We start from the raw sequence: 115,343 nt of genomic DNA, 5'->3' as shown, positions 1-115,343 counted from the left end.
ACCTGATTGCATAAGATAACGTCCTGTTCCTTCCGTGACAGCTTGAGCATTATTGGGCTCCCAGGCGACGAAGGCGTCTATCTCTCCTGTGCTTAATTGCTGCAGCATGTTAGCCGGCGAAGTCTGTACATAATAGATGGTTCCCTGTTCTGACTTCGTTCCATTGACTTGATCTCTTTGATCTTTAGTGGCACAGCCACTGAGCAGCAATGTGACCATGAGAACAGCTGAGATCACCTTTTTCATTCTCTTCCCCTCTTTCTCCATTTGTAAACTATTAAAGAATAACCGCTTCTCCTCTGACTAAAGGATCATGGCTGGTCAAGATCACCGTCTCCCTTTCTTCGCTTATATCTCTTAAACGTTCCAGGGACTGTAAGGCCTCTTGGCGATCCTCCAGAATCAAGGGCGGATTTAAATCAATAAGATTATTTGGCCGAAAACAGGCATCCCCAGTCAGAAGTACCTGCTTGTTATTTCCCCGGACCAGCATGGAACGGTGATCAGTGGAATGGCCTGGGGTTGGCAGCAAAAGAATCGAACCATCTCGAAAAAGATCATAATCTCCCCTATGTCCTTGCCAGATACAGTGTGCCTCAGGGATTAGGGTATTCCCCCCGGCGTGATCGGGGTGATTATGGGAATTCGCAATGATGGAGATATCCTTATGTGAATAACCCTGCTTCTCAATTTCTCGAACCAGGCCCTCACTGTTCCCTTGCTTTGCCCTAAGCCCGGGGATAAGCTCCATGATTGTGGAACCAGACCAAAGCCGGGGCGGAAGCCCAGTATCAAAAAGGATCATGCCTTGAGGATGAAGAATCAGAAAGGCAAAAACCGGCAGTTCCAAGATAGAGTCTTTAGGGCTTCCCGTAAATACACTGCGGTTAAACTGCAATTGTCCACAATTCAAAGGAATTACCATTAAAGCTGAGCTACTCACCATGTGATCACCTCTCCCATTTACATCCCTTGAATAAATTGTTACCATAATAAAAACGTTACACTATTCAAGAAGGTGTCATCTATGAATTCTGATCTCCTGTCGGCATTGAGCATAGGGCCATTCGTGCTGGATTATTTGCGTGGGTCCAGGGATAAGGGTAGGGTACACTCTGTCTTTCATCGGGTGATTAATATTTTCTGGACAGATGGTTTATGGAGCATCTCTCGTAGTGACGTCAGTAATGGTCCAGCAAATGTCGTCACCAATCTGCCGATTTCATTGGACTTTACCCTTTATGGAATCGAACCTGGAACTTGGGTTTGTTTTGAGAAGAACAAAGAATTACTCCTTCTGGGTCGCCTCTCTATCTCCCTGGAAAAGGCAGCTTTTTGGCACCCCCCCTTATCTCAGAATAATTCCCTACTTCCCAGTGCCTTGATCAAGAACAATCTATCGGAAGTGGAAAGCTGGCTCCGCCTTTCCCCCAGATCCCCAGGTCTGGCTAAACTCTTCCCTCACTTAACTACCTTAGTACAGGGGAGCTTTTCCCTTCCCCACCCTGCAGATCCTGTTGTTCTTCTTGCGGGCCAATCCATTAGTCGCCTCGTGAAGGGGATTTATTCTTCCGACAAAGCCATGATTGAAGAGGGGGCTTGTTCACTGATAGGACTGGGCCCTGGACTTACGCCCTCAGGGGATGATTTCTTAGCCGGCCTTCTGTTAAGCTTGACAGCGGCCAAAAGAGCATTTTCTGTAACCTCTGCCGCCGCCTTACTCTTTGCTCATAAGGTTCTGAGTGATATTATTGTGGAGCATTCTCCAAGTCTAACCAATGAGATCAGCTCTCAAATGCTCTTCTTAGCATCTCAAGGCACCGGCAGTGAGCTTATGGAGAATATGGTGTGTGCTTTGTACTATGGGCTCTCCAAAACCACTCCTGCCCGGACAGCCCAAGAATTATGTTCTGTAGGAGCCAGTTCGGGCTTTGATCAACTTTTAGGGATTCTTTTGGGGGCTCATTTATTGGTTTGGGCGCCTTCCAGGATCTCATAGTAAAATTGTTCATGTTTGCGGGCTGTATCCTCCCAGCTAAAGTTGGATGCGGTCATAAGCCCGCCGCTAATCAGTCGGCGTCGCAAGTTGGTATCCATGATCGTCTCGATCATTGCTGCTGCAAACTGTTCTGCATTGTCCGGGTTGACGAATAAGGCATCTTCACCGGGGGTCAGGAATTCATGGAAAACGGGTATATCCGACACGACAGTTGGAGTCCCCGATAGAAGAGCTTCCAGAGCGACCAGCCCCCAGCCTTCTTGAACAGAAGGGAAAGCAAAGCAATCCGCAGCCTGATAAATCAGTGGGACTTCCTCTTCTTTTAGTACGCCAAGATTAATGACATCTTCCCCCATCTTCAGGTTATAGCCCTCTACCATTTGAAAGAATTCCTGACGATAGGCCTGATAATCGAACAATGTTTGTCCACCGCCGATGACCAAGACTGCCTGTTTTCCTGATTCTGCAAAATATTTCCGCACATGGGCGAAGGCCGCAAGCAGCTTCTTGGTGTTTTTACGGGGTTCAATTCCCCCAATGGTTAAAAAGACCAATTTATTTTCCAAGCCGAACTTTACCTTATGCTTCTCTCCCTTTTTTACTGGGCTAAAGCGTTTTGTATCTAAACCATTGTGGATGATTCCAGCCTTTACCCCATACTCCGCAGCCAGCCGTTTCTGCCAAAATTCACTGACGGCGATATGAGCATCAGGACGAAGAACGGACTTATTCTGACAATCCATTAAGACCGGAGATGTGAAATCGTCCAGATGATGAACGGTACGGACCAAGGGAAAATCCGCTCCACTTAGCCGGTAATTGACCAGCGCATTAGCGGAGATGCAATCCTGGGCATGATAGATGTCAAATTCCTCTGCCTTTCCGCCCACAAAGTAATCTGTATAGGTCTGAATATACGCTTCAATCTTGTCATCGAAGTGCTCGGGCAAGGCGCCAAATCGAATAATTTCATGAGGAACTTGAGGGGTGCGGAAAAATCCGCCCCCTTCTTTTTTATCCAGAGCGATGATTCGCACTTCATGCCCTCGTTTTGCAAGATTCTCAGCTAGACAAAGAGAGTGAACGACACCACCTCGTGGTTTGGTTGAGTACGTGAGAATTGCAATTTTTAACATTGGGCTAGCCTCCTAATGTGCTGAATCCCTTGCCACCTTAGCTGCAGTGTAAGAAGCCAGCAAAGCTGCGTGGGCATTGGTCGGGAGAATTTCCACCCCGCATTCCTGAAGTTTTTTAATCTGTTCTTCCTTTCCTTGCGGGTCTTTATCCGTGCCGCACACATAACCGATGAATTGAATGTTACGCTCATTGGACTGGGCAAGTGCCTGAGCTTCTTTAATGACAGGCACTAATTCGGCAGCCGGATCAGGATTGGATCCATAACCCAGGACCACATCCAGTAAAATGACCGCCGTTTCCGGATCAGCGGCTTCGATTAGAATACGCTCATTGCGTAATTGGAAATCAATCATGGGGTGTGGGCGCCCTACCGTGAACTCATCTTCACCCAGGTCAATACAGGTATTTTCCGAGCTAAACAGGGAATCTCTCAGTTTTTGTTCCGGTTTTAAGGGGACATTGGAATTGACAGGGCCAATGATCTTTTCCATGAGAAGCATGGCCTCATAACACAAGGTACCTCCGGAAAACAAGCCCCTAACATATTTTTGTGACGGATTAAGGTTATGAGCCAGATCCTCGGCCCTCATGACGATATCCATCTCGATTTTGGGAATGTCTTCTTGCCAGGCATAAGGATTGGTGCTATTGGCAAGTGCAACGGCCATTGCTGCCGCTTCTTCCAGTGATCCGGCAAAATATTCATTGGCGGCGGGATTATCCGAGGCTTCTCCGCCAAGAAGATTAACCACCACAGGCTTTTTCATCTGAGCAATGGTCTCACGGACCTTAGCCATAACGGCCTGTGCGGGGGGTTTGGAGATAAGGACAATGACCTCTGTAGCCGGGTCTTCATCCAGGCGGCGCATGACTTCCAGGAACATGAGTCCGCCGACTTTTTCCTTCAGATCACGGCCTCCAACCCCAATGACTTGGGAGCAACCGCCGCCCCAACGTTCGATTTGAACAGTGACCTCTTGAACCCCTGTACCGGAAGCCCCGACAATCCCGATGTTGCCGCGGTTGATGACATTGGCGAATCCCAGGCAAGCACCATTAATAATGGACGTACCGCAATCCGGCCCCATCATGAGCAGACCCTTCTCCAGAGCCATTGTCTTCAGTTCGACTTCTTCCTCAATGGTTACATTGTCGCTGAAGAGGAAGACATTCACCCCTTTGGCTAAAGCCTTGGCTACTTCGATTTTGGCAAAAGCACCTGGTACAGAGATGGTAACCATATTGGCCCCTGGCATTTCTTCCAGGGCCAACTCTAAATTTTTGGCTTTTTGAGCTTCTGCCTTTCCTGAACCGGTGGATTCGGTAAGGGCATTTTCTGCTGCCTGAAGTGCTTCCTCAGCCACTTCCGGCGTTTCTCCATCTACTGCGATGACCAAGTCATTCGCTCCGGCGGCAGCCGCCTCAGGCCCCAGCAGTCCAGCCATTTCCATAACTCGTTTATTGGCGTCGGTGGCCATCATGACGGACGCATTGACAACCCCGGCAATCTTTTTTAATTGGCCGGAAATCCGCATTAAGCGTACTGAATCTTGGTAGCTGTTTTTCTTGACACTATTTTTGACACTCATCGTTGCCCCTCCTTATTGTTTGGTTGACATGGTTTTTGCCATAGCCAGCACGGCTTCCTCGAAGATACTGATGGGGGCGCGTGCTACTCCTGCCCCGATCTGCCCAATACCTGCTTCCTTATGAATAACACCCGTATCGATAATGGGTACGATTCGGGATTCAACCACTTTGCGGATATCAATTCCAGTAGGTGAACCGGCAAAATCCATATTAGGAATAGCAAAAGTCTTGTTGCGGCCATGGGCGATCGAAGCCATTTGTTTATTCAACTCAATAGCATCTTTCACTCCCCCGCCGACAAACGATGCAATGGTGGGAGCACAGGCAAAGGTCATACCCCCAAAACCTACGGTTTCGATAATGGCACTGTCTCCGATATCCGCTACTGCATCCTCCACACTAAAACCTGCATAGTATAGGCAGTCATCCAGTGCAGGCGCATCGGTGATAAACCATTCATTACCCATCCCGCCCACTCGAATTCCAAAATCCGTACCATTCCGGGTCATAGCGGTAACGATGGTGCTGTTGGGCACTCCATGAGCGGCATCCAAAACAGATTTCGAAGCAGCCATAGCCAAGTTTAAGCTGAAGGTATTATTGCGGGCCATAAAACGCACCATATCGGCAATATCCTTGCCGTCCACACCAGCTTCAGCCAAGAGAGGAACAAGCTCCTTGATCACTAAAGCGGTGGTTGCCTGGCAGCGAACATGGACTTCGTCTCCCATGGATAATCCTTGGGCAACCAGATTGAAGACATTGATGGTACCGCTTTGCTTATCCAGAGCTTTTTTCACATTAGGACCAAAGACATCTCTGAACCAAGTCAAACGCTCAACGGTACTCTCATCAAAATCCCCGTACCAGAGTGTCACTCCTTTTCCTTCATTTAAGGTAGAGTAAGCCCGATTGCCAAAGGCCCTGTTCTCAACAACCCATACAGGCATGGAGGGTGAAATAATTCCGGTCATAGGACCTACCGCATTATGAAAATGATTGGGGGAGAATTCGATTTCATTGTTTTTGATCAGTTCCAGGGCACTCTCCCGATCCTTTGCCCAGCCTTCAAAAACAATGGCTCCAAGCACCCCGCGCTGTACCCCTGGGCACATCCGTTCCCAGGTTAAGGGCGGGCCTGCATGAAAAATACTCCGCGGACCCATCCCAGGGATAACATCCTGAGCACGCTCCATACCGATTAAAACAGGTTCACCCTTAAGAATCTTTTCGATGGTCAGATGATTGGCTTTCTCCACTTCAGCGTTCTCGATCACTTTAAGAGCATTGATTAATTCCGTATTTCCCCCCGCCGGAATCTGCCAGTCTACCAGAACGGTCTCTACCTCCTGGGTGATTAAGTCCTCACCAAAGGAAGGTAAGCCGATGTTAATGGTTTTTAATTTTTGGGAAAACAACTCATACGTAGCCATATTTTTTCCTCCTCACTATTGAGCATCCGGGATAATATAAGTACCGCTTTGCCCTTTCAGAGCATCCTCTAACTTTTCAGCTGAAGTAATTAAGACTTCTTTCCCACTGCTCTTGATGAACTTTAACGCTGCGGCAATCTTCGGTCCCATGCTGCCTGGCGGGAAATGTCCTTCAGCCATATATTTTTCCGCTTCTGAAACGGTGATTCTATCTAACAACTTCATATTGGGCTTACCAAAATTGATGGCGACTTGAGATACCCCGGTAAGGACAATATAAAGATCTGCACCAATTTCTTCTGCCAATAAACTGGAAGCCAAGTCCTTATCGATGACAGCCTCCAGGCCTACGAATTCATCATTCACTCTAGCCACTGGAATCCCACCCCCTCCGCAGGCGATGACAATATTCCCGGCTTGGGCCAATTCCCTGATGGCTTTGCTCTCCATGATTCTCCGTGGTTTCGGTGAGGGAACCACCCTGCGGTACCCCCGCCCGGCGTCCTCGATGATTTTCCATCCTTTGGTTTTTTCCATCTCTTGGGCCCTCTCGGCAGACATGAAGGACCCAATGGGTTTGGTAGGATTCTCAAAGGCGGGATCTGCAGGACTCACGGCAACATTGGTGAGCACGGTAACTGTATCGACATCGACATCAAGCCGTTTAGCCGTCCGTCGCAATGCGGTTGTTAAGATATAGCCAATGGTTCCCTGAGTTGCTGCCACGCAGGCATCCAACGGCTGCATGGGCACCTTTTCTGAGGACTCCTCGTTTTGCACTAAGACCTGACCTACTTGAGGGCCATTGCCATGAACTAAAATGACATCATAACCATTCCGGGATATTCCGATGATGGATTCTGCAGCCGCATCGGCATTCGCCTGTTGCTCCTCAAAGGTTCCTTCTTGTGTCTCTGGCAATAAAGCATTTCCCCCGAAGGCCACTACAGCTGTTTTCTTCTCACTATTTACCAAGATCTTGCTCTCCTTCATCTATACAAAATTTAAATATCAAGACCCATAGATTCCACGACCAAAGCCGTAATGTCTTTTTGCACCAGGTCTTTATGAGAAGCCTCAATGGCTTGAGATAGATTGGTCTTGCAGAATGGACAGCAGCTGGCCAGAATGCCGGCACCCGTTTCTTCAGCTTCATCCACACGGGATATTCCGATTCCCATAGCCACATCAGGCATACCTGCTTTCATGCCGCCCCCGGCGCCGCAGCAGCGGGACTCCTCACGGACAAAGTCCATCTCGATCAGCTCCACCCCGGGAATTGCCCTGAGGATATCCCGAGGAGCATCATATTCTCCAGCATGCAGCCCTAGATGGCATGGATCATGATAGGTTACTTTTTCATGGATGGCCCTTTTAAACTTAAGCTTACCCTCTTGAATTCGTTGGGCCAGGAACTGAGTGATGTGCATCATCTTAAAAGGCAGCTCTTCCCCGGTAATCACCGGATAATCTCCACTAATGGTTTTGAAGCAGCCTGTACAGGAAGCCACAACAATCTCCGCTCCTGTATTCTTAAGAGCTTCTACATTATGGGCTGCGATTTCTTTAATTTGGCTTCGTTGTCCAGTCCGCAGTAATACAGAACCACAGCACCATTCATCTTCTCCCAAAACTGCCACATCTTCGCCTAAGGCTTGGAGTATCTTCATGGTATCCTGAGCCAACTGCTGCATCCGGTAAGAAGAGGTACACCCTACATAAAATGCTATTTTACCCTTCCTCTTCAGCTCCACATTAATGTCTTTCGCCCAATCATTTCTGGCAGAAGCCGGTTCACGATAGGTATTGTGGCTTTCCTCTACAGATGCTCCGATTTTCTTATGAGGTTCCAGAGGACCAAGTTTGTCCTCAACCAGCCATGAGCGTACATCTTCCCAGATCTCTACCAAGGGCAAATCTGTCTGACAAACTTTTTCGCAGCGACTGCAGGTGGTACAAGCGTAATAACGCTCTTTAACCGTATCGCTGGGTTGTACATCCTTTTCAATCAAAAGTTTAAGAAGATGCATTCTTCCCCGAGGACCATAACTCTCCCATCCGATTTGTTCGGATATGGGGCAAATAGCTGTACAAAATGCACAGGACGCGCAGGTATAGATATGATGTTCAATAGATCGCAGTTTTTCTTGTAGCATTATTGTCTCCCCCTATTTGCCATACTTTACAAAAAGGCCCAACCCAAACATACCCAGACCGTAAGCGAACTTAGGAAGAGCTATCTTAAATCGGGTCATACAGTGAATCGCCTTGCCAGGGTTCATGACTTTACGGGGATCAAGCTCTTTTTTGAGCTGAACCAATTCGTCGAATCTCTCCCCATGGATCTCCTTGGCATAAAAGGCATTGAATAAACCGGCACCATAGGGTACTCCACCTAGATCAATACTCATATCATTTAAGTCTTTAACCAAGGACATCATCGTCAAATAACGGAATTTCTTTCGTTCATCACTGAGCACCTGAGGCATAAACAACATCTCGTTAACACCGAGAGTCCCGTGAATACCAATGGTGATGTTCTTATTTTCCGCCAATTCATTAACCCGTCTGACCACTTCCGTTAACTGATCGATTGGGGCGCTGAATTCCCCGCCGAGAAGATTGGGTCCGGCACTTTTATGGCGCATAGCATAATAACGACCCGCCCATTCTTCCTCTGCAATCTCTCGGGATAATTCCTGGCCCCCATGAGTGATCATGATCTTACGCAGTTCTTGGATATCGGAGTCTAAGGAAGCCCCTTCTCCCTCCAAGACCACAGTGACTAAGTTTTTAGCTGGTGGAACATGAAGCCCGGCTTTTTTCTTAAAGCCAAGCATACCTTCATCTTCGATCAGCAGGAAGAAGGGTTTAAGTGATGCACTTTCTTTAACTGCCCAACAAAGCCTCACTATTTCGTTAAAATTAAAGCTGAAGGGTTCTTGCCGTGCAGGAAGAGGGCGGACTTTTAAAGTCACCGTATCATAGATAGCCAGGACTCCGTCACTGCCGATGAAATCTTGCACTTTATATTGGGAAGCTGCCACGGATTCAATGTATTCCCCTGAGGGTAGAACTACCCCCAGATCCACTACCGTATCTGCCGCATAACCATACGCGGGGGAACCAATTCCCAATCCGCCTTTTCCCAGCCCGACTCCGCCATTGCCCAACCAACCGCCCACGGTGGCCGAGGGAGCGCTGGTGGGGTAGCAATATAAAGTGAGTCCCCGTTTTTCTAAGTATCTTAAGACATTATCCCAGATTATCCCTGAACCGACCTTCACTGTCCTGTTTGCCTCATCCAGGGAGATAATCCCCTTGCGTGCCGTCATATCCACAGAGATTCCGCCCCAAACGGGGTAGGACCCTCCCATCATGGTTGTGGAACGTCCTCGGGGGATAAGGGGGATCCCATTGGCAGCTGTAAATTTCACCAACTGCTGAACCTGCTGAGAAGAATTCGGACGCACAATGGCATCGGGCATGGTCTTGAAGAACAACCCGAAGATCTTCGGCACAGGGGCCATATCATGGGCATATTGCCTGCGTTCAATATCAAGAGTTGATACCGAATCCGGGCCGAGGAGCCCGGTCAATTGGTTTTCTAATGCTTTATTCATAATTCACCTCGCACTTAGGATTGGGCAAAACCCATTAATGGAGTTTTCAAATCCCAGATAACTTTACTTGCTCCGCGTCCCCAGACAGTTATAGTAGAGTCCTCTATAACCCTCCCATAAGGAACGCAGCATATTTCCTTTTTCTCAAATACATTCATGACATCCCGCACTTGTTCCGGTCGAACAGATAAGATAAATCCATAACTATGGAAAACTTTTAACCATTGTTCCAGCCCGACTCCCAGCGGGCAGGGAATCTCATCCAAATCAATCTCGGCACCATATCCAGAGGTCTCTAACATCATAATCGTGGTTCCCAGGATTCCCGCCATACTTACATCCTTAGCGGTATCACAAAGTTCCGCCTCTGCCAGGAAGGGAAGACATTCTAATTCCTCTCTGAGTTCCTCAGGTGAACACCTGCTGGAGCAATCCCAGAAATTAAAACCATCTCGTATATTCCCTTCTAATTTGCAGACGAGCATCAGTTGATCCCCCGGGCGGGCGGTGTAACTGGTTAGTAATTTTTTGGCCTGACCTAGTATGGCAACAGCTAAAGCTGAAGTATCTCTGTTCTTGGTAAAATGCCCTCCAACGATAGGTACCCCGAATCGCTCGGCATTCTCCTGCATTCCTTTTAAGACCTTTGAGGCAACCTCATCATCGGTAGCAAAAAGAACATCCACAACTGCCGTAGGTCGTCCTCCCATTGCGTAGATATCGCTGACATTGGTTAAGACGCAACACCTGCCGGCCAATTGAGGATCGGCTCGTAACAAAGGTGGCCATACCCCCTCGGCCGCCAAGAGCAGATAGCCCTCATTACTTGGAATAGCCGCGGCATCATCCCCCAGAAGAACCGGTTGACCATTCACAACGGGGCTAATCGGCAAACTGCTCGCGACTGTCTGGATATCCTGCTTCTCTTGTAGACCGCTTGTCGCCATCCAATCAGCGACAAAATCATTGAGCCAAGACATACTCTCATCCTTCCATGCTGGTTACTTTCGATGTTAAAAAACCACTTTCATATCATAATGAACTACATTGCTGAACACTGAACTTTTCCCTGTTAGAGACCATCCTAATCTCTCAAAAAACTTAACATTTTGCTCCTGAATATGAGCATAGAATATACGGCACCCACGACCTTGAACTTCCTCCATAGCTTTACGAACCAGAAGGGCTCCCAATCTCCCGCGAAATTCGGGCAATACGGCAAGCCTTCCCCCCACCCAGTCTCCATTTTCTATGGGATAGCAACGTACTACTCCAGCTACTCTCCCACTTTCAGCTTCTACAGCAATAATCGGTACGGCTATGGTATCGTAGTCATCAGAGTCGTCTTCGTTAAAAATGCCTTGTTCGTTCACAAAGACTGCCCTTCTTACCTCTTCATACTGCTTGATTTCTTCTCTACTCTCAGCGACTTTCAACTCATATTTAGCCATGCTTTTTCCTTTCAAAAGCGGGCAGCACCGAACAAGCTCCACAACGCACACAGCCGGCTTTACTATCCGATGCGCTTAACCCATGATCAGCTAAAGCCCTTGCAACTTCCCCATAGATTTCCGCCATAGCCTTCGGCACCGGCGGTGCCATATTAGCGAAGGGGGTCTCTTTCACCGGCCGAAGGGGTACCACAAAAGGATATACTCCCATTTCTATGCAACGCATACAGCCTGCTAACGTATCGGCCAGACTCTCCCCTAATCCGATGATGATATAAGTGCTCACTTGATTTCGGCCAAAGACTTCTACCGCTCCGGCGAAGCCTTTGAAATAGTCTTCTATGGATATCTTGGCCTTTCCAGGTGTAATACGCTCTCTGACTTTTTGGTCAAAGCTCTCCAGGTGCATTCCAACTGTATCCACGCCGCATTCTTTTAGGTGGCGATAAATATCCGGATCATCTACAGGTTCAAATTGGACATGGACAGGAAGTCCTGTCCCCTCTTTGATAGCCCAGGCGCAATCACCCAAATGCTTGATACCGTATAAGGGATTAACTGTCGTACCGGCTGTAAGGGTTACATGAGTTACCCTATCTAGGCGCTGAGCTGCCCCGGCTACCTCTGCTAATTGTTTAGGGGTTTTTACCGGTACCGTGTTTTCATCATCCAGACTTGTCCCGATGCCACAAAACTGGCACCGCTCTCCCCCATGCCAACGGGAACATGTTTGAATGACTGTGCTGGCCAAACAATCCCGTCCGTGGAGAAGAGCAATTTTGTTATAAGGCACACCATCCTCTGTATGCAATTCATAGAAACGGGGGGGGGCGATTAACTCCACCTCGCTGACTACTTCCCCATCTTTGTAAATAAGGGCGTGCTCTCCATCCTCATGCAGGGAGTACTCAGAACTCATAGCACATTCCCCGCTGGTGGGAACCGTAATCTGATAGTTCCCAAAGACCATCCCCTTGCCATTGGCGGGACCCGCCCCGCCTTGACGCCCCTTGCCCGAACCTTGTTCCAGGCGAATACCTTTACTCTGCAATTCCACCATGAGTTTCGCTTTTTTCAACGAGCTGCCCATTTTCCTTACTCCTTTACTGCTCCCATCGGGATAGCCCCCTCCCCCGGCGAGCCGGGGAAGGGGTGAATGTTTATTTACCGATAGAGAGATTTACATCCAAGTTCCCATGATGAAAGCGCCTGATTTATAGTGATCAAGGGAGATGTCAAGAACATCAAGGGGATCTACGGGAATTACACCTTCAAGCAAATCTTCTTCCCGGAATCCGGTAGCACCTAATCCGAATTGGCAGACATAGACTTTGCCGCCTTCTTTCATGAATTGGGTCAATCGTTGGCTATGGGCCAGATGGCCTGGATAAAACTCGTCTCCAACTTTGGGGTAACCCTTGGTTCCGCTTCCCAGAAGAACGCCGGAGGGTCCATAAAGGAGAATAGAAGTTTCAAATCCCTTACGTTGAAGACGGGTAGCGGTTAAGAGCGCAATTAAAGTAACGGATGCTTCAGTAAACATCCCGTGAATTTGGACCAGTGCTCTTTGTCCAGGTTCAGCTTTATGATCTGGAAAGATCTTATTTTTAGAGTAAAGACTATCTCCAACTTGTACCTTGGCCATTTGTATTTCCCCCTATCGTTTAATCCTTAAATTTCTTACTTTTTCTTGAAACCGTAAATGCGTTCAGCGTTTTCCCAGAAAATCTTATTCTTGAATTCCTCGGAGATATCCGCGCCTTCCCATTTCCAGTATTCGGAGGGGAGGTCGCTCCATGGTTCATCAGAACCCCAGAGGATGCGATCTTCGCCTACTCCAGCTTTAGCGATTTCATCTAATAGGAAGCGCACACCGAAACCAATTGCCCAGCAACCGTCGGTGTAAACTTGATACCCTTCTTTCACCCAATTGATGAATTTAGGAACCATTTTAATATGACCACTTACACCGCCACCGAGATGGATAATATGAATACGGATGCGTTTTCCATACTTCTCAATGAATTTATAGTAATTACTGATGTCTGAGCTGCCGCCTGAGCTTGAGTGAGTTTGCAAAGTGAGGTCATATTTTTCACAGGTGCTTACGATCAATTCTGTAAGCTCTTCTTGCTCTGCATCATATTTTTCCGGGTCGGGATTGCCTCCAAGCAAATAAGTCATCTTCAGGCAGGCAATACCCGGTTCACCTGCGTATTTAAGCGCTTCTAACGTGAGTTCCTTATTACGAGGAAGATTGGATACCCAGATACCACCGAGAAGACGGTCGGACTTTCTTACTGCTTCAATGACCAAAGGGTTAAGGCTAAAGGGTTGCTCATGCTTGGGAATTCCATAGTTAGGACAAACAAGTGCCTTTTTGATCCCATACTTGTCCATATGAGCTAAGTAAGAATCCACATCAGGATATTCGATTACCGTGGGGTTTACTTCTTCCTGGAGATCATAATACTTCCAGGGGGCCATTGGCCCAATGTGCGAATGTGCATCGAAGACATTGCGCAAAACCTTCAAGACAATTCCTCCTTTTAATTCTCCTACCCCGCCTAGGATGGGGTATTCCCTATAGGGTTGTATTCATTGTACAATTCCAAAATTTCAGGCAAGTGGTAATTAGCTAACAACTCATCGGATTTTTCATACCATAACATTGTACTTTTGCTTTCCGTAACCTTATCTTGTCTATCTTTTTAGCTATATTTTACTTGCAGGACTATCACACATTTCTTGCAGGAATATTACATCGTCAAATCTCATGTTCCCGGACAGACTGAAAGCCGCCCTACAGGCGGCTTTCAGTCTTCTCGATATTTTCTCAGATTAGCCTAGCACGACGGTTTGCAAGAAGAGCCATATGGTTGACTACTTAATCAGGCTTCGATACAATGTACGAAAAGAAGGGGAATTTGTTTTAAAATCTAATGAAATAATGAAAATAAAAACTATATGTTTGCTTTTTTAAAATTAAATTAAAAATATAACAATGTATCTTTATAAGTCTGAAAATTTTCATAATTGCAAGGATGGACATTTTGAAACTTTTTAAAAAATCCCCTCAGAAATATCTTAATACGCAAATACTAGGGCTAGTTACCATAATTATTACGATGTTTATGAGTGTATACATCGCAATCAGCGGATATCAGCAATATCAATTAGCTCTTAAAAACCTGCACAATAGTACCTCCATGCTTGCCCAAGAACTGATTGCGACTCGTGTCTTCATCGCTGAACAACAGGATGTGATCAACGTCGATCGGGATGGCACCCTGAACTTTAAACATTTTAACCCTTCGGTAGCTATTCGGGGAATCTCTGAAATTTTTAACGGAACTTTAGGCTATACTTTTAAGCAAACTCAGCTTAATGTACGGAATTCAGTCAATGCCCCTGACTCATACGAACAAGAGGTTTTGGAAAAGTTCTACCAGGATCGCAGTTTGACCGAATATTATTCAATTGATTATACAAATAAAACCTACCGGTATTTAGTACCCCTTGACTATGAAGAAGGTTGTTTGAGCTGCCATGGTGGTCCTGCCGGAAGTATAGATATTACGGGATACTCCCGTGAAGGGGCACAATTGGGGGATTTTGCCGGAGTCATCAGTATTACGGCCCCATTAGAGCCCACCTACGCTGCGCTTTCCTCCGCCGTGATTCAAGATCTTATCTCAACCTTAATCCTGATTATCAGCTTATCCGCCGCCATCTACCTCGTCATCCGTTCTCGAGTGGTAAAACCTCTTGAAAGTATGGCTGATTTAGCGACTCATTTCAGCGAAGGGCATCTCTCCATTCCCACTATGGCTCCAGCAGAGAATTATGAAATCCACGTCCTCCAAAGCAATCTCTTTACCATGGCAAATAATCTAAAAAACCTCTATGACACTCTGGAGTCTAAGGTTGACGAGAGAACCATTGAATTGCTCAGGGCAAACCAAGCTCTGCGTCTCCATCAAGAAAGTCTGCATCGTATCAATGAAGAACTGACAAAGGCCAACGAGGTCAAGTCAGAATTTATTGCTCTTATGAGCCACGAACTGCAGACCCCTCTTACTTCTATCATCGCCTATAGCGAAATCCTCATTCAACAAGGTATAGACGTTCCTGAGTCTTCTGAATATCTGTTTGATATTTACCAGAGCGCTCACCATTTACTGGATCTCATCACAGATCTTCTGGATTTCTCCAAAATCGAGCAGAATAAATTGCATCTTCATCCTTCCTTCTTTGAATTCTCCGAGGTGACTACTGTCCTCGAAAATATCTTTAACCCAATGATTCAGAATAATAAACTTCAGTTTTCTATGGATATTCCCCCTGATTTGCCTGCCATCGAAGCCGATAAAAATAAAATCAAACAGATCCTTATGAACCTCTTATCCAATGCGATTAAATTTACTCCTTGTGGCGGAAGAATTCATCTCCAGGCCCGCTATAATGAACAGAAGGAAGAGATTCAGGTCTCTCTGACGGATACTGGCCGAGGAATTGCCCCAGAGCAACTTCAACAAATATTTGAGAAATTTTATCAGGTCGACTCCGGTACCTGCCGCGAATTTGGCGGATTAGGACTCGGCCTGGCGGTTACTAAGCAAATGATAGAGCTCCACGGGGGGAAAATACAGGTTGATAGTATTCCAGGACAAGGAAGTACATTCCATTTCACCGTTCCGACTACCGCTTCATACCGAGCAGACACTATTTAGAAAGAAGGGGTACACCATGCCAAAGGTTTTGGTTGTCGACGATGAACCTAAAATTCTCAAGATTATCGAGCATAGCTTACGGCGAGAAGGCTATGATGTGATTACAGCCCTTGATGGGAGCCAGGCTATCGAACAATTCCACCGTCAGGAACCTGAACTGATTATCCTTGATTTAATGCTCCCTCATGTAGACGGTTTCCAGGTCTGCAGAACGGTTCGAGAAACGTCTTCAATCCCTATCATCATTTTGTCAGTACGAAACGAGGAGCTGGATAAAATATTGGGGTTTAACCTAGGTGTCGATGACTATCTCGCCAAACCGTTCAGCCCTGTAGAGCTCTGTCTGCGCGTTAAAGCTGTTTTACGACGTACCCGCAAAGAGGAAAGCACACCGACCCCGGATTCCAGCGTTTTTAACAGTAATGGCCTTTATATTAACCCATCAACACGTGAAGTCGCGATCAACGATCAGCCTGTGGAGTTAACCGCTAAAGAATTTGACATGCTTTGGTTCCTTGCCAAGCATCCCAACAAAGTTTTTACCCGAAAGCAGTTGCTCTATCAAATTTGGCAAGCGGACTATTATGGTAATGATGATGCGGTAACTGTTCTTATCAGCCGCCTACGGGAGAAAATTGAACTCGACAAATCGCAACTTTTCCATATAAGGACTTTAAGAGGAGTCGGATATAAGCTTACTATCGAATAATCCACCTCTAGTTCAAGATATTTGATCTGGAAGTAGATCTGGGGAGATCGTTATGCAACTCATTTTGCTTTCCGGTGGAGCGGGAAAAAGACTTTGGCCCATTTCCAATCCGGCACGTCCCAAACAATTCGTCAAGATTCTTCAAAATCAAGAAGGTCAGACCGAATCCATGGCCCAACGGGTATGGCGGCAGCTTCACGCCAAGGGATTGACCTCATCAACACTTATTGCCTGCTGTGAATCTCAGACTGATAATCTGACCTCTCAGCTTTGCCCCGACATCAAATTCGTTTGTGAACCTGAACAACGGGACACTTTTCCCGCTATTGCTCTTGCCTGCTCTTACCTGCATACTCAGGAAGACCTTAATGAAGACGAGGTCGTCATCGTTGCTCCCATCGATACCTATGTCGAAGAAAACTTTTTCGATAACTATAGAGAACTTGCCCGATTATTGACTGAAGAACACGGGGAAGTCGGATTGATTGGGATCGCACCCACATCATCTTCCTCTTCTTTTGGGTATATGGTTCCCTCCTCAGAAGCGGCGGACCCTGACTTTTTAAGAATAGAGCGTTTTGTGGAAAAACCTCAACCTGAAGTAGCAGAAAAAATAATCAAAGAAGGGGCTCTATGGAATAGTGGAGTTTTTGCTTTTAAGTTAGATTTTATACTGAACTGGTTAAATAGCCATAACTTCCCGACTCAATACGAAGACCTGCGATATTGTTATTCTTCCCTGCCAAAGACGAGCTTTGATTATGAAGTATTGGAAAATTCCTCTCAAATCATTGCCGTAAAATATGAAGGAAACTGGTTAGACCTTGGTACATGGAAGACCTTAACCGCTATCTTGCCTCAGACCATAGGTAAAGGGAGAACAAGTCCGGATTCGGTAAATACCCACATAATCAATGAACTCGATATCCCCATTCTCACCTTGGGGACCTCTGATATAGTGGTAGCTGCCGGCCCCGATGGCATCCTTGTGGCTGATAAGGACTCAAGCCCCCGCCTGAAAGACTTTACCGGTGCTTATCAAAACCGCCCTAGGTATGAAGAGAGGCGCTGGGGTTGGTATTATGTCCTCGATCACTCAAAATCGCTGGATGGTTATGAAGTTCTAACCAAGAAACTTCATCTTCACCATGATAAGTGTTTAAGTTACCAAGTTCATGGCATGCGTACTGAGGTATGGACCGTTACCAGTGGGAACGGACTGTTTGCCTGCGATGACAAGATCTATCCGGTGAAATCAGGGGATGTCCTTCATATTCCGGGCGGAACAAAACATGGTCTGAAGGCCATCACTGATTTAGAGCTCATCGAAGTTCAATCCGGGATTAACTTAATCGAAGAAGATATCACCCGCATTTACCTCTCCTGGGAAGAAGTCGTAAAGCACTGCACCCAGTAAAATAAATAAGCTTAATTGCTCCCTTCATAATTAATCTTGAATATGCAATCTCCAAATGACTAAAGCCCGGGAAGAAATCCTTAAAAAAGAATTTTCCCGAGCTTTCTTTATTATACTTCCCTATCCTTTTTCCTCACATAAATTCATAGAGTATGAGCATCTTACTCATGAGTGCTTCATATCTATTCTGCTAGTTTAATCGTAACTGCTTCATCCTCATTAAGCTTCATCGGTCGAGCATAATATCCAACCTTTTTTGCCTTAGCGATAATCTCTTCGCCGCTGACATCCTTAAAGGTAAGGGTAATGGTGATTTTCCCGGTTTCCCGGTCATAGCTGTCATCATGAAACGCTGCAAAATCCAAACTCTCACCGTTTTCATCCAGCAGTATCAAATCAGGATAACTAATCCCCACTGCTCCCTCCTGATGGAAAGTAGCTACCGCTTTTTCCGGGGTAAGCTCCAGCCCTTCCATCACAAAGCCACCCAGTTCACTCTCCGGCATAGCAATCGGATAACTGCCGATTTCTGCAGTCCGCAGCTTCGGTGCAGGTAAGCCATCCTCCTCACTTCCGCTAACTATGGGAATAAGAGTCAGCTCCTTCATATCCGTTCTGCCTCCGATAAACTCAAAGTTGTTGGTGACCTTTATGAAGAAATTGCCTCCATAGGTAGCCGTAGGAATGACCGTCAGATACCGGCCCTGCTCATCTCGAAGAGCAAACTGTGAGAAGGTATTTTCTGCTCTTTCACTAAGCACAATTTGATTGCCAAAGGGAGAGATGGATACCTTTTCGATGGTAATATCATGCTTATATTCCCCATTCCAGCCAGTGGTCACCTTAGCCTTCATCTTGGGGGCAACCGTTAAGCTTTCCACGGCAACACTGCTTTTGTCCACACTTAAAGGAATATGCCAGCGCCCTTCTTTACCAAAAATCTCTTCAGTGTAGATCTCAAGATTCATAGTATCCTCTAAAAGCCCCACCACAGCAAATCGTTGCATACCTTTCAGAGTATAAGGATCTTCCAGATAAGCATCGATTTCATTTTGGGCAGGAGGTTCAATATAACGCCCATTCTCTTTAAACCAGAAATGAGGGGCTGTCCAATTGATGCGCCACTGCTCTATAGTCTCTTCGTCGCCTAATAGTTGGATAGGCTCTTCACTCTCGGCTGTATAGAAAACACTAATATAATTATCATCAACCGCCAGATTATCCACCGTCACCTTAATTCCCTGGTCACTGGCAGAGACTCCGACTTGACTGTTATACTGCTCATAGACCGCTTGCTGGGAGAGATATTTGAAATCCCGCGGGGCATTAAAATAGCTGATCACGCCGCTGCTCATCTCACCTACGAGAGGGGAAGCAACCACCGACATCGAAGCAAATACTATAAAACCCGCTACAACAAGAAACATCTTCTTGGGTAATCTTCTTACTCCCTGTGTCTTCTCGGGTAAATTAGCCATTAAAGAATCCATCCTTTCCGAAAATCCTCTGGGGACGTTAATCGGTTCACCTTTTGCTTTGTTTTTTATGAATTGGTCAAAGTCATGATGTTCCATTTATTCCATGCCCCCTTCATTCACTAACAACACTTTTAATTTTTGTCTTGCCCTGGCCAAACGCGATTTCACCGTGCCTGTGGGCAAGCTTAACGTTTTACTAATATCCTTGATACTCATATCCTCATAATAAAAAAGCACGGTTATGGTGCGGAACTCCTCATCCAGTTTTTTCACGGCAGTCCATAGCTCTCCTGATTCATTAATCATGCTTTCCGAACTCTCTTCGGGAACCTCAAGTTCTTCTAAGTATATGACTTTCTTGCGCTTATTGGCTAAAGAATAGGCTTCATTGATGACAATCTTCATAATCCAGGGCTTAAAACTGGCAAAGGATCGCAGATCGCTCAAATTCCTATAAGCCTTCAAGATCGCTTCACTGGTCACATCTTCTGCATCTGCGTCATTATGGACAATGCTCTTGGCCAGCCGAAACATATTTAATTTGTGATTATCTATGTAGGTACAAAATCTCTCTTTTTCTTCACTTGCCGTTCTACTTAAGCTACGATTAAAGACGGTTTTCGTAAGCACATGGGGTACCCCCTCGTTTCCCACCCTTTCCAAATCTCTTATCACCTCAGTCTTGCTTATTTGTCCAGACACCTGATAGATGATTATGAGAAGGAAAAGGTTCCCGTATTAAAAACTTTTTTAAAAAATATCTTTTCAGCAAAACTTTATTGGATTTATTGTGTATTAATTAAGTGAGGCAAAAACTATAAACATAGAAGGATGATCCGAGCTTTGGACTCTTCAGATGCAACCCTCCTGAAACTTTATAAGAAGGATAAAAATCAAGGGTTGGAGCTTCTCTACGATCGGTATAAGAAGTATATCTATACAATTGCTTACCATTATGCCGGAAACAAGGAAGATGCTCTCGATTTAACCCAAGATGTTTTTCTGTCCATCTTTAAATCCTTGGATCGCTTCGATGACAGCTTTTCTATGCTCCCTTGGATTAAACGGATTACGGTCAATAAATGTTTAAACTACCTAAGGGATAAAAAGGACGCCTTATCCTTAAACCAACATAATGAAAATGGTCATGAAATTCAAGAGCTACTTCCTTCCAGCAATCGGACCGAGGAAGCGACTCTATACCTGGATACAAAGGAGACCCTGGTCAAGGCCATTCATGCCCTTCCTTCTGAAGAACGCATGGCTATTATCCTAAGGCATATGAAGGGTATGAAGTATGAGGAAATTGCCAAAATTATGGGAGTTCCTTTAGGAACTGTAAAGACCTATTTATATCGAGGGCGAAAAAATCTTAAGACGTGTTTAAGCAAAGACGGATTATGGGAGAGATAAAATGATGACATGTAAACTGGATAAGCTACTGCTTCAGGATCTGCTGGACGATACTCTTGATCCCATAGAAAAGCTCTTTGTGGATGAACACCTTAAGATCTGTCCGGAATGCCGAAAGGAGCTCAATGAGCTGAAGCTTCTTTTCTGGGATCTCAGCGATAAATCTACTTATGAAATTGAACTTCCTCCTGAGCTGGATCAGCTTAAAGGCATCCTCCTTGAGCAAGTCTCTGAACCTTCTTCTCAGAGTTCTTTCACTGCCCTTGTGGAAATCCAGCGTAAAAATATAAGATCGGCCAGCAGGTTCCTCGATTATGTACCCGGTGTTAAAGCAAGCAATAACCTCGCTAAAGAAAGTTTAAAAGCCACCCCATCAGCTCTTAAATTGGTATCAAAAGGTCTGCTCAAGAGCACTAAGTTTCTCAAAGCTAAGTAATAGACCTTGGAGGTGATTTATTGTTCTTATCCATACTTGGTTTTCTTTTACAAGCCCTTGGTTACCTCCTCTTAGCGATCCTCATCATAGTTTTGGCCCTATTAATCATTCCCTACCGCTATCGTATAGCCGGAGAAAAATATGAGCAAAGCCTATTGGAAGGCTCCATCACCTGGCTCTTTGGAGGAATAAAGATTGATTTTAGCCGCACTTTTCCTGGAAGGTTCAGAATCAATCTCGCTGTTTTTCGATGGATTGAACATACCTTTGAACCAAAGACTCCTCCCAGTAAGTCAGAGAAAGAAGGACTCCCTCCTATCGGGAAGTCCGAGAAAGACAAGTATAGCAAAGGAGTTGATCACGCTGCAAAGAGCAAATCCAGTCATAAGGGCAAGGGAAAGAAATCTTCATTTAAAGAGTTTTTAAGGCCGGACATCCTAAAGGAGGCTCTCTCAACTCTGGTCAAACTACTTAAGCACTTTCAGCCCCATACCCTCTTTGTTTCTGCCAAAGTGGGATTCAGCGATCCCATGATGACCGGCTTGCTTTATGGTCTGCTCAGTCAGTTTCATTTCTTGATTCATAAACATGATCTTCATGTGCAACCGGTGTTCGATGAAGAAGTCCTTGAAGGAAAATTTTTAATTGGTGGCCGAGTTTGGGTCCCCTCTCTCCTCTTTATGATTTTAGGGTTCCTGCTCTCTAAACCAGTTAGAAGTATATACATTTCCAAGCTCTTTAAAAAACCAAAGAAATCTAAAGGAGGTCCTCAATATGTCAATTAACACAAAAGAAAACATCGATACGATTTTTGAAAAACTGGAAAGCTTTCTAAAGTCCAAGACCGTGGTTGGAGATCCTATTAAAGTGGGCGAAACTACTATTATTCCCTTTATTGACATTACTTTCGGTCTTGGCACAGGCGGCGGCGGTGGTAAAGATGAGAAAGGTAACGACGGAACCGGCAGCGGTGCCGGCGCAGGGGCTAAAATCCATGCCACCGCAATCCTGGTCATCAAAGGTGATCAAGTTGAGCTCCTTCCCATTAAAAAAGCCGGTGGTTTAGAAAAGCTCCTGGATATGGTTCCGGAAATCGTGGATAAAGTAAAAGAACAAAAGGATGATGAAGATTAATCCTTATTCAAACAGCAAACATTATAGATAACCACTTCCTACACAAAAACGCGGCTCAAAATGAGCTGCGTTTTTGTGTAGGAAGTGGTATCTTCCTTAGAGAGTTTACATCTGACAAATTATGTTTTATACTTAGAACATAAAAATTAACTTGGTTAACTTTTATGTTCAGTTCATATTTTTACTAAGTAAGCTTATTGTCTCTGTCGGAGCCAGTACAAAACCCTAAGGAGGTCATGATGAGTAAGAACAGTACCTTAAATCGGCGAGAACGAAAAAAAGAAGAGACAAAGCAAAGTATCCTTACTACAGCTATTCAGTTTTTCCAAACCCAAGGCTACGATGCCACGACCATGGAGCAAATAGCGGAGGCTGTGGACATTTCGAAAGTGACACTCTACAATTACTTCCCCTCTAAAGAGCTTATTGTGGCCGAGTTCTTTCAAGACATGAGTCATCAATTTGTGGATCAGGTTTTGGACTTTTTGGCAAAACTACCGACTACCCGCTCAAAAATTTATGAATATTTTCGTGGGCAGTTTGAATGGAACCTCCAATACCGTGAACTCCTTCAAATCTACTTTGTTCACCAGTTTCAATCTATGTTACAACCAGAAGCTTATCAGAACAGCGGTATGGATCAGGTTCTTGCCCAAATCATTCGCTACGGTCAGGAAGCGGGTGAATTACGCCAAGATCTGCCGACAGAATACTTGGCCAAGCATCTTGAGATTATGTATGTCATGGAATTTATGGTCTGGATCCTTGAGGGAGATTCTTGGAACCCTGAAAAACATCTCGCGGCAATGGTTGATCTCTTTATGAATGGTGCTGAAAACAAAAGCGAAATGAGGTAATAGCAATTGAAAGTACTATTGATCCAGCCTCCCAGCAGCACAGTCTTTATGGACAAAGTATATATGTATGAGCCTCTCGGATTGGAATACCTTGGTGCGGGTTTGAAGGAAGATGGTCATGAGGTACTTCTCCTTGATGCCCGCCTGGAACCGGATTTTGAAAGGGCCTTTCACTCCTTTCAACCAGATATTGTGGGTATAACAGGATATACTAACCATCTAAACATTGTTAAAGCAATTGCTGCTCACTTCAAGGAGATTAATCCAGATGTGTTTATCATCGTTGGCGGTCATCACGCCACTGTAAAACCTGCCGACTACAACGACCAGGCTATCGACTTAATCGTTATCGGGGAAGGGGTCTTTACCCTGCGCCAGGTTCTGAAGCATAAAGAATCTCAGCTCCCCTTGGGAGATATACCGGGCTTGGCCATACCAGGCTCCATCATGTCCTTTACTGCTGAGCGTCCCTATACAAATCTGGATGATCTGCCCTTTCCCGACCGTTCCTTGACCGCCCGTTACCGCAACCATTATTTTAGTGACTGGATGAAACCCATCGCCTCGATCCGGACTTCTTTGGGATGTTTCGGACGGTGCAATTTTTGCGCCCTATGGTCAATAACCAACGGAAAATATCTGCAGCGAAATCCGGAACGGATCGTTGCGGAATTGCATGGGATCCAAGAAGAAATTGTTTTTTTCTGTGATGATGAATCCATGTGTGACACAAGAAGAATGGATCAACTGGCCGATCTGATTCAGGTAGCAGGCATACGCAAAAAATATTTCCTCTATGGCCGGGTTGATACCATTGTGAAACATCCTGAACTATTTGCCAAATGGAAAAACATCGGCTTAATCCAAGTCTTCGTCGGCTTTGAGAGCTTTTCCGATGAGCACTTGCAAGGCCTTAATAAAAACATTACAGTGGCACAACAAGAAGAGGCAGTAAAGATTCTTAATGACCTTAACATCGATATCTATGCTTCTTTTATCATTGATCCTTCCTTTACCCGCCAAGAATTCGATCAACTGATTGCTTATACCCGTAAACTCAATATTTCTTATGCCGCCCTCTCCATCCTTACCCCTTTACCGGGAACAGCACTTTACGAACAGAACAAGGACCGGCTTCTGACTCATGATCCCAAATTCTTTGATTTCATGCATACGGTATTGCCCACTGCCCTGCCACTTAAACAGTTTTACAGTGAATATGCCCGAACCCTTATGAAGGCTACTCCGGTTCCCCGTTATTTCAGGTTCATTTCCAAGTTTGATCGCAAAAGAAGAATGTCCACCATGAAGGAACTCTATGGAGTAGTGACCGATGTCCGGGAAGGGTATAAATGGCATCTGGCAAAAGAATCTTAAGTGACTATAAAGAGCATCTCACTTCTTGTCGAACAATACTATAGAATAACCCATAGAGCGATTAAGATGAGGTGGCAGACATGAATATCTCCCGGGAAAGGCTTCACGATTTAATTGACCAAATACCTGATGATCGTTTATCTTATCTTGACGATGTGTTTAACCGGATCTTGAGAAGCGAATTACATGAGCGTCCTCCCTTGCTGCAATAGCGAGTGAGGACGCTTTTCGTCAATGATTAAACAAACAAATGGATAAACATCACAACAAGAAAAAAATATCCTGTAAAGCTTGCTTCCAGATACTCAAAGCAGCATCAAAATAAAGCAGTAAAGCAATACTAAGAGTAAAATGACAGGTAGCGATTAATGTATCATTTCATATACCTGTGCACCTTCTTATTTTTCCTTCAGATATCATATATAATATTAGTGTTCTTCTGAGATGCTATATAACAAGAATTTACTTGACTAATTCCCACTGACAACTCATAATGTATATAAAGTTGTCTGCAAGTAATCTCTTGCTTTCAGCAGACTATACAGCTTAAAAGTAAGCCTGTCACACCAAAAGAATATACGATTAAAAACATAAAGAGGAGTTGTTGCTATGGAAAATGTTGACCTCAAAAATTTTGAAGAAAGTATGCTGGATGAACTCAGTGGACTTACTGTAAAGAAAGGTCCCATTGACCCGGAACTTTACCAGAAGTATGAAGTTAAGCGCGGACTTCGCGATTTAGACGGTAGAGGTGTGTTGGTGGGCTTAACCGAGATCGGTGAAGTTCATTCTTATATTATCGATGAAGGGGAAATGGTTCCCGTACCCGGCCGGCTTATTTATCGGGGCTATGATATTACGGATCTTGCTCGGGGCTTTATGGAGGATAACCGTTTTGGATTTGAGGAGACAGCCTATCTTCTTCTCTTTGGCAAATTACCGAACAAGCAGGAGCTCTTTGATTTTCATAGTCTTCTCGACATCTATCAAAAACTCCCTGATAATTTTGCCAAAGATATGATCCTCAATGTACCTAGTAAAGACATCATGAATGGAATGGCCCGCAGTGTCTTGGGCTTCTATTGCTATGACTCCAATCCCGATGATACTTCCATAAAAAACGTACTCAAACAATGCATCCGCCTGATTGCTGCCTTCCCTGCCCTTGCTGTTTATTGTTATCAAGCCTATACCCATTATCACGGGAACAAAAGCTTGGTTATTCATAGCCCTCAACCTGAATTAAGTCTGGCTGAAAATATTCTTTATATGCTGCGCCCAAACCACAAATATACGGAGCTGGAAGCTAAGCTTCTGGATCTGGCCTTAGTCCTTCATGCGGAACATGGCGGGGGAAATAACTCCTCCTTTGTCACTCATGTGGTTACCTCCACCGGAACGGATACTTATTCAGCCGTAGCATCAGCATTGGGCTCCTTACGAGGACCAAAGCATGGCGGTGCCAACCATAAAGTTATTCAAATGTTCCAGGATATCAAAGAAAAGGTCTCCGATTGGCAGGATGAGGATGAACTCAGCGCCTATCTTGATAAAATTCTTCTTAAGGATGCCTTTGACCGCTCCGGATTGATCTATGGAATCGGTCATGCGGTCTACTCCATCTCCGACCCCAGAGCCGTAGTTCTGAAGCACTATGCTTCGAAACTCGCCGCTGAAAAGGGTCTGGATAACGAATTCAATCTTTATGCTAAAGTAGAAGAACTGGCTCCCCAGATCATTGCTAAGCACACGAAGATTTATAAAGGAGTCAGTGCCAATGTAGACTTCTATTCAGGTTTCGTGTATCAAATGCTCAATCTCCCTCTGGAAATGTTCACTCCTATTTTTGCGCTCTCCCGCATCGCCGGTTGGAGTGCTCATCGGATCGAAGAAATCGTCAATGGCGGAAAGATCATTCGCCCTGCTTATAAGAGCGTGGTACCCCGTCAAAAATATATTCCCCTTAACAAAAGATAACGGCGTCAAGTCGTATATTGGGAGCTTTAGGTTAGAACTATATGGACCTTGCTCAATCAAAAGGAGCTGTTGTACCGCGAACTATTTTGTTCGTAGTGCAACAGCTCCCTTTTTGCCATATCTTCACCTTAGCTTCCACCCGCTAAGTATTTCATTTAACACTTTTTCTTCTGCCGGTGTCGTTTCAACCAGGGGCGGCCGTACACTCCCTACTTCAATCCCCATCTGATTGAGTAAATATTTGATCGGAACAGGATTGGCCGTAATAAAAACTCCTTTAAAAATTGGCATCAGCTTTAAGTGCCACCTGCGCGCTGTTTCAATATCTCCGGAAATCCAAGCATCGATCATCAGCTTCATCTCATTCCCAATAATGTGGGATCCTACACCAACGACCCCATTACACCCCAGTGCCAGCATGGGGAGAGTCAGGGAATCATCCCCGCTAAAGATTTCAAATTCATCAGGTAATATTCGCTTCAATTCGCTCACTTGATCCATTGATCCTGAAGCCTCTTTAAGTGCTGTAATGTTGGGGACACAGCTTAAACGCAGAACGGTTTCAGGCAAAAGATTCGCAGAAGTCCTCCCCGGCACATTATACATCATGAGCGGAAGAGAAGATACTTCCGCGATCCCGCGAAAATGGCGGTATAACCCTTCCTGTGAAGGTTTATTGTAATAAGGCACGACGGCAATTAGACCATCGACCTCCGTCTCTAAGGTGCGAAGAGCCATTCCGACACTTTCCTGTGTTGAATTGCTCCCTACACTTGCGATGACTTTGGCCTTTGATCCGACCGCTTTTTTTACAACCCTAAATAATTCAAGCTTCTCTTCATCTGCTAAGGTAGGGGATTCTCCAGTTGTGCTTGCCACAACGATTCCATCTGAGCCATGTCTTACCAAGTACTGCGCCAAATCGGCCGCCGCTTGATAATCCACTTCCAGCTCTTTATTCATTGGCGTAACCATCGCAGTTAATAACCTGCCAAAGCTCACTACTCTCAACTCCGATTTCAATTCAAAATTCCGACTCTAATTCCTGCTTCTTGTACATTCTGAATAGTTAACAAAGAAACAGCCATGGCTGGGGCTGTTTCTTTGCTTAACTATTTAGGAGGAATCTAAATCTTATTTGCCTTCTTGGGCAAGTAAGCTGATTAAGTTCAGAGCAACCTGCTCTGGATCGACCTTCTTTTTGGCCACACCGCTCTCCATGGCTGCTTTGGCTACAGCCGCAGCTACAGCGGGAGCCACTCGATGGTCGAAAGCTTTCGGAATGATATACTCTGCATTGAGCTCCTCAGGGCTGATAATGGAAGCGATTGCTTCCGCAGCGGCAATTTTCATTGGCCCATTGATTTCTCTCGCTTCGGTGTCAAAGGTCCCGCGGAAAATTCCGGGGAAAGAGAGAATATTGTTGATTTGGTTGGGATAGTCGGAACGGCCGGTTCCTACTACAGCAGCGCCCGCTTCCTTAGCCTTTTCAGGCATGATTTCCGGAACAGGATTAGCCTGAGCAAAGACAATTGCATCTTTGGCCATGGACCGGATCATTTCTTGTGTTACTGTATTTCCTACGGAAATTCCGATAAATACGTCAGCGCCCTTCAACGCTTCCGCAAGGCTGCCCTTAACCTTAGAACGATTCGTCTTTAAAGCGATTTCCGCCTTATATTTATTCATGCCTTCGGTGCGTCCCTCATAAATCGTTCCTTTGGTATCGCACATAATAATATTTTGGAGACCGCAATCCATCAACAGCTTAACGATGGCCATCCCTGCCGCACCGGCTCCACTTGTTACGATCTTAACATCCTTCAGGTCCTTCTTAACAATCTTCAGAGCATTGATCATAGCCGCCAAGGTCACGACAGCTGTTCCATGCTGGTCATCATGGAAAACAGGACCATCATACACTGCTTTCAACTTCTCTTCGATTTCAAAGCATTCAGGTGCTTTAATATCTTCTAAATTGATGCCTCCAAAAGTAGGCTCCAGTAATTTGACCACTTCGACAATCTTATCCATATCCTTTGTGTCCAAACAAATGGGAAAGGAATCTACCCCAGCAAAATTCTTGAATAGAAGAGATTTCCCTTCCATTACAGGCATAGCCGCACGGGCACCAATATCTCCAAGACCAAGAACAGCGGTACCATTGGAAACCACGGCCACACAATTAGCCCGATTGGTGTAAGTGTTAACCAATTCAGGATTTTTAGCAATTTCCAGACAGGGTTCAGCCACTCCCGGGGAGTAAGCTAAGCTCAAATCATTGTAATCACGGCAGGGAACTTTAAGAGCGATCTTGATTTTGCCACGATGATCAGCATGGAGTTTCAGCGCATTCTCTCTTAAAGACATTTAAAACACTTCCTTTATCTGTTTACTTTTTCCCAAGCTTAGCATCAATCTCAGCTTGATTCGCAAGAATGTCGAGAGCATTGCTATAAACAGGAGTATCCACCAGCTTATCCTTATAGACGATTGCTGCTTTTCCTTTAGCAATAGCCTCTTCTTCGAAAACCTTCTTAATCTCTCTGGCCCATTGTACATCTTCCGGGTCAGGAGAATAGAGACGATTAGCGGCTTCCACAAGGCTGGGATGAACAATCATCCGTCCTTTATACCCCAATTGGCGCCCTTCCGCTATGTTGCGCGCATATCCTTCTTTGTCAGTGTAATTGAGGAAGGGCGCATCAAGAGCTATAATACCGGCAGCACGAGCCGCAACAGCAACATAACCCCGAGCGAACTGCTGCTCTTTTGCTTCAGGGGTCAGCTTAACCTGCATATCACGGGTAAAATCTACCGCTCCGAAAATTGCCGCAGTAACACGAGGGCTGGCAGCACAAGACTCATAGGCGTTGATGACACCGATGGCGGTCTCTATAAGCAGGCAGATCTTTATGCTTCCTACTTCCAGACCATTCTTCCGTTCCAGCTCCTCAAGTCTCCAGGCCAGACGCTGTACGTCGCCGGCACCGGCAACCTTGGTGAGATTGATTCCTGTAAGACCTTCACATACTGCAGCTTCCAGATCATCATCAGTCATATTCGTTTCCCAGGCATTCACTCGAACCCACGCCTCAGCACCTTGAGAGCCCGCGTGCTTGATATTCGCACGCACCATTCTGCGTGCTCTTGATTTTTCCTGAGGTGGTACCAAATCCTCCAGATCTAAAATAAGTGCATCCGCCTCATAGGTTAAGGCCTCATCCAGAGCCTCCTTATCATTTCCTGCAACAAAGAGCACCGATCTCATAATAGCCATTTTACTTCCTCCTTACTGAATCGCGTTTTGATACGCTTTTTGTGCTTTCATTGTAGATACCCCGTGCCTATAAGTAAAATACCTATTCTGAATACAGTCTATTTACGAACTGAATAAGCTCTGACTTTTCCTAATTTCCACACTATTCATTCGCTCTACTTATTCGCACTCTTTATTCTCCCATTGAATACGCAATATTCTAAATGGTTATTTTACTCCCTTAGAAAAACTCTTTATTCTAAAGATGAGCCACAAGTCTTTTGAGGAGATGGATCAAAAGCTTAACTGAAAATGCTCAATTGAAGGGAGGTATAAGTCATGAAGTTCACCAAAATCACAGAAATATTAAGTAAGAACGTAAAAAAGACTGTACTCTATGAAAGCGAGTGCACCAATACAGCCGTAATCAATTTACAGCCTGGAGATTCCGTCCCTGCTCACCAACACCCTAATACAGATGATATTTGGGTCGTCGTCCAGGGAGAAGGAGAACTCCTAGGGGGTAAAGGAGTCTCTTTACCTATGAAAGCGGGTACGATCATCCCCAACCTTAAAGGAGAAGCCCATGGCATAAAGAACACCGGAGATGAACCTCTTGTGGTGATTGCGTTTTCTGCTCCAGTACCTATCGAAACCTTCCCCGTGGACTAAAGCTTAAGGAGGATGCCCAATGAATGAATCCTTTCGTAAATATATGAAGGTAGGTCTCGTTCATTTTATGGCTTATCCCAGCACCGGCAAAGGAGAAGGGCCCATCCTGGAAACTTTGAGAAGAATTGCTCTCGATGACTACTTTGAAGTAGTCGAAATGACCTGGATTAAGGACCCCATCGTTAGGAAAAAAGCCAAGCAGATTATTGAGACCTCCCATATGGAGTTTTCTTATGCGGGGATGCCCCGGCTCTTGATCACCAAGCAGAATATCAACTCCCTCAATGAGGAAGAAAGATTACGAGCCCTGGCCAATGTAAAGGAAGGTATTGATGAAGCCTATGAAATGGGCGCCAAGGATTTCGCCTTCCTCAGCGGAAAATATGAAGAATCTAAAAAGGAAGAGGCCTATCAGGCATTGATCCGCTCTACCAAGGAAATATGTGCCTACGCCAAATCCAAGGGAACTATGAAGGTCGCTATTGAAGTATTTGACTATGATGTTGACAAATGCTCTCTGATTGGACCTGTGGCACTCACCCAACGATATGTTAAGGAAATTCGCCAGGAATATGACAATTTCGGCTTAATGGTAGACTTAAGCCACCTGCCTCAACTCCGGGAAACACCGGCTGAATCTCTGATCCCTGTAAAAGACTATATTATCCATGCTCACATGGGCAATGCTCTTGTCAAAGACAAACTCTCTCCAGTCCATGGAGATGAACATCCGAGATTTGGCTTCCCTGGCAGTGAAAATGATGTGGATGAACTTGTGGAATACCTCCGCGTCCTTCTGGACATTGGATTCCTTAACAAGGATAATCGGCCGATTGTCAGCCTGGAAGTCAAACCATATGGGGACGAAGACCCTGAATTGGTGATCGCTAATGCTAAGAGAGTCCTAAATTTAGCTTGGGATCGGGTATAATTTCTCAATACAATTGATTCTTAGCTTAAAACTTAAAAAAGTAGAGTTTATGTTCAATTGGAGAACTTAAACTCTACTTCTCTTTTGTTTTATCTCAAAATAATTTGTGGACTGAATCAATGCCTCTATCCTATTTTTCCAAAAACAGAGCCAAAATACAGTAAGCAGGAGTGTCAGTAAGGATAAAACCCCTGACGTAAGCGGAGAAAGGAATTCTTCCGCTATCTTGTGACTGGCAATCGTATACATCTGGAATGAAAAAATATATATCCCCCACTCCACTCGGATTGGCATTTTCTTCGTCCAGCTCTGATAGCACCATAGGATAAGGATAAAGACAACAGTCCAAATACCAAAGCCCCAAAAAAAGCAAGCCAATAGCTTAAGGGGCTGTATACTATCCAATAAACCCATGAGGAGCAGATTTTTAGCAAGATCAAAAATTGTACAGACGGTCACTCCCACAGTCCCAAGAACAAAAACAAAAAAAGTATTGATCTCAGCAAAGGTGAGGGACTGCTGAGCGATCCGGACAACGACGAGTACACTGAGGCAGTGGAACCACAGGAATCCAACTATGAATAACAGCGTGTTCATTCCTAACAGCAGCCATATCCAGCCCAAATTGAGAATAATCGCTCTTTCCAAGAGAGCATTACCAATAAGTTGAACACTCATATAGAGCATAGGTACCATGAACCAAGTTATGTTTATCTCTTTACAACTGCATATCCTTTTATAGGTCAAAAAAGAAATCCCAACTACAGCTGCAACCCAAAAAGAATTTAGCATAATATACGCTTGAATGGGACTGAAAAAGGACATCACCTTTGACATCCATGGATAGAGAATATTGCTCCAGCTCCCCACCCCGATAATGATTGCCAAATAAACAAAGGCTCGATACTTAGAAAAAACTTTTATTGGCATATCTTTAACCCTTTCAAGAGTGCTAAGATTCTTTTACCAAGTCTGGAAGATATGAGAAATTTGCATTATACTTAAAGAGCATCAATTTAAAATACTTCTATCTACCATTTTAATTATCTTCTATCGAGATGTGAAATACCCGTTATGAATACGGTGTATTCTGATAACGAATAAATGCAAAGGTGGATGGATAAGTGGAAATACGGCATTTAGAATATTTCATCGAAGTTGCACGTCACAAAAGCTTCAGCATCGCAGCCGAGGCAACCCATACCTCCCAACCCTCGATCAGTAAAGCGATTAAGGATCTGGAGGCGGAGCTGGGAAAAGCATTGTTCTATCGCAGTACAAAGTTTGTAAAACTGACAGATGCCGGGGAGCTTGTTCTTGAGCAAGCGCAACAAATTGTGGCTGCATTTAGAAATATCAACACTCAATTGGAAGGCCTGGCCAAACTACAAACAGGAAAGATCCACATCGGGCTCCCTCCTATTACCGCTGTCACAACCTTTTCCCATATGCTCGGTGCTTTTAAAAATGAGTATCCTAAAATCCAAATTCAGCTCTTTGAATATGGCCCCAAAAAGATTGAAGCTTCTCTCGAAGACGGCTTACTGGATTTCGGCATTTTTACACCGGAAGATAAGGATCTCTTTGAATGGATTTGGTTCGAACAAGACCCCCTTAGTGTCATTATGCACCCTAATCACCCATTAGCTCTGAAGGAATGTATTGATTACAAAGACTTTGCCGGAGAGCAACTTATTTTATACAATAGCGACTATAAGCTCCATGATATTATTATTGCAGGATGCAAAAAGGCGGGTATTAACCCGGAGATCGCCTTTGAAACCTCTCAGCGCGAATTAATGACCCAAATGGTGGCTGCTAAGCTTGGCCTAGCCCTTTTACCTACGAAGATTTGCGAAGTTCTTAACCCGGAAACCATTATTTACCGACCCTTTTCAGACTCGAACCTATGCCTTCAACTCGCTCTGATCTGGAAGAAAGGTCGCTATCTTCCTCATGCCGCTCAAGAATTATTGACTTTTCTAAAGGAGAATTACCCTCTTTTCAATTAAAAAGTACGGGATCAAGGTTTCAGCGAACCTTAGTCCCGTACTTTTATTTATGTTTGACTGATAAAAGATAAAGATGCCTAACATTTATTTTAAAGGAAACGCTGATTGACCATAATCAGCCTTACAGGCCGAAGGATATTTTTCTCTTTGAGAATCTTTTAGAATGGGAGTTCCAACGAATAGTTTTCCGCTAACTGCACCACGAGCTGTGTTCGCAAATGTATATACCCAAAGAACAGCTAAAAGAACCGTCAAAAGAGCTGTATAACCTGTGGTTAGCGGAGTGATAAATACAGCAGCGATCTTTTGACTGCATAGGGTGTAAGCTGCCAGGGGAAAGATATAGGCCCACCAACCCATGCTAAAGGGAATTCCACCTTTGCGAAGCTGATGTACACTGATAATCGTGATGATGCCTACAATCCAAGCACCAAATCCCCATATGACCACTGCAATAAGATTGGCCAAGTCCGTTGAAGCTAACAGTCCAAGCTCTTGAGCATTCTTTGAAGCATCAATAATCGCACTGACCGCCAGCCCTACCGCACTGAGAAAAATCCCGAAAGAGGGTATGGTGTCCGCAGGCGGAAGAGGGTGATTAGCCAAGCGAACAAAAACAATCGCGCTAATAAAGATAAAGAGAAAAAATCCGATCCCAAATAAGGCGGTATTCATAAGGAGAACGGATACGCTCCAGGAAGAATGAAGTTTCATGGTAAGCTCCAATACAGGATTGCCAATCAGGGAAACGGCCATATTGGCTATAGGAGCCATAATCCAAGAAAAATTGATCATTTCCGGTCTGGGTGTCTCTTCCACCCGCATCATTCTAAAGGTAGTGTAAAAGGTGAAGAAGGTCACCCCGATAATAGCAATAACCCAAAAGGTGAAGATCAAGGAATAGATTAGAGTCTCACTTAAGTATTTACTCCATATTAGATAGATATTGGTTCCGAAAATTACCGTAGCCACGGGCATGGTCACAAAAAAATTACCTGCCAGAGGATGATTCAAATCACGGTAGGCATAAGGAAAATACTTAAGCCAACGGATCACCCAAGGAATGAGCACACAAAAATAGAGAATATCTGCTAAGGCAGCCAATGCTATACCTAAAAAATGCCCTAAAGGAAATGAATTTTGCCATAGAAAAAATATATTTGCTAGACCTCCTGTACCCATAATTACAGCAAACCAGGCAGGAGCCAAATATTTAATCGGATGACGTTCAAGCACTTAAGGAGTCCCCCTTATTTTGAAACGATGTTTCATTTAAAATAGCCACGCATCTATTAGACCATAAAAGTGCTGTAAGTACAAGACTCAAAGTGAATCTATCATAAGTCTGATAAGGCAAAAAGAAATGTTCAGGCAGATTGAACTCCGCCTGAACTCCTAATACTGATTGCCGCTTTTAGAATTATCCTTCTATTACATTATCCATGTTGACTTTGAAGAACTCCCCTTTTTTCATCTCAATATGCCCTGATGCATAGGGCTCCCCTTCCAGGGTAAGGTAGACTTCCGAAGCCCCATAATAATTGCCTAGAGTATTGACAATGCTCTGCAGAATCATCCCTTCATACCCCGATCCTGCGTTCATTTCTCTGACAAAATTCTTGGTAAAGTCTATATAGACTCGGCCATCCTGATTAAGATAAAGGCTCTTTATCTTTACATTATCGCCAATAAGTCTACCATGATTTGCCTGCTTTTTGAATTCTTCTTCAAAGATCTGCTTTGTAATATCGTTGGTTTTAAAGGACAGTTGAGTTTGGGTCGTATAGATTTTGTCATCGTTAATATTGGGATCATAGACCTTCACGTTTTGAACCAATGGCGTGTCTTTTTCCAATTTGCTTAAGGTCGATATTACTTCATAGCCATCTGTACCTTTATACACAGTCTTGACTAGCCCTACATTGGGAGCATAGTAGTCCGTAATTGTGTTATCCTTACCTTCTGTCGTCACTTCTATAACTTTATAATTTCCGGAAGGAGTTGAAAGGTCCATATTCACATTGGTAATGGTGCGTTTACGATTATCTGCCAGGGTCCAGGATGTACCTTTGGTCAAGGGCTCCTTTAGAAGAACATCCCCACTGGTATTGAGCGAGGAGCTCTGGGTGAGATCTTCCCGGTAATAGGTTTCTCCTTGGGCCAGAAGCTGTATCATCCGACCAGCGTCAAGTCCCAGAACGCGAACAGTCTCTGTCCCCCCATTGTTCGTCCTCAGCTGCACCTTGCCTCCTTTGATGTAATCCACATAGGTGGTAAAGGAGGCATACTCATTGCCCTGTCCCTCATACACATATTTGGTGTTTTCCTGGTAAGCAAGATAGTTCGCAAGCAAATCCTCTTGTGCCGGCTGCTCATTGTTGTTTTGTGGTTCACCAGTGTTCGAGCCATTAGGGGAATTGTCCTGCTTTATACCACATCCGCCTAAGAAAAGCAGCGCTAAAAGAACTGTAAAAACTCCCATCATTAAAGTGCGTTTTTTCATGATGCTAACCTCCTTGTTTATGTCCAATACTATTTTAGTCTCTTATGCTCAAGAATTTCCACTGGAAATAAAATCATAGGACTCATCCCATTTTGATACTACTTTTAGTATAACCACCATATTGAGCTTTGACCATCTTTATTCAATATCCATCCATAGAGGATTCTTATATATATAAATAATAGACTCAAATAGGGGGGCAAATCTGATACGTACAAATCTATACTCCCGTTGCATAAGAATACTAAAACAAAGAAAGGGTACTGGAAAGCTAAAAGTCTTTCCAAATACCCTCCAATCTAATCCACGTAGTGCCTATTTATAATAATGCTCACCGTTGATGCGCCCAAAGTTAATCCTATTAGCTTAACAACTTAATGATCTGCCTTTTGTACCCCATAAAGGCATCGGATATTCGGAATTCTTCTCCCCGGGGTCGCGGGATATCGATGACAATCTCATGGGCGATTATCCCTGGAGGTCCGGTCATAATATATATTCTATCGGAAAGTAGGATGGCCTCATCGATATCATGAGTAATAAATAAAGAGGACATATTGATTCGGCCCATGAGGTCCAAGTACCAGCGATGCATGGCACTCTTGGTAATGGCATCCAAAGCAGAAAAAGGCTCATCAAAAAGAGCTACATCTTGAGAGAACATATAGGTTCTGAGCAGGGCGGCTCTTTGCCGCATCCCTCCGGAAAGCTGGGTAGGGTACTTCTTCTCGGTTCCTTCTAATCCGAACTCTTTGAAATGACTGGAAGCTTCTTCCCGAGCCAAGCTCTTTTTTATTCCTCGGATAAAGAGAGGCAGTGCCACATTGTCCAACACGGTTAAGTGAGGCTGCATCAAATCCTTTTGCTGCATATAGCTTACTTTACCGGCCTGCCCTGTAATATCCTGAGCGTTGAGAAGCACCTGCCCGGAATCAGGGGTAAGGACACCGGCAATCACATTAAAAAGCGTGCTTTTACCAATGCCGCTCACTCCCAGGAGGCTTACCAGTTCCTTTTCACCAAGTCTGATATTGATATTTTCGATTGTTAATTCTCCCGCAAAACCCTTTGAGATGTTTCGCGTCTCAAGCCTTATCTTATTCATCTTTACTTGGGCAGATAGGCATTGGTAAAGCCTTGTCCTGCCTCAATCCTTTTGGAGATCAATTGATTATCCGCCATCCAAGTATAGAAATTATCCCAACGGGCTTGATCGATGAAGCCCCACTGCTCAACTTCAGCTTTATATTCCTTGGCCAAATACTTTTGGCTGGCAGTTATAAGGTCCAGATCCAATTCCGGGGCATGCTTGACAAGAATTTCAGCCGCTTCTTCAGGGTGAGCTATGGTGTATTCATATCCTTTAGCTACAGCAGCCAAAAAGTTTTTAGCTGTATCTTCATTTTCTTCTAAGTATTTAGGACTGGCCGCAATAACCGGGGTGTAATAATCTAAGACAGGGTCAATATCCTTAAACGCAAAATAATTGGTGTCCAGGCCTTTGACTTCTGTAGCTATACCATCCCATCCATAATATACCCAGACAGCATCCACATCCGTTTTCAGGGCAGAAATCACATCCGTTACTGTATTAGGGATCATCTTGATGGCGTCATAGTTACCACCGTCTTTTTCGATAACTTGCTTGATAATAGCCTTTTCCACAGGAGAATCCCAAGTAGCGTAGACCTTGTTCTCCATTCCCTTCGGGCTGGTGATGTTATCTTCTTTAAGAGAGATAATTCCCGAAGTATTGTGCTGCAAAATAGTCCCTACAGCTACCATATCCAGCGGACTGTCCGAGGTAAGAGCAGCCGCAAGCTCTTCTTGGAAGGTTACGCAAAATTCAGCTTTACCGGCAGCTACCAGGGGTAATGCGCCTCCTTCAGGCGGTTGTACAATATCCACCTCAAAACCCGCTTCTTGGAAATAGCCCAATTCTTTAGCCACATAGACACCGGTGTGATTAGTGTTCGGCGTCCAGTCCAGGACAAAGGTGATTTTCTTATTCTCCTGTACACCTTGCTGTCCATTTCCACCGTTACCAGTATTTTGAGCACTGCAGCCGGCTATACCTAAAACCATGAAAACACTCATAACTATTGCAAAGAATCGTTTCTTCATCTCAACATTCTCCTTAAATACTTTTTGACTCTTACCCTTCTCTCTGCTGTTCACCGATCTGTGCCCAGGGCATTGCTTTTCGTTCCAAGAGCTCCACACATTTCATAAGCACTAAGCTTAATATGATGATCAAAAAAATTACTGCAAACATTTTATCAAAGGAATAGGATTTTCTGACCCGGGTCATATATACTCCAAGGCCACTGTTTCCTCCCAGCCATTCGGCGATAACTGCACCGACGATAGAATAGGACACCGAGATGCGTAGTCCCGAAAAAAAACCGGGCAGGGCATTGGGCAGCTTAATATACCGGTAGATTTGCCACTTTTTAGCTCCCATAGCTCGCATAAGATTCATAGCGTCTTGGTCCGATGATTTAAATCCTCCTAAAAGAGCAATGGTCATAGGAAAAAAACAGGTCAAAACAATAAGAGTAATCTTTGGTGCCATATCGTAGCCCAGCCACAACACCAACAAAGGGGCTATGGCCACCGTGGGGATGGTCTGAGTGATTACCAAGATGGGATGGAACGCCTTATAGAGTGCATCGAAACGATCCATTAAAAGCGCAATCCAAAAAGCTAAAAGAATACTGAGGGCTAATCCCACGAAAGCTTCTGTCAAAGTGACCTGAGTGTGCTTCATTAGCTCAGGAAAAGAACCCACTAAGGCATGGATTACATCCCCAGGAGATGGAAGCATGAATTTGGGCACTACCTCAAAAAAGGTCACCAGGTACCAAAGGATGAGCAAAAGCAGAAGTACTGCCATTGGGTAAAGCTTATTGGTGATGTTTTGTAACCTTTTCATCAATGGTCCAAATCCCGCCTTCCGGCTTATAGCTAATTTTTACATAGGACATAACACTGGGTGCCCCCTCCTCAATGCAGATCATCTGGCAGCGTTTGACTATCTCCATAAGTTGGTCATACTCCCCTTCGATGGTAGTCTCAAAAGGGCCCACATAGACATTGAGACCGGAGGATTTTATGTATTCAATGACCTTATCCACCACACGAATCACTTCTTGTCCTTCCACAGCCGGTAATACTTGAATAGCTACACTTGCATTAATCATTTCTTTTTCTCCTTCTTCCATTAATGTATTAAACAAAAAAACCTTCTGCAGCCAGAAGGTTTTTCAAACAATTCAGGGCATGGAGCCAGAAGCTCATGCATCTTAAGTCCCTCCGCTAGCATTACCTAGATCAGGTCGATGGGTCGGAAACACTCGTTTCCCTCTCAGCCGTTTTCCAGCTCCCCAGCACTATTCCCTTTTCTGTATCATAGCACCCTAATCATTAAAGTGTCAAGAATACTAAGCCTTACACTAAAGTTTACCAACGTCGTGTACTACCTCCGCCTCCACCGGAACCTCCACCACCGCCGAAACCTCCTCCACCGAAGCCTCCGCCTCCGCCGCCACCACGGCCACCTCTCATGAGCATACCAATAATCATGCCGAAGATAAAGCCATTAAAATAACGGTGATCAATATAAAATAGGAAGGCGATGCCGAAAAAGGCTAGGATTTTAACCCCAAGGGGTAAGGAAGCCATAGTATCTGTTTCGTTATTATAATCGGACGAGGCGTACAAGGCTTGGGGAGAATCAATATCTATCGCCACTTGATACTCCTCCGCGACTTCCTGAACAAAAGCCCGATACCCATTCAAGATGCCTTGATTATAATCGTTCTCCTGGAAATATGGGATCATGTATTCATCTTGGATTCGACCGGTCTTTGCATCAGGAAGAGCGCCTTCCAATCCATACCCAACCTCAATTCGTGAAACTCGTTCATTAGGGGACACTAGAATCAGCAAGCCATTGTTTAGCTTTTTATCACCGATCCCCCATTCTCTTAAGATGGTTAGGGCGTATTCCTCCGGCTCATACCCTTTCAAATCGTTGACCGTAACCACCACGATCTGGGCTTTGGTCTTTTGTTCTAAGGCTGCCGAGTTTTGAACAATAATCCGCTCGGTGCTTGTATTGAGAACATTAGCTTCATCCAGCACAAAAAAATCACGGGTGGGCTGCGGGATCGAAGGGGTAGCCGCCTGCAAAGGAGAAACTATCGTAAAGAAGAACAGTACCAATCCGGCAAGCAGGAGTTTCCTCTTCATGGGCTTCATTCCCTTCACTTAACCTATACCTGTTATATAATCAAATGTAGCTTGAGCTTTGACTGTGTATCTGGATAGGTTGTTACTTGGAAAAATCCACAGTCGGGGCTTCATGGGCATCCGCGTCAGCCTTAAAATACTCTCGCTCGTCAAAACCAAGAATTCCCGCATAAAGATTGGTAGGCAAATGTTTTATCTTTGTATTATAAGATTGAACCACATTGTTATAGTCCATCCGAGCTGTAGTGATGCGGTTTTCCGTCCCTGCCAGTTCGTCCTGTAATGCCCGGAAATTAGCATCAGCCTTTAACTGGGGATAGCTTTCAGAGATAGCCAATAATCGGCTCAAAGCACTGCTAAGCGCTGCATCCGCCTCAGCGGCCTCTCCCACACTGCCTGCTCCAATCAATCGGGATCTGGCATCGGCTATATCCGTAAACACTTCACTTTCATGCTCGGCATATCCCTTAACGGTATTAACCAAGTTGGGAATGAGATCCGCTCTGCGCTGAAGCTGGTTCTCTACCTGGCTCCAACTATTGTCCACAGTCTCAGAAAGAGTAACTAAATTATTATAACCTGACCCAAGGATCATAACCAGGATAAGGATTATCCCTACGGGAATCAGCCATTTTTTCATTATGTTTCCCCCATTCACAATTTCATTCTTACTAATACAAAAACTAGCCTATAACAGTCCTAGCCGAGAAATACAAGAGCACAATCACACCTAATATGATGCGGTACCAGCCAAAGACCTTAAAATCATTCTTTTTAATATATCCCATTAAAAATTTAATGGAAATTACAGATACTATGAAGGCGACTACCATTCCTATTAATAAGATCATCAACTCCGGACCTGTAAAGCTAAAGCCAAACTTCAAGAGCTTAAGTGCACTGGCCCCAAACATGACGGGAATAGCGAGAAAAAAAGTGAATTCAGCCGCTACAGTTCGGGAAACTCCCAGCAAAAGGCCTCCCACAATCGTCGCTCCAGAACGGGAAGTTCCAGGGAATATGGCGGCAATCAATTGAAAGATTCCGATCATGAAAGCTGTCGTGTAAGTAATTTGTGATAACTGATTAACACGAGGCCTCTTTCCCTTATTGTAATTTTCAATGACAATAAAGAGAACTCCAAATAAAATCAGCATAACAGCGACGGTTTGATAGTTATAAAAAAGAGCGTTAAATACATCATCCCACAATATACCGATGACTCCTGCCGGAATACAAGCCACGATGATTTTAAACCACATTTCTATGGTCTCTTGCTTAATGGAAACCCCTCTATCGAAAGTAAAGGGATTAAGCTTCTTCCAATACAACAGTACAACAGCCATAATCGCTCCCAACTGAATGACCACAAAAAACATTTCCATAAATGCCTTAGACATATTCAGCTTAATAAATTCATCCACCAATATCATATGCCCTGTGCTACTGATGGGCAGCCATTCTGTAATTCCCTCTACAATACCCAGTAAAATCGCTTTAAAAATCTCTACAATTGCCATAATTCCTCCTATTACATTCCATTGATTTAAATACACCACGCCTATTATATCAATTCAGTTTCTGAATGGGTAGCCGCATTCCCCTCTTCAATATATGACGCAATCCATAAACGTATTATACCTGATCATGTCTAGCCTAGTCCTCAAGGATTGAGTACGCATTTATTAACTTTTTCTTAATTCGTACATGAAAAATCTTACAATAAGTTCAAGCCTATCAGATAAAAAGTGGAAGTTGCTTTCTGGATAGTAAAACAATTACCTCCTATGGTAGAGTTAAACTTCTATTCATAGGAGGTAATTAGCCGATTAAAAAGAAAGAAAAAACTTTTTTAAGAATTATTCAAGACCAATCATGACTGAACTTGCTTTGATAATTGCAATTGCATCATCGCCTACATTTAATCCCAAGGACTCTGCTGAATTCGAAGTTATACTTGCCGTGATTGACTGTCCGTTAATATCTAAAACTACTTCAGTTGACACGGGACCGTTTTTGATTCCAGTAATTTTACCTTTTAACTGATTTCTAGCTGATAATTGCATTAAATAGTGTACCTCCCTATTCAATAATCTGGACTAGTATGCGCACACTCGAAACATTGTAAACAAAATTTTATTTCTTGCCATTAGAACTGTCTTGACCTAATGCTAGTGAACATCTTCTTCCACCTTCTCCAGCCTTTCGTCAAGGAGATAAGGATTGGTTAGGTATTTCTTGACTAATTTAAAGGAATTGGAGTAGTAGAGTCCGTCACAGATGCGTTCGTCTAAGGCATAGCCGATCTCACAGCATTTTTTAACCACTACCTGCTCCCCCTCAACTACGGGTAGTTTTTTGACCTTCCCTAAGGCAACAAAAATCCCTGTAGTACCAAAATCGTAGAGGTGATGATAAATAAAATCCAGATTAATCGATTTGAGATAGGTAAAAAAAAGTGAGGTGTGAAAAGGACTGGCTTCAATAATTTTTCTGGGCAATAGATTAAGCCGATCCATCTCCTTCAGCGTCCCTACTAGAAGCTTCACCAGGCCATTAGGCAAGGACATAATGCCACGTGCGATGGTATCCACATCATTGACGGTTCCTGCTGCACAACTTTCCTTTATGGTTCGATCCACTATCTCGACAATTTCTTCGATGCTTTCCAGGCCTGTAAAGAAGAATTTTACCGTTGTTTCTTCGCCTTCATCTTTTAAATAACGCTTAATAGCCATGGAAATAAGGATATCATGTCGAGCATAGATTCTATTGTTCATGACAAAGCGATTCAACTGTGGGCGTTGGGCAAGAACACGCACATAGACCCCAATGAATAGATGCAAGTAATTGAGCTCAATTCCTTGAGCTTTCTTTTCTTTAATATATTGGTCTATTTTATCCACAACAACGACTTGCTTATAAAAATTTTGTGCATCGCTTCGTCTGGTCATAATATGGGGAATAATCCTTACAAAAGGGCTTAGAGACTTAAGAAGCCTCCCATCACTTCGGCCCATCTAAATCCCCCTTTTATTTCCTAATTTGGTCTTCCTTTCATTAATTTCTCTAAGAACAAGACAATCCCTTCTTCCCTAATACATGTCATAATACAAAACTTGGCTAACCCTCTGATAGTTGTAATGAATAAAAAATGGCCGGACAAACTTAGGTTAAGCCCGTGCCATTCTCTATGATTAGTTTAGTGCTTTAAACATCCCGGAATCAAAGATATCATATGGGGTGGATCCTTTTCTCCTAGATTATTAGCAAAAAAATTATAACTTATACAGTCAGATAGTATAAAAAAGGTTTATAGTTTAACTTTTCTATGGGATGATATAAAATGAGGTAAAATGGACAAGCTTAATCAAGGAAGTGATTACATATGACAAAAATCCTGGTACCTGTAGACGGTTCTCCGAATTCTGACAAAGCCATTCGCTATGCTCTTACTCTGGCACGTTGCGAGGACGATCTTCTTATCTTTTTAAATGTTCAGCCCAATTATAACACACCCAATATAAAACGCTTTGCCACCCAAGAACAGATTAAGACTATGCAAGAAGAAGCCAGCAAAGAAGTTCTCGATCACTCTCTGGAAATCGCTAAAGATTCCATCGCATCCATCCATACGCTTCTGCGCACAGGTGACCCTGGAAGAGAAATCTGTAAAGAGGCTCAAAAAAGTGCCGTAGACAACATTGTTATGGGATACCGAGGACTCGGTGCCGTTAAACGAGCAATCCTGGGTAGTGTAGCAACTCATGTTCTTCATGAAACAAGCTGCCCTGTTACCATAGTTCCTTAGAGGATAAGGTAATGAATAATAACCCATGGTTTGCTGTCGTCAACCCAGCATCGGCTAACGGACAAACTCGAAGAATCTGGCCCAAAATTTATAAGAGCCTTCTTGATCAGGGGATTAATCTTGGATTTGCATACACCACGGGACCAGGGGATGCCACCACTCTTACTCGGCAGGCCTTACAAAATTACGCGCAAATTCTCTCTGTCGGTGGCGATGGTACTCTTAACGAGGTTGTAAATGGATTTTTTGCCGATCAAAAGCTTATTAATCCTGAAGCAAGCCTTGCTGTTCTCTCCCATGGAACTGGGGGAGATTTTCAGCGCACCCTCAATCAAAAACGAGGGCTCCCATCCCTACTGGAAGTTCTTCAGCGGGAAAAAATCATTCCTATTGATTGTGGACTCGTTCAATATGAAGATGCCTCCGGTCAATTATACACTCGTTATTTTCTCAATGCAGCGGATGTGGGTTTGGGAGGAGTGGCGGTCAGCCAAATCAATCAGCGCAGCAAATTCCTCGGCGGCAAACTCTCCTTCCTCCTCGGTGGTATCCTGACCATCTTGACCTACGAAAATAAAAATATGAAATGTGTCATCGATGGAAAAGTCGTGGTCAATGGTCCAACCAATAGTATCTGGATTGGCAATGGGCGCTTTGTCGGAGGAGGGATGATGATTGCCCCTCATGCTGAGCTTGATGATGGCCTTTTCAATATTATTGTTCTCGGCGACCTCCCTATATTCAAAGTCTTGCGCCATTTGCCCAAAATTTATCAAGGTCACCATCTTGAGGTGCCGGGTGTTACAGTCTATCGCGGTAAAGAAATCTCCATTATTTCTAACCCTTCAGCTTACTTGGAGCTGGATGGGGAACACCTGGGATTTACACCCGCCCATTTTTCGTTGATCCCACAGGGGATTCGATTATGGACCTAAATACATGCTCTCATAAATAAACTACAGAGGTGTTATAGATGTCTTTATCCATTAGTGAAAAAGAAAAGATGATAAAAACCTGTGAAGAAATTCTCGACCGTTGTGATAAACCCTTTGTATGGGAAGATGATGGGATCTATGAATCAGAGAGAGCTAAAAGTCCTTTTAATCTTTTTTTACCCCAAGAGCAGATAGCTCAGGAATTAAGCACGCTGTTTGAAACCTTTTGCGGTACTCCCTATATCTACGATCAAGTCAAGGCCGTCTGCCATTTGGAAGCCGAATGGTATGAATATGGAACTTACGGCCTGGATCGAGACTTCACTCGGGTCTTAAGCCGTTACTCTCTGAAACCTGAATATGTGGAACAGGTTAAAGCACATTTTACACAGAGGCTCAAAGAGCTGCAAACTGATTCCTTTTCTTATGGTTCAAAACAATAATATTTGCTTTAGATAAGGTGATTAGAGAGGAGAAGTTTACATGTCCACAATTCCAGAACAGGCTGCCCTTTTAAAGGGTAAGGGGTTCCTTCTCAATAAAGATGGGGAGCATTTTTCCTGTAGGGTGGTCATTCCTGGAGGGAAAATGAATGCCCAACAATCCAAAAGAGTAAGCGAAATCTGTGAACACTATGGAAAAGGGTATTTCTACCTCACCCAAAGGCAAAATATCGAGATCCCTGGTATTCTATTAGATAACCTGGATGGGGTATCTCTAGCTCTCGCTGAAGTCGGTTTAAGCATCGGCTCTACAGGACCCAGACCAAGGCCCATAACCACCTGTAAAGGGGCTATATGCAAATTTAGCCTTTTTGACACTGAAGCTTACACCAGCCAACTCGATGAAAAGATTTATAAAGGGTATTATGACGTGACCCTGCCTGGTAAACTCAGAATCATCACCAGCGGCTGTTTTAATAACTGTTCCATGCCTCATGTGGGCTGCATCGGCATCATCGGTAAGAAAAAAGACCAAGTCGCCATCAGTCTTGGAGGGATGGCCGCTCGTAAACAATCCTTAGGTCGAGAAATCCAAGGTCTTTATACTTTAGATGAAGCTACCGGGATCATTGAAAAAGCGATTCAATATTATAAGGAACATGGCAATAAAGGTGAACGCTTTGCTCAAATGATTGAACGTATTGGCTTTGAAACTGTAGAGAAGGCTTTAATTGGCTAAGACAACCCCTTTACTGATAATTTTTGCTACCTAAAGGGAATGACACAGGGTCATTCCCTTCATCTATTTTTTAATTACTTTGCCCTTATCATGGTATACTATGTTTAAGGCAAAGGAGGACAAAGGTATGCAGATTGGACAAAATCTTAAAGATAAGATTATGACAAAATTTAGACATTACCAAGAAGACGCCAAAAAGACCCTCCAAAATATCGACCTCACCCAAGATAAACTGAACGCTGTCTTTACTAAAGCAGAAAAACTAAACATTAACACGGCACCTATCCATAAGGTCTACCAGGATATCCTGTTATTGATTCAAATCGTCAAAGCCTATATCAGCAAAGAATATCAAGACATCCCTGCCGGATCCATTGTCGCTATCTTTGCCGCCTTGATTTATTTTTTATCCCCTATTGATATTCTTTTTGACTATATTCCAGGAGTTGGTTATGTGGACGATATGTTTGTCCTCGGTTTAGTCTTAAAGCAAGTAGACTCTGACCTGCAAAGGTTTCGCCTGTGGAAGCAAAGCGGAGATCCCATAGAATCCGCTCCGGAAAATTGAAGATAACCCGGCGCTTCATTGTGACCGGGTTATCTTCTGTCCTTTTTGTCTTGAATTGAATTGTGTATTTCAACAGTACTTCTTTTCTTTTTATTAGGTGTCCGTGCTAACAGAGAGGCCACATCGGCTTCAAAGGATGAAATCCATACCTTTTGCGTTTTATCAAAGAAAACTTTGAGGGTCTTCTTTAAATGAGATTTGGTCAAGGGATCTAAGGTTTTATAGCTCTTAATCATATCGTTAGCCAAGGATAGCTTTTTCTGGGACAGATCGCTGACCGTCATAGCCCCGGTGGCCTGAAGAATATCAAATAAAGCGTCTACGAATTCCGCTCTCTGCTCCATGGACAATTGATTAAGCCAAAGCCTTACAGTCCTGTTAAAATTCTTGCTCCCTTTGGTTAAACCTTTTTCATAGACGAAATGGGCGCCTCTTACCTCCCAAAAGAAAGCATTATGCTGCATAACGCTCAAACCATTGCTGTTGACCGTAATGTACTCTTCCCCATGCTCAAGGAGCATCCCTACCACGGAGGATTTAGGAACAAAGGTGTGAATCCGGTCGAGGAGCCTCTGATATCCTTCCTGTTCAAGGACATGAGTCAAAAAACCTGGGCCATCATTGTTATACACTCCAATGATTCGATCCTGAACCTCACGTTCCATGGCCGCTGCAGCATAGACCGCCAGATTTCCGCCTTTGGAATGGCCACCTAAATAGAGCTTGCCCGAATATTTCCCTACGATTTTTCCCACATAGGAAATTGCATCCCTTTGGGCCTTGACTTCATCCCTAAAACTCATCTGAAAATCCTCTTTCCATCCGGCTAGGGTATCGTCTGTACCGCGAAAGGCAATAAAGTGCTCCTCTTGATTGATGGAAAAGACCGTCGCGGAAAATTGGTTGCAAATCTCATGATCCACCAGATTCACATAGCTGGATAACTGAACTTCTTTGAAGCGAGTCGTCAGTGAGGCTTTAATCAATAGTTTGGGTATCTCCCGAAAGAAAGGGTTGATACTATTCCGGAGCTTCTGATGGGCAAGTCCTTTGAAGTACTGTTCCCCTGCCTCAGTCAAGGATATTGAATCCCTTGAATCCTCTGATGGGAGAATACCATCGAATTCAAGGTAAGCTAAGACTGAAAAGATTAAATTATCCACTTCATTAAATCCATCCTGAGCAAAGCTTAAATCCCCTCGCCAATCGAGATAATCAAATATGTTTTGCATAGGGCACCTTTTCTTCTTCACTTTTCTTGAATAGAGTAAACTCTTTGCTTAGTATGTCTTATTTTTGAATCTATTGCTTAGTCCTATTCTTCTATCTTATTCCTCTATCTTATTCTTCCTTCTTGATTAATATCCTTTTATCATGACTTTCCACCTGACTTTATCATTGGATTCTTGCCAATCAATACTCTTGCTACCCTCTGCCTACACTTCTAATGCTTTCCACTAATGCTGCCATTAAGCGGTGAAACCCCTGAGGATTCTGAGCCGGGACACGATAATGCTTATTAATCTCAATCTGGACAGCTGGAATCCCTAGTTCTCTAGCTGCAAAATTGGCTATTGTATTAGGGCCGGATGCTGCGAAATAGTCGAAGGAGATTTTTGAGAACCCGCAGTTCTGAAAGCTCCGTGCCAGGGTTTCATCTGTACATACTTTTCCGAGAAGGTTCTTCTTATTATTAGTCCCAAAATCTACGTCAAATTCCCTGTCTCGAGCTGCCCCATGGATATCCAGAAGGAGCTTGATTTTGCTTTGCTTGCACAAATAGGCAAGTTTCTCTTTATAGATACAAGGATTATCTACGTTCGGGTCTCCACCATAAAGTTTAGTGACTGCAATGGCATGACAACCCGTTAACTTATTCAACAAGTAGGCGATGGAGCCGGTATATTCGTCGGACATTTTAATCTTCTTCTGGCGAAAATGACGAACCGCATGGGGAGCTGAAATTAGGATGGGGATATCCCCTGTTGTGTACCAGAAGGGCTCCTCCTGCTTGGGATCCACTCGTTTATCAGTTTTATAGAAATAGACTCGCTCAATACTGACTGCTTCTTCATTGAGACGGGTCCGGGTGTATTCAGTAATGAGTTGTTGGTGCTTATGGTTCATAGTTCAATCCCCTTTATCATCTGCTTCTACAGATATTCGATAGTTCTTCCCCACATCCCTTCGAAGCAGGATCCCGATTCTTAAATCAGTTCTCAATGCCCCTTGTTTTCCTTTATATTGAGCACTGCAAACCCTATCAAATAAAGAAAAAGCGGCATAAACAAACCAATGGATTGATAACTTGAGTAGATATACAGATTATATAAGGCATGAATCGTCACCGCTAAAGTATAGAGACCAAACAGCAACGGCCAGATTATTCCGTTTAATTGCCTCGCTATACTAAGCCCAAAGCCAACAATGCCTGTAGTCGTTCCATGGATAAGACAGGTTGTGACACTGCGAGTGACAATAAAGGGAACCGGCGATCCATCTACATGCATGTGCTCTAAAAGATATACATAATTTTCTTGGATGGAAAACCCGATCCCTGCCGCTATCCCAAAATAAACAATGGGTATTTTCTTTTCCGATTTGAATAGAAAATACCCAAGTGGCAATGCTTTTACAAATTCTTCAATAATCGGAGCCCAAGTGATGGAAAGTTGGTGAGTATTAATCTGAAAATGGCAAACCAAAGCATTATTTAACGTCAGTGAAACCGCAAAAGCGATGAGGCCCCAGATGAAAAAGAGTATCAGCAATCTATTTTCCCCTTTTAAAATAATTGCCAGAAAAAAAAGAGGAATAATGGTTCCTACAAAAATAGCCTCACCCATCGGACATCTCCTCAACTTTCATAAAGCCATAAGCCGTTAAGGAAAGGGCCGCCGGAAATAAAGCATCTGTTGAAAGTGTATACGTATCAGGTATCAAACAGATACATATCATAAATATCATATCGCTTAAGCATAGCAAACAAAGACCTGCTATAAACAACCGGTACCGTGTGATAGGAAAAATAGGCTGAGCTTTCCACAAAGTGTACCCTATAGCTAGTGTTAAAGCCAGGTTATCAATATTGATCAGTAGAGTATTAGACCCAACTAGAGACAAGAAAACAGGAATTAGCAATAGTCCTAAGGGCCATAGGTTTCGATACTTTATCTTAATGGTATATTGAGGTATCCTTTTTGTGATTGTGTGAATTACCCCAATCAGAAAAAAATAGGTGCCCATAAAGCCTAGATCCGCAATCGATGGATAGGGAAGTGACGATCCGTCAAGAAATATAAAAGAGAACCAGTAAAGCTGCCCCAAAGTCCAACTCAATACAGCCAAAGCTACTCCCAATACTAAATAACGCTCGAAGCTGAATCGAGCATAGCAGATCACAAGCATGCCGATAGCTAATCCAGCGAAAAGCTGGATCCCATTAGCCACTGTATTTAACTTCGAATAAGGAATATTAGTAAAAAGCAAAATGTAAAACAGGGCCGCCCAAACAAAAGAAAGGATACAGACGGCTTTAACTGTTAAAATCAAGAGTTCTTTTCGCTTTAACATTCTTTGGATGACTTGATCCCACGTAATCATGAAATCCCCTACCTTGAGTGCTTTGTTTGCCTACATTGTCAACTTCATCACCATTCAGAAGTTGATATATACTCTGTATACATTATGACATATTTCACGAGCGAATGTTATATATTTCACAGATTTTTAAAATAATTTTTTGAGATTATATAATATAAAATTCTTATGGCAAATTAAATCCATATAAAAAAACCACCCTCCTCAACCAGGAAGGTGGTCATAGATTTTTTTGAACCAATACATTGTGTTTAATGAAAATTGATTAAATGTTTACAGCGAAACTTTGACAAGTCAGCGCTGCGCTCCGTGCAGAGATATGATTCATGACCTTGAGAACAGTCGCCGGAGAATTAGTTAATTCTACTACGCGATACTCCCTCGATGTTTTACCAAAAGATGCTTTGAGGATGGTCAGGATCTGGTCTTTTAGAACAGAGAATTTTTTCGTCCCATTGATATTATGCTGATCAAGCTTGCCAAGTTTCTTAATCTCTCCATGGAGAATTTGAAAATCACTTTGAAAACTCATCGGAAACCTCTTTCTTTCTTAAATACAAAATTTACACACAAGGAGTATTGTAACAAGAATGGATAATGCTGTCAATAGCTTTGGGTAAAATTTGTAAAAATTTTTAATGCAAATTCTTTCATTTTTCTTCTTGACAAATATTATATAACAGGATAATATCTTTATAAATTATATATAAATATCTTAAAACCGTCGATTGAGAGTAGTAGGATAAGAACTCAGGTTCAGAGAGCTGCAGAAGGTGGGATTGCAGTACAAGTAGACTTATCACGAATGGGCTCATGAGGGCAATGCAGAAATTACATGGATAGGCTATGAATAATGAATATCATGGTAAAAGTATGCTAGCCGGGAACTTCACCCGTTATCCATGAAGCGTATATGATGGTATACGAAATGAGTGGCGTATTTTGCGCAATGCAGGTGGTATCGCAGAGATTAGAAGTCTTTGTCCTATAAGGGGACAAAGACTTTTTTAATTTCCTATTTTCTGGATAGAAAAGCTTCAATAAAAATGGAGCTTTTAAAATACTTAACTAAATAAACGAAAGGAATGAAGCCACATGACGAAAGTACCTTACAAAATCTATCTTTCTGAGGAGGAAATGCCGAAAAACTGGTACAACCTGAAGGCTGTGATGAAAGAGCTTCCCCCTCCTATGCTTCACCCAGGGACCCTGAAGCCCTGCACTGCCGAAGACCTGCGACCTGTATTTTGTGACGAGTTAATTGAGCAGGAATTAAACACTAAAGACCTCACTATTGAGATCCCTGAAGGTATTCGGGACTTCTACAAGATGTACCGACCCTCTCCTCTGGTCCGAGCCTATTGCCTGGAGAAGTTGCTGGATACTCCCGCAGAGATCTACTATAAATTTGAGGGAACCAATACCTCCGGCTCCCACAAGCTCAACTCCGCTGCCGCTCAAGTCTACTATGCTAAAAAACAGGGCTTAACCTCCCTCACCACAGAGACCGGCGCCGGGCAATGGGGTACGGCTCTATCCATGGCCTGTGCCTATTACCAAATTGATCTCACCGTCTATATGGTGAAGATCTCCTCTGAGCAGAAGCCTTATCGAAAGGCTGTGATTGAGACCTATGGCGGCAAGGTCATCCCCTCTCCTTCTGACACCACAGAAATCGGCAAAAAGATCCTCGCCGAAAATCCCGGTACCGGCGGCTCCCTAGGATGTGCTATCTCCGAAGCCATTGAAATGGCTGTAAGGTCTGAGAATTGCCGCTATGTCTTGGGTAGTGTCCTTGACCATGTGGTTCTCCACCAGACAGTGATTGGTGAAGAGACAAAGATTGCCTGCGAGAAGTACGGTATCCAGCCTGATATCATCATCGGTTGTGTAGGGGGCGGTTCAAACTACGCGGGTCTGATTGCCCCCTTCCTCGGGGATAAACTCCAAGGAAAAAACAATATTAACTTTATCGGCGTAGAACCTGCCTCTTGTCCATCTTTGACCCGTGGCAAATATGCCTATGATTTTGGCGACACAGGAAAAACTACCCCACTGCTGAAAATGTACACCCTAGGTTCAGGATTTATCCCTTCTCCCAACCATGCCGGTGGTCTTCGCTACCACGGCATGAGCAGCATCGTATCTAAGCTCTATCATGATGGTCTTATGGAAGCTCGGGCTGTTGAGCAGTCTAAGATCTTCGATGCCGCTACTCTCTTTGCCCGCAGTGAAGGAATTCTCCCCGCTCCTGAATCTTCCCACGCACTGCGAGCCGCTATGGATGAAGCCCTCAAATGTAAGGAAACCGGCGAGAAGAAAACCATCCTCTTTGGACTCTCAGGTACCGGATACTTCGATCTGGCTGCATATATGAGCTATAACGCAGGCACTATGACCGACTTTATTCCTACGGATGAAGATCTGGAAAAGAGTTTCGCTACCTTGCCTAAAGTTGAGTAGTTAAAAGCCTCATCCAGCAAGGAATGTATCTTTGACTAAAGTCAATTTCCCTAATGTAAAACAAAGTGGTAGAGCGTGGATACTCCCATTCCGAGATATCCTCTCTACCACATTTTATCAAAACCCTATTAAGGCTTACTTTACTATTTCAAGGAATCACAGGTAAGCTATACCTTTTATTATAATTGTCCAGCTAAGACTTCTTTATCCATGCTGCATTCCAATTCTTTAACTTTTTCTCCTTTGTACAGTACCACAACGGCGGGGACATTGGTTACACCATATTTTTCAGCGAGACTCTTTTTGGTCGCCATATCAACTTTCACCAATTTATAGTCTTCATCATACTCTTTATAAAGCTCCTCCATTAATGAAGAAAATTCCAAGCTTTGCGTGTCAGCTGCATTAAAGAATGCAAGTAAGACCTTCTTCTCACTGCTCAGGATGTTCTTTTGGAAGGCCTCAAGTTCTTCAATATAGCGTTCTGCAGCCACAGCGGCAGTGGCACCATCTCCCGCAGCGGAGACAACCTGCCTAAGATATTTCACTCGGTTATCACCAACGGCATAGACTCCGGATAGATTAGTCTCCATTAAGTCGTTGACGGGAACATAGCCTCGGTGATCCATTTCAATCCCACTATTTTTTAGGAATTCAGTGGCCGGAATCATACCCACGAAGAAAAATACGCCTTGGCAGGGAAGGATGGATGAAGTACCTGTCTTTAGGTTCTTGACTTTCACCCCTTCCACATTTTCATCACCTAAGACCGCCTCTAAAGTGGAGTTCCAAACAAACTCCATTTTCTCATTTTGAAAGGCTTTTTCAGCACTGACCTTATTGCAGTCCAAGACCCCTTCATCATGAAGGACAATGACTGTGACCTTACGAGCAAACTTGGTGATAAACATTCCTTCTTCAATGGCTTGATCCCCGCTGCCTACCACGACTACATCTTCGCCTTCGAAGAACTCAGCATCGCATGTAGCACAATAGGCTACCCCATTACCCCGTAATTCCTTTTCGCCGGGAATATTAAGAAGTCTGGGTTGAGTTCCTACAGCAACTATGACTGCCTTACCATAGAGTTCTTTCTTCTTCTTGGTGGTGACTTTTTTAAGATCTTGAGAAAAATCTGCGCTCACCACTTCATCCTTAAGAAACTCTACGCCAAAGCTCTCGGCATGTTTCTTGAAATCGCCCATGAGCTCTGGACCGCTGGTATTAATATATCCTGGGTAGTTTACGATTTCACGTGTATTATCTACCATACCACCGATGGTCCCTTTATTGATAATCAACGTCCTAAGCTTTGCTCTTCCTCCGTAGATTCCTGCTGTAAGTCCAGCAGGACCTCCGCCAATTATAATCAAATCATAGCAGTTATCCATGTCTAAACCCTCTCTCTTTTGTCCCAAGCATTATCCCAGGATTTCAGAAATCTTTTCTTGAATTTGCTCTTCTTCCACTTCCCCGGCAAACTTTCCAAAGTACTCCCCATCATTAAAAAAAAGAATTTGAGGAACACCTTTAAGGGAAAAAGATTGATACAAATCCTTATTATCCTCTACATCAACATAATAAAATCCGAATTCACCCTCATAGTTTGGAGCTAATTCTTCGAGAACAGGGACAACTTCTTTACAAACATGGCAAGTCTTTCTGGAGAAAATTACCAGGCATTTTTCCCCATTATCATAAATTTTTTCTTCAAAACTTTTAGAATCCAACCTTGTTAATGACATTTTTTACAGTCCCCCAGTCTTAAAAATTTGACTTTACTTTTTACATAGATTCCCAATCTGTGATAATCCCCTCAATCACAATTTTAATAAGTTACGGCTAACATGACAAGCACCAATAACTTGCAACCTTCACAACTTTTTGTTGTACCCAAGATAAAGTTATCTATAACACAAACTGCTATCATCTATAGAAAAATATAAAGATGTAAGTCTTACTTTAGCTGAGAGCATCATGCTATAATATACACAAGCAAAACTATGTCGCCATTACCCTATAGGAGGTGCTCCTATGAGAATTGATCATCTAAAGTATATTACCATCGTCGCTGAAACCGGTTCCATTAGTCATGCTGCCGAACGCTTGTACATTACTCAACAGGGCTTAAGTCAAGCTATCCGACAATTGGAAAAGGAACTGGGGGTTCCTTTACTTAATCGAACTGGCAATAAAATTTATCTTACTCAAACCGGAAAAAGGATTGTCGAGAAGGCAAAAGAACTTCTTGTTACCTATGACGAACTCATTGATATTGCCAAAACAGCTGGGGATAATCCTTTTCTAAAAAGCTCAAAACGAATCACTTTACTTACAACGCCTTTTTTATCCGGCACCTTGTTACCAGATATTATATGTCGATTCACCCAAAAACACCCTAATGCTAATCTTGTCATTAATGAAAAGCTTCCTCAGGAAATTATTGAAGAGATTCGTGAGGACCGAAATGCCATTGGGTTGTTCAGCGGTTTAAGCGACCGACTAAATCACAAGGATTTTTCCAATGCTAATTTGACATTTCAGCCTTTCTTTGAATGCGAGCAATTAATCTGTGTTACAAAGTCTTCACCATTAGCCAATCGAAAATCTGTAAACCCTTCAGAACTAGCTAAATATCCCCTTGCTTTATATGATGTGGGACAAAATGCATCCCAGCTTTGTGAATTACTCAAACCTTTCGGAGAGGTTAAGGTCATGTTAAGGACCGGCAACTCGAAACTTTATCGAGAAACTATTGCCAGCGGCTTAGCCATTGGTTTCTCCAACAGTTTTGCGGAATACTTCGAAAAAAGAAATTCTGTGGTCACCATACCCATCGAGAATACCCCAAAGTTTATTCTCGGCTGGGTTTACTGCGAGGACACCCCACGGAACGAAATGCAAAGGGAATTTATCGACCAGCTTATCCAATACGTAAATCGTATCAGGATCAGTGCGTGATGAGCCGCTGTAAGCTCAACTGATATAAACCGAGGAAAGACCGATTAAGAGTAAATTCTAATCGGTCTTTAAAATTGAGAAAGTAACTTCCTCTTACCCTCTGACGCTCAAGGTAGGAGCTTTATATTTACGATTTTTCTTTTGATTCCGGGGACGACTGATGGATTCTTTAAAGGAAACTGCATTCTTGTCTATCCCTTTTTCATTAGTAGAAGTTTCATCAGTCAGAGCCATATTTTCCATCGATAAACTCTTTAACCCAAAGCTCCTATAGCAGGCGGGCACTTTCATGCTCATACCTCTCATCCTTTCCTTTTTCGACTCCTAATAATAGTCTATGCTCTTACCACAATCCCAAGTCCATTTTAAATAAGATCATGAAGTATATCCAACATTGTTCTTTTTCAGTAACTACAAAAAACTCTTGTATTCGTCTTTATCCAAATTAGTTTTCGCGAGTATAGTTATACCATAATTTCCCACATATAGTTGGAACTATTTTGGACACATTATTACAGGAGGTGTAAATATTATGCAAAACCAAAACCAAAACCAAAACCAAAACCCAAGTCAAAACCAAAGTCAAAGCTACAGTTCAGATGTCCAAAGAGTAAAGAAAGAAATCCAAAATGATTTACAGTCTGCTGCTCAAGGTCAAGCTGGTTCTGCCGGTGCTGGCAGCCAGGGTATGCAATCCAATGCCATGAGCTCTTCCTTAAGCACTCAATCCGAAGCACAAAAGGTTAAACAGGAAATTCAACAAGATTTGCAATCTTAGCAGCCGGAAAGAAATTCAATCTTGAAAGTCGAAACCCTGGATGACTAAAATCGTCTCCGGGGTTTGCTTATGTCAAGCCCCAAGTTGTCGAAAGAGCGCAAAATTTTTCTGAATTTTTAGTAACTATTCTATTGACAGAACCATTCGTGAAATAGTATACTAAATCCAAGAACCCCCCTACCCCCGGTAGGTATAAAATCTGGTTGTTTACACCGTTACGTTAAGTCTAAATTTGCTTTTTAAATAAGTGGAGTATCGAATTCCAATACGACGTTTATATTTTATCGGATATTTAATATAAGGAGTGGTTATATGGCTATAAGTGAAAAAGAGGACATCCTTATACGTTTAAGAACCATAAAGGGGCATATCAGCGGCATCGAAAAAATGATAGAGGAGGAAAAGGAGTGTGCCGATATCCTTGTACAGATTTCAGCAGTTACCAGCTCTATGAACAAAGTCAAGAACATGTTGAATAGACATTTCGTTGATCGTTGCTTAGATAAGGTAATCTCCGAAGAAAAAGATCTCAAAACCGAAGTATCAAAAATTCTGGACAATATCCTAAAGTTTAACGAATGATTGGAATGGGGGCAGTTCAATGAAAAGAGTACTCATTCTAGGGGCTGGTACAGCCGGTACAATGATGGCCAATCACCTTCAACGAAAGTTGGATAAAAAGGATTGGGCTATCACTATAGTGGACCAATATGAAAAACACTATTATCAGCCAGGCTTTCTTTTTATCCCCTTTGATCTTTATTCAGAAAAGGATGTGATAAAAAGAACGAGGGACTTTATTCCCAAGGGCGTGGAATATATCAAATCTCCAATCGAATTAATCGAGGCAGAAAAAAATCAGGTATTGCTATCTAATGGCTGGGTCCTTCCCTATGACTTACTGGTTATCGCCACAGGTTGTGAAATAGTCCCCGAAGAAGTGGACGGTGTCATGGATGGCTGGCGAAAAGACATCTTTGATTTCTATACCTTTGAAGGTGCACTGGCACTTAGGGATAAGTTAAAAGATTGGCCTGGGGGAAGATTGGTTGTTCACATTAGTGAAATGCCGATTAAATGCCCTGTTGCACCTTTGGAGTTTGCTTTTCTCTCGGACTGGTTCTTTGCGGAAAAGCGTAAAATTCGTGACAAAGTAGAACTCCTCTATGTTACTCCTCTAGATAGTGCCTTTACAAAGCCAAAATGTGCAGACGTCCTTGGACATTTATTTCCCCAGAAAAAGATTCAATTGATTAATAACTTCAGCATTCCTCATGTGGATGCCAAAAACAAGAAACTCATTTCAGTGGATGGTAAGGAAGTGAATTATGATCTTCTCGTTACCGTACCTGTAAATATGGGTAGTTCTTTGATTGACCGCTCCGGCCTAGGTGATGAATTGAATTTTGTTCCCACCCATATGCATACCCTGCAAACTAAGAAGTACGAAAATATCTTTGTCATTGGGGATGCTTCCGATCTTCCTGCTTCTAAGGCCGGCTCTGTCGCTCATTTCCAAGCGGAGATCTTAACTGAGAATATCTTGAGCTATATTGCTAACAAACCCTTAACCGCCCATTTTGATGGTCATGCTAACTGCTTCATCGAGTCAGGCTACGACAAAGCCTTCTTAATCGATTTCAATTATGAACTTGAACCCGTTGAAGGTACCTTCCCTCTACCTGGAATTGGGCCCTTCTCCCTTCTCAAAGAGACGAAAATCAATCACCTGGGAAAACTGGCTTTTAAAGCAATTTATTGGAACATGCTTTTAAGAGGTATCCCCATCCCCACAGTTCCCGCCGAAATGAAAACCAGCGGGAAAAGGCTGGATGATCTCTATCAACCCTAAAGCAAAAGGAGGAATTTGGATGCAAAAAGTTATTGCAGGTTATACCGTCGATGTAACCCAAGAAGGCTACTTGGTAAACCAATCCCAATGGAACAGGGACATTGCCTCGGAAATCGCCAAAGAACTGGGGATTGAAAGTCTCACCTCTGGACATTGGAAGGTCATTGAATTCCTACAGAAGGACTTTGCTGAGACAGGAAAAATTCCAACCATCCGTAGAGTGAACAAAGTGGGCAATATTGGAACTCAAGAACTCTATGCACTTTTCCCCGAAGGTCCTCTTCTTAAAGCGACAAAAATTGGTGGCTTAAGCAAACCTGTGAGTTGTGTTTAGAGAGGAGAATGAGTATGGCCGACGAAGAAAAAATCAAAAAGGTCTCCATTATTATTTCCAAGGGTTCCTTGGAAGGAATCTACCCAGGATTAATCATGGCCAATGGAGCACGAATGATGGGAATTGAGGCTAATCTCTTCTTTACTTTTTTCGGTTTGAACACCATCACAAAGAGCAAAATGGATTCTATTAAAGTTGCTACCGTGGGCAATCCCGCCATGGGCATCCCCTCCCTGATCGGAATCCTACCCGGAATGTCCTCCCTTGCCACCTTGATGATGAAGAAACAAATGGAGGAATTGGATATTCCACCGATTCCGGAGTTTATAGAAATGATTTCTGATGCCGGCGGAAAAATCTATGCCTGTTTAGCCACTGTGGAAATGTTTAAGTTAAAGAAAGAAGACTTTTGCGATCAACTGAGCAGTATTCTTACAGTGGGTGATTTTTATAATCTTTCTGCCGGTGGACAGATAATATTTACTTGAATAATATTAAGAGGCATGGGCATTCCCTCTGGAAAACCCATGCCTCTTTTTAACTTCTCTACCTTTCATTCAGGAACCATTCCCTTAATAATCCTACGACTTCGATCTTATTCTTTACCTAATTGTTCCGCTAACACTTCTTTATCTATGCTGCACTCCAGTTCCTTGACCTTTTCGCCTTTGTCCAGTACCACAACGGCAGGAGCATTCGCTACGCCGTATTTTTCAGCAAGATTTTTCTTTGTTGCCATATCCACTTTGACCAATTTGTACGAATCACCATATTCCTGAATCAGCTCTTCCATCAGGGCAGTGAACTCCAAGCTCGCTGTATTAGCAGCATTGAAAAAAGCCAACAAGACTTTTTTCTCGCTATGGAGGATGTTCTTTTGGAATGCCTCCAGTTCTTCGATATATCGCTCAGCAGCCACAGCAGCTGTAGCACCATCACCTGCCGCTGAGACCACCTGCCTGAGGTATTTAACTCGATTGTCTCCCACTGCATAGACGCCGGGGAGGTTCGTCTCCATTAAGTCGTTAACGGGAATATAACATCGGCGATCCATCTTAATTCCACTCTCTTTGAGGAATTCAGTAGCAGGGATCATACCTACAAAGAAGAACACCCCTTGACATGGAAGTACTGAAGAGCCCCCCGTCTTTAGATTTTTAACCTTGACCCCTTCCACATTGTCCTCACCTAAGACGGCTTCCAAAGTGGAATTCCAGACAAATTCCATCTTTTCATTTTGGAACGCTTTTTCAGCACTGACTTTATTGCAATCCAAAACTCCTTCATCATGAAGGACAATGACCGTAACCTTACGAGCAAATTTGGTAATGAACATGCCTTCTTCAATGGCCTGGTCACCGCTGCCTACTACAACCACGTCTTCGTCCTGGAAGAATTCCGCATCACAGGTAGCACAATAAGCGACACCGCTGCCCCTCAATTCTTTTTCACCGGGAATATTGAGAAGCCTTGGTTGAGTTCCTGTAGCGATGACTACTGCCTTTCCATAAAATTCTTTCTTCTTTTTCGTAGTTACTTTTTTAAGATCCTGGGAAAAATCAGTGCTCACCACTTCATCTTTTAAAAACTCCACCCCAAAACTTTCGGCATGTTTTTTGAAATCACTCATAAGATCTGGACCACTGGTATGGATATAACCAGGATAATTCACAATTTCACGAGTGGTATCCACCATTCCGCCAACGGTTCCCTTATTAATGATCAAGGTCCTAAGTTTCGCTCTTCCTCCATAAATTCCTGCTGCAAGCCCAGCCGGACCTCCTCCAATGATAATTAAGTCGTATGAGTTACTCATCTCTTATAAATTCTCCTCTCCAATAATTGCATCAAATAGTATTGATTATTTAGATCAGACCCACATGAGATTATCTTGAATCTTTTCTACGACTTGGCCTTGATTAAATTCGCCACAGAGCTTACCTTGGTATTCTCCATCTTTGAAAAAAAGCACCTCAGGAATTTGGTCTAATTTAAAGCAGTTAACGACTTCTTTGTTCTCATCGATGTTCACATAATAGAAACCAAATTGGCCCTTGTACTTAGGCTGCAATTCTTCCAACATAGGAATCATTTCCTTACAAGCAGAGCAGTCGTTCTTGTAAAAAAAGATTAAGCACCCTTCCCCAATGTCATAAATTAACTCCTCTAAACCACAACCATCCAACTGAATTAACGACATTTTCAATCTCCCTTCGATCATACAAATTATGAAAAGTTTTTTAAACTCAAAGTAAGCTGACTAAATTATTAATCAACTCATCATCATTTATATCATTGAAAACCAATATATGTCATATCAATTTCACAATTTTTTCACATTTATTATACGCTAAAACTTTCACATTATCAAATAATAAATCTTAAGTTGATTTTAGGTATTCCATTCTGCAAAAAATATCAGAGCTATATAACTTCGCCCCACTAATTAGAAAAGCAGCGACAAGCCTTCATGCACTATCCTTTTAATAGTTTAACAATCTGCTCATGGTAGAACAGCAAGATTGCCGGTATTAATAAGAATAGTATCCTCCCCATAATCGTGTTGGCAAAAAGAATCAACGCTCCCAGCCAGCGATTCCCTCCGCTATAGACGCCATGGATATTCTCCCGTGGCACGGTCTTTTTCATAGCTCCGACCTGAGACATGGGTGGGTAATTATCGATATCCACCACAAGGTTATTTCCCTGGATTGCTACAACCCTTTCTATATAAAATACATTATTTTCTTTAAACAAGATGATCTGTCCTATCTTCAAAGGGTATTGAGGATCGAGCTTTTGAAAATAAGTTAAATCATTTACCATAATCTCCGGCTCCATAGTGTTGGACTGGAAAATAAAGGAGATAACTCCTCGGATACTTACTTCCTGACCTGTAGTAGAGGCATTGATAACAATAATGAACACGTTAATAGCTAGGGCAACGCCAATAAAAGCAGTCACCAATACCGTGACCACTTTATGGATGAGCTTGCGCTCCATGACCTGCTTCCCACCGACGGCAATAAGCTCTTTCTTCCCTGTCTTAGAGTCCATGAGGATCACCGAAGCATCCGGTGGCAGAAGACTCAAGTCCTCAGACAAATTATAATATCGAGCAAGACTATCTGCTCGAAAAAGGCAAACCAGCCCACAGATGATGACGACAATGACCCAAAAAGGAAGATAGAGAGAAAGACTCATGTCAAAGAGATTGAAGATATTCTGCATAGCTACCCTATTGCTTATGACATCATAGTGTCCCAGGACTATTTTCAGCAGGAGAATCAGAAAAGCCGATATCCCAATCCCGTACCGAGCATTGATGATGGTTCTGACATAGAGGGAAAAAACCATGGATAGTATAGTGAGCAGCACTAAGTCTATTAACCCTACCAGGAAAAGTGATGGGAGATAGGCAATAATGAGGGGAAACTTCAAGAGACTTGTAAACAATAGTATGGCTACAAATCCCAAAGTGTAGACAAACAAGGAGGTATACCCCAAAGCCAAAAGCTTAGAAAAAAACATCCCTGCCGGGGTATAGCCCATATGGATCATCAAATACCATGAATTCTTTCTGATTTCTGAAAAGAAAAGGGTATCATAGTAGATGATGTAATACCCAGCAGACAAAAAATAGGCAAGATGAATATAGATATATATGGTAGAAAAGTAGCTGGGCTGCATGATCTCAGGGACTGCATCTGAGAGGACGCTTTCCTGTAAGGTCTGAAAGACAAAATAAAGGGCGAAGGAAATCAGCCCCAGAAAAAGCGCAAAAGAAATTTTCCGGTTGGCGCTGATCTTATTTTCTGTATAAGCTTGACGAAGCTCCTTCTTTAAAAAGCTATTCCGGTAAATCATACTGCCTCATAAGCTCCTCCAAGGCATATTCTACTGTTTTGCTGTTCTTCTCTATGGACTGAGGAAAATATCCCGAGTCAATAATCCTTTTATAAATCACCTCCAGGTCACTGCGCAAAGAAGTTTCTCCCTTAATTAATAAACGGTCATGTTCTACAACCAGCTGATGATTGGGAAGAATTGCCCGAAGGGCTTCCTTTACACCTGCAAGGTCCTCATCCCTAAGAATCATTTCCACCTTGTCATACTGATCACGAAAATCCTGAACAAGACCTTGATGGATTAAACGCCCCTCTGCCAATACAGCTATATGTGTACAAGCCTTTTCAATCAATGGACAGATAGGGGTAGCTACAACAAGTGTTTTCCCAAGTTCTTTAATGAAGTCAGCCATATTGGCGATAACCTCTATAAGGATTGAGTCAAACTCATATTCAGGAAGATTAAAGACAATCATCTGGGCATCTGAGTAAGCTGCCGCAACTAAAGTGACTACCGCCTTCTCCTCTTTTGTAAGCAGGCCTATGGTCGTAAGAGAAAGATGACCCAAGCCAATTTTGATGATCAACTCAAAAATCTGCTCCTGTCTCTCCACAGCATTTATCTTCCATTTAGCAGTGGCGAGCATGAGAAATTCTAGTACATTCATAGTGTTATAGAGCATGTCTGAGTTACCAATATAAAACACATGCTTTAATATCACTCGTTTTAGCCTCATCATGCCCCGTTCTACCAAGACACAGCGTCCACTTTCGTAGGGTCGAATATTGGCCATGATCTCCAACAAAAGCTTGATTTCGAAACAGGATGTCCCTATGATCCCCCATATCTCAGCCCTATTGATTTGAAGATTAATATCCTTCAATACTTGCTGAAGGCTTTCTCCCTCTCGTAATAAATACTCAGCCGATGAGAGGTTTTCCATCAGTACGACCTTTTGAGACACAGTCAAACTCTCCATAGGCTTTTATCCTCCAGTTTTATAGCCCTTATATAAACTCTGTATCTCCAGCATTCAATGTTATTAATCTTTAAGATAAAGGTAGTCGTGCTATAAATACTCCAATCACCCGCTCAGGGGTAAGTACCTCCTGGTCGATCACGTTGACGGGATTATCTCCTTTGGTCAGATAACCTATACTTCCCGCTCCTTCATCGAGCACTTCAATAATGCGATGGGTTATGATGGCACCGGATAGAGTCTGAAATGTTACGATATCATTTTTTTCTAATCTTTCCGGATTTCTAGGTTCATGAGAAAGAATGACTGTGCCTACCTTTAAGGTAGGCTCCATACTTCCTGATTCAATCACAAATAAGTAATAGCCAAAAATACTGGGAACTTCTCCCCTACCCTTAGCCATATTAATAGACACTAAAGAAAAAAGTAAAGTCACAACTATAACGCCAAAAAGCATTCTACTTAAAACTTTTAGAAGATCATTTCTACCTCCCAGTCTGTCCACTTTAAGATTCTTGTTGCTATGTAGATCAGACTTCTTTAGTTTTTTAGCCTGAATCTCTTTGCGCATGTCTTCTATTTGCTGCCGAGTTGTGTGTTTTGTGGAGGACATTGTCCGGTCCTTTCATTCCCTTATTTTGTTTACTAGTATATCCTAGCCGTTTTTTTCGATGCTTGGATATGATAATAATTTTTAATCTCCCGTTTATTATTTTCAATAACTACACATTATAGAAAAGACCGAAACAATTTTAGGCAGGTTATGTAAAGTGTTTCAATATATTAAAAAACAGCTCCAAGTTATGAAGTTGACGCATTTAAATACTTATAAAGAGCAAGAGAAGATCAGTGAGTATTCCACCTCCAATCTCTCACAAGATCTCCATAAGAATCTTGAGGACATCAAAACTATTTTCGGGTCAAGTTATGACTTAACAATACGCGAATTTGATTTCGGTCCTCAGGGAAATTTTAAAGGCGCACTTGTCTTCCTAACGAGTATGATCGACAAAACATTCTTGAACGAAAGCATAATGAAACCTCTGATGTTTGATACCCGATTCATCGAAAAAGAGGAAAGAAAAACCTTTAATATCAACAGTATTAAGACGACGATGCTTTCGGTTGATGAAGTCTATACAGCTGCCACAATTAATGAAATCATCGAGAGATGCCTGACAGGCTATATCGGTTTGCTCATCTCCGGCTTAAATGAAGCTTTACTCATTGGGACAGATGGTGGTGAGACCCGAAGCCTTGAGGAGCCTAAAACTGAAACCGTTGTTCGAGGCCCTCGTTTAGGGTTTACGGAAAATTTACTTACGAATATATCCCTTTTAAGACGCTATATTAGAAATTCAGATCTTACCTTTGATACCACAATAATAGGCCGAGAAACCAAAACAGCCGTCTGCACAGCCTACATCAAAGGAATAGCAAATCCCCAACTCATCGATGAAATCAAACGTAGACTCGATCGAATTGATACTGATGCCATTCTTGAGTCAGGTTATATCGAACAATTTATTGAAGATGCTCCTTTTTCGATCTTTTCTACAGTAGGAAACAACGAGAGACCCGATGCTGTCGCAGCAAAAATCCTAGAAGGGCGTGCAGCTCTTTTAATTAATGGGACTCCTTTCGTGTTAACTGTTCCCCTGCTCTTCATTGAGACTTTCGCGAGTACTGAAGATTATTATTCCCGCCCCTACTTTGCGGGTATCGTGCGAATGACCCGTTTTCTATCTTATTTTATTTCTATCTTAGGACCGGCAATTTTTGTCGCCTTGAGCACCTTTCATCAAGAATTAATTCCGACTCCATTACTGTTTACCATGGCTGCCTCTGAGGAGGATGTGCCCTTTCCTGCCGTTATTGAAGCCTTATCCATGGGAGCGGTCTTCGAGATCCTTAGAGAAGCCGGGATACGGCTGCCCCGCCCTGTTGGTCAAGCAGTCAGTATCGTGGGTGCTTTGGTTCTCGGCGAATCCGCTGTCCAAGCCGGATTTGTCAGCCAGCCTATGGTTATCGTCATATCTTTAACAGCCGTTGCCAGCTTTGTAGTCCCTGCTCAAACAGACTCAGGAGCTATATTGCGGTTAATCATGGTTCTTCTCGCAGGAACCATGGGTATTTTTGGAATCATGATAGGATTTATTGGAATCGTAGTCCATCTTGCATCACTGAGATCTTTTGGTACTCCCTTTTTTTCACCCATTGCCCCACTCACTCCTTTAGATTTGAAGGACACTATTATTCGATTTCCTTTATGGACTATGGTTACCCGTCCGCGTTTGATTGGATGGAATGATCCCCAGAGACAAGCTTTTAGATTGAAGCCGACACCTCCTTCAAAGGACGAAAAGCGGCAAGACGATCCAGATCAATAGGTTAAAGGCAATAATCGATGGAGTAAAATATCTATGAAAAGCCGAAAGTACTCTCTATTCGTTCTCTTATTATGCATAATATTGGTTTTGAGTATGACAGGGTGTTGGAATCAACGAGAATTAAACACTTTAGCTATTGTCATGGGGTTAGGTATTGATAAGACACAAGAATCGAATCAACTCCTTGTCACTGCACAAGTCGCAAATCCTAAAGAGCTCCAATCATCCCCAGCTAGATCGAATGCCCAAGCATTTTGGAACATCCAAAATACTGGAAATACTCTTTTTTCGATTCTACGTGACTTCACCCATATATCTAACCGCAAACTCTATTTTCCTCATATTCAAGTGCTAATTCTCGGGCGAGACTATGCCAAGGAAGGTATTCAGGAGGAACTAGACTTTTTTATTCGAGACCATGAAACTCGATTAAACATTTGGCTCGTTGTCTCTGAAGGTAACGCTAGGGATGTTTTAGATATTGAACCTGTAATAGATAGAATTCCTGCAATCAATATTTCTAAACTACTTGATGAACAAGACCCAAACTCTCAGACCAGTACAAATCAACTCAATGACTTTTTAACCGCTCTGATTGATCGAACCACTGCACCGACTGCACCCCTAGTTGAAATTGTCGGTAAAGGGGATAAGAAATCACTTCAGGTCAAAGGAACGGCAGTTTTCAAAGACGATAAGCTCGTTGGAGAGCTAAATAAATATGAAACCCGTGGACTTTTATGGGTAAAGGATGAAGTAAAGAGTGGCATTATCGATGTGGAGTGTCCAGAGGGTGATGGTAAAGTCAGCATAGAACTTATTGATTCTAAGACTAAAGTCAGCGCAGAGATACGGGATAACCGGGTGGTTATGAGGGTTTATATTCGTGAAAAAGGTGCACTTGCTGCTCAATATTGTGCAGAAAGTTTAAGAACAAAAGAAAAAGTCGAAGCTCTTGAGCGAAATACGGCCGCAGCCATTCAAGATGAAGTTCTGACGGCATTCAGAAAGGCTCAAGAACTCAATGCGGATATTTTCGGTTTTGGTGAGGTTGTGCGCAAAGAGCACCTCAAAGAGTGGAAGGATATGAAGGAGCGTTGGGATGAAGTTTTTTCAGAGATTATAGTAGAAGTCACTGTGGATGCCAGTATCGAACGTTCGGGCAGGGCACACTATCCTCCCGTGCCAGATAAGGAGTAGAGAGTATTGATAAAGTTTGAGAAGGAAATTATTTCAAGTTCACAGCTCAACTTTTTAGTCATCGGTTTTGTCACGGGGGGCCTCGTTACAGTACCCTATTCTACACAAATCATTAACCAAGATAATTGGCTTGCTGTCATTATTGCATTCATTCTCAGCTTGCCTATGGTTTTAGTCTATATCCACCTTGCTCAGAGATTCCCAAAAAACAACTTGATAGAGATCCACGATATAGTATACGGTCCTTTTGTTGGCAAATTGATCTCGGCGACCTACATCATCTTTGTCTTCAATCTTCTCATCTATAATCTCGTTTATGTGGGAGATTTTTCGCTAACGTACCTTCTTCCCGAAACCCCTATGTGGATTGTTCTGCTCATGTTCACCTTTGTGTGTACTTGGGCCGTAAGGTCAGGCCTAGAAGTTATTGTTCGGGTTAATCCACTCTTTGTTGCAATCACTCTGTTTATCACTTTTTCGACCATGATTTTACTCATTCCAGAGATGGATTTTTCAAATCTTATCCCCCTTTTTGACACACCCATGCCTGATTTTATTCAAGGCGTACACGTCATGCTTACCATCCCATACTTGGAAATCGTTATCTTCTTATTTTTCCTGCCCAGTGTCAATAACACAAAGCAAATTCCACGATCCATCTTATTTGGCTTCAGTTTTGGATCACTTTTCTTACTTTTACCTATCATTCGAAATACCACGGTGCTGGGTCCTTTAGTCGGCATGCTAACCTCTCCCTCTTATGAGAGCATTCGCTTAATTGATATCGGTAATTTTCTTACGCGATTAGAAGTGCTGTATGCCATTGCATTGATTATTATGCTGTTTATTAAGAGCAGTCTCTTTTATTATGTGACGGTTTTAAGTATAGCTCAGCTCCTACGCCTGCACTCTTATCTCCCCTTAGTAGTCCCCTTAGGAATTATCGGCATCTGCTTAAGCTTAATTGTTCATGAACCTTCTCTATTAAATATTGATACCACTGTGGACGTATGGCCATTCTTTGCTCTTCCCTTTGAAGTTTTCCTTCCCATCCTCACATTATTACTGGCTAAATTTCGAAAATTACCTAAGCAAAAACAGGAGGGATAAAGGGTGAACATTCTTCTCTTGGTCATAGTCTTTTTAGGTGTGGTACTATTTGAAATACCTAACTTAATTCAAAAAAAACATTGGCGGGAACTCATTACAGTCACCTTTTTCCTGTCGATTGGCTTTATTCTCTCTCTGCTGTTAACTATGGGCATTGAAGTCCCCAACCCCAGCAAAGCTTTGGTCTATATCTTTAAAGAAGTATTGCACTTAAGTTATCATTAAAAAGAATCTAAAAGCGGAAGTATTAGGTCATACTAACACTTCCGCTTCTTGAACTCTATCTATACGCTAACGAAACTCGCTTTCGTTTTCTTCCTTAAATTAAACCTTTATGGGAATCAAACTACTTTTGGATACCGGTCACAGAGACTTGAATGGCTGTCCCGTAGCCTGCCCCTGCATAGTTAATATCTACATTAGTATTACTTGGCCAGTTGACTGATACGGTATAGACCTTTTCCTGTCCTTGGGCACTAAGAACAAATTGGTCATTAATCTCTACTTTACCTTCGGAGTTTACTGTACCTATTATATCCCCCGCAGAATTTTCTACTGTGAATACCAAGGGCGCAATGGCTTTTTTGCCGTTAGGAGCTAGTACATCCACATCAATATCTAAGTCCATAGCCGTTTCACTGACTACAGTACCTTCAAAATTCTTAACGCTAAACTGCCAACTCATGGTTTCAGAAGGGGCAATCTTAACATTTTCAACAAAGGTATCTGTCCCTCCTTTAGTAAGGATAAACTCCTTAGCCACCACACTTCCTTGAGCTAATGCATCAATATGTGTGGTGTATATAGCCAAAGTTCCGGAAATGATGGATGTGGATACCACTAAAGCGAGCGCGACTATGCTTAGTACTTTTTTCATTAGTTACTTCCTCCATGATGTTATGCTTTATTTTTAATGGGGTGTGATACTTATTCCAAAACTAGACACACTGTTATAATTAGAAAGGGTACCCACCGTTAAGGAACTAAGAACCATAACCGTTAGTACAAAAATCAGAATAACCTTTGTCCTCATAACCCCTCCTCCTTTAATTCATTAAGGTTGGTGTATCACATTAACGTTAGAGATAAGACCTGTGTTACTACCACCAACACCAATATTTTGGAGTGTATCCACACCCATCCCACTGGCCAATCCTCCAAAAGATACGCTTTGTCCGGGTAAGATGTTGTCCATACTCACGTTGTTATAGGCTGGGTTTTCAAATCGATAAATTCCTTCGGGTGAACGCGATATTAACTTGGCATTCCAGGCATTATTCAACCGATCGCTTTGGAGGAGGAAGGTCATAAACCAATCTTCGATGGGTACAGAGGAATTGTTGGTGATGGTAATCTTATATTGATATTGATACTCTCCGCTTTGCCCGTTCTGCCAAGGGGGAGTGGTTTCATAAAGCACGCTTACCTGACCCTGCTCGGGTTCAGGAGTTTCCGGGTTTGGACTGCTGTCCAAGGGCACCTGGGAAGCCTGGGCATCCACTATGATACTTGTACCAAATTTTTCCCCAGCATAATCCTTATCCGACTCACTTTCGTTGGGCCAAGCAATCTCCACCAATATATCTCGTTCTTGACCTGTTTCAGCAAGAAGGAAGGATCCTAAAAGATCAAATGTCCCAACCCCCGTTACCTGGTTCAGAATAGTCCCCATTCCATCTCTCACAGTTACTGTGAGGGGCTCAATAGCCTTTTTACCTGGGGAAGCGGATATATTAAATGTAAGTTTATAGTAAATATCTGTCTCAGATATCACATACTTTTCATAGTTCTTCACTTTAAACTGCCATTGAAGAGTCTCCGAAGGTGCTATTTTTAACCCTTCTTGAAAGGTGTCCGTTCCTTCACCGACAAAAATAAACTCCTTAGCCACCACACTGCCTCCAGCAAGGTTGTCGATGGCGACAGTATAAGATGCAAGTGTCCCTGCTGCAATTGAGCTTACCATTGCCAATACCAATGCTAAAAAAAGGATTATCCTCTTCACATGACCTCACCTCCATTACATGGTGCTCTTTCTCTTATGAAACGAGACCTCAAATCCTCGGGTTATGTTCAAAACCACTCTATGTGAGAACTGTAAGATGAATTAGCTATCTAAAATTTAGAATTACTTAAACAGATTACCATGATTAGTAAAATACGGTCTACATGTACATTATGGAAAAACAAATGACTTTAATCCATTTATTGTTAAATAGTATGAATGATATTGTAGGATGACCATTCCCCTCCAGAGAGTGTTTTAATGGCCTGTTTTTTGGGGTATATTATTTTATCAATCTCTCCATCGGTAAGACCTTTGGCCCTCAATTCCCTCACCTTACCCTGCAATTCCGTAAGAAAATCAAGCTTCTGTCTCATTTTTTCCTTGCCCTTAAGAACGACCCCGGCATGGGAACAAAACATCGTATCAAAATCAAGCTGCAGTACTTTTTCTAGGGTAGCTATCATCTGAAGCATATTTTCTTCATAAAGAGCTAAGAGCACTTTCCGACCTATATACAAATCTCCTGTAATGAGCCAGCCTTGATCCTGCTCATAGAATACATGGTGGAACTCCGTATGGCCAGGTGCCTCAATGGCCTCGAAAGTGTATCGCTCCGTCCGGATCACCTTCGGCATGGCTTGAGGGTAAAAAGGTTCTCGACCTCCCCAGATAAGACGACGATATAGCCGATATTTTCCCCTTTTCTCCGCGGTTTTAATAGCCTCAGAGTGAAGATAGATGGGTACCAGTTTATTCTTCTGCAGCCAATGGGCCATACCGGAATGATCTTCATGGACATGGGTAAGAGCGACTTGTTCAATGGTCTGCTGACTGAAGAATTTCGCTGTACCTTTTTGCAAGGTAGATGGTCCAGTGTCAAAAAGCAGTCCATCCACTAAGTAGATATAGACGTTCATCTTAATACTAAGTCCACTACAGAGACCATGAGTAATAATAATGTCTTTATATTTACTGAAATTTATCATTCTTTTACCTCCTTATGTTTTAGAAGTTGCACGTAGCATATTCTGAATTTATAGATTATTTAGTATATTGTCAATGCACAATTGATTATTAGCGCTCGAATAAAAGGGAATTCAATTAAAGCCTGAGTTAGAATCCAATATTCAATAAAGGTTTACTTGCGAATCTGAATTTCTCTCTTTATTATAATAAGGATAGTTGTTATTTTTATAGATAACCTCTACTAGAGAATCACTTACTGTGATAGAATCAGAAAATCATGAGCGCTATAGGCATCAATACTTTTTTTGGGAGGTTTTTTCGTGATACTAGATAAAGAATCAAATCTTATCTTTGATGGAGCAATGGGCACCATGCTGCAAAAATATGACCTTAACCCCGGTCAGCCCCCAGAGGTATTGAATATAACGAGACCGGAGATTATCGAGGAAATCCATAGGAAATACATCGAAGCCGGCAGCAATATTATCACCACTAATACCTTTGGAGCCATTGAGACGAAATTAAAAGAAACCGGATATACCGTAGAGGAAGTAGTTCAGTCAGCTATTGCCATTGCCCGAAAAGCAGCAGGAAATAACCTGGTCGCTTTAGATGTGGGACCAACCGGTGAGCTTGTTGAACCTTTGGGCGATTTATCCTTCGAAGAGGTGTATGACTTATACACCCGTCAAATCAAGGCAGCGACTTTAACCGGGAAAGTCGATCTGGTATTAATTGAGACCTTTTTTGACCTAACTGAAGTAAAAGCAGCCATTAAGGCTGCTAAGGATCATTCTTCCCTGCCCGTTATCTGTACATTTACTTTCCAAAAGCAAGGAAAAACCTTAATGGGCAACGATGTCAAGACGGTAGCAGCTTCTTTAGAAGAGTATGGTGTTGATGCTATTGGCGCCAACTGTTCTTTAGGTCCCTGTGAGATGTTGCCCATTGTTGAAACCATGGTGTCTTCTACCCATTTGCCTATTTTGGTTCAACCCAACGCTGGGTTGCCGAAATTGATCGATAACCAAACCGTCTATGATGTGGAGCCTGAGGAATTTGCCCGATATATAAAGGCTATGGCTAATCTGGGTGTGAAGTGGTTTGGCGGATGCTGTGGGACAACTCCTGAGTTTATCCGTGCAGTGAAGGAATCGTTGAGTTTACTATAACGGATTTGGTTTCTATGTAAAATCACTCGAAGAAGGGTAAAGACCGGGCTATCAATGGATAATCCTGTCTTTACCCTTCTAATATGACATCGTAGGATGCTCAATTATGGTATTTTTCTTCATAGTCGGCCAAGCTTTAGTCCAAAACAGCTTCCTTTCTCCCGTAAAACACTTCTTTGTCAAAGTCCTTTTCCCAGGCAGCAATAGCCACTGCACCCGATAAATCATCGGTTACATTCAATACTGCACGAAACATCTCTGCAATCCGATCCACTCCAGCCAATAACGCAATTCCCTCAATAGGAAGTCCAACCGCGTTGAGGACAATAGCCAAGGTCACCATCCCTCCTCCGGGCACTGCAGTACCACCAAGACCAATAAGCACAGCAAAGAAAACCAACATGATTTGCTCTGTTAGTCCAAACTCAATACCGAAAAATTGAGCGATCATAATGCTGGCCACAGCGTGGAACATTGCGGTTCCATCCGAATTCATCGTCGCCCCCAATGGTAATGCGAACTGACTTATGGTTTTACCTACACCGAGGTTTCTCTGGGCTGTCTCAATGGATATGGGCAAACTGGCCGCTGATGAACATGTGGTAAACGCCACGATCATCGCATTCAGACTTCTTCGATAGAATTGGATCGGACTTACTCGAGCGATACCCCATACTACGATACCGCAAATAACAAATGTCTGTAAAATGAGAGCAATGATCAAAGTAACGAGATATTTTGCCAGAGGAATCAAAACCTCAATCCCCACAGTTCCTGTTACCCAGGTCATCAAAGCGAACACAGCGTAAGGGGCCATTTTCATAATGATGGTGATCATCTGAATTGCTGCGGAGTTGATGACGCTAAACGCTGATAAAATCCGAGTTCCCGCATCTCCCAACATGGATAAAGCCAGGCCAAAAAAAGCAGAAAATATCACCATTTGGAACATATCTTGGCGAGCCATAGCATCTACAGGATTTTTAGGTACCATTTTCAAAATAACCTCTGAAATCGAGGGAGCAGATATTTCACTTACCGGAGAAGAAAGAAGGTCGGTCGGGGGAGTAATACCTGTTCCTGGTTGAAATATATTACCGATCCCCACACCAATGACAATGGCGATAATTGTAGTTCCTACATAGAAAATCAACAGCTTATACCCTAAACGGCCAAGCTTTTTCATATCTCCACCCAACCCACCGATAGCGCACGACACTCCGGTGAAGATTAAAGGAATAATAGCCATTTGAATTAGTCTCAGAAAAATATCACCAATGATTTTTATAGAGCTAATCTTGTCCCCGAAAAACCAACCAAAAAATATGCCTAAAGTCATACCGATAAATATCTTCAGGGTAAGGGACATCCTTTTCTTCTCCATAAGATCATTCCTTTCGCTTGTAGATATCTGCGAAGTCTGGATATATCCAAAAATAACTCAGACACATTTGCCCTTGCAGCAACTTTCATTCTTTTTAATTTTTTTAGATATATCACCGAGCCTCCTCTAAACATGATAATATTACAAAGTGAAAATGCTTCTCGATAATGACGATTATCGAGAAGCTGTCTTTCTATCTTTCAATTACATTGGAGTTAATATTTATATTACATCCAACCATACAACCATATCCAATATGGAATACTAACCACCATCAAGGCAAAATAAGTATAGGCCCAAAAACTTTCGGCTTTCCAGAACTTTTTGTGGTCAGGGAAATAGCCACTGAGAAGGAAACCGACCCCATGACCGGCACCATAAGGCGTCAAGGCTCCGAAGCCTTCTTTAGTGTGAATTAATAACATTCCGAACAGTTGTACAGGGAAACCAGGAATCGAAGAGACTACGGCCAACCATAGAGGCATTAAAGTGGTAACGTGGGCAGTGATACTTACATAGAGGTAGTGGAGTAAGAAGTCGATTAAAGCCAGTAAAATCATGATCACAACCGGCGATAAAGCTAATCCCACTAGATAAGTCGCTGAAGCTTGAGAAACCCATTCCAAGAATCCCACATCTTTTAATCCGTTAGCTAAAGTAATCAATGTACCCAGCACCATGACAATATTCCAGGCTGACTTTTCTTCAATGACTTGCTCCCAAGTAATAACCTTGGTTAAGAGCATTGCCGAAACTGCCATAATGGCTACCATAGCCGGAGGGAATATGTCGTCCATGCTGATCCACGCGACAAGTGCGAACAAGAAGATTATGAGTGTAGTGATTTCTTTTTTCGAGAATTTCCCCATTTCTTTTAACTGTTCTGCAGCCCAGTTTGGAGCTTCAGGGAACTTCTTGATTTCAGGCGGGAAGAATTTATAAGCAATCAACGGAGTCGTAACTAATAGAATTAAGGCCTGGGGAATGAAGCCCACAAGATAACCCATCCAGGAAATCGGAGTAAACCCGGTGGCTGCAGCAATATATTCAATCCCAAGAACCGTCATGGCTGCGGCAGTCAAGAAGGTGGAGCTGGAGATGAAGGTGGCAGTAAAGGATGTAAAGAGAAGGAACGAACCGATCTTTCCCGCTGATTCACCAGGGTGAGAGCCCAAGGCTTCTGCTGTGGCTCTGGTGATTGGGTACATGGTGCCGAAGCTGCGGGCTGTGTTCGATGGCATAAATGGACCAAGGCAGAAGTCGGCAAGGGTGACTGCATAACCTAAGCCCAATGAGGTTTTACCTAAAATTTTGATGAAGAAAAGTGCAATCCGACGTCCGATACCGGTGTCCTTCAGCGCTACAGCAAAGATCATGGCCGCAAAAACCAACCAGACTACACTGTTAGAAAAACCGGATATAGCCCAACTTAACGTGTCTTTACCACTTTTACCAAGAAGGTTAAAGATAGCTATAAAAGAGATTCCAATTAAGCCGATGGCTCCCATAGGGAGGGCTTCCAAGGCGACGCTTAAGATAATTGTCACAAATGCAGCGAAATAATACCAGGCATTCGTTGGTAATCCCTCGGGATTGGGAATAATAAACGCGATGATTAGACCGATAACAATAGGGATAATAATTTGCAGCAGTTTTGACGTTTTTCTTTCCGGTTTTGGGTCCATTTCCTTTTCTTCCATAATTTCACCTCATTTTATTTTTATTCCCCTGGCTCCCTCCCTTTGGAGGGGGCCAGGATAAGGAATACCTTGAGTGAACCGTTAAACTGGAATTTCGATATCCAGTAAAGGAGGATATTGCTGGCTCCCGAACACATCGCTGTCTCCGGCACTTCCACTGGGTTTTTTTCTATTGATGGTAAATTTAATAGCAAAAGCAGGATCAAATTCCACGAAATCAGCGATATCACTGTCTGTAAGACCAAATAACTCTTTCACAGTTTCCCGAGTGAGAGCACCACTTTTTCTGACTAAGTCGTAGTTTTCTTTTTCTCTAAAAATGATGTCAAAGGTAATTCTGTCGGTACCTGCATTTTTGCTACGGATGGTCTTAGCCAACTCAGAAAGTTTTCTTGTTGCCATGTTTAAATCTCCCCTTCTAATTTTGATTATTTTACGTCGATCATAGTGACTTTGAAGAGCTCCATAGGGTCATCCACAGGTACAGTGTGATCCATGGTCCATGTATAAGCATCTGTTGCTTGTACGACTTCATCCAGGATAAAAGCTACAGAACCCGCTGTTCCCTTAACTTCTGGTAAGCGTGCGTAGAATAATTGACGGCAGCCCAGCATTGCTACTTCTTCAGCCATTTCCTTAGTAGGAGCAACACCTTGAACAATCACACAAAGTTCATGAGACTTGATTTCTTTGATAGGTTCCAGATCACCCATGACTCCGTTCTTACCATAGACATGATAATGGAGCTCATAACCGTTTTCTCCGAACCGTTCTACGACTTGACTCTTAGCCCATTCAATCATTTGATCCACATTTTGTACTGAATAGGGATCACGGATTCCGGCAATACCGATAAAGCGGGAGCCTACTCTTCCAGCTCCCTCCAGCTTAACCTTGACTTTGCCTTCAATAGGTACAAATTTGGGATTGGTAATGCGGCAGGTTTTCTCATCATGCTGTTCGTAAACGCATTGACTCATATCCATCATGCCGCCGGCAACATACTCAAAGTAAGGATTGGTTCTTTCATACATAGCATGACCGGCAACGGATGCCACAGTGCACATTTGATCCGGATGCATTGCTTTAACTTTTACATCTTCGTGACTGATAATACCCATTACTGATTCCTTACCGCCGTAAGGTTCTGCACAGAAAGATGCGCATTCAAGGACTTTGCCTAAGTAATAGGACAGGTTCTCCGGGTATCCTTGTTGAATGGCTGGAGCTGCAAAAATAGCGCAATCACTGGAGCGTCCACCAATAATAACGTCTGCTCCCATGTCAAGCAGTTTAATATAAGGATGGACTCCAGCTACCGCAACGATGCGATCGGTCTTCTCAATCTCTTCCTTTGTCAAATTGCCACGTCCGTCTAAACCCTCCAAAGTTTCACCGTTTTCGAGCTTAGTCATGAGGTACTCTTTATCAACTTCTGAATAGAAATACCCCAGTTTGAATTTGGGTATATTATGTTTTTTAGCAAGGTCCTTGATAATTTGAACATAGGCATCCACTTGTTTATTGGTGCCGGTATCTCCGGCAGAACCAATCAACATCGGTACACCCAATCTGCGTGCTTCCACCAGCATCAGTTCAAGGTCATGGATCTGAGTGGATTTTAAACTTGTGCAAATATCGGCGCCTAAGGGACCAGGCCCGATATCGTCACTACCCGAATCGCATAAGATATAGTCGGGATTTTCACTAACTCCAATGTAGAAACTCTTCTCTTTTGTCGGACCAAAACCAAGATGACCGTTAGGACTAAGGAATTTCAGTTCTTTTTTCATGCTAGATCCCCCTATAGTTTTTTCCGGATAATTACAGTAATCATCGGCTGAATAATTATATCCACTTCGCTCTAATGATATTACTGGTTATATCCAGTTATAATATGACATTCTACATTCTTCCTCCTATTCCTTCTTTAAGAATAATAAAGTTTAAAAATTTTTCAAAGTTTTTTTAATGGTTATGTCCAGTTATGCAAATTCTCTAATTGGTCTTGTAAATAATTTAGAATTATGCTAAAGTCAGACCTATAAAATAGGACGGTGGTAATATGTCAAGCGCTTTTAATGATAATCAAATTCCATTGTATATTCAGTTGAAGAACTTGATTACACAAAAAATTAAAGATGGTGAATTTCTCCCGGGTGAAAAGCTACGCTCTGAGCGGGAATTATGTGAGTTATATGATGTCAGTCGCATTACGGTCCGACAAGCCATGAATGAACTGGAAAAAGAGGGGCTGATTTTTAAGACCCACGGAAAAGGTACCTTTGTGGCAGAGCCCAAAGTAGAACAAGAGCTTTTTACAATCACTCCTTTCCAGAATTCCCTTCTTATGAAAGGACTTAAGCCCAACACCAAAATCATGGAATATCTTGTCCTGCCCAATTCTTACGAAATTAGTCTCATTCTCAATGTTCCCCTAGTCGAGCATATCTTTCAGTTGAAGTTACTTGGATTAAACGAAGATAATCCTATGGCTTTTTATAATTCTTATTTTTCCATTGAGTTGGGCCAGAAAATGCTGGAGCTTGCTGTGTCAGCTTCTTCTCGTCACGAATCCTTTACTACCCTGGATCTATATAAAAACATCCCTGAAATCAACCTGAGAACCATAAGTCAAACTATTGAGGCTTCAATAGCTGATAGTTATATTGCAAGCATCCTGGAAGTTAAGAAAGGGAGCCCGATCTTTATCGTTCAATCCGTAATCTATTCTGACCAAAATCAACCTCTGGAAAAAAAGACTGCCATTTACCGCGGAGACAAATACAAATTCTCTGTCATCCGAAACCCTAATAACAATGAAGTTTCACCTTAAGAAATTTTATAAAAGCTGCCCTTATTACCTCCCCAAAAGACCATTCAAAAAGGCAGATTTAAAGAAATGGCCATGCAAACCAATAAAGGAAATTTTAGAATATATGAAAATAAAGAAGAAGCCGAAATATGGCTTCTAGAACAGAAAGACATCTTAAAACCCGTGGCATTAACCGGATATTGCCGATTACTACCACGGGTTTCATTTTTAGATTATATCTTCATCATTTAGGACGCTGCAGTCTTAATTTTTTACTAATTGGACTGGAAATAAAGATCCCGATCGTTAGAGGGAGCATAATAATACCCTTCTTTTTTTCCAACTTGGACGCCATCCAATTTATCCCGGAGATTTCCACATTGGATGCCTACTATATCTTTGAGTTCATCTATCCAAGATGGAGAAATGGGATTCATTAGGACTAGATTGACGCAAGCAAAGATTGGTTTGACCTGATTTGTCAGTTTCTTTAGACTACCTAAAACTGCCCAAATTTCAATGGAGTTCTCTTCCTGGCTGCTTGCAATAAAGTGTAGTCTGTTTACTTGCTCTATAAATTCAGGAAGCACCCATATTTTCGTGGATATATCAATGAAAATACGTACTTTTTGCTCGATTTTCTTTTCATTTCGAATCGCCCAAGTAGCTAAACACTCCAAAAAAGTAATAATTCTTGGAGCATAATCACAAGCACAATGGTAAATACCAGGCTTGCTAGGATTAGTAGCCCAAGAAATATCTGAATCATACGGATCTATAGTTATAACGGGGTTCTGGTGTGAATCGTGCCACATCCTTTTTTCCGAATCTGTAAGAACAATGTTGATTGTATTCTCTTTGACATATTCTCTGTCCTGAAGGATAGACCATATTAATTTCGTCTTCCCAGATCCAGCCTCACCCAGAATCAGATGACTACCGGAGAAAAATTTTTCAAAAGGTTTTACATTCTGCTCCATTGGCATTACTTCCTTTCAAAATAATATTGTGCAAATCCTATTTAGAGAATATTTTAATTGCTTTTGATATTATAGTTCTACATCTTCTTCAATTAACCTCTACATTTTTAGAAAAATACAAATCGATAAGGAATAAAAAAACCGTGGTCTTGACCGGTTCGCAGCCGACCAATACCACGGGTTTTATTATTCTTTTTTACTTCTGCAAACTATCTTGGGCTTAAGAAGTTACTCGACAGTAACGCTTTTTGCCAAATTTCTTGGTTTATCCACATCGCAGCCTCTGGCTACGGAAACATAGTAAGACAAGAGTTGCATCGGAATCACGGTAAGAATCGGAGCCAGTTCGGCGATGGTCTCGGGCAAATAGATTACATGGTCCACTGATTTGACCAGGTCCTTATTACCTTTGAAGGTGATGCCAATGACTCGGGCATCACGGGCTCTGACCTCGATAATATTGGATAGAGTCTTTTCATAGACATCCATCTGAGTGGCCAGGGCAATGACAGGAGTCTTGTCGGTGATTAAGGCTAGGGTGCCGTGCTTGAGTTCCCCGGCTGCATAGGCTTCCGCATGAATATAAGAGATTTCTTTGAGCTTTAGAGCACCTTCCATAGCCACGTTCCAATCCAGGCTACGACCGATGAAGAAAGTGTCTTCTACATCAACAAAGGACTGAGCAAAGTCTTTAATATGCTCGGCCTCATCGAGAATTTCCTGAACTTGAGCGGGAATTTTGCGTAGGGCAGCAATGACTTCCTGGATTTTTTCGGCAGACAGGGTGCCGCGAATCTGAGCCAGATATAGCCCTAGAAGGACCATTCCTTCCAATTGGGTGGTATAGGCCTTAGTGGAGGCTACGGCGATTTCCGGGCCGGCCCAGGTGTAAATTACATCATGGGCTTCACGGGCTACAGAGCTTCCTACCACATTAGTGACGGCGACTACGCGGGCACCGTTTCTTTTGGCCTCCCGGAGGGCTGCTAAGGTATCAGCGGTTTCACCGGATTGGCTGATGACCACGACTAACGTATGCTCATCTACTAAGGGAGAACGATAGCGGAATTCTGAAGCGATATCCACTTCTACCGCGAGACGAACCCAGCGTTCAATGAGAGTTTTCCCCACTAAGCCCGCATGCCAAGCTGTGCCACAGGCCACGATAAAGACTTTTCGAAAGTTCTTCAGTTGTTCTGCAGTTAGGTTCACTTCACTAAGAACGGCCCTATCTTCCTCCAAGCGGCCGATTAAGGTATCCTGAAGAGCACGAGGCTGTTCGTAGATTTCTTTAAGCATAAAATGATCATAACCAGCTTTTTCAGCTGCTACGGCATCCCACTTGACTTCATAAAGCTGCTTTTCCTTTTCTTTCCCTTCAAAATCCGTAATTTTTACCCCATCTTTAGTGAGAACAACCATCTCACCATCTTCGATGATATAGGTTTTGCGAGTGTAGTTAAGGATAGCAGGAATATCACTGGCTACCAAGAATTCCTCTTCTCCTAATCCTACAACCATGGGACTGTCTTTGCGGGCAGCCACAAGAATATCCGAATCTTGACGGCTCATCACCAGAATAGCGAAGGAGCCTTTGAGTTTATTAATCACTTCGCGTACCGTTGCGACTAAGTCGCCCTTATAGAAATACTCCACTAAGTGGGGCAATACTTCGGTGTCTGTCTCCGACACAAAGGCATGACCTTGTTCGATTAGCCACTCCTTCAGCTCGATATAGTTCTCAATGATCCCGTTATGGACTACGGCGAATTTCGCTTCAGTATCCAAATGAGGATGAGCATTGAGATCGGAGGGACGGCCATGGGTTGCCCAACGGGTATGCCCGATGCCGATGCAGGTCTGAGAAAAATCCTCTCCCAGCTTGTCTTCTAAAACAGCTAATTTGCCTACTGTCTTGCAGGCCTTAATGGCGTCCTGCTCAAGGACTGCCACCCCGGCTGAATCATATCCGCGGTATTCTAACTTCTTTAGTCCATCCAATAGAACAGGAATAGCCGGGCGTTTACCAATATATCCAACGATACCACACATAGTTTTTTTCTCCTCTCAACTCTGCTTCACATGCATAGACACACAAGGAAGTCTCTAAAGGTAATACATAAAGAAAACCCGGCTTCGCCGTGCCTTTGACCCATATCCCCAGTGAGGCGAAGCCGTTGGTTGCCCTTATGCTTAGAAAGTATATAACGCAAGTTTATACTTTCTGATAGTGAAATAAAAAACCGCTCTCCGAGCGGTTCAAGGTTTTCTGGCAGCATGAATAAAGAGGTAATCCAAAAAAGGGCAGACTACTCCTATTCCTTGAAGTTTACCTATTGTCCCGCAAATTACTTCACGGTTTTGTGATAAGCTTACGGTGTCAAGACACCGAGAGGGCATCCGCCGAGTCTTTCGATAACCCTCCTCCTCGTCAACCATGATCGAGATTCGATGTTAGAACCTCGTGCCTCGTACTTCGTACCTCGATTCTGGTCCAGGCGCTATATGAACTTGCCAGATCTTAACCACACAGATGTCTTGTTACACTCATTCACTTTGCTCTTTTTTCCTTCTTACACATCCCCCCTATCAAGAATGTTCATGTACACTCCAGAGCTGTCCTTTGATCTTTACAAAGCATCATTTATCATGACACTCCACGATTAAAGAATAGTTTGAGGCACATGAACATTATACGTCTTCCTTGAAAAATATCTACAGTAAATATTTTCTTTTGACTAAATTCAGCCAAAAATTTCTTAAAGCTCTTCCCGTTTAATAATATCCACCACGGATTGGGCTAGGCCCATGAGCTGCTCATGATCCTGTCCTTCTACCATGACACGAACTAAGGACTCAGTTCCGGATGGGCGTACGAGAACCCGCCCCCGATCTCCCAGAAAGCGTTTGACTTCCTCCACCTTTTGGAAGACATAAGGGTTTTCCATGGCTTTCTTCTTATCCTTAACTTGAACATTAATCAGTACCTGAGGTAGACGCTGCATTTGGGCGGCGAGCTTTGAGATTGGTTTTCCTTGCTCCTTAAGCACTGCTAGAAGCTGCAAAGCCGTAAGCAGGCCATCGCCGGTGGTGTTATGATCCAGGAAAATAATATGCCCGGACTGTTCACCCCCTAGCTTCGCTCCTGTTTTGAGGAGCTCTTCCATAACATAACGATCCCCTACCTGGGTCTCATAAACTTTAACTCCAGCTTCCTTTAAAGCGATATGCAAGCCTAGATTACTCATGACAGTGACTACGATGGAATTCTCCGCCAGCTGTCCTTTGGCTTTTAGCGCCAAGGCACAGATAACCATGATAAAATCCCCATCAACGACTTTTCCTTCTTCATCTACGGCTATTAAGCGATCCGCATCGCCATCATTGGCTAAACCCAGGTCGGCCTTGTGCTCGACTACGGCTTGTTGAAGTACCTCCGTATGGGTGGAGCCGCAACCTGCATTGATATTAACCCCATCAGGGGTAACAGATAGAGGGATTACCTCCACTCCCAGTTCCTGAAGAACTTGGGGACCTACCCGGAATGCAGCACCATTGGAACCATCATAAACCACCTTAATTCCTGCAAGGGAGCCTACGGTCCTTTTCAGGAAATCCATATACCGACGCTCGGCATCCTGGACCTCTATCACTCGCCCTACTTCACCACCAATGGGGGTGGCCCAGGGCTTTTCATGACTACGGACAAGGTCTTCGATCTCTTCCTCCACCGCATCAGGGAGCTTGTAACCTGTACAGAAAAAAAACTTTATTCCATTATCTTGAACCGGGTTATGAGATGCTGAGATGACGACTCCGGCACTGGCTTCTAAAGTTCGTGTTAAGTAAGCAATCCCTGGAGTGGGTAAAACCCCTACCCTCAACACATCAGCTCCAACCGAGCATATCCCGGCAATTAAGGCTGCTTCCAACATATCTCCGGAAATCCGGGTATCTTTGCCGATTACAATACGAGGATGGGGGTGTTCCTTACTCAATACATAGGCGCCGGCCTGACCCAAACGAAACGCTAAGTCGGGCGTTAGCTCCTTATTAGCCACACCTCGTACCCCATCCGTTCCAAACAATTTACCCAAGTAAACTACCCCTTCCATAACGCTACTACCTTATGGGCATACTGGATTTCTAAGGCAAAGCATTGCCATCAATATCATCTTATTCCTTAGTAATAGACTCTAAAACACAAATATATCTGATTCTCTTTTGTAATATTTCACAAATAGGAGGTTCATCCTAATCTGCAGGGTTATACTGAGCCATGATTCGTTCGGCGCTGCGGATTCCATCTACGGCGGCGCTCATGATTCCACCGGCGTAACCTGCCCCTTCACCGGCGGGAAAAAGCCCTTGGATATGCAAAGATTCTCCTGTTTTATCCCGAGTGATACGCACCGGAGCACTGGTTCGAGTTTCGATTCCCGTCAAGGTCCCCTTTTCGCCGGCAAAGCCCTGAATCTTCTGGTCAAAGGAAAGTAGGGCTCTGTCCAACACATCACCCACGGCTTGCGGTAAAACAGCGTGGAGTTCAACAGGATGAATGCCCGGAGTATAGCTGGAAGGCAAAAGAAATTCTCCTGAGACCCGCTTTGCTAAGAAGTCTCGGACACTTTGCGCCGGAGCTTTATAATCACGACCACCGGCTAAAAAAGCCTGGTGCTCCCAATACTCTTGAAATTCAACCCCCGCTAAGGGATGCTCCCCTTGAAAGTCCCCTTTTCCTACAGTCACTACCAGGGCGCTGTTGGCTACTCCTGTATCCCGTCGATATTCACTCATGCCATTGGTCACCAACCGTTCCACATCTGAAGCAGCGGCCACCACTTTTCCACCGGGACACATGCAAAAAGCATAGGCCCCTCGACCGGTCGTTGTGTCCTGATACGTCAGCTGATAATCGGCAGGGCCCAGTTTTGGATGGAGTTCCATTCCATATTGGCTGGTGTTAATGAGCTCCTGAGGGTGCTCGACCCGAAGCCCAATGGCGAAAGCCTTCTGTTCCAGATGGACCCCTTGTTCCAGCAGCAGCCGATAGGTATCCCGAGCACTGTGCCCGATAGCCAGGATCATCGCCTCTGCCGGGATCACCTCCGAGTTATTCACCTCAACACCGGTAAGCTTCCCGTTTTGATGACGTAGACCTGTGAGTTTAGCGCGAAAACGCACTTCTCCCCCCATGGACTGGATTTTTTGCCGAAGTCTTTGAGTCACGATTTTCAAGATATCTGTTCCGATATGAGCCTTGGCCAGAAAAAGTATTTCCGCAGGAGCCCCTTGCTCTACAAAGGTCTCCAATACTTCTGTAATACGAGGATCCGCTATGCGGGTGGTTAGTTTTCCATCAGAGAAGGTTCCTGCTCCTCCTTCTCCAAACTGAACATTGCTTTCAATATCCAGCTGACCTTTTTTCCAAAAGTTCTCCACCTTCAAGGTCCGAGTCTCCACATCATCCCCCCGCTCCAGGACCAGTGGCGCATAGCCAGCTTTGGCTAAAGCCAGAGCAGCGAAATATCCTGCGGGTCCAGCCCCAACCACGATGGGACGATGACTTAAGTTTTTCTCAGGCTTTATAAAAGGCTTCGGCATAACCTGGGGTTCAGGTTTGAGACCGGCTACCCGATGCAAGACACGGTCCACTTCTTTATACGGAATCTCCAAGGAAAATCCGAGGGTATAAGAGAAAAATAATTGGGGCTTTTTTCGAGCATCTACTGAGCGGCGCAAAATTCGCAAGTTGGAGATGCTCTGCTGGGGAACTTTAAGCTTACGGGCCATCATCAGAGGAAGTTGTCGTTCATCCTCTTCTACCGGCACCCGTAAATTTGTCCATATGAGGTTCAATGAGTATACCTCCACTTACTTAGTGGTACATCTCTTCTTTATACATTACTGAGTAAACCACTGTCCAAATGCTCTTTGGACGAAGCAATGTTATCCTACACTACCGGCTTGTTTCCAGGGCTACTTGGATTACCCGGATTTTCCGGCTCTTCAGGAGGATCGTCTTTGGCCTTCAGAGTATAGGTAATATCTGGGACAGAAATCATCTCAACACCGGCAGGCAAATGCCAATAAACCTTAGCGGTATGCTCTCCCGCAGTCTTGCCAACCGCATCGATCCAGAGAGAAATCTGCTCTTTAGTTAAGCTATTGAGAATTTCCGGGTAAGCTCTGACCGTCACACTGATCGCAGGAAGCGGTTTCTCAAGAACTAAATCCCCAGGAAGATTCTTAAGTTCAATGGAAAGATCGTAGAGGGTTTTGTCCTGAATAGTACTGCCCATTTCCACAATGACTGAGAAAGTTGTCCTAGATCCATAGCTTAAACCTTCAGGCAAGCTCACTTTATCCGAAGATATCTCATAGGTTCTTGTCTCAGATAGTCCATTGATATCCACAGAACCAATAGTCAATGCATTAAACTGTGCAAGAGCTTCAGGCTCACCATAGACCTGAACTCCATTGGGAACCACCTGAATGGAGCGTACTTCTCTTCCTTCGGCGGGAGTCCCTGTGGTGGTTGCGTTAAGAGGAACTCTTTTGCTTTCCAACTCTTTTGCCACAATGGGGACAATGATATCCACACTGGTGGGGCTTGAGGTGATAGTCTCTACACTGGGATCGGGGCCAAAGATGGCCAATCCGTTTTTGTCACGGAACAAGAGGGGCCGGGAAACTTGCAAGGTTTCATTGGCTCCGGCCACACTGACCTCCACCAAAACCTTATCCACTTCACCTAATAGGCTGCTGGGTCCCCTGACATTGACCTCACTGGGCTTAACGATAGTCTCCCCAGCCTTTTTGCCATTAGCAGGTGTTCCGGAAACCTCCACGGTTACAGGAAGCATTCTTTCTTCTACCGTATCCAATTGCAGGGTAACCACCCGAGGAGAAATCTCGACGATCTTAATATTAGGAATGGGATCAACCTTCACTTCATAGTCATGCTCTCCGGGTTCGCTGCCGCTGAGATCCACATAAGCAAAAAGCTCATTGACATTGATGCTTGGGTTATACCCCTCCGTCTTGACTCTCACCGAGGGCAGTTTGGTCATAATCATAGAGTTGGCGGGTGTATTCTTAGTGATCAAGGAGAGGGTCAAAGTCGGATCCCGATCTAAGGTCTGGCTGTTTCCTTGGCTTGTCACCCAAAGCCAAAAAAGAATAGCCAAGACTAAACTAATGGTTTTATATCCTAAGTTCCGTTGTATCATTTCTTTCATACTTATGACCTCCAAAAGGGCACATAACTCTTGGTCGTGGTATCCACTTGAAGCTCGCGACACAATAATTCCTTCAGGCTTTTTTCATCAAGGAAACGAGTCAATACTCCATCAGTTGCTACTGATATAGCTCCTGTCTCTTCTGAGACAATGATAACCACCGAATCGGAGACTTCTGTAAGGCCTATGGCCGCTCGATGGCGTGTTCCCAGTTCCTTTTGAATGGCATTGCTTTCAGAAAGGGGTAAGAAGCACCCTGCCGCTGCGACACGATCATTGCGAATGATAACTGCCCCATCGTGAAGAGGAGTATTGGGAATGAACACATTAAGCAAGAATTCAGAGGAAACCACACCATCGATTTTGATGCCTGTCTCTACATAGTTTTGAAGGCCTGTGGTCCTCTCCATTGCGATTAATGCCCCAATCCGGTTCTTAGAAAGAACTTGGGTACATCGTACCAGTTCATCAATAACTTGAATCATAGCATCATTGCCTACTGCTTGAGGATGACGCACGAAGAACTTACCACGACCGATTTGCTCCAAGGCCCGACGCAACTCCGGTTGAAAGACAACAGGCAAAGCGATAAAGAACATGGACCAGAGTCGATCCAACAGCCAATTGATGGTGGATAATTTTAAAAACTGAGCAATATTGGATAGAATAAGCAGCACAAGGATTCCTTTAAGAAGCTGAACAGCACGAGTTCCCTTGATCAGCATCAGGAGCTGATAAAGGACAATGGCCACGACCGCAATATCCAGTATTGTCCGCCAATCAAAAGATGATTGTAGTTGTGAAAGCAACTGACTCACGGTCTACCTCCTCTGCTTTTCTCTTTCTCCATACAATTCTGCATAGAGGGGCTGAATCCCTTGCTCGTCTCAGGAATTTATTTTACACTTTAATAGGAATAAATTAAAGGATACTTCATCTTAATAATTTATTAATTTTTTTAACTAAGAACACAATGCTTAATTTCGTAGAACTCTAGGAGGTTTTAAATCATGGAAATTAAAGATTGGCAAAAGCAAGTAGACGACTGGATTACTCAATTCGAGGAAGGGTATTGGCAGCCCTCATCCATGATGCTCCGCCTGACCGAAGAAGTAGGTGAGCTGGCCCGGGAAGTCAACCATCGTTATGGCGAAAAACCGAAAAAGCCCAATGAGCCTGAAGGGGATCTGGCCTTGGAAATGGCCGATATCCTCTTTATTATCATTTCTATGGCCAATTCTCTCAACATCGATTTGGAAGAGGCCTTTGCCCGGATGATGGAAAAATACCGTATTCGTGACAGCAACCGCTGGACACGAAAAGAACAAGAGTAGTGTTCCCCAATGGACAGACAAGTATTTTCCAGGTATTGATTTTCCAAGTTATTTAAATATCCTTTGGGCTAATCCCGGCTTACGAATCTCTACCGCTTGGTGAGGACAAAGTTCTTGACAACAAAAACAGCGAATACAGGCCTCGAGATCGATCTCGGGTCTTTTTTTATCGTTTAATTTCAATGCCTGAGGTGGACAATTCTTCACACAATCTGCACAGCCCACACATTGGTCATGGTGAAACAAAGGCTTAGGGCGAACCTGATTCAGGATAAATTTCCTTGCTTCCGATGGCAAGGGCACTCGGTCAATGAAGTTTATAGACATGGATTTAGGAACGGCAAAACTCTGGATGCGCCATAGAGATCGAGGATCCCCTGTGAGGGCTACTTCCTCAATGCGACTGGCAAACCCCCGCTCTCTGGCAGCCATGATGGTGGGAACTCTTTCTGGCTTTAGGCCGATTAAATGGGTGGCCGCTACATCTAGGGCGAAGGGATTCTCACTCATGAGAAGGGCTCCCACTGCCCGTGGTTGACCTGCCGAGGGACCATCCCCCTCCATCCCCACTATCCCATCCATAATACTGAGAGCGGGTTTAACCCAGGTGGCTATGTCCACGAGAAGATCCGCAAACTGTGTGACCTCCGGCATTTTAAAATGATATTCCGCTTTAAGCAGTCCCGGAATTATACCGAAAAGGTTTTTTACTGCTCCCGTAAAAGTCATCATGGCATGGGTTTTTAATTTTGATAAGGAAATCACCACATCGGCATCGCAGACACTTTTGGTGACTGTTAAGCTTTTAACCAGCTTTCCATCAGGATGGGCAACCACTTCCTGGCCCACATCAAAATTGAGTTCTGCTCCCGTTCGTTCCACTACTTCCTTAAGTCCACAGCGAGCGTATATGCCTTGGAGAGCACCCACCGTATAGGGCCCCCCAGGACTGTCCCCGATGATGGGAATTCCTCCCGCTTCTTGAACCAAACGAACAACAGCCTCCACCACACTGGGATGGGTGGTGACAGCTTCTTCGGGACGTTTTTTCATAAGCAAATTTACTTTAAGGAAGACCTTTTGACCCGGTTTCACAAAAGTCTCCATGCCCCCCAATTCTTGTAATCCGCTTCTTAAGAACTCTTCTACACCGGAAGTGTACTCCGGACAGTATTTTAAGACGACTTTGGAGCCCACTAGCTCACGACCTCTCACTGAGTGTTATTATTTCAAATCTCTAAATCAAGCCCCTTCAAATAGACGAAAATGAATCGTATTAAAGGTATGTCGGGCAACAATTATTATACCTTTTTTGAGCAGTTATGGGAAATTTCCAGCGATATCCGTATCTATCCAAGAATAACCTAACTCCAAGCTCTATAAAAGGTTGGTAAGATGTTCCAAAAGATTTCTAAGGTCGTAACACCATTTGGAGGTATGTTATGAAAAAGGCGAAAAAGCTAGCCATCGGCGTATCCCTAGTCGTTTTGTTGGCAGTGGCTGGGGCTCCTGTTCAAGCTGCGCTTAAGGTGAGCAATTCTTATTCTTCAAGCGGTTCCAATGGTTCCATCATCTCACTGCGTTCCTGCATGCCTTGGACAAACAACACCAGACCCACGACATCGAGTACACCTTCGGCTCCTTCTTATAATGATTCTAACGGCTCTACTCAAAACGGATCTACACCTATGAATACGAATCCCATGAATACTCCGAAAGCTGAAAAGCCTTCTAACCCAACCCCTCCACCGACTCAGCCAGCACAAACCAAACCGGCTCCAACTCAGCCTGCACCGACCAAACCAGCAACTCAGCCAACCACTCCTCCCACTAGTGCTACCACCACAGTCAGCACCCAAGAACAACTTATGATTAACGGGATCAATAAAGAGAGAGCAGACGCTGGTCTCGCTCCTGTGAAGGTGGATCTTCTCTTAGTGGATGTAGCCCGGTTAAAGGCCCAGGATATGAAAACCAACGGCTATTTCAGCCACACTTCTCCCACCTACGGTTCTCCCTTTGACATGCTAAGAAATGCAGGCATTCAATACCGCTCTGCCGGTGAGAATATTGCCCGCAATATGTCAGTAGATGCTGCTATGGCTGCTTTCATGAGCAGTGACGGCCATCGCAAAAACATCTTGAATCCTGCTTATACTCATGTAGGAGTGGGTGTTGTCAGCAGCAGCTCCGGTAATTACTACGTGCAAATCTTCGCTCAGCTGTAAAGAGTGACGAGATCAGAGATAAACTCTGATCAGGGTGAAGTATCTTAATCCGTAACCTAAACCTCTCTTAGAATTAGTTAAGGCGTGACCTCAATGGTTACGCCTTCCTTATTTTTTACATAGTCTATAGCAAGTTAGTTCTGGAACCAAGCAGTTCATCTCCGTGTTCCGAGCTAATAGCCACAGAGTGGGGCAAGAAACCGCTCCCCTGTATCAAAGGAGGTGAAAGAATGCCGACCATTATTTATCCGCGGACTTTGCCTTGGAGTTGGATGGTTCAGCGCCCGCAACAACTTATGCGGGAGCTTTCTTACTTAGGGTATACCATCTTTTATGAAGACCGCGGGGCTTTTCCTCAGCCCCAGGTCAAAAAACTCTGGGATTCCTTCTATCTCTGTCAAGGAATCTCGCCTTTGGCACTGGCTCATCCTCGACCCCGTATTCTTTGGCTGACTTTTCCCCAACATCTCCATCTCATTGATACTTATCGGCCGGATGCGGTGATTTTTGATTGCTCCGATGAAGCCAAGGAGGAGTTCGCTGCCTGGGGGCCCTACATAAAACCTTTACTCACCCAAGCTAAACTGGTTTTTGCTTCCTCCCAGAGCCTTTATGATCAATTGGCACCACAGCATCCTGAGGTAACCCTACTGCGCAACGGGGTAGATTTTTCTCATTTTTGTACACCCCAAAAACGTCCTCTTGATCTACCGACAGGGCAGCCCGTTATTGGCTACAGCGGAGCCATCGCTCCTTGGCTGGATTGGGATCTGATGAAGGAGGTAATTGAAAGTTGTCCCGATTTTCATTTTATTTTTCTCGGTGCTTTGATGATGCTCAAGCGCTTTCCTTTAGAGGGACCCAATATAAGCTATCTCGGCTTAAAATCTTATGACAGCCTTCCCGGTTATCTCCACCGCTTTAATGTCAGTCTCATTCCCTTTAAGCTGACACCTATGACCATAGGCTGTAATCCCATTAAGCTATACGAATATGCTGCAGCCGGTTTACCCACTATAGCTACTCCTTTGCCGGAGCTTATAAGAGCCCAAAAAGTCATTCAGAGCCTTAGTGCCGAGGACTCTGAGCGACATCGGGAAGATTACTGTCCTGGTCTTAACCTAGCTACCACTGCAGAAGCCTTCTCCCAACACATTGAGGAAGCCCTGCTTAAGAGCACCGATCAAGAGGCCTTACAGGCCTTCGCCCTGCAAAACACCTGGCAAAAGCGAGCTGTAGAAATTCATAATAAAATCCTTAAGCAAGGGCTCTACACAGGCTAATCCTGTAACATTTGGGGTAAAACTTGAATAGAATACCCCGAAAATACAAAAAAGGAGGGAAAACAACTCATGGCTGACCTCTATCCATATGACCCCTATCGCGAAAGAGTATGCATAATTGTCGAGAAAGTCTTTTTCAGCTGCCAACAGAGAGAGTGTTTTCCAAACTTCCCAATTGACTTGCCTGATTTCGGCGGCCCGTTCACTTATGTGGACATGACTTTCCAAAATGGGGTCATCCTTCCCGAGAGTATCGTTATTACCCCTATTCCCAGCCGTCCAAATTTTGCCCGGGCTCAATTCACCGTGCGCATCTGCTTCACGGCCACTGTAAGAAATGCTGCCGGGCAGCTCCTCACTGTTGCAGGCTGTCTGCCGGACATCTTCAAGGACATCGTAATTTACTATCCGCCTACCCGTCCTGAGTTCGATTTCAACCTAAGGGTTGAAACTCGCAGCGAGCTCCTGGCTCCAGCCATCATATCTGGGGACGATTTAATCATCACTGTAGGGTCTTTCGTTATTGCGAAGCTAACCGGATTTGTGCAGCTGGCCATTGACGCTTTTGGGTATTGCCCAGAGCCTCCTTTCAGTGAAGAGTTCCCCACCGAAGAGCCTCGCATCGACTTCTTGAATCCAAATCTCACTCCATTCCCAACGGATTTCTTCCCTCCACTACTCCCCAGTCCCGTTCCCGGCCCTGTGTATGTGAATCTCACCTAAGCTTACACTCTTATCAACTGTTCTTAATGTCTGTAAATGCTAGGGCTGTCATTAGGCAGCCCTAGTCCAACATCATAGGAGGTGTGCCTATTGCCTTCATATACTTCCCCATCCCAATCCTGCCTTTTACTTAATGAGGGTACTTCTTACTTATTAGAGATGCGCAGTGATGGATTAACCTTATCTTCTTCCGATAGTCATCCATTGTTTGAGTTAAAGGAATCCATTCTTCTTGCTCAGGGAACTCTTGATGATGCCCAGCAGATTCATCTCGCCTACATAAAAGCTTCCGGTGATTTTTGTTACTCTGTTATCCTTCCTACCGGACATCATCAAACCATGTCCCTGGGTAGACTGGATATTCGGACCCAGCGTTTTGATCGTCTACTCCTCTTTCCCGCGGGTAAGGAAATCCATATCTTCTATGCCAGTTCGCATTATGGACTTCCCGATGTCTGGCGCATCACCCATCTCTTCTGGAACGGTCAGACCTGGAAATCCGCCCTGCTGGGAGAAGTAGTTCATCCTCGCTATCCTTTGTATCATGTGCTCATGGATTCCCGCTCCAATCTTCATGTTCTCATGATGACCTTTCTAGGAAGTCGCTCCGTTTTGCTGGCCAGTATGTTTAATGGGACCTTTTATCTCTGGTCTAAACGTCAGGAGGTCCTTACTATCCCCCGTGAAGTAGTGGACATGACGGCGGTTATTACCCCTCAGGATGAAGGGCATCTTTTCTGGGCAGCCAAACAACCGGCCAGTGATCGCTTTGAAATCGGTCACGGAATCCAAAGTAAATTGAATGACTTTAAGAGTACCTGGCGAATCGATGCCCCACCGGCAACCAATCTTGAAGGCCCCTTGAAGGGGTTGGGAGCTATTGAATCCCAGGGTATTCTCAATCTTTTAGTAAACATTAACCAAGCTGTACTGTTTCAGGTCCAAGAGAGAAGCTGGAAGCCTGTCTTAGCCCATTCCGGTGACTTTTTCTCCCTGCACATCGCTCAGAAAGCTGAAAGAACAACCACCTATACTCATTGGCTGGGCATAGCCGGTCAAGAAGCTCCTTTATTTGCCCAGGAACTGTCCCTGGTCAGGACCGCTTCTCTCAATGGGACTCCTCAGGTTTCTGTTCATCAGGACAATAGCCTGCAAGTTGCTCCCCATGAAAAGAACCTTCCTCAGACCACGACGGATGGAATCGATACTCAAGCTATCTCTGGACAAGGCAACTCTCTAGCTTGTACCGCCCAAGCCCCTCCCCCTACCACCTCTGAGCAGACCAACCCCCAGGAAACATCTAATGATAGCTCCTCTTCTCGCCATTTAAGCCTTATCTTCAGTGATCTGAAAGAGAGTACCACACACATCACCAGTAACCTGGAATACTTAAGTGAAAAAGTGAACTCCCTTCCCGAGGTACTGGAACTCCTCAAGGAGCTTAAAACTAAAAACGATCAGACCCTTAACACTCTACAACAGCTGGAAACTCAAGTCCATCACATACAAACACAAAGAGAAGTGGCTGCAAAGAAAGGATTTTGGCAGCGATGGTTAACATAAACAGCCTAATGAAATACGGGGATGTACTGAAGCAATATCCCCAGTTGAAACCTCTTTTTCGCAGACTGGGTATTCCCGTCTCCGGCTGCGGCATCTATTATTTACTGGACATGACTTTGGAACATCTGGCCCAGCGCTATAATCTGGCTACAGAAACCTTGCTCAAAGCCTTGAAAAGGGGATATTAGTGTGAAAGTTCTTTTTCAAGTCCGTCAGGATTATCGCAAAAACCCAGCGGGAGATACCATTCAGCTTCTAGCTACAGCTCAAGCCTTAAAAAACCTTGGAATACAGGTCTTTTTATCCCTTAATCCTAAGGTCCAGCTTGAAGAATATGACTTGGTTCATATTTTTAATGTCACTCGAGTGGTGGATGCCTCTATGTTTTTTGAAAATGCCAAAAAGCAGAATAAGCCCGTTGTGGTATCCCCCATATATTGGAACATGGCGCCTTACTTAGAAAAAGTAGAAATAAATTCGGCAGCTTTAAAGCAATGGGAATCCTATCAGCCTTGGCGCTGTCAATTGCTGCAGGATTGTGATCTGCTCCTTCCTAACGGCCAAGCGGAAATGGAGCAGATTCAAGGAGACTTCCAGGTCACAACACCTTATAAGGTGATTCCCAATGGGTTTCCTCTTGAGTATCTTGGCATTGACGAAACTTATTTCCGAGAGCAATGCCCGGGACTTCCGGAAGAATTCGTTCTCTCGGTAGCCCGTATTTCATCCCGTAAGAATCAAAAATGGCTGGCCCAATGCTGTCAGGAGCTAGGGCTTACTCTTGTCCTGGCAGGCCCTATTAATGAACCGAAGTATTTTGAGGAAGTACAAGCTTATCCCAATGTGGTTTACCTGGGCACCATACAAGGTCGGTTGCTGGCCTCTGCTTATGCTACAGCCAAGGTTCATGCTATACCCAGTTGGTTCGAGACACCGGGGTTATCCAGCTTAGAGGCGGCAGCCTGCGGTGCTGTGGTCCTTTCCACGGATCAAGGGTGTACCAAGGAGTATTTTCTGGATAAGGCTGTCTATACAGACCCCTTTGAAGAAAAAAGCCTAACTCCTGCCTTAGAAAAGGCCTTGACCTTCTCACCGGAGCCTTTAACGCAACATATTCAGAATCATTATTCTTGGTCCAGAATTGGAGAAATGACCTTGGCGGCCTATAAGCATGTACTGGAGGGCTCCTATTCCAAATAGTCTATGAGGGTAAATCAATATGTATAATAAAGTAAAAAGACGGGACTTAAGCTGTAAAAGTCTCGTCTTTTATGATTTTAAGGAAAAATACTACTCTGGTTTGTTTCCAGCTTATACTTTTCCGGTCCGGATAAAATCCAGTACCTTCTGCCAGGTTCCATAACGATCAGTTCCTGAAATCAGAATGGCCCTCTCCAAGGGTTTAGTGCTTCCACCGACCACATATATTTTCTTAGCCGAATCCAGATACCCTTTGCTTAGAAGATCCAAGTAAAGAATGGGAGCCTGAAGATAATCCGCCAAGTATCCAGCTGCCCTCTCATCCGCTCCCCGACCCACCAAGATTAGATGCTCCACTTTGTCATCTCCTCCTACATTGCTGTTGTGTAGTCCATCGATTTCTCCCTCTAAAGCCATGATCATGTCCTCCCAGGTATAGCCGTAGGCCTTCAGATAATCGATGGGATCCGTATGATTGCTTTCTCGATAGGTAAGGGATATATCTCGATGTGAGAGGACATTGCTTGTTGCCCATCCGTAGCGGACACAGGCGTCAGCCACCAGCCAAAGGGTCCGTTTCCAGACTTCCTGGAATTTTTGGGGCTCATGTTCACGGGGTTCGCTCATTTCCACGGACAGAAAACGATGGTTGGCCGTATACCCGGCATGCCAGGCCACTTCATTTTCTGGAATGGCACGAATGATCTCAGTCCAATCCACAAAATAGTGGGCAGAGGCAGCTCGGTGCTGGCTGTTGAAATAGTTAAATTCATTTTGGGCCGTAGCCCCAGGAGTCGCTGTGGAGTGAATCACGAAGCCCTGGGGCCGCAGAGACTCTTGAGGTCGATTATTGACCAGGATTTGGTCTTTCACTTCGTATCCCGTAATAATCCCTCCATTTCTTGGTATTCTTTTCCTTCTATAGCTCTTAGCACATCCCTTAGCATACTCTCTACTACTTATCTCCTAATTTTCACTGCTTCTTTAATCTATACTCCGTTTATTCTATGATCCAATATGCATTATGGTCCGTTTCTTTGTTTGACATTAAAGTGATGGAAAAAGTCATGGGCGAAATTAGCACCCTTACCGACCACTAAACCAGTGATAATGACCCCCACATACCCATCTTTAGTCTGAATTCCAATTAAGCTTAGGGCATTGATTTGGGTTTCATAGGCAAGAAGAATCCCTATACTCAAGCTAATCAATTCTAAGGTAAGGGGGCGAATTTTATCAGGTAGAAAGGGAATCGCGCTGACAATCGTCTTAAAGAGGTCCACAACCTTCTCTACCACGACAGCTAAAAGCACAACCAAACTTAAGGCATCCATTTCTGACCCCCCTTAAAAACCATAAATATCCCTCCACTCTAACTATATTCGAGCCTTTTCTTTTAGGTTCGTGGGGTTACCTGGAAAATAGTGTCCCATACTGCAGCCTCCATACATCAGTGATGCCGTAAAGAGGCATTGAAGTTGATAGTAATAGAAAAACGGGCCTATCCTAGTAAGATACACCCGTTTTGGCGCCAGCCGAGGCCATGCTTGCCTCTACTGAACCTTAGACAAGGCCTATGAAAATAGCATCGCCGCCTATATTAAAAAATAGTTTGCGACACTCCATATATAATCCGTCTTACTCTTTCAAGGGGTTAGTTGATTTAAACGCTCCTGAGTGGTTTTCAGAACATTTTCAAGGAGGGGCAGATCATTGCCGGTAAAGACTTCCTCTTCATTGTCCTTAATTTTTTCGATGGTTTTTTCTACGGGGATGACGCGGAATTGCTGCCTGCCCCCTTTAGTATAACTGTGGGAGTACGTCGGAATTAGCTCCACTTCCTCCAATACGGTGGTTAGGGATACCACAGTATCGGAGACCCCTTTTGACGCAGTACCTAAAGTCTCTTTTGAAGCAAAGTTTTCCGACTTGCCGGGTTGAATTATTTTTTCAATGTTGAATTTTAACCGAAGAATGACACCGCTGTTGCGCTCCTGACCCCTTTGGTCCCCGATAAAGTTCCCAATGGAATAGGCCACAAATTTCTTTTTACCATCAATACTGAAGTATTCCACCGGCTGAATCACGTGAGGATGGCTTCCTACGATGGCATCTGCACCCGCTGTCAAAAATTCTTGAGCAAGGGTCCGTTGTTCTTCAGTGGGCTTCGTACTGTATTCCACTCCCCAATGAAGTACAAGGATTAGCAAATCTACTTGAGAGCGCAATTGATGGATATCTTGGAGAATCCGCTCTTTTTCCAGCATGTTAATAAAATACTGGTGCTCTGAAGGGAGGCTTAAACCGTTGGTTCCATAAGTATAGGCCAAATAGCCCACCTTAATGCCGCGGATATCCTTAATGAAATAACCAGAATCCTCTGGACCTTTACGAATACCCAAAACATCCAGTCCTGCTTTTTCGAGGACATCTACAGTCCTGACTGCCCCTTGGTATCCTTGATCAAGAATATGATTATTGGCTGTGACCACCCCATCCACTCCGTAGGATTTCAGGTGATCTGCGATGCCATCCGGGCTGTTAAATAGAGGATACCCGGTGTAACCTTTCTCTGGACCAGCCAGGGCTGCCTCCAGATTAGTGGTACAATAATCTCCCTCCTCCATCAAATCTCTTACTGCTCCAAAGAAATTAAAAGCATAGGAGCCATCCGGCTGGCCCCCTGACCAGATCAGGGTGTTGTGCATGAGTATATCCCCTAAAGCGGTTAGGGTAATGGTCTCCTTCTGGGTTATGAGCTCAGATTTCGGTTCGGGTACAGGAATGGGAGCAAACTCATTTTGACCCGTTCGCTCAGTCGATCCAATGGGATTCGATTGATCCTGGCAACCCGTTAGGAATAGAGATAGGAAGATAAGTAAAAAGAGCATCATAGTAAAAGGAGCTTTCGGCGAGGGATATTTTATCATGGGAGCCTCCACATTGAAGTAATTCTTTTTCCTTGTTCACGACTATCTTTGTGAACCGCTTTTCTAGATATTCGCTTCCTATTCTCTTATGTCCTCCTATACTTTGGTCTTCAGCTATTTTTTCAATTCGCCGCGAAGCGTCAGATCCGGAATTCAGGTTTACCTTAGATAGAGAAATCATTGACGTAAATATTACTTAAGGATATCATAGATACATATACTCTATAATTAAGGAGGTCTTTTTAGTGAAGTACTCGAGAGCGACAGATTATGCTCTTCACACAGTCTTGTTTCTTGCCAGGAGTGAATCAGAAAAAAAACTGGGGGTTCAGGAATTAGCTGAAAAGCAAAATGTTTCATCTACCTACTTATCGAAAATACTTAATAAGTTAGTTAAGGAAGGTATGATTCATTCTTCACCAGGAGTCAATGGAGGGTATTCCCTAAGTCCCCGCTGGGAGGAGATCACCTTTTTGGATATTATCCAAGCCATAGAGGGTAAATCCTCTTTGTTTGACTGTTGCTTGAACTCGAACCCTGAATGCTCAATAAAAAAAGTTATGCTTGCAGCGGAAAAGAATATGGAAGAGGAATTACGAAATAAAAAAATATCAGATCTTGTTTAGATACTGATGAAAAAGGGGTTATTTTTATGGCCATTACAATAAAACAACCTATTCAAAAACAGCCTGTTCAATACTCTAAAATCGGCGTGTTATCTCTAGCCCATATGCTCAATGATCTCTACAGCAATTTTCTTCCCCAGATGCTTCCCTTTCTGATTATTTTATATCCCGGCTTCACGGCTACTCAAGCGGCGATTCTCGTATCTTCCTTTACCATTTCTTCCTCTTTGGTTCAACCCTTTATCGGCTATTATCTGGATCGCCGCGGCAAGCGTTGGTTTGTCTATGTAGGAACCCTATGGATGGGCATATTGCTCAGCTTGACAGGGGTTGTTCATGAGAATTATATCCTTCTGGTTACTTTAGCTACTCTGGCCGGCCTTGGTACGGCGGCCTTTCATCCCCAGGCTTCTACCATGGTCAATATTCTCAGCGGAGATTATAAAGCGGTTTTACTTTCCGCGTTCATTGCCTTTGGTAATTTTGGTTTTGCCCTTGGCCCTCTGCTCTTAGTGCCCTTATTTGAAGCCCATGGGTTACAGGGAACCCTCTACATGGTGATTCCCGGCGTGATGGTATCCTTGCTGCTCCTATTCTTTGCTCCCCGAGTCAATGTCTCTCCCGAAAACCCCCCTGAGTTTTCCGCTCTGGTGGTTTCTCTGAAAGCCGCTGCAAAGGAACTAAGCGCTATCGTCGGAGTCATCGCCATACGTTCTTTAGCTTATACAGGAATGCTCACCATGCTACCTTTGTATTTTAAATCCCAGAATTTATCCAATATCGCGGCCAGCCACCTGGTAACCATTATGCTTGCCTCTGGAGCGGTGGGTGGAATTATCGGCGGTTTTGTCTCCGATCGATTTGGCCGGAAGCCTTTAATCGTAGGATCCCTCCTTCTGACTACACCTTTGTTCTTTGCCTTCCTCTACACAGAGGGAACCTTAAGCACTGTCTTCCTGGCCTTAGCAGGGGCTTCTTTGCTCTCGAGCTTTTCTGTGACCGTGGTCGCGGCTCAAGAGGTTATTCCCAATAATAAAGCCATGGCAGCAGGTTTAACTTTAGGCTTCGCCGGAGGAATCGGGGGCCTTGCGGTGGTTCTGATCGGCCGCATCGCCGATCTTTGGGGGCTTCAAGCGGCTATTTCCACCCTCTTTGTCCTGCCCCTTGTCGCCGGTCTGATGGCGCTATTTATGAAAAGCCGTCCTGCGGCACGGGTGCAGCGGAGTGCTTAGACATTAAATTTTAAAAATAAGATTGGCGATGAATATTACTCTTCTGCTTCTCCAGTGATTTTTCATAAACCCATTTTTGGAGCCCGCCTGTTGATGAAATGGCAAGTTCGGCAAACTCATCAGCCTTTTTATAATCTTGTTCTCTATAGGCTGCTTCTGCTTCAAGTGCATATTGTAGATGTTTATGCTTAATCTGGGCTTTATAAGTCTCGAATTCCTCAAATTTCCCGTTAAGTAAAGCAATTAAAGCCAGGTTATAATACCGAATATTTCTGTCTTTAATCTCTTGAGCGGTTGCTTCGGCTTCTCTCAGGAGATTTTTTTCTATTTGCACTGTGGCCGTGAGAGCGATTTTAGCTTGCTTGTAGAAAGAGCTGAGCCTTGCCAATTGGATCTCTGCTTCTTGATAATCTTTTTCTATTAGTGAAAGCAATAGGGCATAGTAGGGATGTTTCCTCTTCCGCTGAACATATTTGTCCACTATATTTATGTTCTTCGTATAGATAGCAATGTAGAGATAGAATGCCACACCACAAATCACCAAAATTACGTAGAGATACAGTAACAACGGTATCAAATTGATTTCTAATCCGAAATAATCTTCCGAGATAGCTATCACTACCCCAAGTACTATTCCCAGCAAAATAAAAGATGAATAGTATACTACTCTCCTATTCATTTATTAAACCCACTTTCAGTTAATTGTCTCCCAACTTAACTAGCATGTATAATCTTGACTAATAAACTGCTTTTAATCCCTGCTCCCGAAAAACCCTTTCCTATCGACTTTAGCCATAGAAAAAAGCCTGCACCCTTGCAGGCTTGAAGATCATAAAGGGTCGATGGCAGGGCTCGAAGGTTGCAAGTCTTTGATTGAAACTTTTATTAACCGTTATTGACGTCAATAAAAGGGACTGCACCACCGGTAACATTGGGAAGTTTACCATCCCATTTTTCAATGGCTTTAATCTTGGCTTCAATTTCCCTTAGTTTTACAAGTTCAGGAGTAACTTCTTGCTTTTGGAGTCGTAGAGATTCTGCTTCAGCTTTTGCCTGCTCTACTTTTTGCTTGGCCTCGATTTCAATTCTTTGCAGATCAAGATTAGCTTTTAAAGCTTGCTGCTCAGCAATTTGTTTTTGTTCAATCGCGTTATTGAATTCCTGACTAAATTTGAATTCAGTTATATTGATTTCGTCTAGAACCGCATAGTAAGTTGCTAATTTTGTAGAGAGAGTCTCTTTGATCTTGGCACTAACTTCTGAACGTTTGGAGATCAGCTCTTCAGCAGTATATTGGGCTGTGATTGCTTTGACTGCTTCACCGATGGCTGGATCGACAATTCGTTCTCCATAAGATAATCCGACGTTTTGATAGAGCTTATTCACTTGATTAGGGTCAAGGTGAAAGTTAACCGCAACGGTTGTCGTGACAATTTGCAGGTCTTTTGAAGCGGCTGTTTGCTCGGATTGGGATTTTTGGACACGCACCTCTACAGGGATTACGTCTTGAACGAAGGGAATCTTAAAATGTAATCCTTCTGTCAAGACGACAGGGCGAACAGCCCCTAATTGCAGAACAATACCTCTTTGGCCTGCATTCACGATGACAAAGGCGTCCAGTGCCAGGATAACAAGAAATACAATCACAATGCCAAAGGCAATGAAGTTTTTGCCCATTTTCATTTTAGGAACCATATTGACAACTTTTTCAGAATCCAATTCATATCCTCCCTTTTAATTTAATTGTGATACAGAAGCTTCTCCTTAACTATACCTTATGACAATAATAAAAATCTATCTTTTCTTGCTCAGCAAGAGGGAAATTATAACAAAAGACCATTTCTCAAAACCAATAATTCAGCCTGCATCAAGCAGAATTCATAGGCTTTAAGAAATGGTCTTAATCATTTTTAAAAAAATGGAGCCGATGGCAGGACTCGAACCTGTAACCTGCTGATTACAAATCAGCTGCTCTACCAATTGAGCTACATCGGCTTGTCTTGCGACAAAATCTATAATAGCATAAGGCAAAAACTTTTTCAACACCAAAATAAACAAAAAAACAAAAGATAATAATCTCAGATGATTTCCCAAAGCAGGTTAGGGGCATACTAATTTTGCTTAAAAGGGAGGGCACATGATGAGCAATCTAACCTATGAAGAAATATTCGGCCGTCTGGTCAAAGCCTCTTATCAGGGAAAGCTCCAGGAGGAAATCGATTCCCTGGAATCTTCCGGAGATGAGCATACCAAGCAGTATGTCCAATATGCTTTAGGTAAAGGTGATCCGGATAAGGTCGTCTTTCAGATTAAATCCTGCAATAGAGGGTGTTCTGAAGAGGATCATAATTGCGAAGCCTCCTGTCTCTTTAATGCAGTAGTCCGGGATATGGAAGGTAATGTGATCATTCAGGACCGGAACTGCACCCATTGCGGAGAATGCATCGAGACCTGCTCTTTAGACAGTTTAGTGGATAAAAAGGAGTTTATTCCTCTGGTGGAAATCCTCCAGTCTAAGGAGATCCCTGTCTTTGCTATGGTAGCTCCGGCGATTATCGGGCAATTTGGTGGTGATGTGGCCATGGGGCAACTTCGTGCTGCTCTGAAGCATCTCGGCTTTTATGGGATGATTGAGGTAGCACTTTTTGCTGATGTTCTGAGCTTAAAGGAAGCCTTGGAATTTGACAAGCACGTTCAAACGGATAAGGATTTTGTCCTTACCAGTTGTTGCTGCCCAATCTGGGTAGGGATGGTAAAAAGGGTCTATGATACCCTGGTTCCTCATATCTCTCCCTCGGTATCCCCTATGGTAGCCTGTGGGAGGAGTATTAAACGCCTGCATCCCGATGCCAAAACGGTCTTTATCGGTCCTTGCATTGCCAAAAAAGCTGAAGCCAAGGAACCGGACATTCGAGACGCGGTGGATGCTGTGTTGACTTTTCACGAGCTTAAGCAAATTTTTGAGGCCACGGATATTGATCCCTCAGAGATGGAGGATATACCCAGTGAACACTCCTCCACCAGCGGTAGGATCTATGCCCGCACTGGCGGAGTCTCCAAATCTATCTCCGATACATTAAACCGTATTCGGCCGGATAAGCCGGTGAAGATTAAATCCATTCAAGCTAATGGAGTTAAAGAATGCAAGGCCCTCCTCAATGATATTATGAACAACGAGATTAAGGCAAACTTCTATGAGGGCATGGGCTGCCCCGGCGGCTGTGTGGGAGGACCCAAGGCTATACTGAATGCAGAGAAGGGCACTGAGTTTGTAAACAAGTACGGAGCAGAGGCAGACGCCCATACTCCCGCGGATAATCAGCATGTACTGGAACTGCTTAAGCAATTAGGTATAGATAGTGTAGAGGAGCTTTTAGGAGGAGAGTCCGCGGCAATTTTCCAACGGGATTTCTAAATTAATTTCAGATGGGGGCTGATACCATGGATACCCAACAGCAGGCGACGATTAAACAAGCCTCGGTAATTGAGTTAAAACCGAATACAACAAACATACACTCTGAGAAAGACATATGCCCGGAGAAAAATATAAGTCCGGGAAAGCAAACTACAAAGAATAAGAAGATGACCCTGCTCATGTTCAGCGGTGAGTATGATAAAGCCTTGGCAGGTTTGATTCTGGCTAATTCAGGGCGGGAGATGGGTATGGATGTGACTATGTTTTTTGCCTTTTGGGGGCTTTGTCTAGTACGAGATCCTGAAAAAATGACGCTGGAAGACAAATCCCTCTATGAGCAGATGTTTGGCATGGTTACTCCTAAGGGAATCGAGGATTTGCCTCTTTCACGCATGAACATGGCCGGCTTAGGAAAGGCTATGCTCAAAGAAATGATGGAAGATGAGGATACGCCACCCCTTACCGCGTTTCTCAATGGGGCAAGAAAAAAAGGGGTGCAATTCTATGGTTGTAAGCTCTCTGTGGACATAATGGGCTTTAAAAAGGAGGAATTGCTCCCGGAAGTGCAAATTATAACCGCTGCGGATTTTCTACAAGAGGCGATGGAGTCTCAAATACAGTTATTTATATAGAGTTATTGTTTACCAGGTTTAGGGTCATCAAGTATTTTAAAGGCTGAGAAAATTCCTCAGCCTTCGTTTTTTATGTAACTTAAGCAAAAAGCTGCTGACTATACAATGTCAACAGCCTCTGTATGCCCTGGCGTCATCCGACAGGATCGTGGTTCTGTTTAGCTTTCTTGCCTTAATGAACTGCCTTAAATAACAAGAGCAGTGAGCAGAAGGGTCCCCAGGCCCACTTCGCCGTATCCATTATAGCCCCCTACGGAGTATTGATATCCCGTATATCCGCCACTCCGAAAAAGTCGATTTCTATACATAGATCAAACCTCCTATAACATATCATCCGTTAAAAATGAGTATACAATAAGATATGCTTGATAAAAGAAATCTGAGACAAGTTTGGAGCTAAGCATTTATTTTTTGCACAAAAGAGGTTACCACATTTGAAAAAGGTATTTTATCCTATTCAAAAATCGATGGCCATTTAAAGCCTAAAACCAATCATGACCACCCGCTCAGCGGGTGGTTTGCTCTAGCCCTATAAGGGCAGGGTACAGGCTGAGCCTTAAGGCTCACTGAAAGTTCCGCCAACCGCACTCTGCCCCGTGCTACCCCTAAAGGGGTTGGGGGGCTATTTTTTCTTCTTCTCTATAGCCTCCCCTGTAAATGGATCTACAAATTCCTTGATACTTAGTTGATCTGCTGCAATGTCCTCCTGCAACTGCTTTCGGATATACTGTTCTATCGCTTTTTTATTTCTCCCTACTGTGTCAACGTAATAGCCTCTGCACCAGAAATGCCGGTTACCATACTTATACTTTAAATTGGCATGTCGATCGAAAATCATCAATGAGCTCTTCCCTTTCAGGTATCCCATAAATGCCGATACACTTAATTTCGGAGGGATCGACACCAGCATATGGATGTGATCCGCACAGGCATTGGCTTCGATGATTTCTACTTTCTTATAATCGCACAATGTTCTTATTATCTTTCCTATATCCTTTTTGATTTTTCCATAAATGATTTGTCTTCGATATTTTGGGGCAAATACGATATGATATTTACAGTTCCATCGAGTATGTGCTAAACTTTCTGTATCCATTGGGATATCTACCTCCTCTTTGTCTAGTGCGGTTGGCGAAACCTGCACTATTCTATCAAAGGGGGGTAGGTTTTTCTACTCATAGCTAAAGCTTTCTGGAACCACCTGCATAGCAGGTGGTTTTCGTTTATACAAAAAATCGTTGCAACGCGGTTGCAACGGAAGCACTACCGCTAAAAAAAAGAAATCCCGCAACCTCTTGCAGGATAAGGATTCCATTGGAGCCGATGGTCGGAATCGAACCGACGACCTGCTCATTACGAGTGAGCTGCTCTACCTCTGAGCCACATCGGCACTTTTTAACGAATGTAATTCTACCTGATTTCTTTCTTTAAGTCAACAGGAACAACTTGTTCCTTGGGTTATTTATTCTCAGTTATACCCACTGGAAGTGAATTAATTGAGAAAATTCGTATATTTTAGTGTCTATATTTGTTGAAAACATTGACTTTACGCATGTCCCGTGTTACTTTTTTGTAAGAGTCAGGAAAATAAAGCAATCAAGTTCATAAAAAACGCGGTCGCTTTGTCTTCTAGACTTGCGCAATAAAGAATCCCCAGACGTGGGGATTCTTTTCTTTTTCACAAGAGCCATGAAGTCCTTGCTGAAACCAAAAAACCCCTGAGAATCTTGTCAGAGGCTGCTACTCAATCGGACCGCCAAAGGGCTCAAAAAAAATAAGACCCTGCCAGTTATGACAGGGGAAGAAAAAATATATCTTCAAAGGAGGCTAAAAGGAAAAGGTATGGTTATATAATAACCAATAAAAGTGAGCAATGTGTTGCGAGAGTGTGAACGATTTGTGAAAACTTATAGAAAGTTATTGAAGATATATGGATCAATTCCCTGTTCTCAGGGACCGAAAGATCCTCGGACGAGAGCTGACAATCCTCCCCAGGACATCAAGAAAGGAGTCGATTTCTGCTTTGGTGTTGTAGAGGGCTAAACTTGCTCTGACCATCCCAGGGTGAGGCAAGGAGGGATTAGCCATGTGGTATTCCATCTCTTGCCTGGAGATATGCAAAAGCCGCTGTACGTAAGGTTGAGCACAAAAACAGCCATTGCGCACAGAGATTCCTCCTTCCTTAGCCAAGTACTCTGCTACATCTTCGTGAAATAAACCTTCCACATTAAAGGAGATCACCCCAATTCGCTGGGAAAGTTGCTGCTGATTAAGAGGTATTCCCCCATAAAAAGTTATTCCCTCCATCCAGCGCAATTGCTCATAGGCATATCCTAGTAAACCTTCTTCATGCTGTAATACTTTTTTCATACCTATTGCACTCAGTGTCCGTACAGCGGCGACAAGTGCTACTACCCCCATAAGATTGGGAGTCCCGGCCTCTTCCTTACCTGGAGCATCATACCAGAGGACACGATCTGGTGTTACCATCCGAGCCGTCCCCCCGCCCTGATAATCCGGAGCCCCCTGTTCGAAAAAGGCACGGGGACCAATTAATACCCCGGTACCGAAAGGGGCATACATCTTGTGGGCTGAGAAAGCCAAGAAATCAATATGCTCTATGGAGTGGGATGGGCGCATATCTACAGGAGCATGAGGAACCAGTTGTGCTCCATCCACACAAATTTTCGCCCCATAGCGGTGGGAAAGCTCAGCAATCTTATGAATTGGGTTCCGATGGCCTGTAACGTTGGAAGCACCTGTGACCGTCACGAGTTTGACTGCACCTTGGTAGAGCTCCAGCTTAGCCCTGAGGTCGTCCATGCGCAGGCGCCCCTGTTCATCAATCTCTATGTAGTCCAGATGGAATTTTTCCCGCCAGGGAAGAAGATTGGAATGATGCTCCATCCAGGTGGTCAAGATGACCTCTTTTTTGTTTTTATTCCACAAATGATTAGCCAGTTTATTAATTGCTTCTGTAGTGTTTTTTACAAAGATAACCACATCCGTCCGGGAGTCTCCTCCAACAAACTTGAGAACCTCGGTCCTGGCCTGCTCATAAATTTGGGAAGACACAACGGATTTATACCCTGCTCCCCGATGAACAGAGCCATATAAAGGGGCAAAACGGTTGATCTCCTCAAGGACAGAAAGAAACGGCGGGGTCGTAGCCCCATTATCAAAGTTTATCCCGGGGACTGAGCCTCCTGCAGCTAAAGGAACTCGGGTATCTAGCCCGAGGAAAAGATGACCGTAATTCGTAGGTTGTGTCCATGGGAAAAAGCGAAAGTTCATCCTTTAACCTCCTATATCATCGATTATGTTGCTGCATTTCTATCACTTTGCATTATATGAACAATGCAATAATGTGGTCATTGTCCATTCCTGGAAGGATAATTATTTGATTATATCGAATTATGTCACAGAAGAGAGGTGAGTTTTTTTTGCAATCTCAAAAAAGGGAAGACATGATGATTTTTGGCTTCTTTGGTATCGCATTTGTTTGCTTTAATATCGTCCTTCCTGTCCAAAGTGATCGCTTTGCCAATAGTATGGAACTTACTTATGTGGTCAGTGCTTTTCTGGCTATAACAATCGCTTTTGCATTTAACCGAATTGTCCAATGGAATAAGGCTAAAAAACAGAAATCCATTGAGGAGCAGCAAGCTGCGGAAAAAGGAAAACACCCGAAACAAAAGATGAAAAAGAAGAAAAACTAAGCCTTTCTTATGTTCTTGCCTGATTTACGGTACTATTTTCCTATCTATGAACAAATTGTTCCTTGATATTCGACACATTCCATGGTATTTTGTCATAGTCAGGAAAAATACCGCGTTTGCCTGACATTGCGTAATAAATTCCTGGACGCAGGAATTTGTAACCAGTCTACTTCGTTACCCAAACGAAAAAGGGAGTGTCCCTAAACTATTAATGTAGTTAAGGGCGCTCCCTTTTTCGTTGTTTCTTCCAATTTTTTAGAATCCAATGAGGTTTTCCTTTATAACTTCAATCTGTTTTCTTGGATGGATTTTTTTACATATCCTGGGGAAATATATTCTATTAAGGAGGGTTATGCCGTGCTCAATCGTCGAGAATTTCTTAAGCTGGTAGTCAAAGGAGCAATTCTAGGCAACTTTATCAGCTTAGTAACCCCCGAACTAGAAAAAGCTCTCGCTCAAGGTGAAATCAAAAAACTTCCCATTGTCATGGTGGAAACAGGAACCTGTACCGGAGATAGCATCTCCTTAGATAATATCTGGTCACCCACTCTATCCGATGTATTTACCAACATTACCGAATGGCGTTATGACTGGACCATGATGCAATCTCAAGGGGAGCTAGCCTATAATGTCTTATTGGAGACAGAAAAAAATCGAGCTCATGAATTTGTCCTTCTTGTTCAAGGGGCTATGATTCGTCGGGACGGAGGTCATTATAACCACGCCGGACTAGAAAATGGCCAACTGGTCACTGGTCTGGATCTGGTACGCAGACTGGGGCTAAAAGCCAAATATGTAGTGGCTATTGGCCATTGCGCTACCTATGGAGGACCCGTCGCCGGGTACCCTAATCCTACGCAGTGCACCGGGGTACAAAACATTTTACCTGAGCGCCGGGTGATTAACGTCTCCGGCTGCCCTGCCCATCCGGATTGGATCATGGGGACTCTCCTTCATTTGGCTCTTTATGGGGAGCCAGAGCTAGAGAAATTTGGCCGGCCCAAAATGTTTTACGGAGAAACTATCCATAATAATTGCCCCCGTCGTCGCTACTATGACCAAGGTATATTTGCTACAGATATCGGTCAGAAGGAATGTCTTTACCGGGTAGGCTGTAAAGGCCCGGTCACCTATGCGGATTGCCCGATCCGTCGTTGGAATGATCGCTACAACTGGCCTATAGGGTGCAATTCCCCCTGCATTGGCTGCACCGAACCTGGTTTTCCTGACCTTATGGAGCCCTTTACTACCCATTTTCCCGATATCCACTTTCCAGGAGGAAGCCGAGCAACAACGGATCGAATAGGCAGAGGGGTCTTGGGGCTAGCCGCTTTAGGAATCGGTGGATATTTTTTGACCTCCTTCTACAAGGGCCGCCTTCATCGCAACGTTATTAGGTCTACCATTAAAGGGAAGAAAAAGATTAGAGTGAGGAAAGTTAAAGTCTATCATCAATATCGGCCAAAGGAATCAAAGGATTAAAGCCGGCATAGACCTGATACCCCTGTTTAAAATTACTGAAATTTTAATTACCAAGGAGTGAGCTTGCTGGAAAAGAAGATTCTCTTTCCATTTGCCCGCATACATAATCCGATGTTAGTGGAAGCCCATCTGGAAAACGGAGTTATCCAAGACGCCTTTATCTCGGATACCCTTTACCGCGGCTTTGAGCAAATCCTCGAAGGCCGTCCTGCTTTCGATATGCCTTATTACACTCAACGCATCTGTGGCATCTGTTCCTCTGTTCATGCCGTAGCAGCAGCCTATGCTGTGGAACAAGCACTGGGAATGAATGTCCCCCCTAACGGATTGATCCAGCGCAATCTCATTATGGGTAGTGACTTTTTACAGAATCATATCCGGCATTTCTACCTTATGAGTATGCCGGATTATTTTAAAGGGCCTGATATTTACCCCTTCATCCCCCATTTAGAGGGAGATCTCCGCCTTACTCCCGAAGAAGATCAACGCATGACGGAGCATTACTTCCAAGCTATCGAGATTTCCCGGGATGCTCATGCCGCCTTCGGCGTATTCGGCGGAAAGGCTCCCCATGGGCATGGAATCGTACCCGGTGGATGCACCATGCATGTAGATGCCGATAAAATCAATCGCTATCGAGGCTATCTGGTCAAAATCCTCGAGTTTGTCGATAACGTCATGATACCCGATGTGGAGTTCCTGGCAGAGCGCTACCCGGAGTATGTCCACCTAGGGAAAGGTAATGGGAACTTTCTCTCTGTGGGGGCCTTCACACAGCCAGATGGCAGTACCCTATTCCCTCACGGAACTGTGCTCAACGATCGACACCAGCCCTTCGATGATCGGTTAATCACGGAGGAAGTAACAACAGCCTGGTACAAATCAACAAAACCCGCTCACCCTTGGCAAGGGACAACAGAGCCGGACAAGAATCAGCCCCAAGGTTATACCTGGGTTAAGGCACCCCGCTACCAGGGACACGCCCTGGAGGTGGGTCCCCTGGCCCGTGCCGTGATAGCTAAGGAAAAAATTATCGGTTACGGAGCCATTGGCCGCCATTGGTCTCGGGTCATGGAAACCAAAAAAATCACCCAGGCCGCCATGATTTGGCTGGAGCGCTTGGTTCCTGGAGCGGAGACTTTAAATACCAAAGTCCAGCAGGAATCAGGTATGGGAATCGGTTATGTGGATGCCATGCGAGGAGCTTTGGGTCATTGGGTAAAGATCGAAAAAGGGCGGGTTAAACATTATCAAATCATAACACCATCGGCTTGGAATTTTAGTTCGCGTGATGAAGCCGGCACCTGCAGTGTAGGGGAGTTATCCATTCGCGGCCTTACTATCAAGCATCCGGAATTAAAAGAAGCTGGGAGAGTCATTCGCTCTTTTGACCCATGCTTCTCCTGCAGTGTGCATCTCATCGATGGTAAACAACTTCGTACTTTAGATGTCCGAGTCTGAATCTTAAGCAAAAATCCTATTCCTAAATTTTTTTCAGGCCGGGGGTGAAAGCGTTGAATAACAATAAAAAAGGCCAGGATTCCCAAATCCGGCTTAAGATTCGCAAGCCTGTGATGAAAGAATTACATAAGGAAAATTTAATTAGTCGTCTAGGGGTAGGATACCCTGCCCCGGTCCGCTTTTTTCATTGGGGATTTGCCCTTTCCCTTGCCGGGATCATTCTCTCCGGTCTGATTCTTCATCAACCTTTGCCCTTTCTAGCGCTGCCCTATGGCAAAGTCTTCGTGGTACATGTAAGCATCGGTTGGCTAGCCTCAGCTTTTTTTATCTTTCGTTTAGTAGATATGCTTCTGCGTAGGGATAAAACACTCCTTCTCTCATGGCAGGATATAAAGAATCTCCCCAAACTTTTTGCCTACTATTTATTTCTCCGTCCAAGCCTTCCTCCCTATGGGCAGTATGATCCGGGGCAAAAGCTCATCTTTGGCAGCTGGTTTCTGCTTTTTCCTTTTCTGGTCTTCATCTCTTTAGCCTCCTACTGGGCAGGAGAGCACCTGGATTGGGTTCTAAAATTCTTAGGAGGTATTCAGGTTCTGCGTATGATTAAGTTTACCGGAGCCATTTACTTTATCTCCACCATCCTTCTTCACATTTACCTGAGCCTCACAGAGGATCTTAGCCGACTCCAATCCATGGTTACCGGGTATGAACAAAAGCCCCCTGAGAAAAACCCTCAAACCACTGCAAAATCTGGCCGCTCTTAGATTCAGAAATGCTTGGCTTGCTCCTAAGTATACTGTCGAAGTATCTTGTCGTTGAGACAAACAAAAAAGTTCCTACTTAAAGGAACTTTTTGTATACCTGTCTTAATTTATCTTATTGTTCTTAATTCCAGCTCTGTAAGACCGTTCTTAAAATCTTCCCCGAACGGGTCATTGGCAGCTTTTCTTTGATTTTAACATCGATAGGGCAATGAAGGGAAAAATGTTCCCGAACATAATGAATGACCTCTTGAGTAAAGCGCTCATAGTCCGCATCACTGCCCAAGCCATCCTCCAGTGCCAAATACACACTTAAAATCTGACATTGTGTAAGATCGTCGGACTTAGCCACCACTCCGGCTTCTAGGACCCGTGGAAAGTCTAGTAAGACAGACTCCAACTGATAGTAGCTGATGGTATTCTTTCCCGAACGGAATCCATCCATGAATATTCCGTCCCACATATCTCTTTCTTTTGCTAAAGCGATCTCTGCTCCACCCATTCTAACCCCTCCTATAAAAGACGGTTCCGTTCACTTAAAGTCTTTTAATTTATTATAGACTGTCATGACCTTTTCCTCTATAATTCTCTCCGAATTGTCTGAATTTTTGAGCGAGTGGTTTATATTCTTCCGTGAAATGCTTGTGAACCCCAGTATAAGCCCATTTGGAGGTTTGAACCTTCCTTTTCCGGATCATTTGAAGAATCACTCAACCCTTAATCTACTTAATCACCCATAACTACCTAAAAATTTCCGAGTATAAAATGATACATTTTACCTCACTATTGGGTATAATGGAATGTAGAGTTCGAAACTGGAAGGGAAGATGCATCTTGCCGTTACATATCCATTTTGTTGGAATTAAAGGAACAGGAATGAGTGCTTTAGCTCAAGTCACCGCTCATATCGAAGGGGCCCTTATTACGGGTTCAGATGTTCCGGAACGCTTCTTTACCGATGCGGTCCTGGAGCGTGCTCATATTCCTGTACTTAGCTTTTCCGCCGCCAATGTTGAAAAGGCGGATATCGTTGTGGCCTCAGCGGCCTATGGTGATAACCATGAAGAAATCGCCCGGGCACGGGAATTAAATATTCCGGTCTATTCCTACCCTCAATTTTTGGGCAGGCTTATGTCCAAAAAGCGAGGTATTGCCGTCGCCGGAACTCATGGTAAAACCACCACCACAGCCATGATTGGGCTGGCACTTCTTCAGTCGGGAATTGACCCCACCATTGTGGTGGGTAGCGATGTCCCCAGCATTGGCGGGAATGCCTATTCCGGTCAAGGGGATTACTTCCTGGCCGAATCCTGTGAATACCGTCGTCATTTTCTGAATTACTCTCCGGAATACTTAATTATTACGAATATCGAGTTTGATCATCCAGATTATTTCAAGGATTTAGATGATGTGATATGTGCCTTTTCGGAAATCGCACAGAAGATACCACCTCACGGCAAGATTTTTATCTGGCATGAAGACCCTCAGAGAAAAGCCATTCAAGCTCAATCACCTATCATAACCTTTGGGTTGAGTGAGGAAGCCGATATCCATGCCACCAATATTCAGTTCCATGACGAAGGAAGTTCTATGACCATCGTGGCTCATGGAACTGTACTGGGAGAATTTCATCTTCATGTCAGTGGTAAGCATAATATTCTCAATGCCTTAGCGAGTATCGCCCTATGCTTAGAAATTGGGGTTCCTACAGAAAAAGTCCTTGAGTCTTTAGGCCATTTCAATGGCACCAAACGCCGTTTTGAACATATCGGACAGAATGCCGGAGCACTTATCGTAGATGATTATGCTCACCATCCTACGGAAATCCGTTCGACCCTTGAAGGGGCAAGACTCTCCTTCCCTGACCGCCGTATTCGGGCTATCTTCCAACCCCATACCTTTAGTCGCACAGAAAAACTCCTCCAAGAGTTCTCCCAATCCTTCCAAGCCGCCGATGAAGTGGTCATTGCTGAAATCTTCGCTTCCGCCCGGGAGACGAATCTCAATACCATTTCCGCTTCCTCTCTGGCGGACTTAATAAGCCAGCAAGGAGTTAATGCTCGTTATATTCACTCCCTTGAAGAGATTCAAACTTATCTTGCCCAAACCCTTGCCCCCGAGGATCTGGTTTTGACCCTAGGGGCAGGAGATATTTATAAAGTGGGACAAAGTTTAGTCTGCTGACAAATAGTTCGATAGAATAACCATAATAATGCTCTATTTAATTCACCACCGTTTTAGGTACTTCAGCCCTGAATCACCGGATGCTTCTGTGATTCAGGGCTTTAGGAGTTTATTGAGGAAATAGATCAAAGGAAGTTTAGAATAAAAATTCGTAGCCGGGGCTTACTATGTTATACTATTAATTAAATAGATAAAGGCCTTCACTGGTGGAGGAGGGGTAACATGGCTCAAACTACTCGTGCGGAACGGGAAAAAAAGACCGTCGAAGTCATGATCATGCTCTATTGTAAAGATAACCATAAACCTAAGGGTAACCTATGTACAGAGTGCCAGGAACTTTTGACCTATTCTCAGAGGCGGGCAGAGCATTGCAGGTTTGGAGAAGATAAGCCGGTATGCGGTGATTGTCCCATCCATTGTTATAAAAAGGATATGCGGGAAAAGATTCGAACCATCATGCGCTACTCAGGCCCCCGAATGATCCTTCATCATCCATTGATGGCTATGCAGCATGTCATCGACAAAAGACATAAGCCACAGACCGAAGAAGATAACATTGGCTGAGAAATAAAGGTGCATCATACTGTATGGAAGCCTGATACGTAAAAAAGAAATGGCCCCTGTGGGGCCATTCCTTTTTTACATAGTGATAGATTACGAATAAGATGATCTTCTTCCGATCTCCTTCAATATCTCCTGCCAGTCCTGGCAACGGATAATTCCTGAAGGCAAGTCCCCTTGGTTATAGCTGGCATCCAAGAGGAGCACGGGTACTCCTACTTCAGAAATTGCCTGGGCATTCCCTAGAAAATCCTCCAAGAATATTTCCAGTTGCCACTGCAATACATAATCCACTTTACTTTGGAAGCCCGTAAAGAGGATCTTTTCATGGGGTATCTTGTGCTTTTTCATCCAACGAAGAGTATAGACTTCCTCATCCAGAGATCGGGCAGTAACATAGACCACCTCATGGCCCTGGCGGAGAAGCTTTTCAATGCCTTCCTTAGCACCGACCATCGGATCAGGGATATCGAACAGGGTGGCCACATTATCTTCGAAGTACTTCCCCATATCCTCCCAGGACACACCAAAATCCAAATGCATATCGTAATTCTTCAGTTCTAAGATATTGGTTCCAAAATGACGGTTCAGTTTTTTGACCCAAGCCTTATAGCTGTCGGAAACCACTCCGTCAATGTCTACACCTATTCGCAAAGGACTGTTCTCTCCTTTAAGTTATCTTCAGCGCATCAATTTTTCTAATTCCAAAGGTTCCACCCGGCGCCCGTCTTGATAGGCCCGCATATTTCCTCCGGAGATCTCATCGATCAAAGCGATCTGCTTGTCATCACCGATTCTGCCAAACTCAAATTTAATATCATAGAGTTCCAGGCCTTTTTGTGCCAACTCTTCCTTTACGATCCCCGCAATCTTCTGAGTTAATTCTTTCAACACTTTATATTCATCTTTAGACAGAATTCCCAGCATGTCTAAGGCATCTTCAGTAATCGGTGGATCATTTCTGTCGTCATCTTTCAGGGTTACTTCCACAAAAGCATCCAAAAGTTGTCCATCTTGAGCATATTTCCCGTAGCGGCGCAGAAAGCTTCCTACCGCCCGATAGCGGCAAATGACTTCTAAGCCTTGTCCGAAAGGGGTGGCTTTTTTTACTTTCATGGTGCCTGCTTCGAGGTCTGCATCGATATAATGGGTTGGGATGCCTAGAGCGTTTAATTTCTCAAAAAAATACTTGGTCAGCAGAAGACCTGCTTTTCCTGCTCCTTCGATTTGCAATCCCACGGTGTTAGCCCCCGGATCAAAGACCCCATTTTCCCCAGTGACATCATCTTTGAATTTCAGCAAGCAGTTACCGTCTTCTAAGGCATAGACATCTTTT

At 43.7% G+C, this 115,343-nt stretch carries 119 protein-coding genes, 2 tRNA genes, 1 pseudogene and 1 riboswitch (2 of these 123 only partly in view); of the genes and pseudogenes, 51 read left to right on the top strand and 71 right to left on the bottom strand.

Annotated features, from left to right (window positions below; genetic code table 11):
* Positions 1-246, bottom strand: partial view of an ABC transporter substrate-binding protein gene (locus DESPCE1_RS0103845; protein ID WP_019849531.1) — the beginning only. It extends 825 nt beyond the left edge of the window; only the first 246 of its 1,071 coding nucleotides appear in the window; its start codon is at positions 244-246; its stop codon lies off the left edge, out of view.
* A gap of 31 nt (positions 247-277) precedes the next feature.
* Positions 278-946: an N-acyl homoserine lactonase family protein gene (locus DESPCE1_RS0103840; protein ID WP_014792725.1), complete on the bottom strand. Its 669-nt coding sequence runs from the start codon at positions 944-946 to the stop codon at positions 278-280.
* A gap of 81 nt (positions 947-1,027) precedes the next feature.
* On the opposite strand from DESPCE1_RS0103840, the gene DESPCE1_RS0103835 reads away from it, so the two are divergent.
* Positions 1,028-1,999 carry a DUF2877 domain-containing protein gene (locus DESPCE1_RS0103835; protein ID WP_019849530.1) on the top strand — a complete coding sequence of 324 codons (972 nt, stop codon included), beginning with the start codon at positions 1,028-1,030 and terminating at the stop codon, positions 1,997-1,999.
* On the opposite strand, the gene DESPCE1_RS0103830 is transcribed toward DESPCE1_RS0103835, so the two are convergent.
* From DESPCE1_RS0103830 to DESPCE1_RS0103780, 11 genes are all read right to left on the bottom strand, one after another.
* On the bottom strand, positions 1,963-3,135 hold the full coding sequence (locus tag DESPCE1_RS0103830; protein WP_019849529.1) for an MSMEG_0565 family glycosyltransferase: 1,173 nt from the start codon (positions 3,133-3,135) through the stop codon (positions 1,963-1,965). The two genes, DESPCE1_RS0103835 and DESPCE1_RS0103830, sit on opposite strands and share 37 nt — an antisense overlap.
* A gap of 12 nt (positions 3,136-3,147) precedes the next feature.
* Positions 3,148-4,725, bottom strand: a complete 1,578-nt coding sequence (fdrA, locus tag DESPCE1_RS0103825) for an acyl-CoA synthetase FdrA (RefSeq protein WP_019849528.1) — start codon at positions 4,723-4,725, stop codon at positions 3,148-3,150.
* 12 nt (positions 4,726-4,737) lie between these two features.
* The gene (locus tag DESPCE1_RS0103820; RefSeq protein WP_019849527.1) at positions 4,738-6,159 is read right to left on the bottom strand and encodes a DUF1116 domain-containing protein; all 1,422 of its coding nucleotides are present in this window, start codon (positions 6,157-6,159) and stop codon (positions 4,738-4,740) included.
* 15 nt (positions 6,160-6,174) lie between these two features.
* Positions 6,175-7,134: a carbamate kinase gene (gene arcC / locus DESPCE1_RS0103815; protein WP_019849526.1), complete on the bottom strand. Its 960-nt coding sequence runs from the start codon at positions 7,132-7,134 to the stop codon at positions 6,175-6,177.
* A gap of 29 nt (positions 7,135-7,163) precedes the next feature.
* Complete coding sequence (locus DESPCE1_RS0103810) at positions 7,164-8,315, bottom strand: (Fe-S)-binding protein (RefSeq protein ID WP_019849525.1); 1,152 nt, start codon at positions 8,313-8,315, stop codon at positions 7,164-7,166.
* A 12-nt stretch (positions 8,316-8,327) separates the two neighbouring features.
* Positions 8,328-9,782, bottom strand: a complete 1,455-nt coding sequence (locus DESPCE1_RS0103805; protein WP_019849524.1) for an FAD-binding oxidoreductase — start codon at positions 9,780-9,782, stop codon at positions 8,328-8,330.
* 14 nt (positions 9,783-9,796) lie between these two features.
* Positions 9,797-10,762 (bottom strand): sll0787 family AIR synthase-like protein, encoded by a 966-nt coding sequence (locus DESPCE1_RS0103800; protein WP_019849523.1) that lies wholly within the window; start codon positions 10,760-10,762, stop codon positions 9,797-9,799.
* A gap of 33 nt (positions 10,763-10,795) precedes the next feature.
* Positions 10,796-11,233, bottom strand: coding sequence for an MSMEG_0567/Sll0786 family nitrogen starvation N-acetyltransferase (locus DESPCE1_RS20970; protein ID WP_014792716.1), 438 nt, complete (start codon positions 11,231-11,233; stop codon positions 10,796-10,798).
* Positions 11,226-12,323 (bottom strand): MSMEG_0568 family radical SAM protein, encoded by a 1,098-nt coding sequence (locus DESPCE1_RS0103790; protein WP_019849522.1) that lies wholly within the window; start codon positions 12,321-12,323, stop codon positions 11,226-11,228. The genes DESPCE1_RS20970 and DESPCE1_RS0103790 overlap by 8 nt, the downstream gene beginning before the upstream one ends.
* A 90-nt stretch (positions 12,324-12,413) precedes the next feature.
* A complete protein-coding gene (locus DESPCE1_RS0103785) occupies positions 12,414-12,878 on the bottom strand; it encodes an MSMEG_0572/Sll0783 family nitrogen starvation response protein (RefSeq protein ID WP_014792714.1) in 465 nt (154 codons plus the stop codon).
* A gap of 35 nt (positions 12,879-12,913) precedes the next feature.
* Positions 12,914-13,768 (bottom strand): amidohydrolase family protein, encoded by an 855-nt coding sequence (locus tag DESPCE1_RS0103780; protein WP_019849521.1) that lies wholly within the window; start codon positions 13,766-13,768, stop codon positions 12,914-12,916.
* 518 nt (positions 13,769-14,286) lie between these two features.
* On the opposite strand from DESPCE1_RS0103780, the gene DESPCE1_RS0103775 reads away from it, so the two are divergent.
* The 3 genes from DESPCE1_RS0103775 to DESPCE1_RS0103765 are packed head-to-tail and all read left to right on the top strand — an operon-like array spanning position 14,287 to position 18,092.
* On the top strand, positions 14,287-15,966 hold the full coding sequence (locus DESPCE1_RS0103775) for an ATP-binding protein (protein WP_019849520.1): 1,680 nt from the start codon (positions 14,287-14,289) through the stop codon (positions 15,964-15,966).
* Positions 15,967-15,982: 16 nt separating this feature from the next.
* A complete protein-coding gene (locus tag DESPCE1_RS0103770) occupies positions 15,983-16,675 on the top strand; it encodes a response regulator transcription factor (RefSeq protein ID WP_014792711.1) in 693 nt (230 codons plus the stop codon).
* A 52-nt stretch (positions 16,676-16,727) separates the two neighbouring features.
* Complete coding sequence (locus DESPCE1_RS0103765; protein ID WP_019849519.1) at positions 16,728-18,092, top strand: sugar phosphate nucleotidyltransferase; 1,365 nt, start codon at positions 16,728-16,730, stop codon at positions 18,090-18,092.
* Positions 18,093-18,274: 182 nt separating this feature from the next.
* On the opposite strand, the gene DESPCE1_RS0103760 is transcribed toward DESPCE1_RS0103765, so the two are convergent.
* Both DESPCE1_RS0103760 and DESPCE1_RS0103755 read right to left on the bottom strand, forming a co-directional pair.
* A complete protein-coding gene (locus DESPCE1_RS0103760) occupies positions 18,275-19,666 on the bottom strand; it encodes a DUF4179 domain-containing protein (protein ID WP_014792709.1) in 1,392 nt (463 codons plus the stop codon).
* A complete protein-coding gene (locus DESPCE1_RS0103755) occupies positions 19,667-20,200 on the bottom strand; it encodes an RNA polymerase sigma factor (protein ID WP_014792708.1) in 534 nt (177 codons plus the stop codon).
* Positions 20,201-20,413: 213 nt separating this feature from the next.
* On the opposite strand from DESPCE1_RS0103755, the gene DESPCE1_RS0103750 reads away from it, so the two are divergent.
* The 8 genes from DESPCE1_RS0103750 to DESPCE1_RS0103715 all read left to right on the top strand — a co-directional run bounded on the left by DESPCE1_RS0103750 (position 20,414) and on the right by DESPCE1_RS0103715 (position 26,764).
* The gene (locus tag DESPCE1_RS0103750; RefSeq protein ID WP_014792707.1) at positions 20,414-20,983 is read left to right on the top strand and encodes an RNA polymerase sigma factor; all 570 of its coding nucleotides are present in this window, start codon (positions 20,414-20,416) and stop codon (positions 20,981-20,983) included.
* Between the two features lies 1 nt (position 20,984).
* Positions 20,985-21,419, top strand: coding sequence for a zf-HC2 domain-containing protein (locus tag DESPCE1_RS0103745; RefSeq protein ID WP_019849518.1), 435 nt, complete (start codon positions 20,985-20,987; stop codon positions 21,417-21,419).
* Between the two features lie 20 nt (positions 21,420-21,439).
* Complete coding sequence (locus tag DESPCE1_RS0103740) at positions 21,440-22,204, top strand: DUF2953 domain-containing protein (RefSeq protein WP_019849517.1); 765 nt, start codon at positions 21,440-21,442, stop codon at positions 22,202-22,204.
* Positions 22,194-22,553, top strand: a complete 360-nt coding sequence (locus DESPCE1_RS0103735; RefSeq protein WP_014792704.1) for a GerW family sporulation protein — start codon at positions 22,194-22,196, stop codon at positions 22,551-22,553. The genes DESPCE1_RS0103740 and DESPCE1_RS0103735 overlap by 11 nt, the downstream gene beginning before the upstream one ends.
* Positions 22,554-22,792: 239 nt before the next feature.
* Positions 22,793-23,410 carry a TetR/AcrR family transcriptional regulator gene (locus tag DESPCE1_RS0103730; RefSeq protein WP_014792703.1) on the top strand — a complete coding sequence of 206 codons (618 nt, stop codon included), beginning with the start codon at positions 22,793-22,795 and terminating at the stop codon, positions 23,408-23,410.
* 6 nt (positions 23,411-23,416) lie between these two features.
* Entirely contained in the window at positions 23,417-24,787 is a 1,371-nt protein-coding gene (locus DESPCE1_RS0103725; RefSeq protein WP_019849516.1) for a B12-binding domain-containing radical SAM protein, read from the top strand.
* Between the two features lie 80 nt (positions 24,788-24,867).
* The gene (locus DESPCE1_RS23945; protein WP_019849515.1) at positions 24,868-24,999 is read left to right on the top strand and encodes a hypothetical protein; all 132 of its coding nucleotides are present in this window, start codon (positions 24,868-24,870) and stop codon (positions 24,997-24,999) included.
* A 397-nt stretch (positions 25,000-25,396) separates the two neighbouring features.
* Complete coding sequence (locus DESPCE1_RS0103715; protein WP_019849514.1) at positions 25,397-26,764, top strand: citrate/2-methylcitrate synthase; 1,368 nt, start codon at positions 25,397-25,399, stop codon at positions 26,762-26,764.
* A gap of 123 nt (positions 26,765-26,887) precedes the next feature.
* Here the strand turns inward: DESPCE1_RS0103715 and dapA are convergent, their stop codons facing one another.
* From dapA to DESPCE1_RS0103700, 3 genes are all read right to left on the bottom strand, one after another.
* Positions 26,888-27,766: a 4-hydroxy-tetrahydrodipicolinate synthase gene (dapA, locus tag DESPCE1_RS0103710; RefSeq protein WP_028305447.1), complete on the bottom strand. Its 879-nt coding sequence runs from the start codon at positions 27,764-27,766 to the stop codon at positions 26,888-26,890.
* 132 nt (positions 27,767-27,898) lie between these two features.
* Positions 27,899-29,134, bottom strand: coding sequence for an NADP-dependent malic enzyme (locus tag DESPCE1_RS0103705; protein WP_019849512.1), 1,236 nt, complete (start codon positions 29,132-29,134; stop codon positions 27,899-27,901).
* Positions 29,135-29,156: 22 nt separating this feature from the next.
* Positions 29,157-30,044: a CoA ester lyase gene (locus DESPCE1_RS0103700; RefSeq protein WP_014792697.1), complete on the bottom strand. Its 888-nt coding sequence runs from the start codon at positions 30,042-30,044 to the stop codon at positions 29,157-29,159.
* Between the two features lie 318 nt (positions 30,045-30,362).
* On the opposite strand from DESPCE1_RS0103700, the gene DESPCE1_RS0103695 reads away from it, so the two are divergent.
* Together DESPCE1_RS0103695 and DESPCE1_RS0103690 are read left to right on the top strand one after the other, a co-directional pair.
* Positions 30,363-30,695, top strand: a complete 333-nt coding sequence (locus tag DESPCE1_RS0103695) for a cupin domain-containing protein (protein ID WP_019849511.1) — start codon at positions 30,363-30,365, stop codon at positions 30,693-30,695.
* Between the two features lie 19 nt (positions 30,696-30,714).
* Positions 30,715-31,626, top strand: a complete 912-nt coding sequence (locus DESPCE1_RS0103690) for a sugar phosphate isomerase/epimerase (RefSeq protein ID WP_019849510.1) — start codon at positions 30,715-30,717, stop codon at positions 31,624-31,626.
* 66 nt (positions 31,627-31,692) lie between these two features.
* Here the strand turns inward: DESPCE1_RS0103690 and DESPCE1_RS0103685 are convergent, their stop codons facing one another.
* Positions 31,693-32,556, bottom strand: coding sequence for a hypothetical protein (locus DESPCE1_RS0103685; protein WP_019849509.1), 864 nt, complete (start codon positions 32,554-32,556; stop codon positions 31,693-31,695).
* A gap of 194 nt (positions 32,557-32,750) precedes the next feature.
* Between DESPCE1_RS0103685 and DESPCE1_RS0103680 the strand changes: the two genes are divergently transcribed.
* Positions 32,751-33,638, top strand: a complete 888-nt coding sequence (locus DESPCE1_RS0103680) for a LysR family transcriptional regulator (RefSeq protein WP_019849508.1) — start codon at positions 32,751-32,753, stop codon at positions 33,636-33,638.
* A gap of 84 nt (positions 33,639-33,722) precedes the next feature.
* Here DESPCE1_RS0103680 and DESPCE1_RS0103675 read toward each other — a convergent pair whose 3' ends face one another.
* From DESPCE1_RS0103675 to DESPCE1_RS0103625, 11 genes are all read right to left on the bottom strand, one after another.
* Positions 33,723-34,874 carry a C4-dicarboxylate ABC transporter gene (locus DESPCE1_RS0103675; RefSeq protein ID WP_019849507.1) on the bottom strand — a complete coding sequence of 384 codons (1,152 nt, stop codon included), beginning with the start codon at positions 34,872-34,874 and terminating at the stop codon, positions 33,723-33,725.
* A 184-nt stretch (positions 34,875-35,058) separates the two neighbouring features.
* Entirely contained in the window at positions 35,059-36,141 is a 1,083-nt protein-coding gene (locus tag DESPCE1_RS0103670) for a GerMN domain-containing protein (protein WP_019849506.1), read from the bottom strand.
* Between the two features lie 361 nt (positions 36,142-36,502).
* Entirely contained in the window at positions 36,503-37,246 is a 744-nt protein-coding gene (locus tag DESPCE1_RS0103665; RefSeq protein ID WP_014792690.1) for an ABC transporter ATP-binding protein, read from the bottom strand.
* Between the two features lie 2 nt (positions 37,247-37,248).
* Positions 37,249-38,265 carry an ABC transporter substrate-binding protein gene (locus DESPCE1_RS0103660; RefSeq protein ID WP_019849505.1) on the bottom strand — a complete coding sequence of 339 codons (1,017 nt, stop codon included), beginning with the start codon at positions 38,263-38,265 and terminating at the stop codon, positions 37,249-37,251.
* A gap of 31 nt (positions 38,266-38,296) precedes the next feature.
* Positions 38,297-39,079, bottom strand: coding sequence for an ABC transporter permease (locus DESPCE1_RS0103655; RefSeq protein WP_028305445.1), 783 nt, complete (start codon positions 39,077-39,079; stop codon positions 38,297-38,299).
* Positions 39,048-39,344: a thiamine-binding protein gene (locus tag DESPCE1_RS0103650; RefSeq protein WP_014792687.1), complete on the bottom strand. Its 297-nt coding sequence runs from the start codon at positions 39,342-39,344 to the stop codon at positions 39,048-39,050. The genes DESPCE1_RS0103655 and DESPCE1_RS0103650 overlap by 32 nt, the downstream gene beginning before the upstream one ends.
* A gap of 89 nt (positions 39,345-39,433) precedes the next feature.
* Positions 39,434-39,540: riboswitch (TPP riboswitch) on the bottom strand.
* Positions 39,541-39,603: 63 nt separating this feature from the next.
* Positions 39,604-40,395: a YgcG family protein gene (locus tag DESPCE1_RS0103645; protein ID WP_019849502.1), complete on the bottom strand. Its 792-nt coding sequence runs from the start codon at positions 40,393-40,395 to the stop codon at positions 39,604-39,606.
* A gap of 82 nt (positions 40,396-40,477) precedes the next feature.
* Positions 40,478-41,035: a LemA family protein gene (locus DESPCE1_RS0103640; RefSeq protein ID WP_019849501.1), complete on the bottom strand. Its 558-nt coding sequence runs from the start codon at positions 41,033-41,035 to the stop codon at positions 40,478-40,480.
* Between the two features lie 43 nt (positions 41,036-41,078).
* On the bottom strand, positions 41,079-41,915 hold the full coding sequence (locus tag DESPCE1_RS0103635; protein WP_019849500.1) for an undecaprenyl-diphosphate phosphatase: 837 nt from the start codon (positions 41,913-41,915) through the stop codon (positions 41,079-41,081).
* A gap of 339 nt (positions 41,916-42,254) precedes the next feature.
* Entirely contained in the window at positions 42,255-42,461 is a 207-nt protein-coding gene (locus DESPCE1_RS0103630) for a molybdopterin-binding protein (RefSeq protein WP_014792683.1), read from the bottom strand.
* A gap of 105 nt (positions 42,462-42,566) precedes the next feature.
* Positions 42,567-43,415 (bottom strand): 2-oxo acid dehydrogenase subunit E2, encoded by an 849-nt coding sequence (locus tag DESPCE1_RS0103625; protein WP_014792682.1) that lies wholly within the window; start codon positions 43,413-43,415, stop codon positions 42,567-42,569.
* A 368-nt stretch (positions 43,416-43,783) separates the two neighbouring features.
* Between DESPCE1_RS0103625 and DESPCE1_RS0103620 the strand changes: the two genes are divergently transcribed.
* From DESPCE1_RS0103620 to DESPCE1_RS0103600, 5 genes are all read left to right on the top strand, one after another.
* Positions 43,784-44,206 carry a universal stress protein gene (locus tag DESPCE1_RS0103620; RefSeq protein ID WP_019849499.1) on the top strand — a complete coding sequence of 141 codons (423 nt, stop codon included), beginning with the start codon at positions 43,784-43,786 and terminating at the stop codon, positions 44,204-44,206.
* 11 nt (positions 44,207-44,217) lie between these two features.
* A complete protein-coding gene (locus DESPCE1_RS0103615; protein WP_019849498.1) occupies positions 44,218-45,141 on the top strand; it encodes a diacylglycerol kinase family protein in 924 nt (307 codons plus the stop codon).
* Between the two features lie 38 nt (positions 45,142-45,179).
* The gene (locus DESPCE1_RS23575) at positions 45,180-45,584 is read left to right on the top strand and encodes a hypothetical protein (RefSeq protein ID WP_014792679.1); all 405 of its coding nucleotides are present in this window, start codon (positions 45,180-45,182) and stop codon (positions 45,582-45,584) included.
* Positions 45,585-45,624: 40 nt separating this feature from the next.
* Positions 45,625-46,323 (top strand): sulfite reductase subunit beta, encoded by a 699-nt coding sequence (locus tag DESPCE1_RS23570; protein ID WP_014792678.1) that lies wholly within the window; start codon positions 45,625-45,627, stop codon positions 46,321-46,323.
* A 127-nt stretch (positions 46,324-46,450) separates the two neighbouring features.
* On the top strand, positions 46,451-46,891 hold the full coding sequence (locus DESPCE1_RS0103600) for a YkvA family protein (protein ID WP_014792677.1): 441 nt from the start codon (positions 46,451-46,453) through the stop codon (positions 46,889-46,891).
* A 29-nt stretch (positions 46,892-46,920) separates the two neighbouring features.
* On the opposite strand, the gene DESPCE1_RS0103595 is transcribed toward DESPCE1_RS0103600, so the two are convergent.
* The 5 genes from DESPCE1_RS0103595 to DESPCE1_RS0103575 all read right to left on the bottom strand — a co-directional run bounded on the left by DESPCE1_RS0103595 (position 46,921) and on the right by DESPCE1_RS0103575 (position 51,023).
* Positions 46,921-48,123 carry a DUF2974 domain-containing protein gene (locus DESPCE1_RS0103595; RefSeq protein WP_019849497.1) on the bottom strand — a complete coding sequence of 401 codons (1,203 nt, stop codon included), beginning with the start codon at positions 48,121-48,123 and terminating at the stop codon, positions 46,921-46,923.
* Positions 48,124-48,316: 193 nt separating this feature from the next.
* Positions 48,317-49,018: a hypothetical protein gene (locus DESPCE1_RS0103590; protein ID WP_014792675.1), complete on the bottom strand. Its 702-nt coding sequence runs from the start codon at positions 49,016-49,018 to the stop codon at positions 48,317-48,319.
* A gap of 92 nt (positions 49,019-49,110) precedes the next feature.
* Entirely contained in the window at positions 49,111-49,737 is a 627-nt protein-coding gene (locus DESPCE1_RS0103585; RefSeq protein ID WP_014792674.1) for a PrsW family glutamic-type intramembrane protease, read from the bottom strand.
* Positions 49,730-50,494 carry a hypothetical protein gene (locus DESPCE1_RS0103580; protein ID WP_014792673.1) on the bottom strand — a complete coding sequence of 255 codons (765 nt, stop codon included), beginning with the start codon at positions 50,492-50,494 and terminating at the stop codon, positions 49,730-49,732. Before DESPCE1_RS0103580 ends, DESPCE1_RS0103585 begins: the two co-directional genes overlap by 8 nt.
* Before the next feature lie 262 nt (positions 50,495-50,756).
* Positions 50,757-51,023 (bottom strand): hypothetical protein, encoded by a 267-nt coding sequence (locus DESPCE1_RS0103575; RefSeq protein ID WP_019849496.1) that lies wholly within the window; start codon positions 51,021-51,023, stop codon positions 50,757-50,759.
* A gap of 563 nt (positions 51,024-51,586) precedes the next feature.
* Between DESPCE1_RS0103575 and DESPCE1_RS0103570 the strand changes: the two genes are divergently transcribed.
* Positions 51,587-52,954, top strand: coding sequence for a TrpB-like pyridoxal phosphate-dependent enzyme (locus DESPCE1_RS0103570; RefSeq protein WP_014792671.1), 1,368 nt, complete (start codon positions 51,587-51,589; stop codon positions 52,952-52,954).
* Positions 52,955-53,133: 179 nt separating this feature from the next.
* On the opposite strand, the gene DESPCE1_RS0103565 is transcribed toward DESPCE1_RS0103570, so the two are convergent.
* Positions 53,134-54,345: an FAD-dependent oxidoreductase gene (locus DESPCE1_RS0103565; protein WP_014792670.1), complete on the bottom strand. Its 1,212-nt coding sequence runs from the start codon at positions 54,343-54,345 to the stop codon at positions 53,134-53,136.
* Between the two features lie 30 nt (positions 54,346-54,375).
* Positions 54,376-54,699 (bottom strand): co-chaperone YbbN, encoded by a 324-nt coding sequence (locus DESPCE1_RS0103560; RefSeq protein ID WP_014792669.1) that lies wholly within the window; start codon positions 54,697-54,699, stop codon positions 54,376-54,378.
* Between the two features lie 289 nt (positions 54,700-54,988).
* Between DESPCE1_RS0103560 and DESPCE1_RS0103555 the strand changes: the two genes are divergently transcribed.
* Positions 54,989-55,915: a LysR family transcriptional regulator gene (locus DESPCE1_RS0103555; protein ID WP_014792668.1), complete on the top strand. Its 927-nt coding sequence runs from the start codon at positions 54,989-54,991 to the stop codon at positions 55,913-55,915.
* 93 nt (positions 55,916-56,008) lie between these two features.
* Here the strand turns inward: DESPCE1_RS0103555 and DESPCE1_RS0103550 are convergent, their stop codons facing one another.
* Positions 56,009-56,212: a hypothetical protein gene (locus DESPCE1_RS0103550; protein WP_242835356.1), complete on the bottom strand. Its 204-nt coding sequence runs from the start codon at positions 56,210-56,212 to the stop codon at positions 56,009-56,011.
* Positions 56,213-56,447: 235 nt separating this feature from the next.
* Between DESPCE1_RS0103550 and DESPCE1_RS0103545 the strand changes: the two genes are divergently transcribed.
* The 5 genes from DESPCE1_RS0103545 to DESPCE1_RS0103525 all read left to right on the top strand — a co-directional run bounded on the left by DESPCE1_RS0103545 (position 56,448) and on the right by DESPCE1_RS0103525 (position 59,367).
* Positions 56,448-56,693 carry a hypothetical protein gene (locus DESPCE1_RS0103545; RefSeq protein ID WP_019849494.1) on the top strand — a complete coding sequence of 82 codons (246 nt, stop codon included), beginning with the start codon at positions 56,448-56,450 and terminating at the stop codon, positions 56,691-56,693.
* 312 nt (positions 56,694-57,005) lie between these two features.
* The gene (locus DESPCE1_RS0103540; RefSeq protein WP_014792665.1) at positions 57,006-57,275 is read left to right on the top strand and encodes a metal-sensing transcriptional repressor; all 270 of its coding nucleotides are present in this window, start codon (positions 57,006-57,008) and stop codon (positions 57,273-57,275) included.
* A 19-nt stretch (positions 57,276-57,294) separates the two neighbouring features.
* The gene (locus DESPCE1_RS0103535) at positions 57,295-58,545 is read left to right on the top strand and encodes an NAD(P)/FAD-dependent oxidoreductase (RefSeq protein ID WP_019849493.1); all 1,251 of its coding nucleotides are present in this window, start codon (positions 57,295-57,297) and stop codon (positions 58,543-58,545) included.
* A gap of 19 nt (positions 58,546-58,564) precedes the next feature.
* Entirely contained in the window at positions 58,565-58,879 is a 315-nt protein-coding gene (locus tag DESPCE1_RS0103530) for a TusE/DsrC/DsvC family sulfur relay protein (RefSeq protein WP_019849492.1), read from the top strand.
* 14 nt (positions 58,880-58,893) lie between these two features.
* Positions 58,894-59,367, top strand: a complete 474-nt coding sequence (locus DESPCE1_RS0103525) for a DsrE/DsrF/DrsH-like family protein (protein ID WP_014792662.1) — start codon at positions 58,894-58,896, stop codon at positions 59,365-59,367.
* 107 nt (positions 59,368-59,474) lie between these two features.
* On the opposite strand, the gene DESPCE1_RS0103520 is transcribed toward DESPCE1_RS0103525, so the two are convergent.
* From DESPCE1_RS0103520 to DESPCE1_RS0103500, 5 genes are all read right to left on the bottom strand, one after another.
* The gene (locus DESPCE1_RS0103520; RefSeq protein WP_014792661.1) at positions 59,475-60,695 is read right to left on the bottom strand and encodes an FAD-dependent oxidoreductase; all 1,221 of its coding nucleotides are present in this window, start codon (positions 60,693-60,695) and stop codon (positions 59,475-59,477) included.
* Between the two features lie 54 nt (positions 60,696-60,749).
* Positions 60,750-61,079, bottom strand: a complete 330-nt coding sequence (locus tag DESPCE1_RS0103515; protein WP_014792660.1) for a co-chaperone YbbN — start codon at positions 61,077-61,079, stop codon at positions 60,750-60,752.
* Between the two features lie 275 nt (positions 61,080-61,354).
* On the bottom strand, positions 61,355-62,746 hold the full coding sequence (locus DESPCE1_RS0103510) for a S26 family signal peptidase (protein ID WP_019849491.1): 1,392 nt from the start codon (positions 62,744-62,746) through the stop codon (positions 61,355-61,357).
* Entirely contained in the window at positions 62,730-63,707 is a 978-nt protein-coding gene (locus DESPCE1_RS0103505) for a hypothetical protein (protein WP_014792658.1), read from the bottom strand. The genes DESPCE1_RS0103510 and DESPCE1_RS0103505 overlap by 17 nt, the downstream gene beginning before the upstream one ends.
* Before the next feature lie 70 nt (positions 63,708-63,777).
* Positions 63,778-64,320: a signal peptidase I gene (locus DESPCE1_RS0103500; RefSeq protein ID WP_028305443.1), complete on the bottom strand. Its 543-nt coding sequence runs from the start codon at positions 64,318-64,320 to the stop codon at positions 63,778-63,780.
* A gap of 157 nt (positions 64,321-64,477) precedes the next feature.
* On the opposite strand from DESPCE1_RS0103500, the gene DESPCE1_RS0103495 reads away from it, so the two are divergent.
* Genes DESPCE1_RS0103495 through DESPCE1_RS0103480 form a run of 4 tightly spaced genes read left to right on the top strand, consistent with a single transcriptional unit; the run spans position 64,478 to position 68,632 of the window.
* Positions 64,478-66,097 (top strand): spore germination protein, encoded by a 1,620-nt coding sequence (locus DESPCE1_RS0103495; RefSeq protein WP_019849489.1) that lies wholly within the window; start codon positions 64,478-64,480, stop codon positions 66,095-66,097.
* A gap of 33 nt (positions 66,098-66,130) precedes the next feature.
* Positions 66,131-67,297, top strand: coding sequence for a Ger(x)C family spore germination protein (locus DESPCE1_RS0103490; protein WP_019849488.1), 1,167 nt, complete (start codon positions 66,131-66,133; stop codon positions 67,295-67,297).
* A gap of 6 nt (positions 67,298-67,303) precedes the next feature.
* Positions 67,304-68,407: an endospore germination permease gene (locus DESPCE1_RS0103485; RefSeq protein ID WP_014792654.1), complete on the top strand. Its 1,104-nt coding sequence runs from the start codon at positions 67,304-67,306 to the stop codon at positions 68,405-68,407.
* 3 nt (positions 68,408-68,410) lie between these two features.
* Positions 68,411-68,632 (top strand): hypothetical protein, encoded by a 222-nt coding sequence (locus tag DESPCE1_RS0103480; RefSeq protein WP_014792653.1) that lies wholly within the window; start codon positions 68,411-68,413, stop codon positions 68,630-68,632.
* A gap of 121 nt (positions 68,633-68,753) precedes the next feature.
* On the opposite strand, the gene DESPCE1_RS0103475 is transcribed toward DESPCE1_RS0103480, so the two are convergent.
* The 4 genes from DESPCE1_RS0103475 to DESPCE1_RS0103465 all read right to left on the bottom strand — a co-directional run bounded on the left by DESPCE1_RS0103475 (position 68,754) and on the right by DESPCE1_RS0103465 (position 71,401).
* The gene (locus tag DESPCE1_RS0103475; RefSeq protein WP_019849487.1) at positions 68,754-69,284 is read right to left on the bottom strand and encodes a hypothetical protein; all 531 of its coding nucleotides are present in this window, start codon (positions 69,282-69,284) and stop codon (positions 68,754-68,756) included.
* A 33-nt stretch (positions 69,285-69,317) separates the two neighbouring features.
* Positions 69,318-69,440 (bottom strand): hypothetical protein, encoded by a 123-nt coding sequence (locus DESPCE1_RS23940; RefSeq protein ID WP_014792651.1) that lies wholly within the window; start codon positions 69,438-69,440, stop codon positions 69,318-69,320.
* Between the two features lie 21 nt (positions 69,441-69,461).
* Positions 69,462-70,412, bottom strand: a complete 951-nt coding sequence (locus DESPCE1_RS0103470) for a cellulose binding domain-containing protein (protein ID WP_019849486.1) — start codon at positions 70,410-70,412, stop codon at positions 69,462-69,464.
* Between the two features lie 206 nt (positions 70,413-70,618).
* Entirely contained in the window at positions 70,619-71,401 is a 783-nt protein-coding gene (locus tag DESPCE1_RS0103465; protein WP_019849485.1) for an MBL fold metallo-hydrolase, read from the bottom strand.
* 300 nt (positions 71,402-71,701) lie between these two features.
* Between DESPCE1_RS0103465 and DESPCE1_RS0103460 the strand changes: the two genes are divergently transcribed.
* A complete protein-coding gene (locus DESPCE1_RS0103460) occupies positions 71,702-72,553 on the top strand; it encodes a homocysteine S-methyltransferase family protein (protein ID WP_019849484.1) in 852 nt (283 codons plus the stop codon).
* Positions 72,554-72,689: 136 nt separating this feature from the next.
* Here DESPCE1_RS0103460 and DESPCE1_RS0103455 read toward each other — a convergent pair whose 3' ends face one another.
* The 4 genes from DESPCE1_RS0103455 to DESPCE1_RS0103440 all read right to left on the bottom strand — a co-directional run bounded on the left by DESPCE1_RS0103455 (position 72,690) and on the right by DESPCE1_RS0103440 (position 77,430).
* Complete coding sequence (locus DESPCE1_RS0103455) at positions 72,690-73,937, bottom strand: dicarboxylate/amino acid:cation symporter (protein WP_014792647.1); 1,248 nt, start codon at positions 73,935-73,937, stop codon at positions 72,690-72,692.
* 227 nt (positions 73,938-74,164) lie between these two features.
* Complete coding sequence (locus DESPCE1_RS0103450; protein ID WP_014792646.1) at positions 74,165-75,637, bottom strand: DASS family sodium-coupled anion symporter; 1,473 nt, start codon at positions 75,635-75,637, stop codon at positions 74,165-74,167.
* An 81-nt stretch (positions 75,638-75,718) separates the two neighbouring features.
* A complete protein-coding gene (locus DESPCE1_RS0103445) occupies positions 75,719-76,039 on the bottom strand; it encodes a DUF4387 domain-containing protein (RefSeq protein ID WP_014792645.1) in 321 nt (106 codons plus the stop codon).
* 26 nt (positions 76,040-76,065) lie between these two features.
* Positions 76,066-77,430 carry an acyclic terpene utilization AtuA family protein gene (locus tag DESPCE1_RS0103440; protein WP_019849482.1) on the bottom strand — a complete coding sequence of 455 codons (1,365 nt, stop codon included), beginning with the start codon at positions 77,428-77,430 and terminating at the stop codon, positions 76,066-76,068.
* A gap of 272 nt (positions 77,431-77,702) precedes the next feature.
* Here DESPCE1_RS0103440 and DESPCE1_RS0103435 point away from each other — a divergent pair, with 272 nt between their 5' ends.
* Together DESPCE1_RS0103435 and DESPCE1_RS23565 are read left to right on the top strand one after the other, a co-directional pair.
* Positions 77,703-78,473 (top strand): GntR family transcriptional regulator, encoded by a 771-nt coding sequence (locus DESPCE1_RS0103435; protein WP_014792643.1) that lies wholly within the window; start codon positions 77,703-77,705, stop codon positions 78,471-78,473.
* A 30-nt stretch (positions 78,474-78,503) separates the two neighbouring features.
* Positions 78,504-78,614: pseudogene (locus DESPCE1_RS23565) on the top strand (DUF4180 domain-containing protein); the annotation flags it as partial.
* Positions 78,615-78,727: 113 nt separating this feature from the next.
* Here DESPCE1_RS23565 and DESPCE1_RS0103425 read toward each other — a convergent pair.
* The 6 genes from DESPCE1_RS0103425 to cdaA form a co-directional block, all read right to left on the bottom strand.
* Positions 78,728-79,432 carry a hypothetical protein gene (locus DESPCE1_RS0103425; RefSeq protein ID WP_014792641.1) on the bottom strand — a complete coding sequence of 235 codons (705 nt, stop codon included), beginning with the start codon at positions 79,430-79,432 and terminating at the stop codon, positions 78,728-78,730.
* A 228-nt stretch (positions 79,433-79,660) separates the two neighbouring features.
* Positions 79,661-81,484, bottom strand: a complete 1,824-nt coding sequence (glmS, locus tag DESPCE1_RS0103420; protein ID WP_019849480.1) for a glutamine--fructose-6-phosphate transaminase (isomerizing) — start codon at positions 81,482-81,484, stop codon at positions 79,661-79,663.
* Positions 81,485-82,191: 707 nt separating this feature from the next.
* Positions 82,192-83,529: a phosphoglucosamine mutase gene (glmM, locus tag DESPCE1_RS0103415; RefSeq protein WP_028305442.1), complete on the bottom strand. Its 1,338-nt coding sequence runs from the start codon at positions 83,527-83,529 to the stop codon at positions 82,192-82,194.
* Positions 83,530-83,686: 157 nt separating this feature from the next.
* Entirely contained in the window at positions 83,687-85,291 is a 1,605-nt protein-coding gene (locus DESPCE1_RS0103410; protein ID WP_019849479.1) for an NAD(P)/FAD-dependent oxidoreductase, read from the bottom strand.
* A 95-nt stretch (positions 85,292-85,386) separates the two neighbouring features.
* Positions 85,387-86,673 (bottom strand): YbbR-like domain-containing protein, encoded by a 1,287-nt coding sequence (locus tag DESPCE1_RS0103405; protein ID WP_019849478.1) that lies wholly within the window; start codon positions 86,671-86,673, stop codon positions 85,387-85,389.
* 2 nt (positions 86,674-86,675) lie between these two features.
* Positions 86,676-87,491, bottom strand: a complete 816-nt coding sequence (gene cdaA, locus DESPCE1_RS0103400; protein WP_014792636.1) for a diadenylate cyclase CdaA — start codon at positions 87,489-87,491, stop codon at positions 86,676-86,678.
* Positions 87,492-87,683: 192 nt separating this feature from the next.
* Here cdaA and DESPCE1_RS0103395 point away from each other — a divergent pair, with 192 nt between their 5' ends.
* Complete coding sequence (locus DESPCE1_RS0103395) at positions 87,684-88,007, top strand: nucleotide pyrophosphohydrolase (protein ID WP_014792635.1); 324 nt, start codon at positions 87,684-87,686, stop codon at positions 88,005-88,007.
* Between the two features lie 48 nt (positions 88,008-88,055).
* On the opposite strand, the gene DESPCE1_RS0103390 is transcribed toward DESPCE1_RS0103395, so the two are convergent.
* Positions 88,056-89,204, bottom strand: coding sequence for a DUF362 domain-containing protein (locus DESPCE1_RS0103390; protein WP_019849477.1), 1,149 nt, complete (start codon positions 89,202-89,204; stop codon positions 88,056-88,058).
* A gap of 245 nt (positions 89,205-89,449) precedes the next feature.
* Here DESPCE1_RS0103390 and DESPCE1_RS0103385 point away from each other — a divergent pair, with 245 nt between their 5' ends.
* The 6 genes from DESPCE1_RS0103385 to DESPCE1_RS0103360 all read left to right on the top strand — a co-directional run bounded on the left by DESPCE1_RS0103385 (position 89,450) and on the right by DESPCE1_RS0103360 (position 95,004).
* The gene (locus DESPCE1_RS0103385) at positions 89,450-90,235 is read left to right on the top strand and encodes a CAP domain-containing protein (protein ID WP_019849476.1); all 786 of its coding nucleotides are present in this window, start codon (positions 89,450-89,452) and stop codon (positions 90,233-90,235) included.
* A 230-nt stretch (positions 90,236-90,465) separates the two neighbouring features.
* Entirely contained in the window at positions 90,466-91,518 is a 1,053-nt protein-coding gene (locus tag DESPCE1_RS0103380; protein ID WP_014792632.1) for a glycosyltransferase family 1 protein, read from the top strand.
* Between the two features lie 69 nt (positions 91,519-91,587).
* Positions 91,588-92,241 carry a hypothetical protein gene (locus DESPCE1_RS0103375; protein ID WP_014792631.1) on the top strand — a complete coding sequence of 218 codons (654 nt, stop codon included), beginning with the start codon at positions 91,588-91,590 and terminating at the stop codon, positions 92,239-92,241.
* An 81-nt stretch (positions 92,242-92,322) separates the two neighbouring features.
* A complete protein-coding gene (locus DESPCE1_RS0103370) occupies positions 92,323-93,804 on the top strand; it encodes a hypothetical protein (protein ID WP_242835355.1) in 1,482 nt (493 codons plus the stop codon).
* Complete coding sequence (locus DESPCE1_RS0103365; RefSeq protein WP_014792629.1) at positions 93,792-93,992, top strand: hypothetical protein; 201 nt, start codon at positions 93,792-93,794, stop codon at positions 93,990-93,992. The genes DESPCE1_RS0103370 and DESPCE1_RS0103365 overlap by 13 nt, the downstream gene beginning before the upstream one ends.
* Position 93,993: 1 nt before the next feature.
* On the top strand, positions 93,994-95,004 hold the full coding sequence (locus DESPCE1_RS0103360; protein WP_019849474.1) for a glycosyltransferase family 4 protein: 1,011 nt from the start codon (positions 93,994-93,996) through the stop codon (positions 95,002-95,004).
* 111 nt (positions 95,005-95,115) lie between these two features.
* On the opposite strand, the gene DESPCE1_RS0103355 is transcribed toward DESPCE1_RS0103360, so the two are convergent.
* The 3 genes from DESPCE1_RS0103355 to DESPCE1_RS0103345 all read right to left on the bottom strand — a co-directional run bounded on the left by DESPCE1_RS0103355 (position 95,116) and on the right by DESPCE1_RS0103345 (position 97,934).
* Entirely contained in the window at positions 95,116-95,877 is a 762-nt protein-coding gene (locus DESPCE1_RS0103355; protein WP_019849473.1) for an N-acetylmuramoyl-L-alanine amidase family protein, read from the bottom strand.
* Positions 95,878-96,026: 149 nt separating this feature from the next.
* Positions 96,027-96,338, bottom strand: a complete 312-nt coding sequence (locus tag DESPCE1_RS0103350; protein WP_014792626.1) for a hypothetical protein — start codon at positions 96,336-96,338, stop codon at positions 96,027-96,029.
* 312 nt (positions 96,339-96,650) lie between these two features.
* The gene (locus tag DESPCE1_RS0103345) at positions 96,651-97,934 is read right to left on the bottom strand and encodes a CapA family protein (protein WP_019849472.1); all 1,284 of its coding nucleotides are present in this window, start codon (positions 97,932-97,934) and stop codon (positions 96,651-96,653) included.
* A gap of 245 nt (positions 97,935-98,179) precedes the next feature.
* Here DESPCE1_RS0103345 and DESPCE1_RS0103340 point away from each other — a divergent pair, with 245 nt between their 5' ends.
* Both DESPCE1_RS0103340 and DESPCE1_RS0103335 read left to right on the top strand, forming a co-directional pair.
* A complete protein-coding gene (locus DESPCE1_RS0103340) occupies positions 98,180-98,560 on the top strand; it encodes an Rrf2 family transcriptional regulator (protein ID WP_014792624.1) in 381 nt (126 codons plus the stop codon).
* Between the two features lie 26 nt (positions 98,561-98,586).
* Complete coding sequence (locus DESPCE1_RS0103335; RefSeq protein ID WP_019849471.1) at positions 98,587-99,792, top strand: MFS transporter; 1,206 nt, start codon at positions 98,587-98,589, stop codon at positions 99,790-99,792.
* Between the two features lie 10 nt (positions 99,793-99,802).
* Here the strand turns inward: DESPCE1_RS0103335 and DESPCE1_RS0103330 are convergent, their stop codons facing one another.
* The 3 genes from DESPCE1_RS0103330 to DESPCE1_RS0103320 all read right to left on the bottom strand — a co-directional run bounded on the left by DESPCE1_RS0103330 (position 99,803) and on the right by DESPCE1_RS0103320 (position 101,787).
* Complete coding sequence (locus DESPCE1_RS0103330) at positions 99,803-100,471, bottom strand: hypothetical protein (protein ID WP_028305441.1); 669 nt, start codon at positions 100,469-100,471, stop codon at positions 99,803-99,805.
* A gap of 206 nt (positions 100,472-100,677) precedes the next feature.
* Entirely contained in the window at positions 100,678-101,511 is an 834-nt protein-coding gene (locus DESPCE1_RS0103325; protein WP_019849469.1) for a prohibitin family protein, read from the bottom strand.
* A gap of 200 nt (positions 101,512-101,711) precedes the next feature.
* A tRNA-Thr gene (locus tag DESPCE1_RS0103320) sits at positions 101,712-101,787 on the bottom strand.
* Positions 101,788-101,932: 145 nt separating this feature from the next.
* On the opposite strand from DESPCE1_RS0103320, the gene DESPCE1_RS0103315 reads away from it, so the two are divergent.
* Both DESPCE1_RS0103315 and DESPCE1_RS20965 read left to right on the top strand, forming a co-directional pair.
* The gene (locus DESPCE1_RS0103315; protein WP_014792620.1) at positions 101,933-103,207 is read left to right on the top strand and encodes a [Fe-Fe] hydrogenase large subunit C-terminal domain-containing protein; all 1,275 of its coding nucleotides are present in this window, start codon (positions 101,933-101,935) and stop codon (positions 103,205-103,207) included.
* Between the two features lie 167 nt (positions 103,208-103,374).
* Positions 103,375-103,839, top strand: a complete 465-nt coding sequence (locus DESPCE1_RS20965) for a DsrE/DsrF/DrsH-like family protein (protein WP_033422404.1) — start codon at positions 103,375-103,377, stop codon at positions 103,837-103,839.
* Positions 103,840-104,024: 185 nt separating this feature from the next.
* On the opposite strand, the gene DESPCE1_RS23935 is transcribed toward DESPCE1_RS20965, so the two are convergent.
* The 4 genes from DESPCE1_RS23935 to DESPCE1_RS0103290 all read right to left on the bottom strand — a co-directional run bounded on the left by DESPCE1_RS23935 (position 104,025) and on the right by DESPCE1_RS0103290 (position 107,133).
* Positions 104,025-104,147 carry a hypothetical protein gene (locus tag DESPCE1_RS23935; RefSeq protein WP_019849467.1) on the bottom strand — a complete coding sequence of 41 codons (123 nt, stop codon included), beginning with the start codon at positions 104,145-104,147 and terminating at the stop codon, positions 104,025-104,027.
* A 314-nt stretch (positions 104,148-104,461) separates the two neighbouring features.
* The gene (gene tnpA / locus DESPCE1_RS0103300; RefSeq protein WP_019849466.1) at positions 104,462-104,935 is read right to left on the bottom strand and encodes an IS200/IS605 family transposase; all 474 of its coding nucleotides are present in this window, start codon (positions 104,933-104,935) and stop codon (positions 104,462-104,464) included.
* A gap of 219 nt (positions 104,936-105,154) precedes the next feature.
* Positions 105,155-105,229, bottom strand: a tRNA-Thr gene (locus DESPCE1_RS0103295).
* Positions 105,230-105,774: 545 nt separating this feature from the next.
* Entirely contained in the window at positions 105,775-107,133 is a 1,359-nt protein-coding gene (locus DESPCE1_RS0103290; RefSeq protein WP_019849465.1) for an aminotransferase class V-fold PLP-dependent enzyme, read from the bottom strand.
* A gap of 149 nt (positions 107,134-107,282) precedes the next feature.
* Between DESPCE1_RS0103290 and DESPCE1_RS0103285 the strand changes: the two genes are divergently transcribed.
* From DESPCE1_RS0103285 to DESPCE1_RS0103270, 4 genes are all read left to right on the top strand, one after another.
* Positions 107,283-107,558 (top strand): hypothetical protein, encoded by a 276-nt coding sequence (locus DESPCE1_RS0103285; protein WP_014792616.1) that lies wholly within the window; start codon positions 107,283-107,285, stop codon positions 107,556-107,558.
* 357 nt (positions 107,559-107,915) lie between these two features.
* On the top strand, positions 107,916-109,040 hold the full coding sequence (locus DESPCE1_RS0103280; protein WP_019849464.1) for a hydrogenase small subunit: 1,125 nt from the start codon (positions 107,916-107,918) through the stop codon (positions 109,038-109,040).
* A 57-nt stretch (positions 109,041-109,097) separates the two neighbouring features.
* Positions 109,098-110,501 (top strand): nickel-dependent hydrogenase large subunit, encoded by a 1,404-nt coding sequence (locus DESPCE1_RS0103275; RefSeq protein WP_028305440.1) that lies wholly within the window; start codon positions 109,098-109,100, stop codon positions 110,499-110,501.
* 53 nt (positions 110,502-110,554) lie between these two features.
* Positions 110,555-111,265 (top strand): cytochrome b/b6 domain-containing protein, encoded by a 711-nt coding sequence (locus tag DESPCE1_RS0103270; protein ID WP_019849462.1) that lies wholly within the window; start codon positions 110,555-110,557, stop codon positions 111,263-111,265.
* 121 nt (positions 111,266-111,386) lie between these two features.
* Here DESPCE1_RS0103270 and DESPCE1_RS0103265 read toward each other — a convergent pair whose 3' ends face one another.
* Positions 111,387-111,764: an acyl-CoA synthetase gene (locus tag DESPCE1_RS0103265; RefSeq protein ID WP_019849461.1), complete on the bottom strand. Its 378-nt coding sequence runs from the start codon at positions 111,762-111,764 to the stop codon at positions 111,387-111,389.
* A gap of 332 nt (positions 111,765-112,096) precedes the next feature.
* Between DESPCE1_RS0103265 and murC the strand changes: the two genes are divergently transcribed.
* Positions 112,097-113,446, top strand: coding sequence for a UDP-N-acetylmuramate--L-alanine ligase (murC, locus tag DESPCE1_RS0103260; RefSeq protein ID WP_019849460.1), 1,350 nt, complete (start codon positions 112,097-112,099; stop codon positions 113,444-113,446).
* Between the two features lie 222 nt (positions 113,447-113,668).
* Positions 113,669-114,010 carry a nitrous oxide-stimulated promoter family protein gene (locus DESPCE1_RS0103255; protein ID WP_014792611.1) on the top strand — a complete coding sequence of 114 codons (342 nt, stop codon included), beginning with the start codon at positions 113,669-113,671 and terminating at the stop codon, positions 114,008-114,010.
* Positions 114,011-114,100: 90 nt separating this feature from the next.
* Here DESPCE1_RS0103255 and DESPCE1_RS0103250 read toward each other — a convergent pair whose 3' ends face one another.
* Both DESPCE1_RS0103250 and DESPCE1_RS0103245 read right to left on the bottom strand, forming a co-directional pair.
* Positions 114,101-114,661, bottom strand: a complete 561-nt coding sequence (locus DESPCE1_RS0103250) for a hypothetical protein (protein WP_014792610.1) — start codon at positions 114,659-114,661, stop codon at positions 114,101-114,103.
* Positions 114,662-114,688: 27 nt separating this feature from the next.
* On the bottom strand, positions 114,689-115,343 hold the 3' portion of the coding sequence (locus DESPCE1_RS0103245; protein WP_019849459.1) for a phosphoribosylaminoimidazolesuccinocarboxamide synthase. It continues 26 nt past the right edge of the window; only the last 655 of its 681 coding nucleotides appear in the window; its start codon lies beyond the right edge, outside the window — the gene reads right to left on this strand; its stop codon occupies positions 114,689-114,691.

This window comes from Desulfitobacterium sp. PCE1 (assembly GCF_000384015.1).
Taxonomy (GTDB): domain Bacteria; phylum Bacillota; class Desulfitobacteriia; order Desulfitobacteriales; family Desulfitobacteriaceae; genus Desulfitobacterium; species Desulfitobacterium dehalogenans.
The sequence above is the reverse complement of the archived record's forward strand: the minus strand, read 5'-3'. Positions and strand labels throughout refer to the sequence as shown.

Coding starts and splice junctions, on each gene's coding strand:
- fdrA (WP_019849528.1), bottom strand. CDS start 4,725: ATGAGTGTCAAAAATAGTGTCAAGAAAAACAGCTACCAAGATTCAGTA.
- DESPCE1_RS23575 (WP_014792679.1), top strand. CDS start 45,180: ATGTCTTTATCCATTAGTGAAAAAGAAAAGATGATAAAAACCTGTGAA.
- DESPCE1_RS0103625 (WP_014792682.1), bottom strand. CDS start 43,415: ATGGGCCGAAGTGATGGGAGGCTTCTTAAGTCTCTAAGCCCTTTTGTA.
- DESPCE1_RS0103435 (WP_014792643.1), top strand. CDS start 77,703: ATGTCAAGCGCTTTTAATGATAATCAAATTCCATTGTATATTCAGTTG.
- DESPCE1_RS0103810 (WP_019849525.1), bottom strand. CDS start 8,315: ATGCTACAAGAAAAACTGCGATCTATTGAACATCATATCTATACCTGC.
- DESPCE1_RS0103445 (WP_014792645.1), bottom strand. CDS start 76,039: ATGGCAACAAGAAAACTTTCTGAGTTGGCTAAGACCATCCGTAGCAAA.
- DESPCE1_RS0103630 (WP_014792683.1), bottom strand. CDS start 42,461: ATGCAATTATCAGCTAGAAATCAGTTAAAAGGTAAAATTACTGGAATC.
- DESPCE1_RS0103440 (WP_019849482.1), bottom strand. CDS start 77,430: ATGAAAAAAGAACTGAAATTCCTTAGTCCTAACGGTCATCTTGGTTTT.
- DESPCE1_RS0103550 (WP_242835356.1), bottom strand. CDS start 56,212: ATGAGCATGAAAGTGCCCGCCTGCTATAGGAGCTTTGGGTTAAAGAGT.
- DESPCE1_RS23570 (WP_014792678.1), top strand. CDS start 45,625: ATGTCCACAATTCCAGAACAGGCTGCCCTTTTAAAGGGTAAGGGGTTC.
- tnpA (WP_019849466.1), bottom strand. CDS start 104,935: ATGGATACAGAAAGTTTAGCACATACTCGATGGAACTGTAAATATCAT.
- DESPCE1_RS0103595 (WP_019849497.1), bottom strand. CDS start 48,123: ATGCAAAACATATTTGATTATCTCGATTGGCGAGGGGATTTAAGCTTT.
- DESPCE1_RS0103790 (WP_019849522.1), bottom strand. CDS start 12,323: ATGGGCAGCTCGTTGAAAAAAGCGAAACTCATGGTGGAATTGCAGAGT.
- DESPCE1_RS0103255 (WP_014792611.1), top strand. CDS start 113,669: ATGGCTCAAACTACTCGTGCGGAACGGGAAAAAAAGACCGTCGAAGTC.
- DESPCE1_RS0103565 (WP_014792670.1), bottom strand. CDS start 54,345: ATGGATAACTGCTATGATTTGATTATAATTGGCGGAGGTCCTGCTGGA.
- DESPCE1_RS0103530 (WP_019849492.1), top strand. CDS start 58,565: ATGCAAAAAGTTATTGCAGGTTATACCGTCGATGTAACCCAAGAAGGC.
- DESPCE1_RS0103490 (WP_019849488.1), top strand. CDS start 66,131: ATGAAAAGCCGAAAGTACTCTCTATTCGTTCTCTTATTATGCATAATA.
- DESPCE1_RS23940 (WP_014792651.1), bottom strand. CDS start 69,440: ATGAGGACAAAGGTTATTCTGATTTTTGTACTAACGGTTATGGTTCTT.
- DESPCE1_RS0103785 (WP_014792714.1), bottom strand. CDS start 12,878: ATGGCCAAGGTACAAGTTGGAGATAGTCTTTACTCTAAAAATAAGATC.
- DESPCE1_RS0103330 (WP_028305441.1), bottom strand. CDS start 100,471: ATGAATAGGAGAGTAGTATACTATTCATCTTTTATTTTGCTGGGAATA.
- DESPCE1_RS0103650 (WP_014792687.1), bottom strand. CDS start 39,344: ATGATTAATGCAAGTGTAGCTATTCAAGTATTACCGGCTGTGGAAGGA.
- DESPCE1_RS0103660 (WP_019849505.1), bottom strand. CDS start 38,265: ATGAAGAAACGATTCTTTGCAATAGTTATGAGTGTTTTCATGGTTTTA.
- DESPCE1_RS0103375 (WP_014792631.1), top strand. CDS start 91,588: ATGGCTGACCTCTATCCATATGACCCCTATCGCGAAAGAGTATGCATA.
- DESPCE1_RS0103820 (WP_019849527.1), bottom strand. CDS start 6,159: ATGGCTACGTATGAGTTGTTTTCCCAAAAATTAAAAACCATTAACATC.
- DESPCE1_RS0103505 (WP_014792658.1), bottom strand. CDS start 63,707: ATGGAGAGTTTGACTGTGTCTCAAAAGGTCGTACTGATGGAAAACCTC.
- DESPCE1_RS0103840 (WP_014792725.1), bottom strand. CDS start 946: ATGGTGAGTAGCTCAGCTTTAATGGTAATTCCTTTGAATTGTGGACAA.
- DESPCE1_RS0103600 (WP_014792677.1), top strand. CDS start 46,451: ATGCAGATTGGACAAAATCTTAAAGATAAGATTATGACAAAATTTAGA.
- DESPCE1_RS0103805 (WP_019849524.1), bottom strand. CDS start 9,782: ATGAATAAAGCATTAGAAAACCAATTGACCGGGCTCCTCGGCCCGGAT.
- DESPCE1_RS0103590 (WP_014792675.1), bottom strand. CDS start 49,018: ATGAACCATAAGCACCAACAACTCATTACTGAATACACCCGGACCCGT.
- DESPCE1_RS23945 (WP_019849515.1), top strand. CDS start 24,868: ATGAATATCTCCCGGGAAAGGCTTCACGATTTAATTGACCAAATACCT.
- DESPCE1_RS0103760 (WP_014792709.1), bottom strand. CDS start 19,666: ATGGAACATCATGACTTTGACCAATTCATAAAAAACAAAGCAAAAGGT.
- DESPCE1_RS0103730 (WP_014792703.1), top strand. CDS start 22,793: ATGAGTAAGAACAGTACCTTAAATCGGCGAGAACGAAAAAAAGAAGAG.
- DESPCE1_RS0103690 (WP_019849510.1), top strand. CDS start 30,715: ATGAATGAATCCTTTCGTAAATATATGAAGGTAGGTCTCGTTCATTTT.
- glmS (WP_019849480.1), bottom strand. CDS start 81,484: ATGTGTGGTATCGTTGGATATATTGGTAAACGCCCGGCTATTCCTGTT.
- DESPCE1_RS0103640 (WP_019849501.1), bottom strand. CDS start 41,035: ATGAAAAAATGGCTGATTCCCGTAGGGATAATCCTTATCCTGGTTATG.
- DESPCE1_RS0103455 (WP_014792647.1), bottom strand. CDS start 73,937: ATGGAGAAGAAAAGGATGTCCCTTACCCTGAAGATATTTATCGGTATG.
- DESPCE1_RS0103555 (WP_014792668.1), top strand. CDS start 54,989: ATGAGAATTGATCATCTAAAGTATATTACCATCGTCGCTGAAACCGGT.
- DESPCE1_RS0103290 (WP_019849465.1), bottom strand. CDS start 107,133: ATGAACTTTCGCTTTTTCCCATGGACACAACCTACGAATTACGGTCAT.
- DESPCE1_RS0103560 (WP_014792669.1), bottom strand. CDS start 54,699: ATGTCATTAACAAGGTTGGATTCTAAAAGTTTTGAAGAAAAAATTTAT.
- DESPCE1_RS0103615 (WP_019849498.1), top strand. CDS start 44,218: ATGAATAATAACCCATGGTTTGCTGTCGTCAACCCAGCATCGGCTAAC.
- DESPCE1_RS0103520 (WP_014792661.1), bottom strand. CDS start 60,695: ATGAGTAACTCATACGACTTAATTATCATTGGAGGAGGTCCGGCTGGG.
- DESPCE1_RS0103385 (WP_019849476.1), top strand. CDS start 89,450: ATGAAAAAGGCGAAAAAGCTAGCCATCGGCGTATCCCTAGTCGTTTTG.
- DESPCE1_RS0103315 (WP_014792620.1), top strand. CDS start 101,933: ATGAGCAATCTAACCTATGAAGAAATATTCGGCCGTCTGGTCAAAGCC.
- DESPCE1_RS0103465 (WP_019849485.1), bottom strand. CDS start 71,401: ATGATAAATTTCAGTAAATATAAAGACATTATTATTACTCATGGTCTC.
- DESPCE1_RS0103345 (WP_019849472.1), bottom strand. CDS start 97,934: ATGATAAAATATCCCTCGCCGAAAGCTCCTTTTACTATGATGCTCTTT.
- DESPCE1_RS0103395 (WP_014792635.1), top strand. CDS start 87,684: ATGGAAATTAAAGATTGGCAAAAGCAAGTAGACGACTGGATTACTCAA.
- DESPCE1_RS0103695 (WP_019849511.1), top strand. CDS start 30,363: ATGAAGTTCACCAAAATCACAGAAATATTAAGTAAGAACGTAAAAAAG.
- DESPCE1_RS0103500 (WP_028305443.1), bottom strand. CDS start 64,320: ATGTCCTCCACAAAACACACAACTCGGCAGCAAATAGAAGACATGCGC.
- DESPCE1_RS0103380 (WP_014792632.1), top strand. CDS start 90,466: ATGCCGACCATTATTTATCCGCGGACTTTGCCTTGGAGTTGGATGGTT.
- DESPCE1_RS0103665 (WP_014792690.1), bottom strand. CDS start 37,246: ATGAATAAGATAAGGCTTGAGACGCGAAACATCTCAAAGGGTTTTGCG.
- DESPCE1_RS0103450 (WP_014792646.1), bottom strand. CDS start 75,637: ATGGAAGAAAAGGAAATGGACCCAAAACCGGAAAGAAAAACGTCAAAA.
- DESPCE1_RS0103585 (WP_014792674.1), bottom strand. CDS start 49,737: ATGGGTGAGGCTATTTTTGTAGGAACCATTATTCCTCTTTTTTTTCTG.
- DESPCE1_RS0103510 (WP_019849491.1), bottom strand. CDS start 62,746: ATGATTTACCGGAATAGCTTTTTAAAGAAGGAGCTTCGTCAAGCTTAT.
- DESPCE1_RS0103545 (WP_019849494.1), top strand. CDS start 56,448: ATGCAAAACCAAAACCAAAACCAAAACCAAAACCCAAGTCAAAACCAA.
- DESPCE1_RS0103365 (WP_014792629.1), top strand. CDS start 93,792: ATGGTTAACATAAACAGCCTAATGAAATACGGGGATGTACTGAAGCAA.
- DESPCE1_RS0103635 (WP_019849500.1), bottom strand. CDS start 41,915: ATGGCAATTGTAGAGATTTTTAAAGCGATTTTACTGGGTATTGTAGAG.
- DESPCE1_RS0103700 (WP_014792697.1), bottom strand. CDS start 30,044: ATGGCTATTATGAGATCGGTGCTCTTTGTTGCAGGAAATGATAAGGAG.
- DESPCE1_RS20965 (WP_033422404.1), top strand. CDS start 103,375: ATGACCCTGCTCATGTTCAGCGGTGAGTATGATAAAGCCTTGGCAGGT.
- DESPCE1_RS0103705 (WP_019849512.1), bottom strand. CDS start 29,134: ATGTCTTTAAGAGAGAATGCGCTGAAACTCCATGCTGATCATCGTGGC.
- DESPCE1_RS0103475 (WP_019849487.1), bottom strand. CDS start 69,284: ATGAAAAAAGTACTAAGCATAGTCGCGCTCGCTTTAGTGGTATCCACA.
- DESPCE1_RS0103745 (WP_019849518.1), top strand. CDS start 20,985: ATGATGACATGTAAACTGGATAAGCTACTGCTTCAGGATCTGCTGGAC.
- DESPCE1_RS0103515 (WP_014792660.1), bottom strand. CDS start 61,079: ATGTCGTTAATTCAGTTGGATGGTTGTGGTTTAGAGGAGTTAATTTAT.
- DESPCE1_RS0103770 (WP_014792711.1), top strand. CDS start 15,983: ATGCCAAAGGTTTTGGTTGTCGACGATGAACCTAAAATTCTCAAGATT.
- DESPCE1_RS0103580 (WP_014792673.1), bottom strand. CDS start 50,494: ATGATTACGTGGGATCAAGTCATCCAAAGAATGTTAAAGCGAAAAGAA.
- DESPCE1_RS23935 (WP_019849467.1), bottom strand. CDS start 104,147: ATGTATAGAAATCGACTTTTTCGGAGTGGCGGATATACGGGATATCAA.
- DESPCE1_RS0103645 (WP_019849502.1), bottom strand. CDS start 40,395: ATGAAGAGGAAACTCCTGCTTGCCGGATTGGTACTGTTCTTCTTTACG.
- DESPCE1_RS0103835 (WP_019849530.1), top strand. CDS start 1,028: ATGAATTCTGATCTCCTGTCGGCATTGAGCATAGGGCCATTCGTGCTG.
- DESPCE1_RS0103685 (WP_019849509.1), bottom strand. CDS start 32,556: ATGCCAATAAAAGTTTTTTCTAAGTATCGAGCCTTTGTTTATTTGGCA.
- DESPCE1_RS0103335 (WP_019849471.1), top strand. CDS start 98,587: ATGGCCATTACAATAAAACAACCTATTCAAAAACAGCCTGTTCAATAC.
- DESPCE1_RS0103350 (WP_014792626.1), bottom strand. CDS start 96,338: ATGGATGCCTTAAGTTTGGTTGTGCTTTTAGCTGTCGTGGTAGAGAAG.
- DESPCE1_RS0103735 (WP_014792704.1), top strand. CDS start 22,194: ATGTCAATTAACACAAAAGAAAACATCGATACGATTTTTGAAAAACTG.
- DESPCE1_RS20970 (WP_014792716.1), bottom strand. CDS start 11,233: ATGGCTAAATATGAGTTGAAAGTCGCTGAGAGTAGAGAAGAAATCAAG.
- DESPCE1_RS0103425 (WP_014792641.1), bottom strand. CDS start 79,432: ATGGAGCAGAATGTAAAACCTTTTGAAAAATTTTTCTCCGGTAGTCAT.
- DESPCE1_RS0103405 (WP_019849478.1), bottom strand. CDS start 86,673: ATGAAAGAAATGATACAACGGAACTTAGGATATAAAACCATTAGTTTA.
- DESPCE1_RS0103525 (WP_014792662.1), top strand. CDS start 58,894: ATGGCCGACGAAGAAAAAATCAAAAAGGTCTCCATTATTATTTCCAAG.
- DESPCE1_RS0103800 (WP_019849523.1), bottom strand. CDS start 10,762: ATGTCTTGGCTCAATGATTTTGTCGCTGATTGGATGGCGACAAGCGGT.
- DESPCE1_RS0103620 (WP_019849499.1), top strand. CDS start 43,784: ATGACAAAAATCCTGGTACCTGTAGACGGTTCTCCGAATTCTGACAAA.
- DESPCE1_RS0103670 (WP_019849506.1), bottom strand. CDS start 36,141: ATGAAAAAACGCACTTTAATGATGGGAGTTTTTACAGTTCTTTTAGCG.
- DESPCE1_RS0103715 (WP_019849514.1), top strand. CDS start 25,397: ATGGAAAATGTTGACCTCAAAAATTTTGAAGAAAGTATGCTGGATGAA.
- DESPCE1_RS0103765 (WP_019849519.1), top strand. CDS start 16,728: ATGCAACTCATTTTGCTTTCCGGTGGAGCGGGAAAAAGACTTTGGCCC.
- DESPCE1_RS0103570 (WP_014792671.1), top strand. CDS start 51,587: ATGACGAAAGTACCTTACAAAATCTATCTTTCTGAGGAGGAAATGCCG.
- DESPCE1_RS0103540 (WP_014792665.1), top strand. CDS start 57,006: ATGGCTATAAGTGAAAAAGAGGACATCCTTATACGTTTAAGAACCATA.
- DESPCE1_RS0103575 (WP_019849496.1), bottom strand. CDS start 51,023: ATGAGTTTTCAAAGTGATTTTCAAATTCTCCATGGAGAGATTAAGAAA.
- DESPCE1_RS0103535 (WP_019849493.1), top strand. CDS start 57,295: ATGAAAAGAGTACTCATTCTAGGGGCTGGTACAGCCGGTACAATGATG.
- DESPCE1_RS0103265 (WP_019849461.1), bottom strand. CDS start 111,764: ATGGGTGGAGCAGAGATCGCTTTAGCAAAAGAAAGAGATATGTGGGAC.
- DESPCE1_RS0103830 (WP_019849529.1), bottom strand. CDS start 3,135: ATGTTAAAAATTGCAATTCTCACGTACTCAACCAAACCACGAGGTGGT.